Raw genomic sequence first — 115,343 nt, 5'->3', positions numbered from 1 at the left:
GACCTTGATGATGTCCGCGCCGGCCTCGACGAGGTCGCGCACACCCTCGGCGGCGACGATGTTGCCCGCGACGATCGGCACCTTCGGGTCGAGCGCCCGGACGGCCCTGACCGCGCTGATCATGGATTCCTGGTGACCGTGCGCGGTGTCCACGACGAGTGTGTCCACGCCCGCGTCCAGGAGCTGCTTGGCCTTCCCCGCGACGTCGCCGTTGATGCCGACGGCCGCGGCGATGCGCAGCTTGCCCGCGGCGTCGGTGGCCGGGGTGTAGAGGGTGGCGCGCAGTGCGGCCTTACGGGTGAGGATGCCGACGAGCCTGCCGTCCGCGTCGACCGCGGGGGCGAGCTTGCGGTTGGCTCCGTCGAGCTTGTTGAACGCCTCGCGCGGGTCGATGTCCGCGTCGAGCAGCACCAGGTCCTTGGTCATGACCTCGGACAGCTGGGTGAAACGGTCGACACCGGTCAGGTCGTGTTCGGTGACGACACCGACTGGCCGCTGCTCCGCGTCGACGACGACACCGGCGCCGTGGGCGCGCTTGGGCAGCAACGACAGGGCGTCGGCGACGGTCTGGCCGGGGGCCAGCACGATCGGCGTGTCGAGGACGAGGTGGCGCGTCTTGACCCAGGTGACGACGTCGGTGACGACCTCGATCGGGATGTCCTGGGGGATGACGACGAGACCGCCGCGACGGGCGACGGTCTCCGCCATCCGGCGGCCCGCGATCGCGGTCATGTTCGCGACGACGAGCGGGATGGTGGTGCCGGTGCCGTCGGGTGAGGCGAGGTCCACGGCCTGGCGGGATCCGACCGCCGAGCGGCCCGGGACCATGAAGACATCGTCGTACGTGAGGTCGTAAGGGACCGACGGGGACTCTGTGTAACGACCGGTGCCCGGCTCAAGAAAACGCATAACACTCATTTTTTCATACGAAACGGTGCAGGTCGTTTCCACGAAGACACAGCAAAAGACCCCCGCTTTCGTATGTTCCTCCAAAGAGGCGGTCGGGGGGGCCGGGCAAGTGGAACCTGCCTTACCCACAGACCCTACCCGAAGGGAAATCGAACCATTCGTGATCACCATCCCTGGACCCGTGACAAGGGGTCAGGTAGCTTCAAATCCGCAGGTCTCGGGTGTCACCGCAGCGTCGCGCAGGCGCTGTCGAACAACCCGACACGCCCGTTTGACCGGAGAGGATCCAGATCCGCCTGTGGACAGCGAACTGCCGGACATCTACTGCCCGTTCCCGCAGCGGACCAACCCGCATGTCGGTCACACCCGGGACCATATTGACGCCTGGACCCGCCGTACCGGACTGGTGCACCGCGAGTCGGCGAGAAACCGCTTCGAACAGGCCGATTTCGGCGCGTTCGTCGGCATGGTCTACCCGACGGCCGACAGTGAACACCTCGATCTGGTGGCCGACTGGTTCGTCTGGCTGTTTCTCGTCGACGACCAGCTCGACGACGGCCACCTCGGCCGCAGCCCCGAACGGGTGCGCGACGTGGTCGACCGGATGCGCGCCGTGGTGGACGGCTCCGCCCCCGCCGCGCTGCCCGGCGAGGAGGTCCCGGCGGCCGTGATCGCCCTGGCCGACCTCTGGGAACGTACGACTCCGAGTGCCGCTCCGCACTGGCGCACCCGCTTCGCCTGGCATCTGGTCATGTACCTCACGACGGCCACCACCTGGGAGGCCGGGAACCGGGCCGACGACGTGGTGCCGTCCGAGGAGACGTACATCGCCAACCGGCGGCACACCGGAGCCATCCAGGTCTGCATGGACCTGATAGAGATCGTGGCCGGAATCGAGGCACCGGAGTCGATCCACAACGATCCCCGGTTCATCACCGCCCTGGAAGCCTCGTGCAATGTCGTGTGCTGGGCCAATGACGTGTACTCCTTCGAGAAGGAGCAGGTCCTCGGCGAGATCCACAACCTCGTCCACCTGGTGCGCCACCACCGGGGCCTGGGGGAACAGCAGGCTCTGGACCACGTCGCGGCACGGATAGCGACGGAGACCGAGCGGTTCCTGACCGCGGAGGACGAGCTGCTGGAGCTCTATCCGGAGCTCTCCGGGATGCTCGTGCCCTACCTCGACGGCATGCGGAGCTGGATGCGCGGCAACCTGGACTGGTCCCGGCAGACCCCGCGCTACAACCCGGCCGACGTCAGCCAGTACGAGAGGCCCGAGCAGTATCTGGAGGAGACGGTGCTGGGCATCGCCGCGGAGCACGCGGCCCGGTGCGCGGCGGACGGGAACCGCACCGTCTGAGACCGGCACGACGGAGGCCGGGCGCTCGCACAGCGCCCGGCCTCCGTCATGTCCGTCCGTCGCCGAGTGACCGGGTCACTCACCGTCCGGGTCGGCCCGCTCCAGCGCCGGGCGCGATCCGGCCGCCGACTCGGTGAGCAGGTAGTCGGCCGCCGCCGTGTCCGTCACCAGGCTGGTGACCAGCCCTGAGCGCAGTACGGCACCGATCGCCGCCGCCTTGCGCTGGCCGCCCGCGATGGCCACCACCTCGGGGATCCGGCGCAGCCGGTCCGCCTCCACGGTGATGCAGCGCTCGCCCAGGTCACGGCCGACCCGGCGGCCCTCGGAGTCGAAGAGGTGCGCGGACATCTCCGCGGCGACCCCGAGCGAGGCGTAGTGGGACCGCTCCTCGTCCGAGAGCATGTCGTGGACCGTGGAGATGCCCGGCTCCCAGGAGCCGATCGAGACCGCGGCGACCGTCACCTTGTCGAAGTACTCGAAGGCGCGGGCGATACCCGTCTGATGGCGCAGCGCGGCCGCCGTCGCCGGGTCCGGCAGCAGCATCGGCGCGTAGATCGGGTGCGCCTCACCACCGGACACCTGGGCGGCCCGGCGGACCGCCTCGACAGAACCGCGTTCGGCCGTCCCCGCGTCGTAGACCCCGGTGAGCTGCACGACCGTGCACGGCGGGAGCTGGTCGAGCGCCGCCGCCATATGGATGGTGGACCGGCCCCAGGCCAGGCCCAGCACATCGCCCTCGTTCACCAGTTCACCCAGGAGATCGGCGGCGACCTCGCCCAGGTTCTCCGGGTCGGCCGCGTCCTCCTTCTCCTCCGCCGGGGACTCGACGACCACCGCGTGCCGCAGTCCGTAGCGCGCACGGAGCGCGTCCGAGCGCTCGGCGTCCAGCTCGGCCGGTACCCGGATCTCGATCCGTACGAGATCACGCTCAAGGGCCGTCTCCAGGACCCGGGCCACCTTGAAGCGGCTGACGCCGAACTCCTCGGCGATCTGGATCTTCGACTTTCCCTCAAGGTAGAACCGGCGGGCCATGGCCGCCGCCTGCACCAGCTCCGCGGGTCCCATCCGCATGGCTGACCGACCCGCCGAGATGCCAGACACCGCGATCTCCTCACTGCTGTTCACACGCCCGATACGCCGCTCATCCTGTCAGATCCGGCGATCCTTGATCGGCCCCGTCGGGCCGCGTTCATCTGCGCTTGGTTCAGTGGCCGCACGCCCAGGGCGCCGCGGCCGTGGCCGCGTCCGCCTGCGCGCGCAGCGCCGTCACCGCGGCGGCCGGGTCGGCCGCCCCGTACACCGCCGAGCCGGCGACGAAGACATCCGCACCGGCCTCGGCGCACCGCTCGATGGTGGCCGCCGACACTCCGCCGTCCACCTGGAGCCACAGTTCGAGGCCGTGCTTGGAGATCAGCTCACGGGTGCGGCGGATCTTCGGCAGCATGATGTCCAGGAACGCCTGGCCGCCGAAGCCCGGCTCGACCGTCATGATCAGCAGCATGTCGAGCTCGGGGAGCAGATCCTCGTACGGCTCGATGGGCGTCGCAGGCTTGAGCGCCATCGAGGCGCGCGCCCCCTTCGCCCGGATCTCCCGGGCCAGCCGCACCGGCGCCGCCGCCGCCTCCGCGTGGAAGGTGACGGAACCGGCGCCCGCCTCGACGTACTGCGGAGCCCAGCGATCCGCGTCCTCGATCATGAGATGGCAGTCCAGCGGCGTACCCGTGGCCTTGCTCAGCGCCTCGACGATCGGCACACCGAGCGTCAGATTGGGCACGAAGTGGTTGTCCATCACGTCGACATGGAGCCAGTCGGCGCCTTCGACGGCCTTCGCCTCCTCGGCGAGACGCGCGAAATCGGCGGACAGGATGCTGGGGTTGATCTGGGCCATGCACCCAAGCCTGCCACGTTCCCGGCCGGTTCCCCGCCTCGATGCGCCCCAAAGCCTCACGCGATCATCACAGTCCACGCAATCCAGGCATTTTGCTTGTGCTTTACGGTTCTTTTACCGCTCCGTAGCGTAGGCGCCCGTTCGGTTCAGCCCGCTCCCAGCACGTGGCCCGAGAACTTGCCGACCGTCTCATTCATGGGCCGCGTGATCCCGTCCCACCGTCCTGTCCCACCTTCGCGACCATGCGTCTGCACGATCCGGCGGGCGTCAGGCGTTCGCGGTGATCACGAACGGCGCCTCCGGGTACACCGAGAGCGCGAATGGAGAATCGCCCTCCCGCCTGCCGTCGGCCCCCACGCCGCGGACGCATCACCACCGTCAGGAACAAGACCCGTGGAGACAGCGACTCCCCAGTTCGTCATGGCGTTGCCCCTCTCCCGAAGCGCGGGCACCGTTGGCCAGCCGGCTACCGGCGGCCGGGCGCCAGGGAGTGCCGGACCGGCGATGTCATGGCGGTGCGTCCTGTGCGTGCGGTGCGCGTCTCCCCTGCCACCCGCCCGGCGGGCGCGTGCGGGGCGCGATGCCATGCACGCGCCCTAGCGGGCCAATGCCTTCGGCTACTCGATGTGCTCGATCGCGCGGAGATTCTGGAGGGTTTCCGAGCAGGTGATTTTCGAGGAGCCAAAGTACAGCAGCTGAAGAGTCACGGGAAGTGGCGTACCCGGATCAATGGTGTGACCCGATTTCGATCGGACGATGACTTCGCCGTCGCTGCCGTCCTTCACGACGATCAGCCACTCCGGGCGGTTTTCGGGATTGAGCGTGCATTGCTTGGGCAGGCCGTCGAACGACAGCTCCCACAGCGTGACCCTTTCTTTGTTCGCGCCCAGTTCGAATGAGTAGGAGCACACCCACCCCGTGTGTTCCGGCGGATAGGACTGCGGGAATCCATTCACCTTCTTGATGGTCACGAGCACCTTCGGCTCGACGACTTTGGTCGTGACCGATCCCGAGGTCTGTGTCGCGGTGTTGGTGCGGCCCGGCGTTTTGATCTCAGTGGTACACGTGATGCTGCCGGTGTAATTTTTCTTGATCGTCCCGGTGAGAAGGATGACAGCCCTGCCGCCCATCGGAAGGTTCAGCGGCTGCTTGAGGATCCCGCCGGCGGTGGAACCTGCTCCTGCCGTGGCGTGGCCGGACAACTCACCGATGGCCAGGCTCAGCTCCGACAGTTCGGCGGGAATCACACCCGCCACCTCGGCGTCGGGCGCTGGGCCCGGTCCTGAGTTCTCGACAGTGACCGTGTACGTGATCTGTGTTCCGGAGTCGGCCGACTTGGGCCCGGCCATGGTGAGCGGAATGTTGACCGGGGACTTGTGCACCGTGAAGTGGACCGTCGCGGGAGAGGACTCCTGCTTGCCTTTGCAGGCCACCGCGAGGATGGTGTGATTGCCGTCGGACCAGTTCGCTGCCGGGGTGTAGGTCCAGTCGGTGCCGGACAACCGCGCCGCGCCCAGAGGCTTCTGGGAGCCGCCGACGTCCTCAAGGAGCCGGACCGCGTCCACCCCTTCGGCCACCGTGCCCCGCACCACCTGATCGGGCAGGACCGATGCCTGGTCCTTCGGCTCCGTGATCACCGGAATGGAGACCGGGGCCTCGTGCACCGTGAAGTGGACCGTCGCGGGAAGAGAGTCCTGCTTGCCCTTGCAGGCCACCGCGAGGATGGTGTGATTGCCGTCGGACCAGTTCGCTGCCGGGGTGTAGGTCCAGTCGGTGCCGGACAACTGCGCCGCGCCCAGAGGCTTCTGGGAGCCGCCGACGTCCTCAAGGAGCCGGACCGCGTCCACCCCTTCGGCCACCGTGCCCCGCACCACCTGATCGGGCAAGACCGATGCCTGGTCCTTCGGCTCCGTGATCACCGGAGGCGGGATGACAGGGATCTTTTTGATGAGACCCGCCGCATTCAATACTTCCAGGTCACCCACCGGCAGCGGCGTATTGCCAATCCTGCGCGACAAGCCGACGGATTCTTCGGTGACCGGGTCGCTCTTGGTCGATGCCGTGAGGTCCAGAACGTTCACGTTCCCCTTGGAGTCGATGGCATAAAAATTGCCATCCTCGTCGAAGAAAACAGCGGAATACGCCTTACGGCCGCCGCTGGAGCTTTTCTCGGCAAGCGGGAACGTAGCTTTCTTCAGTGTGACTTCAGCCGGATTGCGGGAGAAATCCATGTAGAGCAAGTTGCCGTTGTCACCCTCCACGGCGTAGAGCCGGCCGTCGTTGGGGTGGTACGACCAGTCGTCCCACCGCCCCGGGCCGGCCGGGTTGAGAGCGGTCGCCACTCTGGTGGCCAGGTTGATCTCGTACGTGTGGTCCGTCGGACCGGCGCAGGCGATCAGCGTTGTTCCACCGGGCATCATGTCTCCGCAGAACCACCGCCCCGAGAGACTTAAACCCTCCACGGGCTGCGGGACGGGCGAGCCACCCTCCGGGTTGATCGTCACCAGATTGTGGTCGCTCAGCGCGTACAACATGCCGTCCTGCTCGGCCATCGCCGCGTAATACCCCTGGTACGCGGGGACCTTGTCGACCAGGGCGATGTCCCAGTCGGTCGGATCGAAACGATAGAGCCGTGTCTTGTCCATGCCCACGGCGAGATAGACGTACTTGTCAGCCATGCAGGTCCTCCTTTTTGCGAGATGACGCCCGGTACGCTGCCGAAAATTCCGCGCACCATGCACGCGGCGCCAATGGATTCATCTGATGCGAGAGCGGTGTGTGACTGTCAGGGCCCGATATGGGCATTGGATGTGGCGGTCTTCTCATCTCCTCAGTTCTGCGGGGCGTCGCAGGCGCCGCCGTTCCGACGCCTGTCGCCACGCCCTGCTCCAACGACATGCGGTAGCCAGGGACACGAGAGGCCTCGGGCGGGTTGACGGCTTCTGGCCCAGGACCACTGCTGAAGCCGGGCTCACCTTGTCGAGGTCTTGTGGTGCGGCCGGAGCCCCCTCCCGTGGATCGCGTCCGGCATGCCCGGGGCCCCGGTGGTACTGGTCCGTGACCGCGCGGCCGGGAACGGCCCCGGATCCGTGGATTTCCCGAGGCGGGCGAGCGCGGCGGGCTGTCGGCCCGACATGCGTGCGTGTACGGGGCGTGCGACTGTCCGGTACCGGATGCGCCGCAGACGTGTCCGGTGGTCGTGCGCAGTCGTTGGCGAAATCGGAACGGTTCATGCGGTGTTTCCCGTGTTCCGCGCTGCCCGACGGGGGTGTGCCCGGGCAGCAGGGCGCGTACCCGGGGCTTGTCGCGCAGCAGCCGGACAGCCTCCGGGTCGGGGCCCGGCAGTCCGAAGTCTGCGGCAAGTTCGGCGGCGGGCACGCCCCAGGCGTCGGTGGTGTTGATCAGCCCCGCCGGAGTGGGTACGGCGACGGGTCGCGTCCGGGTCGCCGGTGTCGACGTCGACGACGGTCAGCGCGTCCGGCGGCAGCGTGGCGAGTTCGTGCCGGTACACCGACCGGTCACCGGTGAGCAGGCACAGCCGGTGCCACCACCTGATACCGGCTCTTGCTACCTGTCCCCTTCTGCGACGCAGCGTCCTGACTGGCGGTAGGGCCCCCTCAGGCCCTTCCGGACCGCCTCACGCATGCTTCCGGCTACCACGCCCACACATCCCGTCCAGGGAAGCAGACGACAGCAACCCGGGCGGTAGGAGCAGGATCGTGCAAACCGCGAGCCGAGCCGCATCCCACCGGGCGGCACCGGCCGGGCTGTCTGTCGCCCCTCGGCTGCCGACCGCCACAGGCCAGAAGCCGTCTCCATCCCCGCCCGGGAACCGGCACCCCATTCCACATCACAGTTGTCGGCGCCTCCTGGGAAGCGGGAGCGAGCGGGCTTCGTCCGGTCCTCCCAAGAGCCTTGCGGGAACTCCCGGAGGCGACCTCGGACCGTACGCCGGTACCGATCAGCACGATGAAACCGCTACCCAGGCACAGGTGGCACGGATGGCGTGTCGGCTCTCTCCGCGCACTCGGACAGACACCGTGCCGGGGCAGGCAGCGCGCGTTTTCGGTGAAGTCCTGCCCGGAGCGGAGACTGACGCCGCACCGCGCACCGCCCAGGGCCGCGTGGCAGGTTTCCCCGGGACGGCCGCCGGGGGCCTCATCCGCCGGCCGAGTCCTGCCTCTGGTCCCAGATCCAGTAATTGTCGTAGTCACCTCCCTTGCATTCGAGCTTTTTGGGGGCGTCCGCGTTTTCCTTAACTTTCCCCATGCATTCTTTGCATTTTTCGCTCGTGGTGTAGAGGCGGCGGTCCGCAGCGTCCGGCACGTTTTCCGTACCAGGGATTTTCACCAGGCAGATGGTGATGGCTTCAGTACTGAACGTGTGCTGCATTTCGCGATGATCTCCCCTCGACCAGCTGTGTCTTCCGTGAAAGTCTTTCCTGGTCGGCGGGTCTTCTTCCTGGACGCTGGGCTTCCCCGGGGCGGCGGTGTAGATGTCGTATACGCCTTCCTCTCCCATCCCGGCCACGGCGTCTTCGGTGCTGGCAATGCCCTCGAGGGTGATCCGGTCTTTTCCGTCGATCGCGACAACCGCGGCAGCGTGGTAGGGAAAGCCGCTGTCGTTGTCCGGCACCTCCTCGCCTCCCTCTTTCTTGTACCGTGTCTCCACGATGCAGAAGGCTTCGCGCAAGTCCGGACAAGCCCCGCTGCCGCGATCCGCGGCGCCGTATTCTTTGGCTTTCTTGACATTGTCCTTGTCACTTACTCCAAAGAGGGCAGGTTTCGCATTTTTCGCCGTGCCCTTGACGCAGGAGTAATCCTTGCCCTGCTGGAGGGTTTTTCCGCGCGTGACTTCTTCGGCCGAGTGAAGGCAGTCCGCCAGGAAGAGCGGCTCGCCGACGTACGCCTTGTAATTCTTCCCGTTGTATTTCAGCACCGTGACCTTCCTGTCGCACTTCGAGTGCACCGGCGGCCGGGCGCCGGTTCTGCACCAGATTCTGGTGTGGTCGAGGTTGTCATCGTTCGGGTAGTCGAACTTCCCTTCCAGGATGTAATTTCCGTTCTCGGAGATCCGGACCGGGATCGTCTCTTTACCGAGTTGTACGGAGCCCTCGGTGTACCGCTGCACGATGAGAGGACCGGGCGGTGTCGGGGGTGTGGGTGCGGTGGTGTGCGGCGGTTGAGGCAGCGGGCCGCGAAGGCTGCGCCGGGCGATCGCTTCGGCTTCGTGTTCGAGGCCGTCGTGGGGGCTGCCGACAGCCAGTGTGTGATGGCGGGTCATTTGGCGGGGGGTTTTGCCGACGCGTTGCTGGATGACGTGGACGAGTTCGTGGGCCAGGAGGAGGCGGCCTGCGGGCGTGTCGGGGCGGTAGTGGCCGTGCCGGAAGACGATGTGGCTGCCGGCGGTGTAGGCGCGGGCTCCGAGCGCGGCCGCCGACAGGCTGGCGTCGGGGCCGGTGTGGATACGGACGTCGGCGAAGGGCGCCTGCAGTCGCGCTTCCATTTCTGTCCGGATGCTGTCGGGCAGAAGCTGCCCGGGGTGGGACAGGGCCTGCCGGACCAAGTGCGCCACCGTGTCGGGGTGGGGCGGATTTCCGGGTGCGGGTCGGATTCCTGCCGGGCGGTGCGGCGTCGCCCGGGGCGGACGGAGGGCGGGCGGTGTCCCCTGGCGGTTCCGTGCCCGGAGGGCGGCGGGGGATGGCGGGCATGGTTCGTGCCTGTTCATGGCCGTTCTTCCGGTGAGGGGACGGGGGCCGGTTCGCATGCGGGCGCGGGGGCGCCCCCGGCTTGCAGGGGGCGGGAGGTGCCGGCGAGTTGGACTGCGGAGATGGTGAGACTGCCGACTTCGCCGGATACGGCCATGCCGGAGCCGCCCTGGGTGGTGTAGGTGGCGTCGAGGCGGGTCAGTTGGCCGTCGGCCAGCCACGGGGGCGGGGAGTCCCACCACAGGCCGACCAGTTTCTTCACGGGGATGCCGGGGGTGCTGCTCCATTTGCCGGTCACGGTGACGTGGCCCCCGGCCTTTGTGACCTCGGTCTTGAACCGCAGGAAGTCGGCGTCGGTGCTGTGGGTGACGTCCTGGCTGAGGCAGAGGGTCAGTTCCGCGGTGAGGGACCAGTCGGCGCCGGGAGCGCTCGTCGTGCGGCTGGCCGTGACGCTGATGTCGACGGGGTGGTAGGAGCAGCCGCCGCTGAGGGCTGCCCGGGTGATCCGTGCGCCTTGTCCGGTGAGGTGGCCGGTGAGGGCGGTCAAGGAGAGGTCGCCCAGGGTCCAGGTGCCGCCGGCCACGGCGAAGTCCAGGCTCCAGGATTTGTCGGTGAGCGACCCGCTGACGGCGAGGTAGGTCGGGTCGGCGGGGACGTCGAGGCCGTCGAGGTGGTCTTTGATGTGCCGGCCGGCGGGGCTGTCGTCCGGGGGGAACAGGGCTGCGCTGAACTGGAGATCGGGAAGGGTGGCGCTGCACCTGACCGCGGTGTCCAGCAGTTGGCCCTCGGTTTCCAGGGTCAGGCTGGACTGGCCGTCCTCGTCGAGGGCCGCATCGACCTGAACGGCGAGGGAGGTGAGGGTGAGGACCTTGTCGATGACTGTCCAGGGTTCTTTCGGGGTGAGTTCGACACGGCCGCCCATGCGTGCGATCTTCGCCGTGGTCGCGTCGAAGATGCCCCAGGCCTCGGTGAGCTCCAGGCCCTTCAGTGTGGGCAGCTTGTCGGGCAGTGTCAGGCCGGCCTTGGCAACGCCGGAGAAAACCGGCACGTCGGCGAGGGCGGACAGGCCGGTAAGGGTGAGGCCCTGGAATTTCCCGAACACCTGGCGGCTGCTGACGCTCAGGGGCGCGACGTAGAGCTTGTGGCGGGTCGGGGCGGCGCTGTCGCCGGAGGTGAAGGTGACCGCTCCGTAGGTGCCGGCCGGGTTCGCGGCAGTGTCGGGCAGGGACATGACCGCCCGCGGAGTTTTGAATCCGAGGGTGTTGAACGCTGTCAGGGAGAAGGTCTTCCCGGATGTCAGGGGGACGTCCCAGGTGCCGCCGGGCAGGTCGGCTTCGGCCAGCAGTCCTGTCACGGTTGTGCCGTCGTGGGACAGGAAGGTGACCTGCCTGGTCTGTTTGTCCTTCACGCCACGCAGTACCAGCTGGTCGGCGTCGTAGGCCAGTGGTCCGCCGTCCGGGCCGTCCAGCTCGAACCCGTCGGCACCGACGACGGGTTTGACCTGGTCGGCGAAGAACGCGGTGTAGCGGGGGTCTTCGCCCAAGGTTGTGGCTGTGAGGGTGTAGGTGGTGCGGTTCTTGAACAGTTCGGGCAATTCGGCGACCCGCAGAGGCATGACCGTCTCCGTTGAGGGGTGATGGCGGCTGTGGTGGGGCGGCCGGGAAGGAACGGACCGTCCGGGCAGGTCCCGGGTGCCCGGCCGATGGGCTGGAGGGGGGGGCAGGGGCGGTGGTCCTCCCCATGCCGGCCCGTCCCGGTCCGGGGCTCGGTGGGAGTGGGCCTGGGTCCGGGTGCTGTGGTCGGTGCCGAGGACCTCATGGGGAATGTCTGGCTTCGGTCGGGAGGAGGTGTGCTGTCTGCCGCTCAGCTATGGGTCGGCTCCTGTGTGTTCGGCGCCTGGGTCAGGTATCCGCTGCGGGCGTGGGTGACGGGGGCGGGCGACTGGTCGGCGGGCCTGGGAGGCGCCGTGTCGGTGTGGGTCCACGTGGTCGCGGTGGCGTCGGTGAGTTCGGCCAAGGTCCACGCGGGGGTGTCCGTACCGAGGCTCGGAGTGGGTGTGCGCAGGACGCGGGCGTCGGGGCGTAGCGGCGGGGTGAGCAGCGGGCCGACGGGGATGACGGGCCGGATGTTGGCGAGGACGGCGTCGAGCGTGGCGGCGGAGAGGGTGAGTGCTGTGGTGGGCAGGATGTCGAGGGTGGCGTAGGTGCTGGCGTGGGGGCAGACGAGGAGCGTGATGTCGGTGCCGACTGGTTGTGTGCCGGGTTGTTGGGGGGTGACGGTGATGTCGGTGGGTTCGGCCTTCCTGGTGTAGCGGGGCTGCTCTTCCACTCCGGTGTCGGCCGGGTAGGGGGTGTGGAAGACGGAGAAGCCGGGGTCGGTGAAGTACCCGAGCAGCCCGTCGGTGTGGAGGTGGGCGCTGCCCAGGGCCACCGGCCAGGGCGGGGTGTCGTGCGGCTCGTACGAGGCGTGGCGGAGGGCCTCGATGGTGGGCGGTCGCAAGGGTGGGGCGTCGAGTTCGAGCCGTAGCCGGGCCCGGGCGAGGGCCACGGGCCTGCCGATCATCAGCGCGAGGCCGTGGCTGTCGGGTCCGGGCACGGAAGGCGGCGCGGTCTGGGCCAGGCCCTGGTCCAGGCTCGACAGGAGGGCGGCGAGGTGCCCCTGGGCGCCGCTGTGCTTCAGGAGCGGCTTGAGGAACGCGAAGAGGTCGGGGTGCTCCTGGGGAAATCGGACGTCGGTGAGCGGGTCCGCGGTGTAGGGACAGCCGGGTAGCGGACGGGCCGTGGCAGCCGTAGCGGCACCGAGACAGTGCAGGTCGTACAGGGGCGTGCCGTCGGGGGCGTGGCAGAGCAGTGAGTGGCGATTGCCGGCTTGGGTGGCCATCAGCCAGCCGAGTACGGGGTTGGCGGCGTCGGGGTCCGGCAGCGTGGACACGGGCTGCGGGTGTGGGCCGGTGGTGAGGTAGTCGAAGAGGAGCCGTGCCCCCTGGTGCAGTCGGGGGCGCAGATCGACGAGCCCGGTGCCACCGATCGGGTCGTCGTCGCCGCGGACGGTGTAGGTGCGGGTGTCGTTCTTGGCGTCGTCGCTGACGAAGAGGGGCTCGGCCACCTGGAGCTTGCACAGGTCGAGGTCGAGCAGGCGGCCGAACGCGTCGTGGACGACCAGCTTCTGCACGTGCAGCTGTCCCGAGCGGACCGGCGGGAAGTATTCGTCGCCGAGAGCCTTCTCGTCGGCTTTCCTGGTGGCGGTGTAGTACGTCTTGCTGAGCGGTAGATGAGGGGTGCGGGCGGTGACCACGGCCGGGTCCGGTGTGCTGAACCAGGTCTTCTCCGTCTGGGTCGGCGGCGGCGGCGCGTAGGTGAGGTCGTCGTGCGCCGTGCGGGGCAGAGCGGCGCTGCGTGTGGGCAGGGGACTGTCCGGTCTGCGGCCCGCGCACGCTTCGTTGACTCCGGTGAGGGTGGCCGAGATCAGGTTCCACGTGTGTTCGCTGATCTTCCTATCGAGCGCGACATAGGCATCTCGGGCGGCCTTCGTGGGCGCGAGGGAGGCGGCGTGGAGCAGCCGGTAGCGGGTGTGGTCCTCCAGGAGGGGGTGGGCGGTGGCGAAGTAGGAGAGGCAGCGCACGGCGGGTTCGGGAATCCTGCGCGGAGCGCCGCCTGCCGGGCTCGTGTCGTGGAAGTACTGGGGGATGGGAGTGGGTGGGGAGAAGGCGGTGGGCGTAGGGTTTTCGGTGCCCAGGGTGTAGGGGTGGGCTGCGGATTGCGTGCTCTTGCTGAGGTGGCTGGGGTAGAGGTCGGCGGCCCATTCGAGGAAGGCCGGCTTCCAGGGCTGGTTCCACCAGCGGGTGTACGGGTCGGTGGCGGGCGCGCCCGCGAGCAGGCCGGTGCCGGTACTGCCCCTGACGGACGCACAGTTGATATTGCGGTTTCCCACTCCCTGGATCACCTTGTCGACCAGTGCGTCGAACTCCTGGGCGAGGGGCGTCACACAAGCCAGCGCGGGCGGAGTGAGGAGCGGCTTCAACATGTCGTACACCGGCAGGGGCGGGCCGGTCGGGGCGGGCGGGCGGCGGACCGGCAGCGGGCCGCCGAGATAGCCGTCCGGGTCGGTGGTCCGTCGGCATGCTCGCAGGTTGCGCAGGACGACGGCCGGGTTGGCCGCCCGCAGGAACGGTGCCCCGGGGGTGGGCTGCAACTGGTGCGGGAGCTTGCCGGTGGCAAGGTCCTTCCGGATGCCGGCCGCGAGGGTGTTGAGCTTGGCCAGCAGGTTCTGGCGGCCTGTCACCCGCTGGGTGAGTTCCTTCTGCAGGGCCGTCACCGCTGCGGCGTCGGCTTCCTGCGGGCCGTCGTCGGTGTAGTACATCGAGATCCACCACAGGCCCTTGAGGGTGGTGAGCAGATCCCGGCACTGGCCGTCGGACACCTCGTACTGGGTCTGTGCCTCGTTGAGGGGGACCAGCTTCTGCCTGATCCGCGCCGCGGCCGTTTCCTGTTCCGTGGTCAGCGGTGTGGTGCTGGGATCGATGAGACGCCAGCGGTGGCCTCCTGCGGCAGCGACGAAGGCACAGGCGTGTTCCCCGTACTGCAAGGCGTGCTGGAAGACGTCCGCCTCGTCGGTGTGGTCGGGCAGTCCGGGGTTGGCTGGGGCGTCCAGCAGGTGGTGCTGGAAGGCGCTGAAGAGACGTGCCTCTTCGGGCGTCAGCAGGTTCGAGCGGGTCACGGCCGCCGCACACGCCTCCATGGACGACTGTCCGATGGTCATCCCCACCTGGGCCGGGTCCGGACGGGCGTCCAGGCTGAACGGGTCCGGGCCGGCGATGAGCGGCTGATACCTGCCCGGGTCGAGGTCCTCCTTCCACGGGACACCCAGCACCGTCCCGGCGTACACGGTTCCGGTGACGGTCGGATCCTCGGTGCCGGGCAGCTCCCAGCCGAACTCGGTCAGCGTGTCGCGGAGTTTCGCGGTACCGGGGTTCAGGGCGTCGGAGGTCTGGTGGGAGTACCAGCCCACCACCAGATAGCTGACGGTGAGTTCCCGCTTACCCGCACCGAGGGCCTGCTGCGTAGCGGTCAGGTCGGTGAACTGGTCGTGGAAGGACAGGATGTTCTGGTGGTACGGCTGGTATGAGCTGAACTCGGGCAGCCCCGTGCTGTTGGCAGTCAGGAAGAGCGGATCCCCGGTGCCCTGCCACGGGTGCGGCTCCGCCGGAATCGTGGAGCCGACGGTGATCGGGTAGGCGACGCCGTACTCGGCCTGGGTGGGGTACGTTCCGGTGTCTTCGCCGGGGGGCCCGGGCAGTACGGCCGCGGGGGTCGTCTCGCTGCGCCCGCCGCCGGGTCCGCCGTTGTCGTCGGGTACCGGGGTGTCGGCGCGGATCAGCCAGTGGAGCGTCTGCTGTTTCACGGTCTCGGTGGTGGCGAAGGCGCGGCGGATGACGAGCCACCGGTTGGGGATCAGGGGGAACTCCCCTGTCTGTACGGGTGCGAGGCCGCCGGTCACCGGCAGAGGGACTCCTAGGCCGGTGCGGAGTGCGGTCGGCAGTTCCCACTGGAGGTAGATCCCCATGTTGTCGTCGTCGGCCTCGGGTTCCTCGGGGTCGAGGGCGAGTCCCATGGGGGCGTGGTCGATGAGCCGGTCGAGACTGGTCGCCCGCCGGTCCATGCCCGGGGTCTCGTTGCCGCCTCCTGTGAAGAGGAAAGCGTCTACGGCCATGGGCACGATCAGCGGCGTGTCCTGCGTGCGGGGCATCTTCTGGGCCTTCAGGGGAGGGGCGGCGGGGTGATGGTCAAGGTGGCGGGGAGGTTGAGCATCTGGAAGGCGAACTCGGCCGGTTTGTCCGCGCACCCGAACCGCCGGGCCAGTGCCTGGACGTCCAGGGATTCCGGAAGATGCCCGGGCCAAGGGCTGACGGCCTTGCCGGGCGCGTCCCTGAGGAACTTCCCGTACACGTCCACCTGCTCTTTGGAGGCCGAACCGTCCAGGTTCCGAACGGACTTCGTCCCGTGTGCGCTGTCCAGTCCGAACTCCATGACGTGCCCGGGTTCGCGCAGGACGATCGCCTGGGGGCGCCGGTCGAACAGGAGCAGGGCCGTGTCATGGCCGATCAGGGTCCGGGCGATCAGCCGGGCGCCGTTGATGCGGAAGAACCCCGGGTCGGTCGTCGTGGCGGGCATCGCGCCGGCGTCCGGTCCCCCCGGCTCGTGCAGGGCGGGCCAGGAACGGATGATCTCGGAGCGGATCACCAGGCCGCATTCGGGCGCCCGGTCGGGATCGCGGGGCTTGAAGACGACATCGGCCAGCAGGGGTTCGAGCAGCCGGTCCACGGCGGTGTGCGAGCCCACGGCCAGCATTCCGTCGCCGAAGGCGCTGAGCCATCGCTCGTCGACCGAGAAGAACCGGGCACTGTCCGTGGGCAGGACCGCGTCCGAGAACGGCATCAGATACCAGGTGGGCAGCACCATGAGCAGGTCCACTGCGTCCCACAGCCATGTCTCCTGTGCACCCTCGGCATCCCCGGCGCCGCCCGGGTCGGCGGAGGCGGTCGCCCGGGGCCGGGGGAGGTGCCGTCGGCGCAGGGCGTCCTTGAGCCGACGCGCGACACCGGGGTGCGAGACGAGCGCGGCGGCGTGCTCGGCCGGCGGGCGGTCGTCGCGGCTGAAGGGGACGTACGCTCCCGGCGCCGCCCCGCCCGACTCCGCCTCGGCCTGTGGTACCTGAAGGGCCATGGGGGCCTCGGACGCGTGGCCGAGGGCGGCGGTGATGTCGGTCCCCAGCGGTGTCGTCGACTTGTCCCGGTGGCCGGTCATCATGTCCTCGAACCGGCGGCGGAGCGGACGGGGGTCCAGAGCCGCCGCCACCACCGTCTCCGCAATGCCGGGGGATCCGGCGGCGGACGGCCCCGCGGCGCCGGCCCGTACCAGGGACATCATCCGTTTCTGCGCGTCGTGCTTGAGGGTGAGGAGCCTGCCGAACAGATCGCGGCGGGCCAGGATCAGCTGGTAGCCGATGTTCCAGGCAGCCGCCAGGCTGATGTCGAAGGCACACTCGGCAGTGCTGTAGATCAGCGCCTCGTCCGCGCAGCTGAAGGGCTGATGTGCGGGCACGGACGCGATCTGCGGTGGTGGCCAGGGACCGAAGGGCCCCCGGTACCACGACGCCGTCTGCTCACCCGTCACCAGGCCGTGGTTCATGGGGACGTAGCCGGCTCCCAGCCGTTCGCGCACTGCGGCCGGCGCGGACGGAGTCGGGGTGTACCGCAGCCGGTCGCCCTGCCGGGCGTCCTTGTGGTTCTCCAGCATCCGGCGGAAGGCGTCGGCGTAGGTCTCCGGATCAACGGCGGGAGTGAGGAAGGACCAGGACCACAGGGACACCAGCCGCAGCTTCTTCTGCGGATCGAGGCCCTGGTCCGTGAGGTGCTCCTCGTGCCCGGTCAGGCAGACGAGGTGAGCCGTGTAGGGGCAGGGGGTGTCCTTGCTCCGGGTGTCCGGCGTCGTGGGGTCGGGCATCGCCCGCGGGAAGCGGGAGGCGATGACCGTGCCGTGGGCCGACAGCGGGGTGCCGGTGGCTCCCGAGGTTCCCGCAGCCGCCTGGTCCTGCCGGATCTCGCGGCGTACGTGCGTCAGCAGGGGCAGGGTCTTGACCGGGTCGGGCAGCAGCCGGCCCCGCAGGTCCGCCACGAGGACATCGATGACCGTGCACGGGGTGTCCGGCGGGGGAACGGAGATGGCGGGCAGGAGGGCGCCGCCCGGGTCCTTGGTCAGCAGGTCGGCGGCCTGACCGGTGGCGGTGGTCAGGTGGGCCGCCTCGTCACCGGACAGCACCAGCACGGCCATGGTGGGTGCTTCGCCCCAGACGGCCGGGGCCGGTTCGGCGCGTTCCCAGGGGAGATAGGGGTCGCGCAGCGAGACGTAGGGCAGGAGATGGCCGGCGGGCGCGGCCGACCCGGGGGCCGGGAAGGTCGCCAGTACGTCGGCGGGCGTCAGGCTGAACCGCCGTGCTCCGACGGTGAATTCCTGGGCACCGGGCGCGAACGTCCAATCGAATGGATTCTTCCCCGTCCCCTGCACCGTCTGCTTGACGTCGAGCGTGTACGTGCCCAGGGGGATGCCGGGGATCCATGCCCCGTGGAGTTCGAGTCCGGCTTCGGACGCCGGGTTCGGCATGGGGGGTCACCCTTCCAGGATCTGCGGTAGGGCGTCCAGGTAACCGGCGGCCCCGTTGCGGAAGATGTTCTCGTCAAGTCCCGCGGTCGCGCTGTCCGTGGCGAATCCCGGGATGTCCAGCGCTTTGAGTGAGTCCAGGAACGTGCGGCGGGTCTGCTTCGCGGTGGCGGCCGGCACCTCGGCCAGTTGCTTTTCCGTCATCGCCGGCAGCCGCTCGCCGTGCCGGCTGGTGTAGTCCCGTGCCGCTTGCCCGGGTGTCATCTCGATCGGGGTCTGCTCGCGCAGGGCCGCGGCCGGGATCAGCGCCTGCTTGATGTGCTGGGCCGGTGGCGGTGTCAGGGTGACGGCAGTGGCATAGCCGTCGACCAGGCCGCTTCCGTCGGAGGGCTGGGGCGCGGTGTCCCACAGGGCGGACGGCACGCCCTTGAGGTCCAGCGCCGCTCCCCAGGTGTCCGTGTCGTCCGCTGCCGGGCCCACCGGGACGGCGGCACCGGTCTTCTGGTGCCGCACCGTGATCTCCAGGGTGGAGGAGATATCCGTGGCCCCCATCGGGCGGATCTCCAGTTTCTGGCGACGGATGCCCTGGCCGACGTCGGTTCCGTTGGCCTTGACGGAGGTGACCGGGACTGCGGTGGTGATCCGGCATGCGAAGTCCTGCACGCCGAATGCCCATGGGCCGGGGGCTGCGGGGTCGGAGCCCGGATCGGCGGAGCCGGCGGGCGGCCGTGCGGGGAGCAGCCCCTGGGCGGCGGTGACCGCCACCACCTTCGCGTCGTCCGTCCCGCCGGTTGCGGGATTGGCCGAGGCACTCTGCGGCCGGGTCCCGCCGGGCAGCATCCGCTCGCGGAAGTCCGCCGCGCTCAGGGTCGCCGACCCTTTGGGGTCGTCCGCGCCGAAGTCCACTTTGACGCGGAGAGGACCGATCTTGAGGCTGGCGTGACCGCCGACGGGTGGGCCCCATACGGTGCCGTCCGCGCCGATCTCCACCGTGATACCGAAGGCAGTGCCACTGATCCGGCCGCCCCAGTCGACATTGAAGTAGAGAGGGTCCCATTCGATCAGCGCGTCGGCGTACACGCCGGCGTCGATACTGGCCGGTCCCCACTCCCCGCGCAGACCCGCGTTGATCCCCGCCATGAACGCGTGGGGTGTCAGTGCCGCATAGCACGTGCCCCACGCGTGAACGGAGGAGGAGAGATGCCAGTCGAATCCGAGGCGTGCCGGTCGCGGATAGTGTCCGGGCACGGCGAACTTGGGGTGGTAGCCGCCCACCGTCACCACGAACTCCCCCGGGTGAGGGCTGCGGCCGAACCACAGCCTCACGGCAGCCCCGCCGGTGAGCTTGCAGTCGCGGTCCAGCACGAACGACTCGTCGGTGACGACCGCGTCGATCTCCAGGGTGTCGGTGCCGCTGCGGTATTCCGCCCGTACGTCGATCGCCAGCTCGGCCCAGGGCGTCGCGGGCTTCTTCGGGAACTGGGCCACCGCGTGTCCGTACAGACCGGCCACCAGCTCGTTGCCGAACTGGACGACGGCCACGGCGCTGACGTCCACCAGCTCGTAGACGAGGGCCTCCAGCCCGGCCGCCAGCCACGTCTCCCCCGGCGCGGGTGTCACCCAGCCGCCGTCCAGCAGGACGTCGAGCTGCTTGAGAGGGTCGTCCTCCGGCTCCTGGGCGGTGAGCAGCTTGACGAAGGGGAAGTCCCTCACCTCGGCGATCCGCGGAGTACGGACCTGGTTGTGATACCCGAAGCCGGCGGCGAGTTTCTCCAGCCGGAACACGGGCGAACCCACTGACTTCTTCGACAGGTCGAGCACGCCGAAACAGAAGAGCGACGGGTCGCCGCTCTTCTTCTGCGCATAGAAGCCCAGAGCGGTCACACCGACGGCGGGCGTCTGGACGACGGCCACCCCGCCCACGGCCAGGGAATAGTCCTTGAGGTCGCGGCGCACCAGCTCCCCCGCGATCGTCAGCGGCGGACGGCTGTAGCCCAGGCTCAGACCGTCCAGGTGGAACACCGGGCGGGCCGGGTCCTTCAGCGGAATCTCCACGCCGAGCCCCTTGGTCCCGAAACGCAGTCCACCGCCGCCCGCGTCGGCGTCCGCCAGCAGCAGCAGTCTGCCGTCCCGGTAGCCCGCACCCATCCGTCCCACGTGAACCGGTCCCACCGTGGCGTCCAAGTCCAGCCACATGGTGCCGTCGTCACTTCCGAAGCCGGACCACACCGGGGGCGGATCGGTCGACGCCCCGGTGCCGGACTGAAGATACGGCTTCGGCGCGGACGTGAGCGTCAGCGGGTGAACCTTGTCCCCGACCCGGACGGCGACGACCAGTTGTGTGCCCTTCCGCGTGCCGTATCCGGCCGGAAGGGGATGCCCGATCAATTTCGTCACTTCGTCAAGGGCGGCCTGACTGAGGTCGGCCGAATTGAAGCCGACTGTCAGTCCGTCCACGCCCAGTCCAGCGCCCACGGGAATGATCGCGTCGATGAGGGGAATTCGTAGCACCCCACCGAGTTTCAGTTCTCCGAGCAGCACCCGGGTTCGCGCGGGCCCCGTACTTCCGTCGGCACCGATATCCGACATGGTCATCACGCACTCCCGGGTGCAGAGGGTCCTCGATCGGCACGGAACTAGTAGGCGTCCGGCGGGGTACGCAATGTGTCGCCCTCCCAGAGGCCCTTGGCGGTGACCGCCCAGTTGCCGACCAGGGGGATGGGGCGGGTGTATTCGGCGTCCTTTGCGATATGGACGTCCGTCCCGGGAATCGTGAAACCGTCGGCGGTGTCCAGCAGGTTGATCGAAGGGTCCGGTCCGCCGGACTTGTCGGAGGATTGGAGATCGGTCAGCTTGAGATCACGTGTGCCGGACGATTTGGTGAACGCCACGCACAGCGTGGGGTCGTCCCACTTGTGGCTCCCGGCCGCAGGGCCGGGATGACTGGCCGGCATCTCGTCCGGGGTGAAGGTGTTGACCTTTTCCTGAGTCTTTCCGTTGACGTGGAACACGGTGCTCGCACTGGCGGTCGAAACGTGCACGCTGTGAAATTCCTGCGACTTAATACCGGAATCAGCCGGGTACTGTGACGGATTCCATGTGATTCCGTAGTAAAAGCGGTCTCCTGGATGCGTATTGTCACTGTGGACATGGAACGGGCCTTTCTTCGTAAAGTCGTGCAGGAGTGGGTCATCGACTTTCTCGTGCGTGATGGTCTCCAGCTTCATAGACATACCAGTGATTTCGTCGGTCATGGGGAAGTCGAACTCCCGCCTCTTGTCGCCGGAGACCGTCGTGACCGTCTTGGCCGTCTTGGGGCCGGTCCGCCAGACGACGCCGGTCTGCGAGACCTTCTCGCGTGTCTTCATCGTGCGCCAGATCTGTACGTATCCGCCGTAATCGATCGAATCCCTAGGTGTCTCGAGCAGCATTTCCGGGTTCTCCGAGTCGGTGCCCGATGCGTTCTGCGCGGCGCAGAGGGGAACCTTGCCCTTCGCCGGGAACACCTCGTAGATCTTCTGGACCGGCTCCGCGGGCAGCGAATCCTCCGCACTGTGCCCCACCCATGTCACGGTCACCGCCGGGAAATACGAGAAGAAGAACGAGGACGGATCCATCTCGGGCTTCTTCACCGTCAGGACCGTTCCCGCCGGGGCGAAGACCGTGAGCGGATCGCTGGTCAGATTGCCGCACAGGAATGAGGCGCCCCCCACTTCCACCCGTGTCGGGATGCGGCGGGCCATGTCCTTGGCCGGGGGGAAGCAGCCGTAGAACCTGCTGTACAGGAACAGTCCGACCCGGTAGTAGCCATCGGTCCTGGCCTCGAACTTCAGGTCGGCCGTCAGCCAGTACCTGCGGGTGGTCGGTGCCGGCACGGGCGGGAGGGTGAGCGTCCCGGTGACGGCGAGGTCGTTGTACTGGCCGTCCGGCTGGTAGACGGAGAGGTAGATGTCCTTGGTGGCAGAGGTGTCGCCGTCGCCGGTGGCGGCGAGGGTGAACTTCGTGTCGTCGGTGAGAGTGAGGGGCTCGGCCTCCGGATCGACGGGGTCGGGATAGGCGCGCTGGTCGGCCCGCAGGGAGATCGGCTGCCCATTTCCTCGGGTGAGGGTGAGCGTCTTGGCGTCCTGGGCGGTCCAGGTGAGGAGGATGGGTGTGTCGTGCCGGACTTTGGTGACCGGGCTGTCCTTGCCGTCGACGTTCCGGGTTTCGTGGGTGGCCTTTCCGGTGGCCTGGAGGTTGTCGAGCTTGAGGCCCGGCGTGAGTTTGGTGAGCGTGGTCATGGTCGGCGTCGGTGTGCCGCCGGTGTAGGTGGTCAGGGTGAGGGCCACGGAACCCGGAACCGTGTTCAGATGCACGTCGACGAGATCGAGGTGCAGGTGGTCGGTCGTGTGCTGCTCGGTGTGATGGGGGGTGAGCGTGAACACCACTCTGCCCGTGGTCTTTTCCGGCGTCCCCACGGTCCAGTAGGGCTCGTTGCTGGAGGGCGAGAACGGGTTGTAGGCGGCCGCGGTGAAGTGGTAGTCGGTGCCCAGCACAGGTTCGATCAGATCCGCGTTCTCGACCGTGACCAGGTGCTGCTTCTCGGAGCCGACGGGCAGCGTGAGGGTGATCTTGGAAACGGGCCGGTGGTGAAGGCGGATATCGACGTGCACGGTGGCCGGCCGGCCCGCGCAGGGTTCGGGAGGAGACGTGGTGACGACGAATCCGGTGTCCGGTGACGAGACGGCGTTCATAGGGGGGTCTCCACTGGTGTCGGGCGGCTGTCCGTGGCATCGCCTGCGTCAGCCGGTGAGGCCGGGCTTCTCCAGGGTCAGGGTCGACAGAATGGCCAGGTTGCGGAAGGTCTTGTCGGAGCCGGGCACGAAGAGGGTGAGGTACTGGCTCGTCGTCTGTTCCTCGGAGCCGGTCGCGCTCAGCAGGAAGGTCGCCGCATCGGTGATGCCCTGCAGGAACTGCCAGCTCCGCTGCTTGCCGATGAAGTCCGTGTCCCGCTGGTCGAAGACGACGCCGCCGGGCCCGATCATCCGGAGCCGGACGGTGTTCGCGCACGCCCAGGAGAGGGCGAACGGCTGCGCGCCGAGAACGTGGGTCAGATGGGTCTCGGCGGACAGCGTGTGGGCGTAGAAACTGCTGATGGCAGGGTCTGGCACAGTGGGGCTCCTCGGGGCTGGACGCCGCGGCCCGGTCCGGACGCGGACGGGAAACATCCGTGCACACGCAAGGCCGCACGGATCACTTCTTCGGCGGAGGCAGAATCCTCGGGGTGGTCACCGCGGCGACGATCTCGACTTCGAGCGTGGATTTCTGGCCTACGTCTTTGTTGGGCCGGGCGACCAGGGTGGTCGTGGCCGGGACCCGCAGTCCCACCGCGCGCTGCGCCCGGGGGTCGGCGTAGAGGGTGCCGACCGAGGTGGTTCCGCCGGGCAGGAGGAACAGGTCAAGCCCGGGGTTCCTGCCAGTTTCGGGCGTGTACAGCTTCACGTTCCCGATGCCGACGACAACGAACCGGTCACCCTCGTGACCGTCCACCGGGGCAGGCTTGAGGACCGTCGCATCCCCTTTGTCGTTGCTCGTGTAGACGATGGTGACAGGCTTGGTGTAGGCCGTTTGGTGGAGGCCGAGATCCTGCTTGACCGTGACATTGTGGAAGGTGGAGGAAGGATCGTGGACCGCCGCCACGGTCTGCCGGGTGAAGGACAGATCCTCCTGGGAGAACGCCTCCAGGAGATAGGCGGTCGCCTCGGAAAGTTCCTTGGTGTCCTTGGCGTGCTCGCCCGGCTCGATGGTGAGGGTTTCCTCAGCGTGGACGACGTACTTCTTCACGTTCTCCGCCGACCAGATGAGACGGCCCCTGTGCCCCTTCTCGATCTCCGGCTGGTCCGTGCTCAGGTAGTCGAAGAAGAACCCGGCGCCCAGCTTGGTGAACCGGCCCGCCTCGTTCCGGCTCGGGGAGCCCTTGTAGTTCACCTTCGTCCTGCCGTCGCGCAGCGCGTACTCGAAGACCAGCAGCGGTGCCTCACCGGATGTGGGGCTCACCATGACGTCCTTGAGCTTGAATGAAAGGCTTTCCCCCGGTTTCAGTTCGGCATAGGGGTACACCCTGCTCCTGATGTACGACTCGAACTGTGCGACGAGCCGCCATCCCTTCTCCCGCTCGCTCTTCGCGGCCCGTTCGACCTCCGCCTTGGTGTTCGTGCGGAAGCCTTTGGCGGGAACCGGCTTGATGGCATTCAGGTCCTTCTCCCGGCAGATCGACTCCTGCCCGTCTCCTGCCTTCGCCAGCACTGCCAGATAGGCGACCCAGGCGCTCTTCCCGCCCGGGGGTTCGGGGTTGGTGGCCACGAACTCCAGGTTGTTCTTCACGCCGGCGGTGATGGGCTTACCGCCCTCTCCCTTGAGGGAGTACGTCAGCAGTGAGGTCTGTGGCAGCGGCTTCAGCATGTCGGCCCCGGAATTGACCGGATACTCGACGCGGGTCTTCTCCGGGTCGGCCGAGAGCGGAAGGGCGACGCGTCCTTGTGCCGCGGTCTGGGGCCAGTCCTGGTCGTTCGCGTCGTGCTGCACCAGGAGTCGGCCTGTGCGTTCCTCCCTCTTCTTTCCGTGCACATGGAGCCCACTGATCGTGAGCGACAGGACCTCACCGGGTTCGAGTTCGGTGTCCGACTGAAGATGGACATAAACGGCGGGCTGGTTACGGTCGCCGATCTTGTTGTCGTTGCACAGCGCGCTCTTGCTGAACGTGGTGTCGTGTCCGACACCGGCCTCGACCGACCATTTCAGCGGCGGGATGGTCCTGTCCTCCGCCTCGGTCTTCTTCGGCGTATCGCCATCGGGATTGACGAGGATCGGGGACAACTCGTTGGGGCGGTAGTAATTGACGTCGTTGTGGTCGATGTTCATCGTCGACTCCCAGAAGTCAGGGCCCGGGCGACCCGGACCGGACCATCGTCAGGACAGAGAAGAAGCAGGGGGCCGACGAGAAGAGGCCGGTGCCCATGGACCCCGCCCCGGGTCATGCCACAGTGAACGCCTTCGAGTCCTCGCCCAGCAGAACCCCGGCCTTGTTCCAGCACTGAAGCGTGTACGTCCCCGTCTTCCAGTAACCCGGCGGCGGGCTGTACACAGAAAAAGGCCAGTTGGGGTACTGGGACGGCTTCTCACCCTTGAGTTCCTCGCTGGTCGCGGTAACAACCGGAACCGGCTCGGTATGCGTGCCGTCGGACCAGCTGATGGCGAGCTTGTTCCAGGCGTCCGGAATCTCGAAGGTGATCGTGCCCGCCTTCAGCAGGGTCTTGCTGGTGATGAAGACGACCTTCTTACCGGCGACCGTGAAGTGCCGCGGATCGGAGGTGTATTTACCGGCCTTGACGACCACGCTGTGCGCGCCCGTCCGCCATCCGTCCCCGGTCGGCGGCGGGGCGTAGTGGAACGTACGGTCCTGGGGGTTCTCCGCGGTGAAGGGCAGCGTCGTTCCGCCGCAGGTGTCCTCGATCGTGACCGTTTCGGTGACCGCGTCCTTCGGAAGCCTCCCGTCGATCGAGTCATGGGAGTAGATCGTCTTGCCCTCCGCGGGCTGGGACACGGTGATGGTGGGGGGTCCCGGGACGGTGAAGGAAATCTCGTTCATCTGGTTCGGCCGGCTCGCTGTGACGACCACCGTGTGCAGGGTTTTCGTCCACTCGGCGCTGGGCTTCCACGACCAGTGCGTGCCGTGCTCGTCCGTGGTGGTCGGCACGACCACCGGCAGTTCGTCCGTGGTCTTCGTCCCCCTCTCACTGATCGTGACCTGAGGGGTGTCCCTGAGCGCAGAGCCGGCGATCTCGCTCTTCGGATCGGCCTCGGGATCATCGCGCTTCGGGCTGGTGAACTGGATGGGGTTTTCCTCGGGAGCCGGTGTCTTCATCAGAAAGCCGACGGTCGACTTCTCGTCCGGCTCGCTGTGCTCGTCGCCCAGCCACGCGGTCACCTGGATGTCGTGCCGGACCCCGGCGTCGCTGGAGGCCCAGTCCGTCTCCAGACTCCACGTGTAGGTGTCGAGCTTCTGGTCGTAGGCGAGCTGCGCGGTCATGGTCTGTTCGGGCTGCGCGGGATCGCTGACCGTGACCCTGTCGCACGGCCCCTGTACGGAGCCCAGCTGCATCCAGGGTTCGACGACGCCTGCGAGATGCGGCGGCTTGAACATCGAGTAGTACTTGGCGACCGGCTTCGGCGGAGTGGTGATCCGGGGCTTGCCCGGCTTCAGCTGACACACCGTGAAGCTCCGCTTCAGCTCCTCCGATTTCTCCGATTCGTTCTGGGCCTGGGCCACGATGTGGTGATCGTCCCCGATCTCCCAGCCACCCGACGGCGGATCGGCGCTCCAGGTGCCCTTCACCGGGTCGTCCTGGCGGACGACAAGGGACGTCCCGTTGTGCGTGAGGGTAATGCCGTCAGCCTTCTTGACGATGCCGCCGTAGCTGCCGGTGAGCCTGGTGCGCGGGCTGAGGGCGACCCCGTCCTTGGCCGGGGTCAGGATGTTCACGGAGGGCTTCGGCGCGACCGCCTTGAACTTCCTTGAGGTGGGGGCGGAGAGGCGCCCCTCCAACTCGGACCAGGCGGTCACGGTGTACTCGGTTCCGTCCTTCCAGCCGTCCTTCGGCAGGAAGGACCACACCCTCCGGTCCTGCTCGATCGAGCTGATCTGCGCCTCGACCTTGGAGCCCCCGGTGACGGGGGGAGTGATCGTCAGGAACACCTTGTCTCCGGGGAGCCCGTCCGGCGCGAACGTCCCGCCGACCGCGGTGTCCATGTTCAGCTCGTCGGCCTTCTCCCACGGCGTGGTGAAGACGATCTGTCCCGGTGTGTTCGACACACGGTAGGTGAGCCCGATGTACGAGTTGAGCTTCCTGGCCGTACCGCCGATGTTCTGGATCAGGATCACCAGGCCCCCGTCCTCCGTACCCGGCTCCAGAGGGTGATCGGGATCCGCCTGGACGAGCATGGCCCAGTTCTTGTTCTCGTAGGGGTACAGCCTGTCACCGGTATTGCTGGACGCCATCAAACGTTCCCTTGTCGTACGGGGCGGACAGGATGCGACGTCCCCGCGTGAACCGGTACGGGGCATGAGGGTGAGCGCCGTCGTCCCGGTCGAGAAGCGTCGGTGGCGCCCTTCCTTCCCCGCGGCAGCGGCCCGGTCCGCTACCCACTCATCCGGCACGGTCCACGGCCAGGCACCCACGCCCCGCCCAACGACCAACTCACCCACCCGACACGGTCACCAGCATCGATCCACCTCGTCGTGTCAGCCGTTGTTGGCCTCGGGCATTCGCGTGGCCGGGTGTCCGATGCATGATCGGACACGCGGAGAGCGCGAGAAACAGTCGATCACCGTCGCGAGATACATGAACTCGCCGTCGCCCACCGGCAGGTAGGTGATGTCCCCGACGTATCCGGTGTTCTCGCGCTTGCGGTGAAATCGCGCCGGAACAGGTCCGGTACCGGTGTGGCGGACGGCTCGGGCGCCGTAGTGACCTGGCGCTTGCGCAGCCGCGGCCCGGTGATGCCGTACTTCCGCATCACCCGTCAGACACGCTTGTGGTTCACGCACTCACCCCCCGTCGCGCAGCTCGGCGGTGAGCTGGGGGGCGACCGTAGACCCGGCGGGCCGGACGCGGGTGGTGCCCCGCCCCGCGGCGGGCATCTCGTCCGCGCCCCCGCCACCCCCGCTCCCGCCGCCCCTACTCCCGTCGCCGACAGCCGTGCCCGCCGCGTCGGCGGGGCGATCGCGGTGTACGACCACCGCCTCTACGGGGGCTACGGCACCCGCCCGGTTCGTCGACCTGACACGGCAGTTGACCGCCTCCGGTGTGGTGCGGGTGACGGACCTGTTCGGGACCCGGGGCCCGCGCGCACGGGTCTGGACGACAGCCCCGGGCGGATGCCCGACCAGCTCGCCGCACTGCCGCACGTCCGGGTGGCCTCCGACCGGGGAGACCGGGCGCGCTACCGCAGCCTGCCGGCCGGTGCCCGCTTCGGCATCGCCCCGTTCCGGCCGGGCTGCCCGCGGTCGATGCCGGTGGCGGACTGCCCGGGGATGGGTCTGCCGGTGCTCGCGCCGCGCATGGGCCGGTTCGCCGAACACGGCGATCCGGCCCTGCACTTCACCACCACCGCCGACGCCTCCACCCCCTGTGCGCCCAGCGCGCCCACGCCTCGCACCGCCCGCACTCGGCCGCCGTCGCGGCCCGCTACCTGAAGGCGATCGCGTGAACGGCTTCGACGCCCTGTTCCTCTCCCACCTACACGGAATTCAGCCGGTCCGGCGCAGCAGGGCGAGGTACATCGCGTCCGTGCCGTGCAGGTGCGGCCAGAGCTGGACGTCGGGTCCGTCGCCCAGTGCGGGCACTCCCGGCATCAGCGGACGGGCGTCGACCCACTCCGCCCGCACCGGTTCTCCGCCACGGCCCTTGAGCACGTCCTCCACGACGACCCGGGTCTCCGCGAGGTGCGGCGAGCAGGTCGCGTACCCCACGACCCCGCCGATCCGGACCGCCTTCAAGGCCTCGCGCAGCAGCCCGCGTTGCAGCGGGGCGAAGCTCTCCAGGTCCGCCGCCCGGCGCCGCCAGCGAGCCTCCGGACGACGGCGCAGCGCACCGAGGCCCGAGCAGGGGACGTCCATCAGGATCCGGTCGAAGGTGCCGGGCCGCCACGGCGGGCGGGTGCCGTCCGCCGTGATCACCTGGTACGGGCCGGGGTTGCCGGCCAGCGCCCGCTCGACCAGCCGGGCGCGGTGCGGCTGCTTCTCGGCCGCGAGGAGGGCGGCGCCGCGGCCGGCCGCGAGCGCGGCCAGCAGGGCGGCCTTGCCCCCGGGGCCCGCGCAGCCGTCCAGCCAGCGGGTGTCGTTGCCTTCCACGGGGGCGTTGGCGAGGGCGGCGGCGACGAGCTGGCTGCCCTCGTCCTGAACGCCCGCGCTGCCGTCCTGGACGGCGGTCAGGGCTCCCGGCTCGCCGCCCTCGGCCATCCGTACCGCGTACGGCGACCAGCGGCCGGGCAGGCCGTTCTCCTCGCCGAGGGCCTCCAGCAGCTCATCGGTGGTGGAGCGGCCGGGGCGGGCGACGAGCGTCACCTCGGGCCGTTCGTTGTCGGCTTCGAGCAGGTCCTCGATCCCGGCCCGGCCGCCGCCCAGGGCGTCCCAGAGCGCGGAGACGACCCACCGCGGGTGCGAGTGGACGATGGAGAGGTGGTCCTCGGCGTCCTTTTCGTAGGACGGGGCGACGAGCTCCACCCAGCCGTCGAGGTCGTGCGCGGTGACCTTGCGCAGCACCGCGTTGACGAATTTGGCGCGCCCCTCGCCCAGCACCACCCGGGCCAGCTCCACACTGGCGGAGACGGCGGCGTGGGTCGGGATGCGGGTGCCGAGCAGCTGGTGGACGCCCATGTTGAGCACATCGAGGACCGGCGGGTCGACCTCGCGCAGCGGCCGGTCGATGCAGGCGGCGACGATCGCGTCGTACGTCCCCTGCCGGCGCAGCGTCCCGTAGACCAGCTCGGTCGCCAGGGCCGCGTCCCGCGCGTCGAAGTCGCCCTTGGCACGGGCCTTCTTCAGCAGCGGGGGCAGGACGAGGTTGGCGTACGCGTCACGTTCGTCTACGGCCCTGAGCGCCTCGAAGGCGAGGAACCGGACGGGGTCCTTCTGGGGACGGCGGTGAGGCTTGGCAGGACGGCGACGTGGCTGGTCGTTCACGTGAAAGGTGCTCCGCTGATGGTGAGGGGGCGAACCTCCCCAGCGTACGTCGCCGTCCCGGGCCCCGGTACCTACAGCCCGAGCAGCTCCCCCGGAGCGATCCGTACCCCGCGTGCCCAGTCGGCGGCCTTCATCGGCTTCTTGCCCTGCGGCTGGACCCAGAGCAGCTCGACCGCGTGCGAACCGGTGCCGACGTACACGTTGTTCTTGGCGGCGGAGAGCTCGCCGGGGGCCAGATCCGCACGGTCCAGGACCGGCGTGGCCTGGATCAGCTTGAGCCGTTCCCCCCGGAAGAGCGTCCATGCCCCGGGCGCCGGGGTGCACCCGCGCACCACCCGGTCCACCCGCAGGGCCGGGTCGGACCACTGCACCTGGGCGTCCTCGACGGTGATCTTCGGGGCGAGGGTGATGCCCTCGGCCGGCTGCGGGACGGCGTGCAGCGTGCCGTCCTCGATGCCGTCCATCGTCGCCGCGAGCAGGCCGGAACCGGCGAAGGCGAGCCGGGTGAGCAGGTCGCCGCTGGTGTCGGTGGGACGGATCTCCTCGGTGAGGACGCCGTACACCGGACCGGAGTCGAGTCCCTCCTCGATCAGGAAGGTCGACGCTCCGGTCACCTCGTCCCCGGCCATCACGGAGTGCTGGACCGGCGCGGCGCCGCGCCAGGCGGGCAGCAGCGAGAAGTGCAGGTTGACCCAGCCGCGGGCGGGCACGTCGAGCGCGACCTTGGGGAGCAGCGCACCGTAGGCGACGACGGGGCAGCAGTCCGGGGCGATCTCCCGCAGCCGGGCCAGGAATTCCTCGTCCCGCGGCCTGGCCGGCTTGAGGACCTCGATCCCGGCCTCCGCCGCCCGCTCGGCGACGGGGCTGGCGACCAGCCGGCGGCCGCGCCCCGAGGGCGCGTCGGGACGGGTCACCACGGCGGCCACCTCGTGCCGGTCGGAGGCGATCAGGGCGTCCAGGGCGGGGACGGCGACCTCGGGGGTGCCGGCGAAGACGAGCTTCATGGGTGGCTGACTGCCTCTCGGGCCAAGACGTACGGTGACGAGCAACGCACCAGTCTAAGACCGACCGGCACATGGAGGGTGGCGGCGGGAGCGGGACCGGGTGCGTGCGGCCGCACGACGGAGGATCGAGACATGGCAGCGCCATGCTGAGTGACGGCAACGCCGCAGATGTGCGGGCCCGGCCCAGCGACGCCGCCCCCCGTGTGCCGGTCGGTCCGAGGGCTCCCCCGGCATCCCCGGCGGGTGCACGACGGCAGCCCTCGGGGGGGCTCACGTTCTGATTCCGGCCGGGGGCGTACGCGCGCCTGTGCGCCCCGCGCATATGCACATACGCCCCGATAGCGTGACCACATACCCGGCTGACGCGTTGGTCAAAGGAGATTGACCGAAGCGGGCCGCCACGGTGCGGCCCGATCCCTTTCAACGCCGGTTCGAGAGGCTTCTTCATGGCCGACCACGCAACCCACGACGCCCAAGCGCGGGCCAGCCTGCATCTTCTGGTGCGGGACATCGAGCGGGTCCGGCGGCAGGTGGACGCGCTGCGCACCCTCACCGCACAGCTGGGCAATGTCTACCGTCCGCGCCGCTCCGGCCCCTCAGCGGGCTTCGTCGTCTATGGCAGGGCCCCGGCCCCCACCGTCCGCCTCGCCCAGGAACTGCGGGACAGCGTCGAGACCCTGGTCACCGCGGCGGTGGACTTCGACCGTTCCCTCGGATTCTCCTGGGACGCGGTGGGCTCTGCGCTGGGGGTCACCAAGCAGGCGGTGCACCGCCGTTACGGATCCCGTCGCGCCGCCCCGCAGCCCGGCGCCGCCGATTCCACCGCTGTCGCTGCCGATGCCGCGGCGCCCCGCCCCTTGTCCCCCGGTCTGCCCGGTGCCCCCGTCATCCCGTCCGGGCCCGCCCTGCCCGCGGTGCCCGCGGCACGCGCGATGCCTCCGCAGCCCTCGGTCGGCACCCCTTCGGCACGGGAGGAGCTGCGCCCCGGCGCCTTCCCCGGCCCGCGCAACGGCTGACCCCACACCGCCCCCTCTGCCCCACCGTGCCGGTCGCACGGCGGGGCAGTCCCGTCTCGGCGCTCCTCCAGCCGCGTCCGCACCGATGTCCACCGGGCGTGCAGGACCTCCACACCGCCATCCACCGGGGCTGTACGGGCCCCGGCACCGCAATCCACCGGGCGCGCAGGGCCCCGGCGCCGGTGCCCGGCGCGGCGGCACGGGGCGCCTCAGCCGATGTCCGGCGGGTCGATCCTGATCCGTACCGGGTCTCCGCCGCCCCTGGCCATCCGCGCCGCCTGCGCCCCCTTCAGCGCGGCGGCCAGCGCCGCACCGCGTCCCGGCACCACACGGATCAGCGCCCGCTCCCAGGTCTCGCCGGGCGGGGCGTCCCACGGCCTGCGCGGCCTGCCCGGCTCGGCGGACGGCACCGGCACGGGTCCCAGGACCTCGGCCTCCGGCGGCAGCCCGGCCGTTGCGAGGAAACCGGCCAGGGCTTCCACGGGCCCGGTCACCGAGGCCATCCGGGACACCGGCGGAAAGCCCAGCTCGGCCCGCTCCGCCAGCTCGCGCCGGGCGTACCCCGCCGGATCCCAGCGCACCAGCGCCTGCACCGGCCGCAGCGTCGGCTCGGCCACGATCACCACCGTGCCGCCCTCGTCCTGCCCCCGGACCAGCGACGCGGCCGCGGTCCAGCGGCGCAGGGCGTCCTCCCCCGCCCGCAGATCGGGCCTGCCGAGCATCGCCCAGCCGTCGAGCAGCAGCGCGGCGGCATACCCGCCCTCGGCGATGGGCTCGGCCCCCGGCGTACTGATGACGAGCGCGGGTTCGCCCGGTACGGCGTCCAGGATGTGGTCGCGCCCCGATGTCCGTACCGGCACGGCGGGAAAGGCGCGGCCCAGCTCCTCGGCGGTCCGGCGGGCCCCGACGATCTGGGCGCGCAGCCGGGTGGACCCGCAGGCGGTGCAGTGCCAGGCGCGCTCGGCACGTCCGCACCAGGAGCAGTCGAGGTCCTGCTGGTCGGGTGCCTCCAGCGGCCCGGCGCAGTGCCGGCACCGGGCGGGCGTGCGGCAGCGTTCGCAGGCGAGCCGGGGTGCGTAACCCCGGCGCGGCACCTGGACCAGCACCGGGCCGCCGCGCAGCCCGTCCCGTACGGTCTGCCAGGCCAGGCTGGGCAGCCGCGCCGCCTTCGCCGCGCCGTCCCGGGCCAGCTCGCCGTCCCCGACCGTACGGATCAGGGGCGCCGCGCTCCTCAGCCTCTCCCGGTCCGCGCTCAGCGGCAGCGCCCAGCCGCTCTCCACGAGCTGGGCGGCCTCCACGGTGCAGCTCGTCCCGCCGAGCAGGAAGCCGCACCTGCCGTGCGCGGCCCGCAGCTCCAGGACCTCGCGGACATGGGGGAAGGGGGCGTTGTCGTCGCTGTGGCTGGAGTCCCCGTCGTCCCAGATGGCGACCAGGCCGAGATCCGCGACGGGGGCGAACATCGCTGCCCGTGTCCCGATGACCGCCCGTACCGAACCCCGACGCACGGCGAGCCACTGGCGGTAGCGCTTCTCGGGCCCGGAGTCGGCGGTGAGCAGGGCGTGCCGCCCGGCCCCGAGCACCTGTGTCAGCGCGGCGTCCACCCGGCCCGCGACCCGCCCGTCCGGTACGACGACCAGCGCGCCGCGTCCCGAGGAGAGCGTCGCCGCCACCGCCAGCGCGATCTCCTGCGGCCAGTGCGGGCCCGGCAGCGCCGTCCACACGGCCCGCGGCGCACCGCCCTCGGCCAGCGCCCGCAGGAACGCGGTCCCCTGCCCGTACCGCTCCCAGCTGCCCGGCAGGGGCGCGAGCGGCGGCGGCAGGGGCTCCGGCGAGGGTTTGGACTCGGCCCGCCCGTTGCGCGGCGGCACGGCGAGTTGGAGCACATCGGCGAGGCTGCCCGCATAACGGTCGGCGACCGCCCGCGACAGGGCGAGCAGCTCCGGTCCGAGCACGGGTTCCGGCGACACGACGGAGGCGAGCGCGGCGAGCGCCCCCTGATAGTCCGACTCGGCCACGCGCTCTACGAGGAACCCGTCGATCAGGCCGCCGCCCTCACGCCGCCCGTCCCGCACATTGCGCCCCCCGGCCCCGAACCGCACGCGCACCCGCACGCCCGGCTGCGCGTCGGCGTCGAGCTCCTCCGGGACCGCGTAGTCGAAGTACTGGTCGAGATGGAGCACGCCCTTGTTCACCAGGACACGGGCGACCGGCAGCTCCTTGGCCAGCGCGGCGCCGCGCCAGGTCCGTGGCTTGGCCCGCGGCACCTTCGCCCTGCGGACCGTCTCCCGGATCAGCGCAAGCTGCTCCGGGACCCCGGCCTCGGGCCCGGCGGACTGCTCGTCGTCGCTGCTCACAGCCAAATTCCTACCAGACGGCACTGACAGCGGCGCCGGGCGTCACGACACCGGGGCCCGGACACCACGAGCGGTGTCCGGGCCCCGGCAAGCCGTGACTGCGCGACGGTCCTACAGGCCCGCGGCGCGGCGCAGGGCGTCCACGCGGTCGGTGCGCTCCCAGGTGAAGTCGGGGAGTTCGCGGCCGAAGTGGCCGTACGCGGCGGTCTGGGCGTAGATCGGCCGCAGCAGGTCGAGGTCGCGGATGATCGCGGCCGGACGGAGGTCGAAGACCTCGCCGATGGCGTGCTCGATCTTCTCGCTCTCGATGGCTGCCGTGCCGAAGGTCTCGACGAAAAGCCCGACCGGTTCGGCCTTGCCGATCGCGTACGCGACCTGGACCTCGCAGCGGGCGGCGAGGCCCGCGGCGACGACGTTCTTCGCGACCCAGCGCATCGCGTACGCCGCCGAACGGTCCACCTTGGAGGGGTCCTTGCCCGAGAAGGCCCCGCCACCGTGGCGGGCCATACCGCCATAGGTGTCGATGATGATCTTGCGGCCGGTCAGCCCGGCGTCACCCATCGGGCCGCCGATCTCGAAACGGCCGGTCGGGTTCACCAGCAGGCGGTAGCCCTCGGTGTCCAGCTTGATGCCGTCCTCGATGAGCTGCGCCAGGACGTGCTCGACGACGAACTCACGGATGTCGGGCGCGAGCAGCGAGTCCAGGTCGATGTCGCTCGCGTGCTGCGAGGAGACGACGACCGTGTCGAGCCGGACGGCCTTGTCACCGTCGTACTCGATGGTGACCTGGGTCTTGCCGTCGGGGCGCAGGTACGGGATGGTCCCGTTCTTGCGGACCTCGGACAGCCGGCGCGAGAGCCGGTGCGCCACATGGATCGGGAGCGGCATCAGCTCGGGCGTCTCGTCGCAGGCGTAACCGAACATCAGGCCCTGGTCGCCCGCGCCCTGCTTGTCGAGTTCGTCCTCGTCGCCCTCGACGCGCTGCTCGTACGCGGTGTCGACGCCCTGGGCGATGTCCGGGGACTGTGCACCGATGGACACCGAGACGCCACAGGAGGCGCCGTCGAAGCCCTTCTTCGAGGAGTCGTAGCCGATCTCCAGGACCTTGTTGCGCACGAGGTTGGGAATGTCGGCGTAGGCCTTGGTCGTGACCTCACCCGCGACATGCACCAGACCGGTGGTGATCAAGGTCTCGACGGCGACGCGCGAGGCGGGGTCCTCGCGCAGGAGCGCGTCGAGAATCGTGTCGCTGATCTGGTCAGCGATCTTGTCGGGGTGACCCTCGGTGACAGATTCCGAGGTGAAGAGACGGCGGGACACATCGCTCCCTGGGGTTGCAGCGGCTGCTGGCTGATCATTGGTGGTACGCCCGGGAGCTGCGCCCGGCTACGTACCGTCGTCCAGTTTATCGGTCGCACCCGTCGCTTGGGCCACGCGTCTCGCACTTTGGCACGTCTGTGACGTGCGGCACTGCCCTCACCGGTACGAAGATTCGCCCGTCAGGGCAGCGAATGGGCCCGATTTCACTGGCTTTCGAACCCTTGAAGCTACGAATGTGAAATCTGGCGGAACCTTGTCACCACGAGGTCCCAGACCGTGTCGGCAAGCGCTTCCTTGGGTCCGCGGGGCACCGGGGTCTCGCCGCCGTCGGCCGCGAGCACCACGGCCTCGTTCTCCTCCGAGCCGAAGGTCTTGCGCTCCCCCACCTCGTTGACGACGAGCAGATCGCAGCCCTTGCGGCGGAGCTTGCGCCGCCCGTTGGCGAGGACGTCGTCGGTCTCGGCGGCGAAACCCACGACGATCTGCTCCGGCCGGGCCCGCTCGGCGGCGACCTCGGCGAGGATGTCGGGGTTGCGGACGAGCGCGACGGCGGCGGGCTCCTGGCCGTCCTTCTTCTTGATCTTGCCCTGGGCGTACTCGGCGGGCCGGAAATCGGCGACCGCCGCCGCCATCACCACGACGTCCGCGTCCGCCGCGGCCTTCAGCACGGCCTCGCGCAGCTGCACGGCCGTTCCGACCCGCAGTACATCGGCGCCCGCCGGGTCGGGCAGTCCGGTGTTGGCCTCGATCAGTGTGACCCTGGCCCCGCGGGCGACCGCGGTGCGCGCCAGGGCGTACCCCTGCTTGCCGGAGGAGCGGTTGCCGAGGTAGCGGACGGGATCGAGGGGTTCGCGCGTGCCGCCCGCGCTGATCACCACATGGCGGCCCGCGAGGTCGGGCTCGGCGGGGCCGCGGGTCAGGACCCGCCGGCAGACCTCGAAGATCTCGCCGGGGTCGGGCAGCCTGCCCTTGCCGGTGTCGACGCCGGTGAGCCGGCCGACCGCGGGCTCGATGACGACCGCACCGCGGCGGCGCAGCGTGGCGACGTTCTCCCGGGTGGCGGGGTGCTCCCACATCTCGGTGTGCATGGCGGGCGCGAAGACCACCGGACAGCGGGCGGTGAGCAGCGTGTTGGTGAGGAGGTCGTCGGCGAGGCCGTGGGCTGCCTTGGCGAGCATGTCCGCGGTGGCCGGGGCGACCACGACGAGGTCGGCGCCCTGTCCGATGCGTACGTGCGGCACCTCGTGGACGTCGTCCCAGACCTCGGCCGAGACGGGGTGGCCGGAGAGCGCGGACCAGGTGGCGGCCCCCACGAAGTGCAGCGAGGACTCGGTCGGCACGACCCGTACGTCATGTCCGGACTCGGTCAGCCGGCGCAGCAGCTCGCACGCCTTGTAGGCGGCGATGCCTCCGCTGACCCCCAGGACGACCTTCGGCTTCTGCACTGCGTCTCCCCGCACTCGGCTACGTGTCACCCCATGCTGCCTCAACGCGCGGGGACGGCCCGCACGGACCCCGGGACACACCTCAGGCCCGGCGGGATGCCCGCCGGGCCTGAGGTGAAGGTGCTTTTCTGCTTACTGCGCGGGGCCCTCGATGGCCTCGGAGGTCAGCAGACCCGCGTTGATCTCGCGGAGCGCGATCGAGAGCGGCTTCTCGTGTACGTGGGTGTCGACGAGCGGACCGACGTACTCAAGGAGACCTTCACCGAGCTGCGAGTAGTACGCGTTGATCTGGCGCGCGCGCTTGGCGGCGTAGATCACAAGGCTGTACTTCGAGTCGGTGGCCTCAAGGAGCTCATCAATCGGCGGGTTGATGATGCCCTCGGGCGTGGTGATGGAAGAGGACACTCTCTGCCTTCCGAAGGGGGTAAAGATCAAAGAAATCTTTGATAGTGCGGCATCCGCCGGATGGTGCTCCGTGTGATTCAGTCGCTGCTGTCACGGTGGGCGGAAGCCTGCAACATCAAGGCTAGCAGCTCACGGGCCACATCCTCGACGGAGGTGTTGACGAGCGTCGTATCGAACTCGGCCTCGGCGGCCAGTTCGATCTTGGCGGCGGCGAGCCTGCGCTCGATGACCTCGGGCGGTTCGGTGCCGCGGCCGGTGAGCCGACGCACCAGTTCGTCCCAGCTCGGCGGAGCCAGGAAGACCAGGCGCGCGTCGGCCATCGACTGGCGGACCAGCCGGGCCCCCTGGAGATCGATCTCCAGCAGGACCGGCTCACCTGCCTCCAGGCGGTCGAGGACGGCCCGGCGCGGCGTGCCGTACCGGTTGCCCGCGAACTCGGCCCACTCCAGCAGTTCACCGTTGGCGACGAGCTTGTCGAATTCCTCGTCGTCCACGAAGAAGTAGTGGACGCCGTTGCTCTCCCCGGGGCGTGGCCTGCGTGTCGTCGCCGACACGGAGAGCCAGACCTCGGGGTGAACCTTGCGCATATGAGCGACGACCGTGCTCTTGCCGACACCCGAAGGGCCGGAGAGCACGGTCAGCCGCGGACGTACGTCCGGGGGTACGGGGGACGTCCCCCGGGATGTTGCAGCCATGGAGCGATTATCCAGGTTCTCAGGAGTGCCTGAGAACGTCAGGCGGCGGTGCCGCCGAACTCACGCTCCAGAGATGCGATCTGGTTGGAGCCGAGACCCCGGACCCGGCGGCTCTCGGAGATCCCGAGACGCTCCATGATCTGCTTGGCGCGGACCTTGCCCACGCCCGGCAGGGACTCAAGGAGTGCGGAGACCTTCATCTTGCCGATGACGTCGTTCTCCCGGCCCTGCTTGATGACTTCTTGGAGCGAGGCACCGGAGTGCTTGAGTCGATTCTTGACCTCGGCCCGCTCCCGGCGAGCCGCGGCGGCCTTTTCGAGCGCGGCTGCGCGCTGTTCAGGGGTAAGGGGCGGAAGAGCCACGCCTACGTCACCTCGGATGTCGATCTGTCGGATACGGACCGGTGAGGAACCTAGTCGCCCCACACCTGGTGAGCAACGGAACAACCTGTGCCCGTTGGCTCTCGACGGAGACTAGCGGCCAAGGCCGTCTGAGTCAGCGAGAACGGACGAAAAGTCCTGGTCAGCCTCAGCCGACCAGGACATTTCCGGCGAAATGGCAGGGATTTTGGGTCAGGAATTCGTCAACACGCTGCAAACGTGTCAGGGTCAGCTCCCGGCCACGGCCTCACGGACCTCGTCCGCGAACCGTTCGGCCGCTTCGCGCAGCCCTGACGCGTCCGGACCGTGGCGCAGCACGCCCCGGCTCACGCTGGGCACCACATTGCCCACCGCGTCGCCGAACACTCCCGGCAGATCTGCGGGGGTCGCGCCCTGGGCGCCGATGCCGGGGGCGAGCAGCGGGCCGTTGATGGCCAGATTCACCCCCACGTCGCCGAGCGTGGCACCGACCACCGCGCCCACGGAGCCGAGCGGCGTGGCGCCCTCGTTCTCCGCGGCCATGTGGTCGAGCATCAGCTGGGCGAGCGAGCGGCCGTCGGCCGCAGTGGCCCGCTGCACCTCCGCGCCCTCCGGGTTGGAGGTGAGGGCGAGCACGAAGACCCCGGCGCCGGAGACCGCCGCCGCGTCGAGCGCCGGACGCAGCGAACCGAAGCCGAGATAGGGCGAGACGGTGACCGCGTCCGAGAACAGCGGCGAGTCCTGGTCCAGGTAGGTCGCCGCGTAGGCGCCCATGGTGGAGCCGATGTCGCCGCGCTTGGCGTCCATCAGGACCAGCGCGCCGGCCGCCCTCGCCTCGGCGACGGCCTTCTCCAGCACGGCGATCCCGCGCGAGCCGAACCGCTCGAAGAACGCGGACTGCGGCTTGAGCACGGCGACCCGGTCGGCCAGGGCCTCCACGACCGTACGGGTGAAGCGCTCCAGACCCGCGATGTCGTCGCTCAGGCCCCAGGAGGTGAGCAGCGAGGCGTGCGGGTCGATGCCGACGCAGAGCGGCCCGCGGGTGTCCATGGCGTGGCGCAGGCGTGCGCCGAAGGGTTCGGGGGTCACTGCGACACCTTCCGGGTCTCGGCGCCGACGGCATCGGCGAGCGTGGCGTACGGGGAGGCGGCCAGGCGTGCGGCCAGCCCCTTGTGGATGGCGCGGGCGTAGAACGGGCCCTCGTAGATGAAGGCGCTGTAGCCCTGCACGAGCGTGGCGCCGGCCAGGATGCGCCGCCAGGCGTCCTCGGCGTTCTCGATGCCCCCGACGCCCACGAGGGTGATCTCGTCGCCCACGCGGGCGTACAGGCGGCTCAGGACCTCCAGGGAGCGCTCCTTGAGGGGTGCCCCGGAGAGCCCGCCCGCCTCCTTGACCAGGGACGGCGAGGACTTCAGGCCGAGGCCGTCTCGGGCGATCGTGGTGTTGGTGGCGATGATGCCGTCCAGGCCGAGCTCGACCGCGAGGTCGGCGACCGCGTCGACGTCCTCGTCCGCGAGGTCCGGGGCGATCTTGACGAGCAGCGGGACCCGGCGGTCGGTGACCGTGCGGTCGGCGGCCTCGCGCACCGCGGAGAGCAGCGGGCGCAGCGCCTCGGTGGCCTGGAGGTTGCGCAGGCCGGGCGTGTTGGGCGAGGAGACGTTCACCACGAGGTAGTCGGCGTGCGAGGCGAGGCGCTCGGTGGACTTCACGTAGTCGGCGACCGCTTCGGCCTCGGGGACCGTCTTGGTCTTGCCGATGTTGACGCCGACCGTGGTCCGGAAGACCGCGTTGCGGGCGGCGAGGCGCTCGGCCACGGCGGCGGAGCCCTCGTTGTTGAAGCCCATGCGGTTGATCAGCGCGCGGTCCGCGACGAGGCGGAAGAGACGCTTCTTGGGGTTGCCGGGCTGCGGTTCGCCGGTGACCGTGCCGATCTCGATGTGGTCGAAGCCGAGCATCGACATGCCGTCGATCGCGACGGCGTTCTTGTCGAAGCCCGCGGCGAGCCCGAAGGGGCCGTGCATCCGCAGTCCGAGGGCCTCGGTGCGCAGCTCCTCGTGGCGCGGGGCGAGCGCGGCGGCGACGAAGGTGCGCAGTACGGGGATGCGGGCGGCGAGGCGGATCCAGCGGAAGGCGAGGTGGTGCGCCTGCTCCGGGTCCATCCGCTTGAAGACCAGCTGGAAGAAGAACTTGTACATCTGGGTGTCCTCGATGTGCTCAGGTGCTCGGCGGGGGCTGACGGAGAGCGGGGGCTCACGGAGAGCGGGACTCACAGAGAGGGGGACACCGTTTCCGGTGTCCCCCTGCTGGCTGCTAGTCGCGGGCCGCGATCAGATGTTCCGCGTGTTCCTGGAGGGAACGTACGCCCACGTCACCGTGGTTGAGCGCGTCGATGCCCTGGACCGCGGCGGCGAGCGCCTGGACCGTGGTCAGGCAGGGCACGGACCGGGCGACGGCCGCGGTGCGGATCTCGTAGCCGTCGAGTCGGCCGCCCGTGCCGTACGGCGTGTTGACGATGAGGTCGACCTGGCCGTCGTGGATGAGCTGGACGATGGTCTTCTCGCCGTTGGGGCCCTCGCCCTCGGACTGCTTGCGCACGACCGTGGCGTGGATGCCGTTGCGCTTGAGGACCTCTGCGGTGCCGGAGGTGGCGAGCAGCTCGAAGCCGTGCGCGACCAGCTCGCGGGCCGGGAAGATCATCGAGCGCTTGTCGCGGTTGGCGACGGAGATGAACGCGCGGCCCTCGGTGGGCAGCGGGCCGTACGCGCCGGCCTGCGACTTGGCGTACGCCGTGCCGAAGGCCGAGTCGATGCCCATGACCTCGCCGGTGGAGCGCATCTCCGGGCCGAGGACCGTGTCGACGCCGCGGCCGTGGATGTCGCGGAAGCGCGACCACGGCATGACGGCCTCCTTGACGGAGATCGGCGCGTCGAGCGGCAGGGTGCCGCCGTCGCCGGTCTTCGGGAGCAGCCCCTCCTCGCGCAGCTCGGCGACGGTCGCGCCCAGCGAGATGCGGGCGGCGGCCTTCGCGAGCGGTACCGCGGTCGCCTTCGAGGTGAAGGGGACGGTGCGGGAGGCGCGCGGGTTGGCTTCCAGGACGTACAGGATGTCGCCGGAGAGCGCGAACTGGATGTTGATCAGTCCGCGTACGCCGACGCCCTTGGCGATGCCTTCGGTGGAGGCGCGCAGCCGCTTGATGTCGTACCCGCCGAGCGTGATCGGGGGCAGCGCGCAGGCCGAGTCGCCGGAGTGGATGCCGGCCTCCTCGATGTGCTCCATGACGCCGCCGAGGTACAGCTCGGTGCCGTCGTAGAGCGCGTCGACGTCGATCTCGATCGCGTCGTCGAGGAAGCGGTCGACCAGGACCGGCCGGGTGGGGCTGATCTCGGTGGACTCGGCGATGTACGAGGAGAGGCGGATCTCGTCGTACACGATCTCCATGCCGCGTCCGCCGAGCACATAGCTGGGGCGTACGAGGACGGGGTAGCCGATCTCGTCGGCGATGGCCTTGGCCTCGGCGAACGTGGTGGCGGTGCCGTGCTTGGGCGCGGGCAGTCCGGCCTCGGCGAGGACCCGGCCGAAGGCGCCGCGGTCCTCGGCGGCGTGGATCGCCTCCGGGGACGTACCGACGATGGGCACGCCGTTGTCCTTGAGCGCCTGCGAAAGGCCCAGCGGGGTCTGGCCGCCGAGCTGGACGATGACACCGGCGATCGGGCCCGCCAGCGACTCGGCGTGCACGATCTCCAGCACGTCCTCCAGCGTGAGCGGCTCGAAGTACAGCCGGTCGGAGGTGTCGTAGTCGGTGGAGACGGTCTCCGGGTTGCAGTTGACCATCACGGTCTCGTAGCCCGCGTCGCTCAGCGCGAAGGAGGCGTGGACGCACGAGTAGTCGAACTCGATGCCCTGGCCGATCCTGTTGGGGCCCGAGCCGAGGATGATCACGGCGGGCTTGGTGCGGCTCGCCACCTCGCTCTCCTCGTCGTAGGAGGAGTAGAAGTACGGCGTGTTCGCGGCGAACTCGGCGGCGCACGTGTCAACGGTCTTGTAGACGGGGCGGATGCCGAGGGCGTGCCGGACCTCGCGTACGACGTCCTCGCGCAGTCCGCGGATCTCGCCGATCTGGGCGTCGGAGAAGCCGTGCCGCTTGGCCTCGGCGATCAGCTCGGCGTCCAGGCGCTCGGCGGTGGCCAGCTCGTCGGCGATCTCCTTGATCAGGAAGAGCTGGTCGACGAACCAGGGGTCGATCCTCGTGGCGTCGAAGACCTCTTCCTGGGTGGCGCCGGCCCGGATCGCCTGCATGACGGTATTGATCCGGCCGTCGGTCGGGCGGACGGCCTCGGCCAGCAGCTCGGCCTTGTCACCGGGCTCACCGGTGAAGGCGAACTGCGAGCCCTTCTTCTCCAGGGAGCGCAGGGCCTTCTGCAGCGCCTCGGTGAAGTTCCGTCCGATCGCCATGGCCTCGCCCACCGACTTCATGGTGGTGGTGAGGGTGGAGTCGGCGGAGGGGAACTTCTCGAAGGCGAAGCGCGGGGCCTTGACCACGACGTAGTCGAGGGTCGGCTCGAAGGAGGCCGGGGTCTTCTCCGTGATGTCGTTCGGGATCTCGTCGAGCGTGTAGCCGACGGCCAGCTTGGCGGCGATCTTGGCGATCGGGAAGCCGGTGGCCTTGGAGGCGAGCGCCGAGGAGCGGGAGACGCGCGGGTTCATCTCGATCACGATGACCCGGCCGTCGGTCGGGTCGATGGCGAACTGGATGTTGCAGCCGCCGGTGTCGACGCCGACCTCGCGGATGATCGCGATGCCGATGTCGCGCAGCCGCTGGTACTCGCGGTCGGTGAGCGTCATCGCCGGGGCGACGGTGATCGAGTCACCCGTGTGGACGCCCATCGGGTCGAAGTTCTCGATGGAGCAGACGACCACGACGTTGTCGTTCTTGTCGCGCATCAGCTCCAGCTCGTACTCCTTCCATCCGAGGATGGACTCCTCCAGGAGCACCTCGGTGGTCGGGGAGAGCGTGAGGCCCTGTCCGGCGATGCGGCGCAGCTCCTCCTCGTCGTGGGCGAAGCCGGAGCCGGCGCCGCCCATGGTGAAGGAGGGGCGGACGACGACGGGGTAGCCGCCGAGCGTGTCGACACCCTTGATGATGTCGTCCATGGTGTGGCAGATGACGGAGCGGGCGGACTCGCCGTACCCGGTCTTCGCCTTGACTGCCTCCACGACGCCCTTGAAGAGCTCGCGGTCCTCGCCCTTGTTGATGGCCTCGACGTTGGCGCCGATGAGCTCGACGCCGTACTTCTCCAGGACACCGTTCTCGTGCATGGAGATCGCGGTGTTGAGCGCGGTCTGGCCGCCCAGCGTGGGGAGCAGCGCGTCGGGGCGCTCCTTGGCGATGATCTTCTCGACGAACTCGGGGGTGATCGGCTCGACGTACGTGGCGTCGGCGATCTCCGGGTCGGTCATGATCGTCGCCGGGTTGGAGTTCACCAGGATGACGCGCAGGCCCTCGGCCTTGAGGACGCGGCACGCCTGGGTGCCGGAGTAGTCGAACTCGGCGGCCTGGCCGATGACGATCGGGCCGGAGCCGATGACCAGGACGGACTGGATATCGGAGCGCTTAGGCACGCTGGCCCTCCATCAGGGAAACGAAACGGTCGAAGAGGTACGCGGCGTCGTGCGGGCCCGCGGCGGCTTCGGGGTGGTACTGGACGCTGAAGGCCGGCCGGTCCAGGAGCTGGAGCCCCTCGACGACCTGGTCGTTCAGGCAGACGTGGGAGACCTCGGCGCGGCCGAACTCGGTGTCGGACACCTTGTCGAGCGGGGCGTCGACGGCGAAGCCGTGGTTGTGCGCGGTGACCTCGACCTTGCCGGTCGTGCGGTCCTGCACGGGCTGGTTGATGCCGCGGTGGCCGTACTTCAGCTTGTAGGTGCCGAAGCCGAGGGCGCGGCCGAGGATCTGGTTGCCGAAGCAGATACCGAAGAGCGGGGTCCGCCGCTCCAGGACGCCCCGCATGACGGCGACGGGGTGCTCGGCGGTGGACGGGTCGCCGGGGCCGTTGGAGAAGAAGACTCCGTCGGGCCGGACCGCGTACACCTCCTCCAGGGTGGCGGTGGCGGGCAGGACGTGCACCTCGATGCCGCGCTCGGCCATGCGGTGCGGGGTCATGCCCTTGATGCCGAGGTCGATCGCGGCGACGGTGAACTTCTTGGTGCCGATCGCGGGGACGACGTACGCCTCCTTGGTCGCGACCTCGGCGGAGAGGTCGGCGCCGCTCATCTCGGGGGCCTGGCGCACCTTGGCGAGGAGCATGCCCTCGTCGGCGATGGCGTTCCCGGAGAAGATGCCGACGCGCATGGCGCCGCGCTCACGCAGGTGGCGGGTGAGCGCGCGGGTGTCGATACCGCTGATGCCGACGACGCCCTGGCGCTCCAGCTCCTCGTCGAGCGAGCGCCGCGAGCGCCAGTTGGAGGGCACCCGGGCGGGGTCGCGTACGACGTATCCGGAGACCCAGATCCGCTGCGACTCGGGGTCCTCGTCGTTCACACCGGTGTTGCCGACGTGCGGGGCGGTCATCACGACGACCTGGCGGTGGTACGAGGGGTCGGTCAGCGTCTCCTGGTACCCGGTCATGCCGGTGGAGAACACCGCCTCGCCGAAGGTCTCCCCGACGGCCCCGTAGGCGCGGCCGCGGAAGGAGCGGCCGTCCTCCAGGACGAGTACGGCGGGAGACGCCGCTGCCCTCTTCGAGGCGTTCCCCGGGTTGGAGATCGTCATCGTGCGGTGCCTTCCGTAGTGCTGGTGAGGTGGTTGACGGCGTCCGCCCAGGCCTGGTGTTCGGCCGCGTGGTCGGAGCGGAATCCCGAGTCGATCAGCTGGTCGCCGTGCGCCCAGGTGATGATCAGCAGGCCGCCCTCGGGGAGGACCTTGCCCGCGAGCGCCTTGTCGAGGCGGGCCTCGCGCAGGGCGGCGGCCGGGACGAAGAATCCGGCCGCGCCGGGGCGTACGACGTCCAGGCCCCGCGCGGTGAGCGTGAGCTCAACCTTGCTGCGGGTGCCCAGGCCGTGCGCGACGATCCGGTCGAGCCACTGCCCGGCGGTCGTCGAGGCGTGGTAGCGGCCGGTAAGCGTCAGCAGCGGCTCGTCGTCCGCGAACCCGTCCGGGGTGGTCGCGAGTTCCGGCAGGCCGGACTGGAGGCTGGCGCGCCACTTCCAGCCCTGGCGCATCAGCCAGTAGACGAAGGCGATGAGGACGAGCAGTCCGACGACCCAGCTGATGCGGGCGGACCAGTCGGTCACTTCGGCCGACTTCTGTTCGGCGGCCAGCTGGTACAGGGGGGTGAGTGTTGTCACGCGAGCTTCCCGTCGACGACCGTGGCACGGCCCCGCAGGAAGGTGTGGGTGACGCGGCCCGGCAGCTCGCGACCCTCGTACGGAGTGTTGCGGCTGCGGGACGCGAAGCCTGCGGGGTCCACGACCCCACGGTATGCCGGATCGACCAGGGTGAGGTTGGCGGGCTCACCCGCCGAGACGGGACGGCCGTGTCCTTCGAGGCGGCCGATGGCCGCGGGGCGCGTCGACATCCGGTCGGCGACGCCCGCCCAGTCGATGAGGCCGGTGTCCACCATGGTCTGCTGGACGACGGAGAGCGCGGTCTCCAGGCCCACCATGCCCATGGCGGCCGCGGCCCACTCGCAGTCCTTGTCCTCGTGCGGGTGCGGGGCGTGGTCGGTGGCGACGCAGTCGATGGTGCCGTCGGCGAGCGCCTCGCGCAGGGCCATGACATCGGCCTCGGTGCGCAGCGGCGGGTTCACCTTGTAGACCGGGTTGTAGGAACGGACCAGTTCGTCGGTGAGGAGCAGGTGGTGCGGGGTGACCTCGGCGGTGACGTTCCAGCCCTTGGACTTGGCCCAGCGCACGATCTCCACGGAGCCGGCGGTCGAGAGGTGGCAGATGTGCACCCGGGAGCCGACGTGGGCGGCGAGGAGGACGTCGCGGGCGATGATCGACTCCTCGGCGACTGCGGGCCAGCCGCCGAGACCCAGCTCGGCGGAGACGATGCCCTCGTTCATCTGGGCGCCCTCGGTGAGGCGGGGCTCCTGGGCGTGCTGGGCGACGACTCCGTCGAACGCCTTCACGTACTCCAGGGCGCGGCGCATGATCACGGCGTCGTCGACGCACTTGCCGTCGTCGGAGAAGACCTTCACTCCGGCGGCCGAGTCGTGCATCGCGCCGAGCTCGGCGAGCTGCTTGCCCTCCAGGCCGACGGTGACGGCCCCGATGGGCTGTACGTCGCAGTAGCCGGACTCCTTGCCGAGCCGCCAGACCTGCTCGACGACGCCCGCGGTGTCGGCGACCGGGAAGGTGTTGGCCATGGCGTGCACGGCGGTGAAGCCGCCGACGGCGGCGGCCTTGGTGCCGGTCAGGACGGTCTCGGAGTCCTCGCGGCCGGGCTCGCGCAGATGGGTGTGCAGGTCGACCAGGCCGGGCAGCAGGATCCGTCCCGCCGCCTCGACGACCGTGGCGTCCCCGGCCTCGATGCCGGTGCCGACGCGTTCGATGGTCTCGCCGTCGATCAGGACGTCCTGCGGCTCGCCGCCGAGGATCTTCGCGCCGCGGATAAGGATCTTGCTCATGGTTTCGTGTTCTCCTCGGTACGGGCGGAACTGGCGGCGGGGGCGGCGGACGGCGTTGCCGTCCCGGAACCGCCGAGCAGCAGGTACAGGACGGCCATGCGGATGGAGACCCCGTTGGCGACCTGCTCGACGACCGTGCAGCGGTCGGAGTCGGCGACCTCGGCGGTGATCTCCATGCCGCGGACCATGGGGCCGGGGTGCATGACGATGGCGTGGCCGGGCATCTTCGCCATGCGCTCGCCGTCCAGGCCGTAGCGGCGGGAGTACTCGCGCTCGGTCGGGAAGTACGCGGCGTTCATCCGCTCACGCTGCACACGCAGCATCATCACCGCGTCGGAGTCCGGCAGCACCTCGTCCAGGCTGTAGCTGATGTCGCAGGGCCACGCCTCCACGCCGACCGGCACCAGGGTCGGCGGGGCCACCAGAGTGACGTGTGCGCCGAGCGTGGTCAGCAGGTGGACGTTGGAGCGGGCGACCCGGCTGTGCAGGATGTCGCCGACGATGGTGATCCGGCGGCCTTCGAGGTCCCCGCCCAGGCCGCTGTCGGCGCCGACCAGCCGGCGGCGCATGGTGAAGGCGTCCAGGAGCGCCTGGGTGGGGTGCTCGTGGGTGCCGTCACCGGCGTTGACGACGGCGCCGTCGATCCAGCCGGAGGTGGCGAGCCGGTACGGGGCGCCGGAAGCGCCGTGCCGGATGACGACGGCGTCCGCGCCCATCGCCTCCAGGGTCAGGGCGGTGTCCTTGAGCGACTCGCCCTTGGAGACGGACGAGCCCTTCGCGGAGAAGTTGATGACGTCGGCGGAGAGGCGCTTGGCGGCGGCCTCGAAGGAGATGCGGGTACGCGTCGAGTCCTCGAAGAAGAGATTGACGACGGTACGGCCGCGCAGGGTCGGGAGCTTCTTGATCGGCCGGTCCGCGACCCGGGCCATCTCCTCGGCGGTGTCGAGGATCAGGACGGCGTCGTCGCGGGTGAGATCGGCGGCCGAGATGAGGTGGCGCATCATCTGGGGGTTCTCCGGTTGCTGGAGGTGTTTCAGGCATGCGGGCGTGCGGAAGCGGCCGTACGGCCCGACGGGGGTCGTACGGGAGGGTGGCTACTGCCCGTCCGCAGGGGCGGTCTGCTGGACGCCGAGCAGCACGGCGTCGCGGCCGTCCTCCTCGGCGAGCTGGACCTTGACCGTCTCCCGCAGCGACGTCGGGAGGTTCTTGCCGACATAGTCGGCACGGATGGGGAGTTCGCGGTGACCGCGGTCGACGAGGACCGCGAGCTGCACGGCGCGGGGGCGGCCGATGTCGCCGAGCGCGTCGAGTGCGGCGCGGATCGTGCGGCCGGAGAAGAGCACGTCGTCGACCAGGACGACCAGGCTGCCCTCGATGCCCTCACCGGGGATCTCGGTACGCGCCAGGGCGCGCGCCGGGCGCATCCTCAGGTCGTCGCGGTACATCGTGATGTCGAGCGATCCCACCGGCATCTTCCGGCCGGTGATCTCTTCGAGTTTGTCGGCGAGCCGACGGGCGAGGAACACGCCTCGCGTCGGGATGCCGAGCAGCACCACGTCGTCGGCGCCCTTGGCGCGTTCGACGATCTCGTGGGCGATTCGGGTCAGCACACGGGCGATGTCGGGCGCCTCAAGAACGGGGCGTGCCGCGTTGCCGGTGTGGTCATGCTGTGCGTCCATAAGAAACGGACCTCCTTCTCCGCCTCACTGGACGGATCTTAAAGGACGTCGAAATTGCGTCATCCACGTTACCAGGGCTTGCACAGGGCTCCGGCAGCACCCCCGGGAGGTACCGGTCCGAACCATTCGGCTTGACGCATCCAAGTAACGCTGCGTAACCTCACAGTGAGTTACCAGCCACGCGGCGGAGCCGCAGAATGTTCCAGCGTCCGGGGAGCCTTATGTCCAGCGAATACGCAAAACAGCTCGGGGCCAAGCTCCGCGCCATCCGCACCCAGCAGGGCCTCTCCCTCCACGGCGTGGAGGAGAAGTCGCAGGGCCGGTGGAAGGCCGTCGTGGTCGGTTCGTACGAGCGCGGCGACCGTGCCGTCACCGTGCAGCGCCTCGCCGAGCTGGCGGATTTCTACGGGGTCCCGGTGCAGGAGCTGCTGCCGGGTACGACTCCGGGCGGGGCCGCCGAGCCGCCGCCGAAGCTCGTCCTGGACCTGGAGCGCCTCGCCCACGTCCCGCCGGAGAAGGCCGGACCGCTGCAGCGCTACGCCGCGACGATCCAGAGCCAGCGCGGTGACTACAACGGCAAGGTGCTCTCGATCCGCCAGGACGACCTGCGCACGCTGGCCGTGATCTACGACCAGTCGCCGTCCGTGCTCACGGAGCAGCTGATCAGCTGGGGTGTGCTGGACGCCGACGCGCGTCGCGCGGTCGCCCACGAAGAGGGCTGAGCCCCTCGGCCCAGCGGGCCTCCCAGGAGAGCCCTACAGCAGAAACGTACCGCCGGGCGGGCGGGGCACCACTGGGTGCCCCGCCCGCCCGGCGTTCTCGTTGCCCGGCCCCCGACGGAGGAAGAGCCGTCCGCGCGGGACATGACGAAGGGCCCACGGTCGCACGACCGTGGGCCCTTCGTCGGCAGAACGCCGCCGGAGACTACTGTTCCCGGCGGAGATTCGGCTTGAGGTCCTTGAAACGGGCCAGCAGGCCGTTCACGAAGGACGGTGAGTCATCGGTGGAGAACTCCTTGGCGAGCTGGACCGCCTCGTCGATCACCACGGCGTCCGGGGTCTCGTCCATCCAGATCAGCTCATACGCACCGAGCCGCAGGATGCTCCGGTCGACGACCGGCATACGGTCGATCTCCCAGTCCACGGCGTAGGTGACGATGAGGTCGTCGATCCGGTCCGCGTACTGCGCGTACCCCTCGACGAGCTCCATCGTGAATTCGCCGACCGGCGGCTGACGGTCGTCGGTCCGCGAGTGCCGAACCCAGTCCGCGAGGACCGTCTGCACGGACTCACCGCGCTGGTCGGCCTCGAAGAGGATCTGGAAGGCGCGCTTGCGGGCCTTGTTCCGAGCAGCCACGGTTAGCTGTTCACCCGGCCGAGGTAGTCGCCCGTGCGGGTGTCGACCTTGATCTTCTCGCCGGTGCTGATGAAGAGCGGCACGCCGATCTCGTAACCGGTCTCCAGGGTGGCGGGCTTGCTGCCACCGGTGGAGCGGTCGCCCTGGACGCCCGGGTCGGTGTGCTGGATGGTCAGCTCGACCGCGGCGGGCAGCTCAACGTAGAGCACCTCGCCCTCGTGCTGGGCGACGGAGGCGGTGAAGCCCTCGATCAGGAAGTTGGCGGCATCGCCGACAGCCTTGCGGTCGACCATCAGCTGGTCGTACGTGTTCATGTCCATGAAGACGAAGTACTCGCCGTCCATGTACGAGAACTGCATGTCGCGGCGGTCAATGGTGGCCGTTTCGACCTTCACACCGGCGTTGAACGTCTTGTCGACGACCTTGCCGGAGAGCACGTTCTTGAGCTTGGTGCGCACGAAGGCGGGGCCCTTGCCGGGCTTGACGTGCTGGAACTCGACGACGGACCAGAGCTGGCCTCCGTCGAGCTTGAGCACCAGGCCGTTCTTGAGGTCGTTCGTGGAAGCCACGGTTGCGGAATCTCCTGGACTGAAGCTGGTGGAACGGCCAAGGATGCGCGCTAGAGCGCGAGCAGCTCCTTGGTCGTCATGGTGAGTAGCTCGGGTCCGCCGTCCGCCTCGGGGCGCACGACGAGCGTGTCATCGATCCGGACACCGCCCCGGCCCGGGAGGTGAACCCCCGGTTCGACGGTGACCGGCACACAAGCGTCCAGTTTACCCATGGCCGTCGGTGCCAATTGCGGGTCCTCGTCGATTTCGAGGCCCACCCCGTGACCGGTCCATGGTACAAGACCCTCTCCGTGGCCCGCTCGGTCCAGTACCTGACGGGCCGCGCGGTCGACGTCGCGATAGGCGGCGCCGGGGGTCAGGGCTTCACGTCCGGCCCGCTGAGCGGCGAAAACGAGGTCGTACAGCTCGATCTGCCAGTCCGCCGGCGCGGTGCCGATGACGAACGTGCGGCCGATCTCGCACCGGTAGCCGCGATAGTTCGCCCCCAGGCAGACGGAGAGGAAATCGCCTTCCTCGACCCGGCGGTCCGAGGGCCGGTGCCGCCCCTGGCCCGAATTCGGACCGGTGGCGACGGATGTCTCGAAAGCCGGACCGTCCGCGCCGTGGTCGACCAGACGGCGCTCCAGCTCCAGGGCGAGGTGACGTTCGGTACGGCCCACGAGGATCGATTCGAGGAGTTCACCGAGGGCCTGATCGGTGATCTCGGCGGCGATCCGCAGACAGGCGATCTCCTCCTCGTCCTTGACGATCCGCAACTGCTCCACGGTGCAGCCCAGATCGCCGAGGCGGAGCCGGGGGGCGACCGAGCCGATGGCCCGGTGGCGGGCGACCGTCAGATCGTGCTCCTCGACGGCGAGGGAATCCGCGCCCGAGGACGTCGCCAGATCGGCGGCGGCGACGACCGGGTCGCCGTCCGAAGCGGGCAGCACGGACAACCGCAGCGCTTCGTCGGGCCGCCCGTGGGTGGGATCGCCCGTCGGGGCCCGGGGGCAGAGCAGCACGTCCTCGGCGGCGCCGAGCAGCAGCACGGCGCCGGGAGGCGCTCCGCCCGCGAGATAGCGGACATTGGCGGGGCGGGAGACCAGGGCGGCCGCGGACCCGACGGCGGCGCACCGGTCGCGGAGCAGCCCGCGTCGGACGGCGTACACCTCTGACATGCTCCGAGCGTACGAGCGGGGGCGGAGCTTCGCCCGGTCAGCGCATCCGACCGGGGGGCGCGTCACCGGTGCCCTACCATGCGGGCGGGCTGGCTATCGACCGGGCGAGCACGTCGTCCAGGACCCGGGCGGTGGTCTCGACGTCGTACGTGGAGTTGTCGATGATCGGCAGGCCGGAGCCGTACCAGCCGGCCATCCGGCCGTGGATCCGGGCGACTTCCTCGTCGGAGAGGCGACGGTTGCCGCTGCGGGCCGCGTTGCGCTCCAGGACGATCTCCAGGCCGGGCAGCAGGACGACGGGCAGCAGTCCGGGGCCGACATGGCGCTTCCAGCCGCCGAGACCGACGACGGGCCGGTCCGGGAAGACGGCGTCGTCGAGGATGCAGGAGATGCCGTTGGCCAGGAAGTTACGGGCGGCGAAGCCGCAGGTGCGGCGTGCGAGGCGGTACTGCGCCTCGGAGTGGTCGTTCCACCCGGCCTGCGGGTCGGCGAAGCCGGAGCGGACCCATTCGCGTACGTCGTCGAGGGAGACATGCGCGGTGGGGACTCTGCGGCGGGCCGCCCAGAGCTTGGCGACCGTGGTCTTTCCGGCGCCCGCCGGACCGATCAGCAGGACGGCCAGGGTCGCCGCGCCGGTGCCGGCCTCGGCGGGGTACGCGGGCAGCGGTACGGGACCGCCCGGGGGCAGCTGCACATGTCCGGATGTCTCCCGCGAGCCGGGCGCGGGGGCGTGCCGCGGGGCAGGTGCCTGCTGGGGCGCGGGGGCGTGCTGAGGCGCGGGAGCGTGCTGGGGCGCGGGGCCCGGTCCATGGCCCAGGGGCGGGGGTATCGGTGGCCGCCCCGGAGGTCCGGGGTGGCCGGGGTGCTGAGCCTGGTGCGTCCAGCCGGCAGGTCCGTTTCCGGGTCCTTGGGGCGGCGGCAGCGGGGCTCCCACTGCGTGCTGCATCCGGTGCCACTCCGTCTCGTACAGGCAACTGGCGCTGATCGGACGGCCACCGTACCTTCCCGGGCCGTCACAGGGTGAACGGCCCGGGAACGCCCGAAGTGCCCGTCGGACACGCCCGGATGCGGCGGGTGTCAGTCCGTCAGTTCGTCGGCCAGGGCCCGCAGGGCGAGCCGGTAGGAGCCGATGCCGAACCCTGCCACGGTCCCGGTGGCCACGGGTGCGACCACAGAGGTGTGGCGGAATTCCTCCCGGGCGTACGGATTCGAGATGTGCACCTCGATCAGCGGGGCGGTGCGCTGGGCTGCCGCGTCCCGCATGCCGTACGAGTAGTGCGTGAAGGCGCCCGGGTTGAGAACGACCGGAATCGAACCGTCCGCGGCCTCGTGAAGCCAGCGGATCAGCTCGCCCTCGTCGTTGGTCTCCCGTACGTCGACGTCGAAGCCGAGTTCCTTGCCCAACGCCCGGCAGGTGTCCACGAGTCCGGCGTAGGACGTGGCACCGTACACGTCCGGTTCGCGGGAGCCGAGCCGGCCGAGGTTCGGGCCGTTGAGCACGAAGACCCTGCGGGTCACGCGGAGACCTCCCCGTAGGCGGCGAGCAGGACGGCCGGGTCCGGGCCCTCCATGACGGTGGGCTTGCCGAGGCCGTCCAGGACGATGAAGCGCAGCAGATCGCCCCGCGACTTCTTGTCGACCTTCATGTTCTCCAGGAGCTTGGGCCACTGGTCGCCGCGGTAGGTGAGCGGCAGTCCGACGGACTCCAGGACGGCCCGGTGGCGGTCCGCCGTGGCGTCGTCGAGGCGGCCTGCGAGGCGGCCCAGTTCGGCGGCGAAGACCAGACCGACCGAGACGGCCGCGCCGTGGCGCCACTTGTAGCGCTCGTTCTTCTCGATCGCGTGGGCCAGGGTGTGGCCGTAGTTGAGGATCTCCCGGAGTCCGGACTCCTTGAGGTCGCTGGAGACGACCTCGGCCTTGACCCGGATGGACCGCTCGATCAGTTCGGCGGTGTGCGGTCCCGACGGCGTACGGGCGCCCTCGGGGTCGGCCTCCACGAGGTCGAGGATGGCCGGGTCGGCGATGAACCCGGCCTTGATGATCTCGGCCATGCCGGAGACGTAGTCGTTGACCGGCAGCGAGTCGAGCGCGGCGAGGTCGCACAGGACCCCGGCCGGCGGGTGGAACGCGCCGACGAGGTTCTTGCCCTCGGCGGTGTTGATGCCGGTCTTGCCGCCGACGGCCGCGTCCACCATGCCGAGAACGGTGGTGGGCACAGCGATCCAGCGCACCCCGCGCAGCCAGGTGGCGGCGACGAACCCGGCCACATCGGTGGTGGCGCCGCCGCCGACGCCGACGATGACGTCGGTGCGGGTGAAGCCGGTCTGGCCGAGCGCCTTCCAGCAGTAGGCGGCGACCTCGACGGTCTTGGCCTCCTCGGCGTTCGGCAGCTGGATCGCGATGGCCTCGTAGCCCTGGCCCGCGAGATCCTGGCGGACCGCCTCACCCGTCTCGGCGAGCGCCTCCGGGTGCAGGACGGCGACGCGCTTGGCGCGGTCGCCGATGAGGTGGGGCAGCTCGCCGAGGAGCTGACGGCCGACCAGTACCTCGTACGGGTCGGAGCCCGCCGTTCCGGCGACCTGGATGCGGGTGGGGCCCTGCTGCGTCATGCCTGTCTTCTCCCCGCCGGACGGTGCGGGGTTCCCGCCCGCGCCCTCCGGCAGTTCCAGTACGTCGATGATCGCCTGGGCGACCTCTTCGGGGGTGCGTTCGTCGGTGGCGACGACAGTGCGGGCGACCTCTTCGTAGAGAGGACGGCGGGCGTCCATCAGCTCGCGCCACTGACGGCGCGGGTTGACCGCCAGCAGCGGACGCGCGGTGTTCAGCCCGACCCGTCTGACCGCCTCGTCCACGTCCATCGAGAGATAGACGACGGCGTGGTCCGCGAGCAGTTCGCGGGTCGTCGCGTCGAGGACGGCGCCGCCGCCGAGGGCGAGGACACCGGCGTGCCCGGCGAGCGCCGTGTGCACGGCCTGCCGCTCCAGCGCGCGGAAGTGCTCCTCACCCTCGTCGTAGAAGATCTCCGGGATCGGCTTGCCCGCGGTCGCCACGATGTCCGCGTCGGTGTCCCGGTAGGCGGTGCCCAGCCGTGCGGCGAGCAGTTCACCGACCGTGGACTTGCCGACGCCCATCGGGCCGACGAGGACGACCAGTGGGCCGCTCATCGGATCTGCAGGTGGTCGAGGTACGACTGCACATTGCGGTGGGTCTCGGGGACGCTGTCGCCGCCGAACTTCTCCGCGACCGCGTCGGCCAGAACCAGGGCGACCATCGCCTCGGCGACGATCCCGGCGGCCGGAACGGCACAGACATCGGAGCGCTGGTGGTGGGCCTTGGCCGCCTCGCCGGTGACCACGTCGATCGTGGCGAGCGCGCGGGGCACGGTCGCGATCGGCTTCATCGCGGCGCGGACCCGCAGCAGCTCACCGGTGGTCAGACCGCCCTCGGTGCCGCCGGAGCGGCCGGAGGCGCGCTTGATGCCGTCGGCGGTGGCCAGGATCTCGTCGTGCGCCTTCGAGCCCGGCACCCTCGCCAGGTCGAAGCCGTCGCCGACCTCGACGCCCTTGATGGCCTGGATGCCCATCAGGGCGGCGGCGAGCCGGGCGTCGAGCCGGCGGTCCCAGTGGACGTGCGAGCCGAGGCCGACCGGGACTCCGTACGCCAGCACCTCGACGACGCCGCCCAGGGTGTCGCCGTCCTTGTGGGCCTGGTCGATCTCGGCGACCATCGCCTTGGACGCGTCCGCGTCCAGGCAGCGCACCGGGTCGGCGTCCAGCTTCTCGACGTCGGAGGGCTCGGGGTAGAGGCCGTAGGGCGCCTTGGCCGCGGCCAGCTCGACGACATGGCTGACGATCTCGATGCCCGCGGTCTCCTTGAGGTACGAGCGCGCGACCGCGCCGAGCGCGACCCGGGCCGCGGTCTCCCGGGCGCTGGCGCGCTCCAGGATCGGCCGGGCCTCGTCGAAGCCGTACTTCTGCATCCCCGCGAGGTCGGCGTGGCCGGGGCGGGGGCGGGTCAGCGGGGCGTTACGGGCCAGCGCGGCCAGCTCGTCGGGGTCGACCGGGTCGGCCGACATGACCTGCTCCCACTTCGGCCACTCGGTGTTGCCGACCATCACGGCGACCGGGGAACCCATGGTGAGTCCGTGCCGGACCCCGCCGAGGAAGGTGACCTCGTCCTTCTCGAACTTCATCCGCGCGCCGCGGCCGTAGCCCAGCCGCCGGCGGGCGAGCGCGTCCGCCACCATCTCCGTGGTGATCGGGACACCGGCGGGAAGACCCTCCAGCGTCGCCACCAGTGCGGGGCCGTGCGACTCCCCTGCGGTCAGCCAGCGCAACCTGCTCAACGGTGCTCCTCATGCTCGCGCCCTGAAACTGCGGTGGCGCGGCCGGGTGCGCGGCCCTGGCCCGCCGCCCCCGATCCTCCCACGACCGGGGGCGCGAACCGGCAGCCGGTCCAGCAGACGGACGTTCCGGCCGCCCGAAGGGGGACGGTCCGGAGCCCGCCGCGCGGGAGTCAGCGGGCCGCGAGCGCCGCTTCCCCCGCGTGCCGCATGGCGGCGAGCGGGGCCGGAACGCACCCCGTCATCTGTTCGACCTGAAGCACCGCCTGGTGCACCAGAAGATCCAGACCTCCGATGACTGCGCCCTCGCGTATGGACCACGCGGAGGCGAGAGCGGTCGGCCAGGGCTCGTACAGCACGTCGAACAGCGTGCCGGGGGTCTCCGGTACGGCGGTGGCGAGGCCGTCCGTGGTCCCCGCCGGAGTGGTGGCGATGACGAGGGGCGCGCACAGCGCCCGCTCGCCCTCGGCCCAGTCGGCGATCCTGACATCGACGCCGAGCCGCTCGCCCCAGGCCCGCATCTCGGCTCCGCGCTCACGGCTGCGCACATAGGCGGTGACCGGCCCGGTGCAGATCTCGGCGAGTGCCGCGAGGGCCGAGGAGGCGGTGGCTCCGGCGCCGAGGACGGCGGCGGATTCGACCTTCTCGACCCCGCGCTCACGCAGCGCGGCGATCATGCCCGGGATATCGGTGTTGTCGCCGACGCGGCGGCCGTCCTCGGTGCACACGACCGTGTTGACGGCCTCGACAGAGGAGGCCGTGTCACTGACCGCGTCCAGCAGGGGAATGATCGCCCGCTTGAGCGGCATGGTGAGCGAGAGCCCGGCCCAGGAGGGGTCCAGCCCTTCGACGAACCCGGGCAGCGCCGCCTCGTCGACCTCGAAGCGGTCGTAGGACCAGTGGTCGAGGCCGAGTTCCGCGTACGCGGCCCGGTGCAGGGCCGGGGAGAGCGAGTGGGCGATCGGCGAGCCGAGCACGGCGGCCCGGCGCGGCTCAGTCGAGCGCATCGAACTTGGCCTTGAGCTCCAGGAATGTGTCGTAGTCCTTGGCGAACTCGGTCTTGTGCTGACCGTCGGTCGCCACGAAGTACAGCCAGCCGTCCGTCGTCGGATTCAGAGCCGCCGCAAGGGCCTCGACACCGGGGTTGCTGATGGGGCCGGGGGGCAGCCCCTTCCGCGTATAGGTGTTGTACGGGTCCATGTTCTTGTTGATCTCGGTCGCACTGATGTTGATCTTGCTCTGCTTCCGCAGGTAATTGAAGCTGGAGTCGAACTGGAGCTTCTGCTGCGTCTCGACAGTGCTGGGCTTGAGACGGTTGTAGACGACCTCGGTCATCTTCCGGAAGTCCTCGTGCGTCTTGCCCTCCACCTGGACCAGGCTGGCGGCAGTGAGCACGGCCCAGGGGCCGGCGAGGTTGTACGTCTTGGCGGCACCCTTGAGGTCGAGCTTGTCGTACTCCTCGTTGGCCCGCTGGACCATCCGCTTCAGGGCGTCCTCGGGCTTCGAGCCCTTGGCGACCGGATAGGCGGCCGGGAAGAGGAAGCCTTCCAGCGGATCCTTGATGTCCGGATCGTCGTCGGCCCAGTCCGGCAGCCCGAGACTCTCCGCCTTCGTCTTGGCGACTTCGGCGGTCGAGCCGTCCTTCAGGCCGAGCCGCTTGTCGATCTTCGCGTAGACCGTCACATTGCGGGTGCCCTCAGGAATGACCAGCGCGTTCTGGCTCTTCGGATCCAGCATCAGCCTCACGGCGCTGTCCGCGGACATCTCCTTCTTCAGGAGATAGACACCCGCCTGAAGGGACTTCCCCTTGGGGTTGCTGTTCTGGGCCGAAACGAAAGCGTCGACCGACTTGACGACACCCCGCTTCTTCAGGATGTTCGCGATGTCGGAGCCGAGAGAACCCTTCGGGATCTCCACCTCGACCGAGTCGGACCCGCCGCCCGCGTAGTCGGGCGCCGCGCCGAACTGGTTCTGCCAGAACGAGTAGCCGATGTAGCCCACTCCGCCGAGGCCGCCGACGAGGACGACCGAGACGACCAGGCAGGCGCAGCCGCTGCGGTTCTTCTTCTTGCCCTTGCCCCGGCGCTCGTTCCCGCCGCGGCCGCCCCGTCCTCCCCCACGCCGTGACTCGCGCGGGTCGTCGTCGTACTCGTCATCGTCGTCGCGGGAGCCCCGGTCCTCGCCGCCGTCCCGTCCGGCCGGCTCGTCCGCGCCGGTGAAGAACGGGTGTGTCTCCTCCTGCGGCGCGTCCGGGTCCCAGTCGGGCGACTGCTGCTCGGGCACGGCCTCGCGCCGGCCCGGAGGCTGCGGCGGCGGGTACGCCTCGGGGGTGCCGTAGTAGTCGTGCGATTCGCCGTAGCCGCCGGGCTGCTGCGCGTACGGGTCCTGGGGCTGGGCCCCGTACGGCATCGCGGCCTGCTGGCCGGTGTCCCAGCCGCCGTTGTACTGCGGCTGCTGCGGGTGCTGGGGCTGCTGTTGTTGCTGCTGCGCATACGGATCCTGCTGAGCGCCGTACTGCTGTTGCTGGTGCTGCTCCGGATGCTGCTGGTACGGCTGTTGCTGTTGTTGCGGCTGCTGCTGCTGCGGGTACGACGGCTGCTGTTGCTGCTGGGCGTACGGGTCCTGCTGATAGGGCTGCTGGCCGCCGTACTGGCTCTGGCCGTGGGCAGCCTCCTGGCCTCCCCATCCCTGGTCCCCGTACAACGGGTCCTCGGGATGCCACGGTTCGGAGCCAGGGCCCCGGCCATACTCAGTCATCGATCCCCTAGAGCCGCGAGACGATGTTCCGCCTCTTCGCTTCGCTGTGCGGTTTGTTCGAACACCGCCGCATCGCGCGGAACGTTACCGTATCGCGATCAGACAACCACTTCGACGCCCTCACCCGGGGGATTACCTGACGCCCGTTCGGACTCCAGAGCGTTCTGAAGGATCACCACAGCGGCAGCCTGGTCGATGACAGAACGCCCCTTCTTGGACTTCACGCCCGAGGCGCGCAGCCCCTGAGTCGCCGTCACTGTGGTCATCCTCTCGTCCACCAGGCGCACCGGAATGGGTACGACCGAGCGAGCGAACACCTGCGCGAAGGCGCGGACCTTGGCGGCCGCGGGGCCCTCGCCACCGCCGAGGGAGCGCGGCAGGCCGATGATGATCTCGATCGGCTCGTACTCCTCGACGATCTGCCCGAGCCGCCGGTGGGCGGCCGGGACGTCACGTCCCGGCACGGTCTCCACCGGCGTGGCGAGAATCCCGTCGGGGTCGCACGAGGCGACCCCGATCCGGGCGTCCCCGACGTCGACGGCGAGTCGGCGTCCACGGCGCATCCGCGTCATTTCCGGCGTCATGCCGTCTCGGTGACGAGGCGTTCGACAGCGGCCACGGCGTCGCCGATGGCGCCCGGGTTCGTACCGCCGCCCTGGGCGACGTCCGGCTTGCCGCCGCCACCGCCACCGAGGGTCTTGGCGGCCGTACGGACCAGGTCGCCCGCCTTGAGGCCGCGCTCGCGGGCGGCCTCGTTGGTGGCGATGACCGTCAGCGGCCGGCCGTTGGCGGTGGTGAACAGGGCCACGACCGCCGGGCGGCCGCCCTGGATGCGTCCGCGGACGTCCAGGACGAGCTTGCGCAGATCGTCGGCCGAGGTGCCGTCCGGCACCTGGCCGGTGACCAGGGCGACGCCCCGTACGTCCTTGGCGGACTCGACGAGTCCGGCGGCGGCCTGGAGGACCTTCTCCGCGCGGAACTTCTCGATCTCCTTCTCAGCGTCCTTCAGCTTGCCGAGCATCGAGGAGATCTTCTCGGGCAGCTCCTCGGCGCGGCCCTTGACCAGCTCCTGGAGCTGGGCGACGACCGTGTGCTCCTTGGCCAGGAAGTTGTACGCGTCGACGCCGACGAGGGCCTCGATGCGGCGCACCCCGGAACCGATGGACGATTCGCCGAGCAGCTTCACCAGGCCCAGCTGGGCGGTGTTGTGGACGTGCGTACCGCCGCACAGCTCCTTGGAGAAGTCGCCGATCGTGACGACCCGGACCCGCTCGCCGTACTTCTCGCCGAACTCGGCGATGGCGCCCTGCTTCTTGGCCTCGTCGATGGACATGACCTCGGCCTGGACATCGAGTTCGCGGGAGAGAACCTCGTTGATCCGCTGCTCGACGTCGGTCAGCACCGTGCCGGGTACGGCGGCGGGCGAGCCGAAGTCGAAGCGGAAGCGGCCCGGCGAGTTCTCCGAACCGGCCTGGGCGGCCGTCGGGCCCAGCGCGTCGCGCAGGGCCTGGTGCGTGAGGTGGGTCGCGCTGTGGGCGCGGGCGATGGCGCGGCGGCGGCTGTTGTCGATGGCGGCGTGGACGGAGGCTCCGACCGTCACCTCGCCGACCTGGACGACACCCTTGTGCACATGGACGCCGGGGACCGGCTTCTGGACGTCGCGGATCTCGATGACGGCGCCCGTGTCCAGCCTGATCCGGCCCTGGTCGGCGAGCTGGCCGCCGCCCTCGGCGTAGAACGGGGTGCGGTCGAGGACGACCTCGACCTCGTCGCCCTCGGTGGCGGCGGGCGAGGGCACACCGTCGACGAGGAGGCCGACGATGGTGGACTCCCCCGCGGTGCTGGTGTAGCCGGTGAACTCGGTGGCGCCGGAGTTGTCGGCCACCTCGCGGTAGGCGGACAGGTCGGCGTGACCGGTCTTCTTGGCGCGGGCGTCGGCCTTGGCCTTGTCCCGCTGGTCCTGCATGAGGCGGCGGAATCCGTCCTCGTCCACGGACAGGCCCTGCTCGGCGGCCATCTCCAGGGTGAGGTCGATCGGGAAGCCCCAGGTGTCGTGGAGCAGGAACGCCTTGTCCCCGGCGAGGACCTGGCCACCGGCGGCCTTGGTCTCGGTGACGGCGGTCTCAAGGATGTTGGTGCCGCCCTTGAGGGCCTTGAGGAAGGCGGCTTCCTCGGCGAGGGCGACGGTCTCGATGCGCTTGCGGTCGGTGATCAGCTCCGGGTACTGCAGCCCCATCGTGTTGATCACGACGTCGACCAGATCATTGACGACCGAGCCGGTGGCACCCATCAGCCGCATGTTGCGGATGGCGCGGCGCATGATGCGGCGCAGTACGTAGCCGCGGCCCTCGTTGCCGGGGGTGACGCCGTCGCCGATGAGCATCACGGACGTACGGATGTGGTCGGCGACCACACGCAGCGAGACGTCCGTGCCCTGCTCGGCGCCGTAGCGCACGCCGGTCAGCTCGGTGGCCTTGTCCATGACGACGCGCAGGGTGTCGGTCTCGTACATGTTCTGTACGTCCTGCAGGATCATGGCGAGGCGTTCGAGACCGAGGCCCGTGTCGATGTTCTTCGACGGCAGGTCACCGAGGATCGGGAAGTCCTCCTTGCCGTCACCGGCGCCCCGCTCGTACTGCATGAAGACCAGGTTCCAGATCTCCACGTACCGCTCGTCGTTGACCGCCGGGCCGCCCTCGACACCGAACTCAGGGCCGCGGTCGTAGTTGATCTCGGAGCAGGGGCCGCAGGGACCCGGGACGCCCATGGACCAGAAGTTGTCCTTCTTGCCCAGGCGCTGGATGCGCTCGGCCGGCACGCCGATCTTGTCGCGCCAGATCTGCTCGGCCTCGTCGTCGTCCAGGTAGACCGTGATCCACAGACGCTCGGGGTCCAGACCGAAGCCACCCTCCGCCACGGGGCTCGTCAGAGCCTCCCAGGCGTAGCCGATGGCGCCTTCCTTGAAGTAGTCCCCGAAGGAGAAGTTGCCGCACATCTGGAAGAACGTGCCGTGCCGGGTGGTCTTGCCGACCTCTTCGATGTCCGGCGTACGGACACACTTCTGCACGCTGGTGACGCGCGGGGCGGGCGGCTTGACCTCGCCAAGGAAGTACGGCTTGAACGGGACCATGCCCGCGGGGACGAGCAGCAGAGTCGGGTCGTCCGCGATGAGCGACGCCGAAGGGACGACGGCATGACCGCGCTCCTCGAAGAAGCTCAGCCAGCGGCGGCGAATTTCAGCCGACTCCATTAGTGGTCCTCATTCCGGTTGTACGAGTTGTAGGGGAGCTTGCGGTGGTGGGAGCCGTCGCCCGCCCGTTCGGCGGGGTCGGCCGCCTCGACGGCGAAGTGGCGCTGCACGGGGAGGTCGGGGTCGACCGGTGCGTCCAGGCCCAGGGCGCCGCCCAGTTCGGCTTCGCGCCGGACCATGCCGTCGCGCACGTCGAGGGCGAAGTCCTTGAGCTTGTGGCCGGTCTCGATCGCCTTGTCGGCGGCCTGTGCCGCGAGGCTCTCGGGCGTCAGCTGCTTGAGCTTGCGGTTGACTTTGGTGGTGGCCCAGACGCCGGCGGCGGCGCCGGCCGTGAACCAGAACGTACGGCGGAACATCGCAGCGTCAGTCCTTCTGTCCGCGGGAGCTTCGGCCGTTGCGCTTCCTGCCTCGCGCGGACGGCACGGTACGGCCGACGATCACGGTGCGACGGGAGGAGCCGCGGCCCCTGCGCTCCCGCTCCGGTTCGGGCTCGGGAGCGGTCCTGCGACCGATCGCCTGCCGTACGCCGTAGCCGAACGCGGCCACCTTGACCAGTGGCCCGCCGAACGTCGACGCGACGGTGGTGGAGAGCGCGGAGGCGTTGGAGGTGACCTCCTGGACATCCGTCGCGATGGCGTCGACCTTGTCGAGCTGGGTCTGCGCGGAGCGCACGGTCGCGGAGGCGTCGGCGAGCAGCGGGACGGCCTGTTCGGTCACGTCCGCCACGAGTTTCGTGGTCGCCCTGAGCGTCTGGGCCAGCCTCGCCAGCACCACGGCGAGGAACGAAACCAGGATCGCCCAGAAGACGGCCACCAGGATCCCGGCCACCTCTCCACCGGACACAGTGCACCGCTCTCTGCTTGTCGCTCGCCCCTGTCGGGACTTGTCTCCGCATCACACGTCCGACCGCTGTCAGCGCAGCCAATCGTCGTCCCACGACCCTATCGCGCCGCGCATCTCCAGCCGTACCGCATAACAGTGCGGGGCGGGAGTTGGCATAACGAGATTGTACGGAGAGCTTTCAAGCCAGTACTCTGCGTGTTTTATGCGACGCCTCCAGCGCCCCTTTCCCAGCTCCGGCGAACCGGGACCCCGCCCCGCCGCGGGCGGCAACCTCCCGGCGGAACTGAACAGATTCGTGGGCCGCGACGCCGAGCTGGCCGAGCTGGGGCGGCTCCTGGAGGAATCCAGACTTGTCACGATCGCCGGAGTGGCGGGCGCCGGGAAGACCCGGTGTGCCACGCGGGTCGGCGCACTGTTGGAGAAACGGTACTTCGACGGGGTCTGGATCGCCGAGCTGTCCGCCATCCACGACCCCGAACTGCTGGAACACGCACTGGTCGAGGCACTGGGCCTCACCGATCACACCAGCAGACCGCCCCGGGTCACCCTCGTCGAGCACCTGGCCGAGCGCCAACTGCTGCTGGTGATCGACGGCTTCGAGCACCTGATCGACGCCTGCGCCGCACTCGTACGGGAACTGCTGCGCCGGGCCCCCCGGCTCCAGGTGCTCGCCGCCGGGCGCCGCCCGCTCCAGGTGGACGGTGAACTGACGTTCCCGCTCGCGCCGATGACCGACGAGGACGCCGTGGAGCTGTTCACGGAACGGGCCCGCGCCGTACAGCCCGGATTCCGGCCGACGGACGGGAACAGGGAGGCGACGCTGGAGCTCTGCCGCCGCCTCGACGGGATTCCGCTCGCCCTGGAACTGGCCGCCGGGCGGCTGCGGGCGCTCTCCGTCGATCAGGTACTGGTGCGCCTGGACGACCGGTTCCGGCTGCTGACCGGGGGCAGCCGCAGTGCGCTGGCCCGCCACCAGACCCTCCGTACGGCCATCGGCTGGAGCCATGAGCTGTGCGCACCCGAGCAGCGGCTGCTGTGGGCGCGGCTCTCGGTCTTCGCCGGGCAGTTCGACCTGGAGGCCGCCGAGTACATCTGCGGTAGCGCCGACCTGCCGACCGAGTCGGTGCTCGATGTGCTGGACGAACTGCTCGCCCAGTCGGTGGTGCTGCGGGAGGACTCCCCGGCGGGCACCCGGTACCGGCTGCTGGACACGGTGCGCGAGTACGGCGCCGAGTGGCTGACGGCCACCGGGGACACCCAGCGGCTGCGGCGCAGGCACCGGGACTGGTTCCTGGGGCTGGCGACCTGGTGCGAGCTGGACTGGTTCAGCCCGCGGCAGGTCGAGGTGGCGGCCCGCATCGACTGCGAACTGCCCAACCTCCGACGGGCGATGGAGTGCTCGATGGAGAGCCCCGAAGAGGTTCATCTGGCCCAGTACCTGGCGGGCACGCTCTGGTTCTACTGGGTGGGCTGCGGCCGGCTCTCGGAGGGCCGGCACTGGCTGGATCACGTACTGGAGGAAGGGACACCGCACGATCCGTCGCGGCTCAAGGCGCTGTGGGTCCTCGGCTACGTGGCGGTTCTGCAGGGGGACGCCGTCGGCGCGATCTCGGCGCTGCACGAGTGCCGGGAGGAGGCGGAGCGGTCCGGCGATGCCACGGCGACGGCCTACGCGGTGCACCGGACGGGGTGCCTGGCGATCGTCACGGACGACATGCCGCGCGCCGAGGAACTGCTGCGCGACGCGCTCGGCCGCTACCGCGAGCTGGGTGAGCTGAACAGCAATGTGCTGATGGCCCAGATCGAGCTGGCGATGGCGGTGGCCTTTCTCGGCGATCTGGAGGGCGCCGCCGTGATCTGCGACGAGGTCAGGGAGATCTGCGAGGACCACGGGGAGCGGTGGGCGCTGGCCTACGCGCTGTACGTCCTGGCCTACGCGGCGCTGCGGCGGGGCGAGACGGGCCGGGCCCGGCGGATGCTCGGGGAGTGTCTGTCCATCGGCCGCGCCTTCAACGACCTGCTGGGCACCGCCCTCTCGCTGGAGCTGATGGCCCTGGTCACGGTGGTGGAGGGCGACCCCGCGGAAGCGGCGGTGCTGCAAGGGGCAACGGAGCGGATCTGGCCGTCGGTGGGGCTGCCGTTGTTCGGGTCGGCGTACTACGGCAGGCCGAAGGCGGAGTGCGAGGAGCGCGCGCGCCGTGAACTGGGCGACGCGGCGTACACCTCGGGGCTGCGCGCCGGGGGCCGGCTGGATCTGGACGCGGCGGTGTCCCGGGCGCTGACCGGCGGGTCCCGGGAGCACGCGGGCACGCAGGGGCTGGGCAGCGTACCGGCGCCCGGGGAAACGCGAAGGCCCGCCACCTCCCGTACAACAGGGAGGGGCGGGCCGGAGCGCTGGTGAGAGCGGCTACGCCTGGATCAGCGGGCGTAGTACTCGACGACGAGCTGCTCGTCGCAGATCACCGGGATCTCCTTGCGGTTCGGGTCCCGGTCCAGGCGGAAGGCCAGGGCCTTCAGGTTCACCTGGAGGTAGCGCGGGGTCTCACCGTCGGTGTCGTAACCACCCTCGCGGGCCACCTGGAAGGGGACCTTGGTGCGGCTGCGCTCGCGGACCTGGACGACGTCGTCGGGACGGACGCGGAACGACGGCTTGTCGACCTTGCCACCGTTGACCTCGATGTGACCGTGGACGACCATCTGACGGGCCTGGTAGATGGTGCGGGCGATGCCCGAACGCAGGACCAGGGCGTCGAGGCGGCGCTCGAGCTCGACGACCAGCGCCTCGCCCGTCTTGCCTTCGGCCTTCTTGGCGCGGTCATAGGCGCGCGCCATCTGGCGCTCGCTGATGTCGTACTGCGCACGCAGGCGCTGCTTCTCCAGCAGACGGACCTTGTAGTCCGAGTTCTGCTTGCGGCCACGGCCGTGCTCGCCCGGCGGGTACGGACGCGCTTCGAAGTACTTGACAGCCTTGGGCGTCAGAGCGATGCCGAGGGCACGCGACTTCTTGACCTTGGGACGCGACTGGTTAGGCACGTTCTCCAGACCTCCGTTGTAGGTTAGGTTAGGCTTACCTTACTCAAGGAGATCGCATGTCTCGCCCTGGGAACACCACTCACGTCACGGACAGCACAGACAGCGGCAGCGCACATGAAGGCGCTGCTACGACGGAAGGCCGATCTGATCGTGGTCAGCCGCGTCCCAGCGGGCTTGAAAACACTCGGATGCCGTCAGCAGCCGAGCGCACACGAACTCTCGTACAGAGTACCCGCTCCGCCGTGCTGGTCGTACCGGGGCTCGATGTGGCCCGTACCGAGCAGCTGATCCCCGACACCCGCGGCGTGGGACCCGAGGGCGATCTGTTCCTCGCGTTCCCCGCGGATTCCCCCGTCGTACGGGCCGCGACCCATGCCCAGGGCGACGAGCTGACCGCCGTGCTGGAGATCACGGATGTCGCTCCGGTCTCCGTCCCGCACCGCGTCCGCGGCCGCGCCTGGGTCTCCGGCTGGCTCACCTCCGTACCCGGCCTCGCCGAACCCGGCCGGATGATGCTGCGGCTGGAGTTCGCGGAGGCGTACGTCGACGACCTCTGGGGCGCCGAGAACATCGAGCCGGAGGACTTCCGGGACGCGGCGCCCGACCCGCTCGTCGTCCACGAGGCCGAACTGCTCCAGCATCTGCACGCGGCGCACGGCGAACAGCTGCGGACACTGTGCGGGCTGCTCGGCGAGCGCACCGCCGACACCTGCTCCGCCCATCAGCCCGCCGCCGTCCCGGTCGCCCTCGACCGCTTCGGACTGCGGGTCCGTTTCGTCGAGGACCGGGGGGCCTGCTTCGACGCCCGGTTCGAGTTCCCCGAGCCCGTGCGGGATGTCGGCGAACTGCGCCGCGCCATGCACACGCTCTTCGAAGCGGCGTCCCACTGAGACCGCCCGCCCGGCACGATCCGCGTGACCGGGGTGATCGGGGTGATCCGTCATCAGGACGGTCCGCGTGATCGGGGTGATCCGTCATCAGGACCGTCCGCGTGATCGGGGTGACCCGCTTCGGGCGCGGGCCGGTCAGGCGGATCCCGCGCCGTCCGTCCCGCCGTCGGCGCCGGCCCGCCCGAGCCGCTCGCGGACCCGGTCCGCCACGTCGGCGTACCGCGCCTCGGCGCCGTACCGCGTGGGGGTGTAGTACCGCTTGTCGCGGACGGCGTCCGGGGCGTACTGCTGGGCGGCGATGCCACCGGGCACATCGTGCGGATAGACATAGCCCTGGGCGTGCCCCAGCTTGGCCGCGCCCTGGTAGTGGCCGTCGCGCAGATGGGCCGGGACGGGGCCGGCCAGGCCCTTCCGTACGTCCTCCTGGGCGGCGAAGATCGCCAGGGTCGCCGCGTTGGACTTGGGTGCCAGGGCCAGCGCGATCGTGGCGTGGCTGAGGGTCAGCGCCGCCTCCGGGAAGCCGATCATCGCGACGGCCTGTGCCGCGGCCACCGCCGTCGGCAGCGCGGTCGGATCGGCGAGCCCGATGTCCTCGCTCGCGGAGATCATCAGCCGCCGGGCGATGAACCGGGGGTCCTCCCCCGCCTCGATCATCCGGGCCAGATAGTGCAGCGCGGCGTCGACGTCGGACCCGCGGATGGACTTGATGAGGGCGCTGGCCACGTCGTAGTGCTGGTCGCCGTCCCGGTCGTACTTCACCGCGGCGCGGTCGACGGTCTCCTCGACCGTCCGCAGGCTGATCTCCGGCTCGTGCGTGGCCAGCGCGGCCCCCGCCGCCGCCTCCAGCGCGGTCAGCGCCCGCCGGGCGTCGCCACCGGCGATGCGCAGCAGATGCGCCTCGGCGTCCTCCGACAGGGTCACCGCGCCGCCCAGCCCGCGTTCGTCGGTCAGGGCCCGGCGCAGCAGGGCACGCAGATCCTCGTCGGTCAGCGGCTCCAGGGTGAGCAGCAGCGAGCGCGACAGCAGCGGGGAGATGATCGAGAAGTACGGATTCTCGGTCGTGGCGGCGATCAGGGTCACCCAGCGGTTCTCCACGGCGGGGAGCAGTGAGTCCTGCTGGGCCTTGGAGAAGCGGTGGATCTCGTCGAGGAAGAGAACGGTCTCCTTGCCGAAGCCACCGGTGGCCCGGCGCGCCCCCTCGATGACGGCCCGGACCTCCTTGACGCCCGCGGTGATCGCGGAGAGCTCGACGAAGCGCTTGTTGGTGGCCTTGCTGACCACGTACGCCAAGGTCGTCTTGCCGGTGCCGGGCGGGCCCCAGAGGATCACCGACGACGGGCCGGCGGGTCCGCCGCTCCCCTCACCGACGAGGCGGCGCAGGGGCGAGCCCGGCTTGAGCAGATGCTGCTGGCCGACGACCTCGTCGAGGACACGGGGACGCATCCGGACAGCGAGGGGGCTGCTGGACGGGTCCTTCTCCTGGCGGTCTTCGGCGGCTGCGGTAAAGAGGTCGGGCTCCACGATGTGAAGCCTATGGCACCGCACTGACAACGCCGCCGGGCCGGGTCGTCCCCCGCCCGGCCGGGGGCGGCGCCGGTCAGCTGGTCCAGAAGTCCCACCAGCGGGTCAGGATCAGCATGCCGATGATGCCGATCCAGAGCACCGGCGGAACCCAGTGGAACTCCGTGAGGCCGTTGCGCAGCCAGTTGGGCGCGGGGAGGATTCGGTGCTTGATGTTGTGCGTGGTCATGTAGCAGAACATGAAGATCGTGGCGACCCAGGCGAGGCAGCACCACAGGCAGAGCGAGTTGATGTTGTACAGCGACTGGTACTGGAGCCACGTGCAGAAGCCGACGCCGAACAGCGTGCCCGCGTTGAGGCCGAGCCAGAACCAGCCGCGGAAGCGTGCTCCGGCGAGCAGTCCCACGCCGATGCAGATCACCATCGCGTAGGTGACGAGCCCGAGCATCGGGTTGGGGAAGCCGAAGGCGGCCGCCTGCTCGCTCTTCATGATGTTGCCGCACGCGACGACCGGGTTGAGGCTGCAGCCGGGGGTGAAGCTCGGGTCTTCCAGCAGCTTGAACTTGTCGATCGTGATGACCCAGGCGGCGAGCAGTCCGGCCGCACCGGTGATCACCAGCAGCAGTGCGAACGCGCGACTGCCGCCGATGGTCCTCTTCCCGCCGTCCTCTTCCTGGTGCGAGGAGGGATGATCTACCGCTGCAGTCGTCATATCGCCGTTCCATCAATGAGTAACCAGCCGGGCACGGTCATTGTGCCGCACCGCTGTACTGGGCATCCGTTCGATGGACATAAAGGTGTACGCGCACGGGCCACGCGGCACCGCTGCCCGCGAGATGCCCGACGGTCGGGGCGGACTCGCGGTGGCTGTAATTCCGCGACGGCGTCGCGGTATCGGTGGCGCCCGGCAGTGTGACTTCGCGCCCGCCGGGTTGACGGTACGCGGGACGGTGACGCACTTCGCGACCGGCGCGGGCCGCCCGGCCCCCGGCACGGACGCCGTGGGCCCCGGGGCGGACAAGCCCCGGGGCCCACGGCGTTCAACTGTCACACGGCGTTCAGCCGTCACACGAGGCGGGCGCGGACCGTCCCGGCGACCTCGGCCAGCGGTACGGACGTCTGCTCCCCGGACTCCATGTCCTTGAGCTGCACCACGCCCTCGGCCAGGTCACGTTCGCCCGCGACAATCGTGAAGCGCGCACCCGACCGGTTCGCGCTCTTCATGGCGCCCTTCAGGCCCCGGCCGCCGAACGCGAAGTCGGCCGCGACGCCGCTCCTGCGCAGCTCGGTGACGATGCCGAACAGGGTCCTGCGGGCCTCGTCGCCTAGCGGGACGGCGTACACGCTGGTGGTGGCGGGGATGTCCAGCTCGATGCCCTCCGCCTCCAGCGCCAGCACCGTACGGTCCACGCCGAGCGCCCAGCCGACGGACGGGAGCGCGGGGCCGCCGATCATCTCGGACAGACCGTCGTAACGGCCGCCGCCACCGACCGCGGACTGCGAGCCCAGACCGTCGTGGACGAACTCGAAGGTCGTGCGGGTGTAGTAGTCGAGGCCGCGGACGAGCTTCTCGTCGTCCTCGTACACGACCGAGGCGGCCGTCAGCAGCTCACGGACCTCCTCGTGGTACGCCTTGCAGGCGTCGCACAGGTAGTCGCGGAGCTTCGGGGCGCCGACGAGCTGCTTCTGCACCTCGGCCCGCTTGTCGTCCAGGACGCGCAGCGGGTTGATCTCGATGCGGCGGCGGGTCTCCTCGTCGAGGTCGAGGTCGCGCAGGAAGCCCTGCAGCGCCTCGCGGTAGACGGGGCGGCACTCCTTGTCGCCGAGCGAGTTCAGCAGGATGCGGAACTGGCGCAGGCCCAGCGAGCGGTACGCCTGGTCGGCGAGAATGATCAGCTCGGCGTCGAGAACCGGGTCCTCGGCACCGATGGCCTCGGCACCCACCTGCGAGAAGTGGCGGTAGCGGCCCTTCTGCGGGCGCTCGTAGCGGTAGTACGAGCCCGAGTACCAGAGCTTGACCGGGAGGTTGCCCGCCTTGTGGAGGTTGGCCTCCAGGGCGGCGCGGAGCACCGAGGCGGTGCCCTCCGGGCGGAGCGCCAGTTCGGAGCCGCCCTTGGTGGTGAGGGTGTACATCTCCTTGGTGACGATGTCGGTGGACTCACCGACACCGCGGGCGAAGAGGTTCACATCCTCGAAACCGGGCGTCTCGATGTAGCCGTAGCCGGAGTTGCGCAGGGGCGCGGAGATGGCCTCGCGCACCGCGAGGTACTTCGCGGAGTCCGGCGGGGTCAGGTCGTACGTGCCCTTGGGGGCCTGAAAGGTGCTCACAGAAACGTCTCTCGTCACATTCCTCGTCGCGGCGCGTCCATACCGTGCAGGTACGGATTGGAGTCGCGCTCGCGGCCGATGGTCGTCTGGGGGCCGTGGCCGGACAGCACCACGGTCGAGTCGTCGAGCGGCAGGCACACGCGGGCCAGCGAATCGAGCAGCTCGGCGTGGTCGCCACCGGGCAGGTCGGTGCGTCCGACGGAGCCGGCGAAGAGCAGGTCGCCCGAGAAGAGGACCGGCGGTACGTCCGCGGCCTCGGGCATCCTGAACGTCACCGACCCCTTCGTATGGCCGGGCGCGTGCGAGACGCCGAGCTCCAGACCGGCCAGCCTCAGCAGCGCGCCGTCGGTCAGCTCCTTGACGTCGTCCGGCTCCCCCACGGTCAGCTCGCCCATGAGAGGCATCCCGATGGAGCGGCCGAGGGCCTTCTCCGGGTCGCTCATCATGTACCGGTCCTCCGGGTGGATCCAGGCGGGAACGTCATGGGCGCCGCACACGGGGACGACCGAGGCGACATGATCGATGTGGCCATGGGTGAGCACGACGGCGACGGGCTTGAGCCGATGCTTCTTCAGCGCTTCCTCGACGCCCTGGGCGGCCTGATGGCCCGGGTCGATGATCACGCACTCCTCGCCTGCGGCGGGGGCGACCAGGTAGCAATTGGTCCCCCAGGCCCCGGCGGGGAACCCGGCAATGAGCACGATCGTCCTTAATGTTCGTCCGGCGGAAGAGGCCGCGGCAAAGGGTGCGGCGGATCAGAGCCTACCGGCGCTCCTCATTCCACAGCTAACCCATATACGGTACGGGGCAACCCACGCCCGATGACACGACGTACAAGGAGATCAACCGGTGGTCAGCAGCGATCAGCGGCGGCGGCAGCTCGCCCGGGAGAAGTTCGAGCGGCAGCAGCAGCGCCGGGAGGAAGCCCGCAGCAGGACCAGGCGTCTCACCGTGATCATCGCGTCCGCGGTGGCCGTGGCCGCGGTGGTGGGTGTGGGGGCGTTCGTCGCGGCGGACAAGAGCGACGACAAGGACAAGAAGAGCGACGCGGCCGCGAGCCAGAGCCCGTCCGCCTCGCCTTCCGCGAGCGAGAGCGAAGCTCCCGAGCCCGCGATGAAGATCGACAAAAAGGCGAAGTACACGATGTCGCTCAAGACGAGCCAGGGCGACATAGCGTTCACCATGGACGCGGCGAAGACCCCGCACACCACGAACTCGTTCAAGTCGCTCGCGGACAAGGGCTACTTCGACGGTACGAAGTGTCACCGGCTGACCACACAGGGCATTTTCGTCCTGCAGTGCGGCGACCCCAAGGGCGACGGCACCGGCGGTCCCGGCTACACGATCGCGGACGAGAACCTGACCGCGCTCGGCAAGGCGGGCGCCGACGGCACGGTGACGTTCCCCGCGGGCACGGTGGCGATGGCCAACACCGGCAAGCCGCACAGCGGTGGCAGCCAGTTCTTCCTGGTGTACAAGGAGACCAAACTCCCGCCCACCTACACCCCGTTCGGCACCATCGACGAGGCCGGGCTGAAGGCCGTCCAGAAGGTCGGCGAGGCCGGTGTCGAGGGTGGCGCCGGTGACGGTGCGCCGAAGAAGGCCGTGAGCGTCGAGAAGGCGACCGTCAAGAAGGACTGACCGGGCCGGTGCGGCCGGGTGCTCCCGGCCGCCGCCGTGGCCGCCCGGCAGCACCGGAGAATTTCGGCCGCGCTGAGTGCGGACAGCCGGGCGGCCGGTCGCCTAGATTGGCGTTGTGCAGGGCGGGCGATGCCCGCCCCAGGAAACTGTGGACGATGCCCGGGGGGCGAACCCCCTCGCAGGCATCAGGTGGAGGAGGCGCTGTGAGCAGCGACCCGTGGGGCCGTGTCGATGAGACAGGCACCGTGTACGTGCGTACAGCCGATGGCGAGCAGGTCGTCGGATCGTGGCAGGCCGGTTCCCCCGAGGAGGCTCTGGCCTACTTCGAGCGCAAGTACGACGGCATTGTGGTCGAGATCGGCCTCCTCGAACGGCGGGTGAAGACCACCGACCTTTCGGCCAAGGACGCGACGACCGCGATCGGCCATCTGCGGCAGCAGGTCGACGAGCATCACGCCGTCGGCGACCTCGACGCGCTGCGCGAGCGGCTGGACGCGCTCGTCGCGACGGTCGACTCGCGGCGCGAGGAGCGCAAGGTCCAGAAGGCGAAGCAGACCGACGAGGCCAAGCACGCCAAGGAGGCGCTCGTCACCGAGGCCGAGGAGCTGGCGCAGAGCGAGCAGTGGCGGTCCGCCGGCGAGCGGCTGCGGGCGCTCGTGGACACCTGGAAGGGCCTGCCGCGGCTGGACCGCAAGTCGGACGACGAGCTGTGGCACCGCTTCTCGCATGCCCGTTCGGCGTTCTCCAAGCGCCGCAAGGCCCACTTCGCCTCGCTGGACGCCCAGCGCGAGGAGGCCCGTAAGGCCAAGGAGAAGCTGGTCACGGAGGCCGAGTCGCTCTCCGGTTCCACGGACTGGGTCACGACGGCCGCCCGCTATCGCGATCTGATGACCGAGTGGAAGGCCGCGGGCCGCGCGCAGCGCGAGTCCGAGGACGAGCTGTGGAACCGCTTCCGCGGGGCCCAGGACGTCTTCTTCGCGGCCCGCAGCGAGGTGTTCGCCGAGCGGGACGCGGAGCAGGGCGAGAACCTCAAGCTGAAGGAGGAGCTCGCGGTCGAGGCCGAGAAGCTGGTGCCGGTGAAGGACCTGAAGGCGGCCAGGGCCGCTTTCCGGGCCATCAACGAGCGCTGGGAGGCCATCGGCCACGTACCGCGTGACGCCCGTCCGAAGGTCGAGGGCCGGATGCACACGGTGGAGCGGGCGCTCCAGGAGTCCGAGGAGTCCGAGTGGCGCCGGACGAACCCGGAGGCGCGGGCCCGCGCCGCGGGTCTCACCGGTCAGCTCCAGGGCGCCGTGGACAAGCTGCGTTCGCAGATCGACGCGGCGCGTGCCTCGGGCAACAACGCGCGGGCCGACAAGCTGGCCAAGGAGCTGGAAGGCCGCCAGGCGCTGCTGGACCAGGCGCTCAAGGGCCTGGAGGAGTTCGGCGGCTAGGGCCTGTCGGCAGGCCGGACATACGAGAGGTGCTCCTGTACGTGACACGTACAGGAGCACCTCTCGTATGTCGTGCCTACGGCCTGCGGGCCGAGGTGACCCGGTAGACGTCGTAGACGCCCTCCACGCCGCGTACCGCCTTCAGGACGTGTCCCAGGTGCTTGGGGTCGCCCATCTCGAAGGTGAAGCGGGAGGTGGCCACCCGGTCACGGGAGGTCTGGACGGCCGCGGACAGGATGTTGACGTGCTGGTCGGACAGGACCCGGGTGACGTCGGAGAGCAGCCGGGAGCGGTCCAGCGCCTCGACCTGGATGGCGACCAGGAAGACCGAGGACTGGGTGGGCGCCCACTCGACTTCGAGGATGCGCTCAGGCTGCTGGGAGAGCGAGTCGACGTTGACGCAGTCGGCCCGGTGCACGGAGACGCCGCTGCCGCGGGTGACGAAGCCGATGATCGGGTCGCCGGGGACGGGCGTGCAGCAGCGGGCCAGCTTGACCCAGACGTCCTCGACGCCCTTGACCACGACGCCCGGGTCGGCGTTGGCGCGGCGCTTGTTGCGGCCTCGGGAGGGCGGTGCGCTCTCGACGAGGTCCTCGTTGGCGGCGTCCTCGCCGCCCAGTGCCTGGACGAGCTTCTGCACGACGCCCGCGGCGGCGACATGGCCTTCGCCGATCGCCGCGTACAGGGACGAGATGTCCGGGTAGCGCATCTCGTGGGCGAGGGTGACCAGGGAGTCGCCGGTGAGGATGCGCTGGATCGGCAGGTTCTGCTTGCGCATCGCGCGCGCGATGGAGTCCTTGCCCTGCTCGATCGCCTCGTCGCGGCGCTCCTTGGAGAACCAGGCGCGGATCTTGTTGCGGGCACGCGGCGACTTGACGAAGCCCAGCCAGTCCCGCGACGGCCCGGCGCCGGCCGCCTTGGAGGTGAAGACCTCGACCAGATCACCGTTGTCCAGGGTCGATTCGAGCGGTACGAGCCGCCCGTTGACCCGTGCTCCTATGGTCCGGTGGCCGACCTCCGTATGGACGGCGTACGCGAAGTCGACCGGTGTCGCACCCGCGGGGAGCGCTATGACGTCGCCCTTGGGCGTGAAGACGAAGACCTCGTTGCGGGAGAGGTCGAAGCGCAGGGACTCCAGGAACTCGCTGGGGTCCTCGGTCTCCTTCTGCCAGTCCAGGAGCTGGCGCAGCCATGCCATGTCGTTGACGGTGTCCTGGCCGCGTCCGGTGTTCTTGGGGACGTCGGTACGCACCTTGGAGGCACCGGCGACGGCCTCCTGCTTGTACTTCCAGTGGGCGGCGATGCCGTACTCGGCGCGGCGGTGCATGTCGAACGTACGGATCTGTAGCTCGACGGGCTTGCCGCTGGGGCCGATCACCGTGGTGTGCAGCGACTGGTACATGTTGAACTTGGGCATCGCGATGTAGTCCTTGAACCGCCCCGGTACCGGATTCCACCGGGCGTGGACGGTGCCGAGCGCCGCGTAGCAGTCGCGGACGGTGTCGACGAGGACGCGGATGCCCACCAGGTCGTAGATCTCGGCGAAGTCCCGGCCTCGCACGATCATCTTCTGGTAGACGCTGTAGTAGTGCTTCGGCCGGCCGGTGACGGTGGCCTTGATGCGGGCGGCGCGGAGGTCGGACTGGACCTCGTCGGTCACTATGGCCAGGTATTCGTCGCGCTTGGGGGCCCGCTCGGCGACGAGGCGGACGATCTCGTCGTACATCTTGGGGTAGAGGATCGCGAAGGCGAGGTCCTCCAGCTCCCACTTGATGGTGTTCATGCCCAGGCGGTGGGCCAGGGGTGCGTAGATCTCCAGCGTCTCGCGGGCCTTCTTCTCCTGCTTCTCCCGCTTGAGGTAGCGCATGGTGCGCATGTTGTGCAGCCGGTCGGCGAGCTTGATGACGAGGACCCGGGGGTCCTTGGCCATGGCGACGACCATCTTGCGTACGGTCTCGGCCTGCGCGGCCTCGCCGAACTTGACCTTGTCCAGCTTGGTGACGCCGTCGACGAGCAGGGCGACCTGGTCGCCGAAGTCTCGGCGCAGGGTGTCCAGGCCGTATTCGGTGTCCTCGACGGTGTCGTGCAGCAGACCCGCCATCAGAGTGGCCGGATCCATGCCCAGCTCGGCCAGGATCGTCGTCACGGCCAGCGGGTGGGTGATGTACGGGTCGCCGCTCTTGCGCTTCTGGCCGCGGTGCCAGCGCTCGGCGACCTGGTAGGCCTGCTCGATCTGGCGCAGCGTGGCGGTCTCGATCTTGGGATCGTTGCCGCGGACGGTACGCAGCAGTGGTTCGAGCACCGGGTTGTACGGACTGGAGCGCTGCACACCCAGTCGGGCGAGCCGGGCCCGGACGCGGTTGGAGGAGCCGCCGGAGCGGGCCACCGAACCGGTCGGGGCCGGTGACTTCGCGGCGGGCCTGGCCGGGGCCTTGGGAGCGGGCTCGGCGGGGGCCGCCGCGGCGGGCTTCACGGGGGCCGCGGGGGCCGGGCGCTCGGGGGCGGGCTTCGACGGAGCGGTCGGCTTCGCGGGCTCGCCGGGCTTCGCTGAGGCGGCAGCCGGGGCCTGCGCAGACCCGCCCGCGCCCTCGCGCGGCGCGGGCTCCGGCGCTCCCGAGGGCTGGGCCTTCTCGGGCGTGGCGGGTTCCGTCCCGGGCTTGTCGGGCTGCGGGGCGGCGACTGGCTGGGCCTCGTCTGGCAAGAGCGCTCCTCGTGCGGATCCGGGCTACCCGGAAAGCCCATGGTATCGATCCCCCGGCCGGACCTCGCCCGGGGACGCCGGGAGCCCTGACAACGCGGGACGGGCACCCGGTGTTCCCGGGTGCCCGTCCTGTGTGCGTGTCCTGCGCGCGTCCGCTGTGCGCGGTCCGCCGCGCGATCGCCGGTGTGCGGCGCTCAGACGGTGATCAGTGCCTCCAGCGGCGCGCCCCGCAGCGCGGGCTCCAGCCGGGCCCGGCCCGGGAGGAAACCGAGCTCCATCAGGACCGAGACGCCCACGACCTGCGCACCGGCCCGCCGGATCAGCTCCAGCGAGGCCTCGGCGGTGCCGCCGGTGGCGAGGACGTCGTCGATGACCATGACGCGGTCGTCGGCGGTGAGGTCCTCCGCGTGGATCTCGATCTCCGCGCTGCCGTACTCCAGCTCGTAGGACTGCCGGAGCGTGGCTCCGGGCAGCTTCCCGGCCTTGCGGACGGGTACGAAGCCGAGCCCGGCCCGGACCGCGACCGGCGCGGCCAGGATGAAGCCGCGTGCCTCCAGGCCGACGATCTTCGTGGCGCCGTGCCGGACGCACAGCTCCGCGAGGGCGTCGGTGAGTGCCGTGAAGGCCACCGGGTCCGCGAGCAGCGGAGTGATGTCCTTGAACATCACCCCCGGCTTCGGGTAGTCCGCCACATCGCGGATCCGGCTGAGCAGCAGCTCACGGGTCGATTCGGCGGTGCTGGTCATCAGCGCTTCCCGGGAGTCCGGCCGTGGCCCCTGGGCTGCCTGCGCTGGCCCACGACGGCGCCCGCGGTCTCGGCGTCCTCGGGGAAGGCGTCCTGCGGCTGGTCGTCGCGCTCGTCGTCGGGGGACTCGCCCCTGGCGGCGGCCGCCGCACGCTTGGCGAGGATCCGCTTCTTCAGCGCCTTCATCTGCGGCTCGCGTTCCTTGAGGTCGGCGACGAGCGGAGTGGCGATGAAGATCGAGGAGTACGCACCGGCGGCGAGACCGACGAACAGCGACAGCGAGATGTCGTTCAGCATGCCGGCGCCGAGGACACCGCCACCGATGAACAGCAGACCCGCGACCGGCAGCAGCGCCACGACCGTGGTGTTGATGGAACGGACCAGCGTGCTGTTGATCGACCGGTTGGCGATCTCGCTGTAGGTGAAGCGGGTCTGCTTGGTGATCCCCTTCTGGCCCTCCTTGAGGCTGTCGAAGACGACGACCGTGTCGTAGAGGGAGTAACCGAGGATGGTCAGCAGACCGATCACGGTGCCGGGGGTGACCTCGAAGCCGACCAGCGCGTAGACACCGACCGTGATGGTGATGTCGTGGATCAGGGCGACGAGGGCCGCGATGGCCATCCGCCACTCGAAGGCGATGGCCAGGTAGACCACCACGAGGACCATGAAGATCCCGAGTCCGGTCCATGCCTTGTTGGCGATCTGCTCACCCCAGCTGGGGCCGACCAGGTCCGCGTTGATCTTCGCCGCCGGGACCCCGAGGTCCTTGGAGAGCTGCGTCTTGATCGCGTCGGCCTTGGCCGTGTCGACCTCGGTGATCTGGATGCGCAGACCGCCGTTGCCGAGCTCCTGCACGATCGCCTCGTGGCCGGACGCCGCCACTGCGGCCTCGTGGGCCTGGGAGGTCGAGATCTTGGCCTTGACGTCGGTAGTGAAGACCGCGCCGCCCTTGAACTCGATGCCCATGTTGAGGCCACCGACCGCCAGGCCGATGATGGCCGTGATGGTGATCAGTATCGAGACGCCGTACCAGATCTTGCGCTTGCCGATGAAGTCGTAACCGACCTCGCCTCGGTAGAGCCGGGCGCCGAGATTGCCGAGTCGCGACATCTCACGCCTCCTTCGGGTCGGTGGAACCGTTGGCACGGCGCGAGCGGCGGAGCGGCGGCTTGGCGCCGAGCCGCTTCGGGTCCAGCCCGGACCAGGAATTGCCGCTGGAGAAGAACTTCGTCCGGCCCATCAGTGTCATGACGGGCTTGGTGAAGAGGAACACCACGACGACGTCGAGCAGCGTGGTCAGGCCGAGCGTGAACGCGAAGCCCTGGACCTTGCCGACGGTGACCACGAAGAGCACCGCGGCGGCGAGGAACGACACGAAGTCGGAGACCAGAATGGTGCGCCGGGCGCGCGGCCAGGCACGTTCGATCGCCGGGCGGAGCGTGCGGCCCTCGCGGATCTCGTCACGGACACGTTCGAAGTACACGATGAACGAGTCCGCTGTGATACCGATCGCCACGATGGCTCCACAGACCGCGGGCAGGTTCAGCGCGAAGCCGATGGCCGGGCCGAGCAGAGCCATGATCGTGTACGTCAGGATGCCGGAGACCAGGAGGCTGAGGAGCGCGATGAACGCGAGCCCCCGGTAGTAGGCCACCAGGTAGATGACGACGAGCGCCAGACCGATGGCACCGGCGATCAGACCCGCCTTGAGCTGCTCGCCACCGAGGGCGGCGGTCACCGTGGTGACGCTCGCCTCTTCGAAGGTGAGCGGGAGCGCGCCGTACGACAGGATGTTGCCGAGGTCCTCGGCGGACTGCTGGTCGAAGCTGCCGGAGATCTGGGCGTTCGCGCTGAGCGCCGTCCGCACGGAGGGCGCGGAGACGACCTCGCCGTCGAGGACGATCGCGAACTGGTTCATCGGCGGCTGCTGCTGCGAGAGCCGCGAGGTGATCGTCTTGAACTTCTTGGCGCCGCCGGAGGTGAACTCCATCGACACGATCCACTCGCCGGTGGTCTGGTCGATCGCACCCTGGGCGTCGCTGACGTCACTGCCGGAGACCTCGGCCGGGCCGAGCACGTACTTCTCGTACTGACCGGGCGTGTTCGAGCCACAGGCGACGATGGAGTCGGTGGGCTTCGCGTCCTTGCCGGCGGCCGCGCGCTGCTTCGGGTCGGTGCAGTCGAGCTTGGCGAACTCTGCCTGGAGCTTGGCCGTCGCGGGGTCGACCGGCGGCGTCGCGGACGACTTCGGCTTCGAGGTGTCCGAAGCGCCCGGTGTGGGGTCCTTCTTCAGGGCGCCGGTGACCGCGCGCCCCTGGGTGGTGGCGCTCGCCGTCGGGGAGCCGGGCGAGGTGGCCTTGTCACCGGTGGCCTTGTCGCCCGTGTCCTTGTCCCCGGCCTTGGCGGACTCCTCGGCGCTCGGCGTGGTGCCGTCCGAGGGCTTCTCGCTGCCCGAAGGCGTCGGCTCCCCGGGGCCACTGGCCGCGACGGTCAGAACGGGCCGGAAGTAGAGCTGGGCGGTGGTACCGACCTGCTCCCGGGCCTGCTCGGAGTTCGTCCCCTTGGGGATGTTGACGATGATGTTCTTTTCGCCCTGGGTCTGGACCTCGGCCTCGGAGACACCCAGACCGTTGACCCGCCGCTCGATGATGCCGACCGCGGTGTTCATATTGGTCGGATTGATCGCGTTCGGCTTGCCGGGCTGCGTCTTCGCCTCAAGCGTGATCGACGTCCCGCCCGCCAGGTCGATACCCAGCCGGGGCGTGGTGTGACCGGACAGGAACATCCCGCCGGTGAGCGCGACCATGGCGATCAGGATCAGAACCAGGGCACGCCCCGGCCTGCTCTGACCACCGGCCGGCCCGCGGCCCTTCTTCGGTGCTGCCACCTTCTCGTTTCTCCCTGTCCAACCGCCCCGCGCCGGGTACGCGCCCGAGCGGCCACGAAGTGTTGTGGGGACCTGCCCCCGCAGAAAACCGCACGGTCCGGGGGACGCCGCACGCCGGTGGGCACGCGGCGTCCCCGAATCGCGAACTACTTCGCGTCGGTCTCGCCGTCGGCCTTGCCGTCGTCCTTGGCGTCCTTGGCCGCCACATCCTTGGCCGCGACGTCCTTGGCGGCCGTGTCCGTCGTCTCGGCGTCCTCGTCCTCGGCCTTCTTGCCCAGGTCGATCTTCGCGTCGTCCGAGCGGTCCGCGGCGTCGTCGCCCTCGCCGGTGAGCGAGGAGGCGTCGTCCGGCACGACCGCGCCGTCGACGTTCAGGTCGTCGTCGCCGTGGACGATGCGGTTGTACTCCTCGTCGTCGAGGACGGCACCGATCGAGTTCTTGGCGTAGATGGCGTGGACGCCGGGCGCGACCTCAAGGAGAACCGTGTCGTCGTGAAGCTCCTTGACGGTGGCGTACATGCCCCCGATCGTCCGGACGCCGGTGCCGGGCTGCATGTCGTTACGCATCTGCGCAGCCGCCGCCTGCTTCTTCTTGGCGGACCGGGTCATCAGGAACATGGCCCCGATGAGCACGATGAAGGGGAGGAGAGTCACGATATTCACGGGACGGAAATTCCTTCGCACGACCGCGCTGGAATGCGGCCTGTATATACGGGGGTGGGTACACCGACCTGTAAGGGCGGCATCGGCGGAGTCTAAGCGAGTCCGCATCGATGGAACAACGCCCAGCATGGCACCGTGGTTCCGGTAAGGGTCAACCTGTGACGCATCACGCCCCGAAGAGACCCTGTTGTCCCTTTCCGTCGTGCTGCGGAGGCACGAGGCCGAGGTGGGCCCAGGCCGCAGGAGTGGCGACCCGGCCGCGCGGGGTTCTGGCCAGCAGTCCTTCCCGTACGAGGAAGGGCTCGGCGACCTCCTCGACCGTCTCGCGCTCCTCCCCCACGGCGACCGCGAGGGTGGACAGGCCGACCGGGCCGCCGCCGAAAAGTTTCAGCAGGGCGCCGAGGACCGCACGGTCCAGCCGGTCGAGGCCGCGGGCGTCAACCTCGTACACCTTGAGCGCCGCGGCGGCGATGTCCCGGTCGACCGTGCCGTCGGCCTTCACCTGGGCGTAGTCCCGGACCCGGCGCAGCAGCCGGTTGGCGATACGGGGGGTGCCCCGGGAGCGTCCGGCGATCTCGGCGGCGCCGTCCACGTCGATGCCGACGTCCAGCAGCCGGGCGGAACGGTGGATGACGCGCTCCAGCTCGGCGGGGGCGTAGAACTCCATGTGCCCGGTGAAGCCGAACCGGTCGCGCAGCGGGGGTGGCAGCAGCCCTGCCCGGGTGGTGGCGCCGACCAGGGTGAACGGTGGAAGTTCGAGCGGGATCGCGGTGGCGCCGGGGCCCTTGCCGACGATGACGTCGACCCGGAAGTCCTCCATCGCCATGTAGAGCATCTCCTCGGCGGGCCGCGACATCCGGTGGATCTCGTCGAGGAAGAGCACCTCGCCCTCCTGGAGGGAGGAGAGGATCGCGGCGAGGTCGCCCGCGTGCTGGATGGCGGGCCCCGAGGTGATCCTGATCGGGGCGTTCATCTCCGCTGCGATGATCATGGACAGGGTGGTCTTGCCGAGGCCGGGGGCGCCGGAGAGCAGCACATGGTCGGCGGTGGCGCCGCGGGCGCGGGCCGCCTTGAGGACCAGATCGAGCTGTTCGCGCACCCTTTCCTGGCCGACGAACTCGTCCAGGTCCTTCGGGCGCAGGGCCGCTTCGACCGCGGTGTCCTCACCGTCCGCGCCGGCATCGACCAGCCGGTCGTCGAACTCCCCCACCGGCCGTTCGTCGGTGTCGGGTCCGGTCTCGTCCCAGTTCATTCGGTCAGTCCCGCCTCGGGTGTTTCGGTGCCGGTCAGCGTGCGCGGTTCAGGGTCTGCAGAGCGGCGCGCAGCAGCTGCGGCACGGGGGGCTGAGCGCCCTCGGCGAGGGCGGCTTCGGCCTGCGGGGCGACGGCGGATACCGCCTCGTCGGCCTCCCGGGTCGCGTATCCGAGTCCGATCAGCGCGGCCTGGAGCTGGTCGCGCCAGCCGGAGGTGACGGCGGTGCCGATGCCCTGCTGGCCGATGTGGGCGCCCATGGGTTCACCGAGCCGGTCCTTGAGCTCCAGCAGGAGCTTCTGTGCGCCCTTCTTCCCGATGCCGGAGACAGCCGTGAGCGCCTTCTCGTCGCCGGTGGAGACGGCCAGGCGCAGCGCGTCCGGGCTGTGGGTGGCGAGCATGGCCTGGGCCAGGCGGGGGCCGACGCCGCTGGCGCTCTGGAGCAGCTCGAAGACCCGGCGCTCGTCGTCGTCGGCGAAGCCGTAGAGCGTGAGCGAGTCCTCCCGTACGACGAGGGAGGTGGCGAGCCTGGCCTCTTTGCCGACGCGGAGAGGGGCCAGGGTGTTCGGGGTGCACTGGACTGCCATGCCGATACCGCCGACCTCGATCACGGCCGTGGTCAGGGCGAGGGCGGCCACCGGGCCGGAGACGAAGGCGATCATGCGGTACGGCCTTTCAGCGTGCGATGGGCGGCGACGGCCTGCTGGAGCCGGTTCTGCGCGGGCGCGCGCCAGATGTGGCAGATGGCGAGCGCGAGGGCGTCCGCGGCGTCCGCGGGCTTGGGCGGCGCGTCCAGCCGGAGCAGCCGGGTCACCATGGCGCCGACCTGGGCCTTGTCCGCGCGCCCCGAGCCGGTGACGGCGGCCTTGACCTCGCTGGGGGTGTGCAGGGCGACCGGGATGCCGCGCCGGGAGGCGCAGAGCATGGCGACCGCGCTGGCCTGGGCGGTGCCCATCACCGTACGGACGTTGTGCTGGGCGAAGACCCGTTCCACGGCGACGAACTGGGGGCGGTGCTCGTCGAGCCACTGCTCGATGCCCCGCTCGATGGCTACCAGGCGCTGCCCCAGCTCGGCGTCGGAGGGGGTGCGTACGACACCGACGCCGATCATCGTCAGGGGGCGGCCCGCGACCCCTTCGACGACGCCGACACCGCACCGGGTCAGCCCCGGGTCCACGCCGAGTACCCGCATGGAGCCCCCCCTGTCCTCACCGCTCGGTCAACTGTTCTGGCAGGCTATCGGCTCGCACTGACAATGCGACGGGCCGACGGGGTGTGTCCCCGTCGGCCCGTCCGCCGAAGCTGCGCCGGTCGCGCCTCAGGCGTCGACCTTCTCCATGACCTCGTCGGACACGTCGAAGTTGGCGAAGACGTTCTGCACGTCGTCGCTGTCCTCCAGCGCGTCGATGAGCCTGAAGATCTTGCGCGCGCCCTCTTCGTCGAGGTCGACCTGCATGGTGGGCAGGAAGTTGGCCTCGGCCGAGTCGTAGTCGATGCCGGCCTCCTGGAGCGCGGTACGGACCGCGACCATGTCGGTGGCCTCGCTGACGACCTCGAACGTCTCACCGAGGTCGTTGACCTCCTCGGCCCCCGCGTCGAGCACCGCACCGAGGACGTCGTCCTCGGCCAGCTCGCCCTTGGGGACGATGACGACGCCCTTGCGGTTGAAGAGGTACGAGACGGAACCCGGGTCGGCCATCGAGCCGCCGTTGCGGGTCATCGCGACACGTACGTCGGACGCGGCACGGTTGCGGTTGTCGGTGAGGCACTCGATGAGCACCGCGACGCCGTTGGGACCGTAGCCCTCGTACATGATCGTCTCGTAGTCGGCGCCGCCCGCTTCGAGACCGCCGCCGCGCTTGACCGCGGAGTCGATGTTCTTGTTGGGGACGGAGCTCTTCTTCGCCTTCTGGATGGCGTCGACGAGCGTCGGGTTGCCTTCGGGGTCCACGCCGCCGGAACGCGCCGCGACCTCGATGTTCTTGATCAGCTTCGCGAAGAGCTTGCCGCGCTTGGCGTCAATCACGGCCTTCTTGTGCTTCGTCGTAGCCCATTTAGAGTGGCCGGACATCTGCCTTCTCCTTCGCGTCACCAAAATCGATCCGAACCCGAGAGATCCTACCGGGATCCGGTCAGCCGACTGCGCGCACCATGTCGACGAACAGGGCGTGAACCCGGTGGTCCCCGGTCAGTTCGGGGTGGAACGACGTGGCCAGGGCGTTTCCCTGCCGTACGGCGACAATGTGGCCACCGTGCTCGGCGATGACGTCGGCCGCGGCCCCCACGGATTCGACCCAGGGTGCCCGGATGAAGACGCCCTCGACCGGGCCGCCCGCGATGCCGTCGACCTCGACCGCGGCCTCGAAGGACTCGTTCTGCCGTCCGAAGGCGTTGCGGCGCACGATCATGTCGATGCCGCCGACCGTCTCCTGGCCCGAGCGCGGGTCGAGGATCTTGTCGGCGAGCAGGATCATTCCGGCGCAGGTCCCGTAGACCGGCATCCCGGCCCGTACCCGCTCGCGCAGCGGTTCCAGCATGCCGAACAGGACGGCGAGCTTGGACATGGTGGTGGATTCGCCGCCGGGTATGACGAGGCCGTCGACCTCGGCGAGCTCTTCGGGGCGCCGGACCGGCCTGGCCAGGGCATCGGCCGAGGCCAGGGCGATCAGGTGCTCCCGTACGTCGCCCTGGAGAGCCAGGACTCCGATCACAGGGGTGTCGCTCATCTGTGGTTACCAGCCACGGTTCGCGTAGCGCTCGGCCTCGGGCAGCGTGTCGCAGTTGATGCCGACCATGGCCTCGCCCAGGTTGCGGGAGGCGTCCGCGATGACCTTCGGGTCGTCGTAGAAGGTGGTGGCCTTCACGATCGCGGCGGCGCGCTTGGCGGGGTCGCCGGACTTGAAGATGCCGGAGCCGACGAAGACGCCCTCGGCACCGAGCTGGCGCATCAGCGCGGCGTCGGCGGGGGTGGCCACGCCACCGGCGGAGAACAGGACGACGGGCAGCTTGCCGAGCTCGGCGACCTCCCTGACCAGCTCGTACGGGGCGCGGAGCTCCTTGGCGGCGGCGTACAGCTCGTTGTTGTCGTAACCGCGCAGCCGGGCGATCTCGTTCTTGATCTGACGCAGGTGGCGGACGGCCTCGACGACGTTGCCGGTGCCGGCCTCGCCCTTCGAGCGGATCATGGCCGCGCCCTCGGCGATGCGGCGCAGGGCCTCGCCCAGGTTGGTGGCCCCGCAGACGAAGGGGGTGGTGAAGGCGAACTTGTCGCTGTGGTTGACCTCGTCGGCCGGGGTGAGGACCTCGGACTCGTCGATGTAGTCGACGCCGAGGGACTGGAGGACCTGCGCCTCGACGAAGTGGCCGATGCGGGACTTGGCCATGACGGGGATGGAGACGGCCGCGATGATCTCTTCGATCATGTTCGGGTCGGACATCCGGGCCACGCCACCGTCCTTGCGGATGTCGGCGGGCACCCGCTCCAGGGCCATGACGGCCACGGCGCCCGCGTCCTCGGCGATCTTCGCCTGCTCGGCGTCGACGACGTCCATGATCACGCCGCCCTTGAGCTGCTCGGCCATGCCGCGCTTGACGCGGGCGGTGCCGGTGGCCGGGGACTCGGTGGACTGCGGGGTGCTGGGAAGCGTGGACACGGGACCTCACTCGGTGGAAAGACGCTCTGGATGCTGCACGACCGAGCAAACGCTCCGGGACCAGTCCACAGCAAGGGCCAATGGACAGGCCGTGGATCGTTTTCCACAGGACAGCCCTGCGGTGTACGGCGTCGTCGGCGCTCCGGGCGTCAGGTTCCGGGGCGGTCCGCGAGGGCCACCGGCGGCGCGTCGTCCATCTCGAAGGCGAGCGGGAACGGCGCGTGCCCGGCCAGCCGGAACAGCCGCACCGTGCGGTGCCTGCGCAGGGCGCGGGCCGCCCGCACGGCGTCGTTGTGGAAGCGCCGGGCCATCGGTACCCGGCGCACGGCCGCGGCGAGTTCGGTGGCCGCCTCCTCACCGCCGGGGATCTCCTTCACGGCTTCGACCTGGGCGGGCTCGCCGAAGACGGCCCGCAGCGCCGTGCTCAGTTCGCTCTCGGCGACCTCGCGGTGGTCCTCCTCGGCCTGGCGGGCGGCGTGCGCGGCCTCGTACAGGACGATCGACGCGGCGGGGTCGAGGACGCCCGAGGTGGCCAGTTCCTGGGTGACCGAGGCGCGGCGCAGCAGTTGGGCGTCGAGCGCGGCGCGGGCCGCGTCGATCCGCGCGTGCAGCCGGTCGAGCCGTCCGGCGGTCCAGCTGAGGTACAGGCCGATCGCGAAGAGCGCGACGGCGATCCAGATGAGGGTTTCGGTCACGGGCGCAAAGGCTACCGTCGGGCGGGCCGCTCCCCGCGCTCCGGGCGCTCTCCGGCGGGCGGACCGCCGTGCGCGAGCCCCGCCCCGCCGTACGGAACTCCCGTGTCAGTCCCAGCGGTCCTGGTTGAGGAAGCGGGCCACGCCGCGCCAGGAGTCGGGGCCCATCGCGCCGTCGACCGGCCCGGTGCAGCCGGACTCGGTGGAGAGCCACCGCCGGGCCCGCTGCCAGAAGATGGTGCCGGGCTCGCCGTCCTGTTCGGTGCTGGTCCTGGGCAGCCCGCCGCCGGAGCCGCTGCCGGGATGAACCAGCGGGTTGATCCGGACGCCGTTCGGATCGATCATGTGCCAGTGCGGGTGGGGGCCGCTGGACGAGCCCGAGCCTGGGGCGCCGGGCCGGCCGCCGGAGAGTCCGACGACGCCGCCGGAACCGCTCAGTCCCGGGCCAGCCCGAGTCGCGCCCGCAGCCCCGTCCGTTCGTCCGCCGCCACCGACGCCGCCCCGTCCGTCACCGTCTCGTACACCGCGAGGATGTCCGCCCCCACCGTCGACCAGTCGAAGCGCCGCACATGGTCGCTGCCCCGCCGGCGCAGCTCCGCACGCCGCTCCGGGTCGCCCAGCAGCCGGATCGCCGCCCCGGCCAGCGCGTCGGCGTCCTCGTTGGTGAACAGCTCCCCCGCCGCCCCCTGGTCCAGCACCTGGGCGAAGGCGTCCAGATCGCTCGCCAGCACCGGCGCGCCCGCCGACAGCGCCTCGACCAGGATGATGCCGAAGCTCTCGCCGCCCGTGTTCGGCGCGACGTACAGGTCGACACTGCGCAGCAGCCGCGCCTTGTCCTCGTCGCTCACCATGCCGAGGAACTCGACCCGCTCGCGCATCGTCGCGGGCAGCGAGGCCACCGCATCCTCCTCGTCACCGCGCCCCGCGACCAGCAGTCTGGTCTCCGGGCGGGCGGCGAGGATCGCGGGCAGCGCCCTCATCAGGACCGGCAGGCCCTTGCGGGGCTCGTCGATCCGGCCGATGAAGCCGATCGTGCCGCCCTGCCACTCGGCCCTGGGCTCGGCCTTCGCGAAGAACCCGACGTCGACCCCGTTGGGAATCACCACGGCGTCGCCCCCGAGATGCTCCACCAGGGTCCGCCGCGCGTACTCGCTCACCGCGATCCGCGCACTGATCTTCTCCAGCGCGGGCTGGAGGATCGGATAGGCGGCGATCATCGCCCGGGACCGCGGATTGGACGTGTGGAACGTGGCGACGATCGGCCCCTGCGCCGCCCAGCAGGCCAGCAGGCCCAGCGAGGGCGAGGTCGGCTCATGGATGTGGATCACGTCGAACGTGCCGTCGTGCAGCCAGCGGCGCACCCGCGCGGCCGACAGGAAGCCGAAGTTCAGCCGGGCGACCGAGCCGTTGTACGGCACCGGAACGGCACGCCCCGCCGACACCACGTACGGCGGCAGCGGGGTCTCGTCGTCGGCGGGCGCCAGGACGGAGACCTCGTGGCCGAGGCGGATCAGATGCTCGGCCAGGTCCCGGATGTGGAACTGCACGCCACCGGGTACGTCCCAGGAGTACGGGCAGACGATGCCGATCTTCACGGCTGTTCCCCCCGGGGGTCCAGGTCGTCGAGCCAGAGCCGCTGCAGCATGTGCCAGTCCTGCGGGTGTTCGGCGATACCGATGGCGAAGGCGTCGGCCAGCGCCTGGGTCATCACGGACGTCATCTCGGTACGGCTGCCGCTCGTCGGCACCTCGACCGGTGGGTGTATCCGCGCCTTCATCACCGGCGTCCCGTCGTACGCGAGGGTGACCGGCAGCAGCAGCGCGCCGGTCTGCTGGGCCAGCAGCGCAGGACCCGCGGGCATCCGCGCGGCGGCGCCGAAGAACGTCACCTCGACCCCCGAGGCCGACAGATCGCGGTCGGCGACCAGACAGACCAGACCGCCCGCACGCAGCCGCCGGGCCAGCGTGCCGAAGGCCGCCCCGCCGTTGTGCGGCAGGACCTCCATGCCGAGGCCCTGGCGGTAGGCCACGAACCGGTCGTACAGCGTCTCGGGCTTGAGCCGCTCGGCGACCGTCGTGAACGGCACCTTCAGGTCGGTGGTGACCCAGGCGCCCGCGAGGTCCCAGTTGCCCAGGTGCGGCAGCGCCAGAATCACCCCGCGCCCGGCGTCCATGCCCTCGGTCAGCCGGTGGGCGTCCGTGACGTCGATGCTGTCCTTGATCCGCTGCGGACTCCAGGTCGGCAGCCGGAACGACTCCATCCAGTAGCGCATGTACGAGCGCATACCGGCCTTGGACAGCACGGCGAGGCGGGCCGGGCTCGCGTCCGGCACCACGCGTGCCAGGTTCGACTCCAGCCGCAGGACGCTCTTGCCGCGCCGCTTCCACACCTGGTCGGCGATGGTGCGGAACAGCGCCTCGGCGGCGGGCTCGGGCAGCTTCTTGACCGCGCCCCAGCCGAGCCCGTACAGCCCGTCGGTCAGCCGTCCCCGCAGATCGGACACGGTGCCGCTCACTGCGCGGCCTCGCTCCCCCGCGCCGCCGGTCCGGCGGCGGCCGCGGCGTCCGCCTCGGCGGATTCACGGCGTACGGTCACCACGCGCTGGATCAGCGTCACGAGGCTGCCCGCGGCGACGATCCACAGCGCGATCGGCAGCAGGATCTCGATCCCGGGCACCCCGAACGTGTGCAGACCGGCCAGACCGGCCGCGACCAGCGAGATCACCAGCCGCTCGGCGCGCTCCACCAGACCGTTCACCGCGACCGGCAGCCCGATCGATTCACCACGCGCCTTCGTGTACGAGACCACCTGGCCGCTGGCCAGGCAGAAGATCGCGACGGCGCAGAGCACGTTGTCGTCACCGCTGCCCGCGTACCAGAGGGCGAACCCGGCGAAGATCGCCCCGTCGGCGACCCGGTCGAGCGTCGAGTCGAGGAACGCGCCCCACCGGCTGGAGATCCCGGCCTGCCGCGCCATGTTGCCGTCGACGAGGTCGGAGAACACGAAGATCGTGATGACGATCGTGCCCCAGAAGAACTCTCCCATCGGGAAGAAGACCAGCGCACCTGCCATCACTCCGGCCGTGCCGATGAGAGTGACCGCGTCGGGGCTGACCCCCAGACGGAGCAGCAGAGCGGCGAACGGCGTGAGGACACGCGTAAAAAATGCACGCGCGTACTTGTTCAGCATGGCCTTCCCGAGGGTTCGGTTGGCCGAGCGGCCCCTTCGGCCACCGGCTGGCCCATCGTAGTCACGACGCGCGCGGTCCACCGGACGGGCACCCGTCCCCGGGGGTGTCTTCGTCACGCCCCGTCGCCCGGCGCGCCACGGATGCACGACAGATACACGACGGATGCCGACGGACGCACGACGGATGGACGCGACCGGGCCGGAGTGGAAAGCTCGGATTACGGACCGCCCCGCGGCAGGGAGCGCACTCACCGTCGCGGAGCGGGCCACCGACACCGCGGGCGTCGCCGGAGCCGCCGCGGCGGCTCCCCCGTGCCCGTGACCCCTCTCCCCACCGCGCAGGTGATCTCTTCGCACCGCGCACTCGACCGGGAGGCACACATCATGGGCGCCACGTCACACGCACACCCCGGAGCCGCCGGCAGGGCACCGACGGCCGACCATCCCTCTTCCCTTCGGAATGTGGTGCTGGTCGGCCCCAGCGGATCGGGCAAGACCACCCTGGTGGAGGCCCTGGCCCTGACCGCGGGCGCGGTCAACCGGGCCGGCCGGGTCGAGGACGGTGCGACGGTCTCCGACCACGACGAGACGGAACACCGCCGCCACCGGTCCGTACAGCTCTCCCTGGTCCCCGTCGAATGGGGCGGCTGCAAGATCAATCTGCTGGACACCCCCGGCTACGCGGACTTCGTCGGGGAACTCAGGGCCGGTCTGCGGGCGGCGGACGCGGCCCTCTTCGTGGTCTCGGCCGCACAGGAGGCGGACGCCGTCGCCGCGACCACCCGCGCCGTGTGGGAGGAATGCGCCCTGGTCGGCATGGGGCGGGCCATCGTCGTCACCCACCTCGACACCGCCCGCACCTCCTTCGACGAGATGACCCGGGTCTGCGCGGAGATCTTCGGCGGCGACGAACCCGACGCCGTACTCCCGCTGTATCTGCCCGTCCAGGGACCCGAGGGCCCGGACGGGCATGCCCCGCTCACCGGTCTCACCGGACTGCTCACCCAGCGGGTCTTCGACTACTCCTCCGGCGAGCGGAAGGAGACCCCGCCCCCGGACGACCGGCGCGAGGAGCTCGCGGCGGCCCGCGACCGGCTGATCGAGGGGATCATCGCCGAGAGCGAGGACGAGACCCTGATGGACCGCTATCTCGACGGCGGCGACATCAGCAGCCGGACCCTCGTCGACGACCTCGAACGCGCCGTCGCGCGCGGCACCTTCCACCCCGTGCTCACCGCCGCCCCCGCGGCCGAGGGCGCCCGCCAGGGCATCGGCACCGTCGAACTCCTGGAACTGATCACCGGCGGCTTCCCCACCCCACTGGAACGCGCCCTCCCCACCGTCACCACCCCCGGGGGCGACCCCCGACCCGCCCCCGACCGCGACCCTCAAGGACCGCTGGTCGCCGAGGTCGTCAAGACATCCTCCGACCCGTACGTGGGCCGGGTCTCCCTCGTCCGTGTCTTCTCAGGCACCCTGCGCGCCGACGACACCGTGCACCTGTGTGGTCACGGCCTCACCGACCCCGCCCACGAGCCCCGCCCCTGCCACGACGCGGAGGTCCGTGTCGGCGCGCTCTCCTCCCCGTTCGGCAAACAGCAGCGCGCCCTGGACCAGTGCGTCGCGGGCGACCTCGCCTGTGTCGCCAGGCTCGGCCGCGCCGAGACCGGTGACACCCTCTCCGCCACGGACGATCCGGTCCTGATGGAACCCTGGTCGATGCCCGATCCGCTGCTCCCGCTCGCCGTCCGGGCCCATGGCAAGGCCGACGAGGACAAACTGTCCCAGAGCCTGGCCCGGCTGGTCGCCGAGGACCCCACCATGCGCCTCGAACAGAACCCGGACACCCATCAGGTCGTCCTGTGGTGCCTGGGCGAGGCCCACCAGGACGTCGCCCTGGAACGCCTGCGCGGCCGGTTCGGCGTCCAGGTCGACGCCGTACCGCACCTGGTCCCGCTGCGTGAGACGTTCGCGGGCCCCGCGTCGGGGCTCGGCCGGCACGTCAAACAGTCCGGCGGTCACGGCCAGTACGCCGTCTGCGAGATCGAGGTCGAGCCGCTGCCCCCCGGCACCGGCATCGAGTTCGTCGACAAGGTGGTCGGCGGCGCGGTGCCCCGCCAGTTCATCCCGTCCGTCGAGAAGGGCGTCCGCGCGCAGGCCGCTCGCGGGATCGTCGCCGGGCATCCGCTCGTCGACCTGCGCGTCACCCTGCGCGACGGCAAGGCGCACTCGGTGGACTCCTCCGACGCCGCCTTCCAGACCGCGGGCGCGCAGGCCCTGCGCGAGGCCGCCGCGGACACCCGCGTCCAGATCCTGGAACCCGTCGCCGAGGTCCGGGTGCTGATCCCCGACGACTACGTGGGACCCGTGATGAGCGACCTGTCGGGACGGCGCGGCCGTGTCGTCGGCACCGAGCAGAACCCCGGCGGACGCACCCTCGTGCGGGCCGAGGTGCCGGAGATCGAGATCGGCAGGTACGCCGTCGACCTGCGGTCCCTGTCGCACGGCACCGGCCGCTTCGACCGCTCGTACGCCCGGCACGAGGCGATGCCGCACCAGCTCGCCGCACGCATCCGCGACGAGCGGAAGAACGGCGCGGCGACGGGTGACTGACGGGGTGTCGCAATCACCGCCCGCCCGGACAACGGGACCGGGCGGTGTCGCGATCCGGACGATACTCTGTGGTCGCAGCTCAGAAGGTATGCCGCGTACGGTAGTTGGGCACACCCGCAGGAGCAGACCGTGCGGCGAGTGGGGGCGACAGTGGCCAACGACGGATTCGACTTTTCACCCGGAGCGCAGATTCCGCTGCAGGGAACCGGCGGTCAGGCCGTGGCGACCAACGCCCTGGCCTCCGCGGCGTACCGCGACAGCCCGGTGGAGAAGATCCTCGAAGCCAACAGCGAGTGGCACAAGTCGGAAGTGAAGCCGGGCTCCTCCAAGCTCTTCAAGTCCGACTATTTCAAGCCGAATCTTGGCGAGGCATTCGCCCGTGCCGTCCAGGAACGGACGCTCGGCGGCGCCCGCGGCGCACTCATCCAGTCGTTCGGGACCGACCCCCAGACGGTGGTCGAGCACTGCCTCTCCGCGAGCGGGCTGCGCAAGGCCCGGGACACCCGGCTGACCCTGGTAACCGCGGTGTTCGGCATCCTCTTCCTGCCCGGAATGCTGCTGTGGGTCCTGGTCTTCCGGGGGCGCGACGCCCTCAACAAGTCCAAGGACAAGGTCTTCCGGTCCGTGGGCACCGCCCTGCTGTTCGTCTTCGGCATCGGCGCCCTGATCCTGCTGATCAAGCTCCCGCTGAACGGGTTCCTGGCGCTCTACCTGCGCGGGACGATCATCGCGCCGGTCGTCGGATGGCTCGTCGCGAAGCGGATCGCGGAGGCATCCGCCAAGGACCTGCGGGCCCGCTGGGACGGCCTGCTCTCCGGCGCCGGTGTCGTCGCCAAGATCCCCGAGGCCGCACCGAAGAACCCGAACGAGACCGCCCGTGAGGCCCTGCGCCAGGGCCTGGAGAAGCTGTCCGCCGAACAGCAGTCCAACTCGGTCTTCTACGCCGGTCCCAAGGGCGTCCTCGGGATGGGCACCCGCTGGGGCAGCTGGCAGCTCGCGGAGGAACTGGTCTCCAAGGACCCCACCAAGGAGATCCACCAGTTCCGCAGCTGGGACCTGATCCGGATCATCCACGACCAGCTGAAGATGCTGGAGCGCGGCCCGCTGAACACCGGCGGCTTCCCCACCCCGTCCGTCAAGCACTGGATCGTGTCGCCCGTCGGCGAGAACGCCGGATCGGTCTCCCGCCCCGACGGCGAGGACGTCGCCACCTTCCAGATCAAACCGCACGAGATACAGCGGATCTGCAACCACCAGCAGTTCGGCAGCGGTGACCGGCACTACCTCGGCGTCCAGTTCACCCTCTGGGACGGCCAGCTCGTGATCACGATGATGGTCACTGTCACCGTGCTCCACGAGACCCTGCGCATCGAGGTGACCGGGCACGCGCTCGGCCCGGTCCACGGGCTCTTCCTCTCCAAGCCGGAGGAGAAGTCCAGGACGGTCAACAAGACCGTCAGGTTCTGGGAGACCCGCAAGATCCAGCTGCCGCTCGTCGACGCGCACGAGGTGGTCCGGCTCGCGCTGCGCGCCCCCCTCACCTGGTACCCGCCGCTCCTGGACTACCTCGGCGGCAAGCTGGTCCTCCCGGAGCCCTTCGGACTGCGCCACGCCTGGGCGGCCAAGCCGTGGAACCACCGCTTCATGGCGGACGACGCGATGCGCGCCGCCACCCCCGTCCTGCGCGCCGTGCACTCGGCGGCGATGCGGGTCCTCACGGAGAACGGCGTCGACACCGAGCGCTTCGACAACCGCTCGATGATGCTCAGCGGCCTCGTGCAGGACCCGGCGCCGAGGAAGGCCGACGTGTACGACGCGTAGGGCCCGCGCACACGGATGCGGTGCGCCCCGGCGATGCGGCCGGGGCGCCCCACATCCGTACGACGTGCGGTAGTACGAGGGCGCGGATCAGCCGGCCGGCAGCTCTCCGGCGGGCCAGGCGGCGGCCAGCATCGTCCGGGTGTCGCCCAGCAGCTGCGGCAGCACCTTGGTGTGCCCGACCACCGGCATGAAGTTGGTGTCCCCACCCCAGCGCGGCACCAGATGCTGATGCAGATGTGCGGCGATGCCCGCCCCCGCCACGGACCCCTGGTTCATCCCGATGTTGAACCCGTGCGCCCCGGACGCCGCGCGCAGCGCGATCATCGCCCGCTTGGTGAAGTCGGCCAGCTCCGCGGTCTCCGCACCGTCCAGCTCCGTGTAGTCGGCCACGTGCCGGTACGGCACGACCATCAGATGGCCGCCGTTGTACGGGTAGAGGTTCAGCACGGCGTAGACGCGCTCACCGCGTGCGACGATGAGCCCGTCCTCGTCCGATTTGGGCGGGATCACACAGAACGGACAGCCGTCCTCGGCCCCCGGACCGCTCGGCTTGTTCTCACCCTGGATGTACGCCATCCGATGGGGCGTCCACAGGCGCTGGAACGCGTCGGGCGTTCCCACTCCGATCTGCTGCTCCGGCTCACTCGTCATGCCGATCAGCATATTGCTTCACCCCCGCCGTGCGTGTCGCCGGGGCCACCCCGGCCGGTGCCCCGCGAGGCTGAGGTCATGAGCAACCGATCCGTGCCGGTGGCCCCGCCCCGGCTGACCCGCTGGGAGCAGCGCACGGAAGTGCCGCTGTTCGCCGCCTCGGTGGTCTTCCTGCTCGGTTACGCGGTCCGCGTCCTCGCGCCCCACGACGCCGGGCCCTGGCGGGACGTCGCCCTGGCCCTGGTCTGCTCGACCTGGCTGCTGTTCGCCGCGGACTACGTCGTACGGCTCCGGCAGAGCGGCCTCGGCGCGCGCTTCGTCCGCGTCCACTGGCTCGACACCGTGGTGCTGGTGCTGCCCCTGCTGCGCCCGCTGCGGGTGATCCGGGTCTACACGGCGGTGCAGAACCGCCGGGACCGGCCGCGGCTGAGCCTGTACGCCCGGGTGATGGCCTACGCCGGCCTGAGCGCCCTGCTCCTCGGCTTCAGCGCCGCCCTGGCCGTGTACCACCAGGAGCACGCCGCCGCCGGTGCCACGATCCGTACCTTCGGGGACGCCACGTGGTGGGCGTGCGCGACGCTGACCACGGTCGGGTACGGGGATGCCGTGCCGGTCACCCCGGGCGGGCGGGCCGTCGCCGCCCTGCTGATGGTCTGCGGCCTGGGGCTGCTGGGGGCGGTGACGGGTTCGTTCTCGTCGTGGCTGCTGCAGGTGTTCACCCGCGAGGACGAGAAAGGGCCCCCGGGGAGTGGATGACTCCCCAGGGGCCCTCGTACGCGCTCGTACTCCTGCGGCTGCGGCGGGTATCAGACCTGGACGCGGTCCTCGACGGCCTTCGCGATCTTCGCCAGGGCCTCGTCGAGCGGGATGCCGTTCTCCTGCGAACCGTCGCGGTAGCGGAAGGAGACGGCGCCGTTGGCCATGTCCTCGTCACCGGCGATGAGCATGAACGGAACCTTGGCCTTCTGCTGGTTCCTGATCTTCTTCTGCATCCGGTCGGACGAGGCGTCCACCTCGACCCGCAGCCCCTGCTTCCGCGCCTTGGCCGCGAACTCCTGGAGGTAGGGGATGTGGGCGTCACCGATCGGGATGCCGACCGCCTGGACCGGGGCCAGCCAGACCGGGAACGCGCCCGCGTAGTGCTCCAGGAGCACCGCGAAGAAGCGCTCGATGGAACCGAACAGGGCACGGTGGATCATGACCGGGCGCTGCTTGGTGCCGTCGGGGCCGGTGTACTCCAGGTCGAAGCGCTCCGGGAGGTTGAAGTCGAGCTGCACGGTCGACATCTGCCAGGTGCGGCCGATGGCGTCCTTGCACTGCACCGAGATCTTCGGGCCGTAGAACGCGGCGCCGCCCGGGTCCGGGACCAGCGGGAGGCCCTGCTTCTCGGCGACCTGGCGCAGCGTCTCGGTGGCCTCGTCCCAGGCCTCGTCCGAGCCGACGAACTTCTCCGGGTCCTTGGTGGAGAGCTCCAGGTAGAAGTCGGTGAGCCCGTAGTCGCGGAGCAGGTTCAGGACGAAGGTGAGCGTCCGGTCCAGCTCCTCGGCCATCTGCTCCTTGGTGCAGTAGATGTGCGCGTCGTCCTGGGTGAAGCCGCGCGAGCGGGTCAGGCCGTGTACGACGCCCGACTTCTCGTACCGGTACACCGTGCCGAACTCGAAGAGGCGCAGGGGCAGTTCGCGGTAGGAACGGCCGCGCGCGTCGAAGATCAGGTTGTGCATCGGGCAGTTCATCGGCTTGAGGTAGTAGTCCACCCCGTCGTCGAGCTGCATGGGCGGGTACATGCCATCGGCGTACCAGTCCAGGTGGCCGGACTTCTCGAAGAGCTTGCCCTTGGTGGCGTGGGGGCTGTAGACGAACTCGTAGCCCTCCTCCTCGTGGCGGCGCCGCGAGTAGTCCTCCATGGCCCGGCGGATGACGCCGCCCTTGGGGTGGAAGACCGCGAGACCGGGGCCGATCTCGTCGGGGAAGGAGAAGAGGTCCAGCTCGTTGCCGAGCTTGCGGTGGTCGCGCTTGGCGGCCTCCTCCAGGAACTCCAGGTGCGCCTTCAGCTCGTCCTTGGTGGGCCAGGCGGTGCCGTAGATGCGCTGGAGCATCGGGTTCTTCTCGCTGCCCCGCCAGTACGCGGCGGCGTTCCGCATCAGCTTGAACGCGGGGATGAACCGGGTGGTGGGCAGGTGCGGGCCCCGGCAGAGGTCCTTCCAGCACAGGTCACCGGACTTGGGGTCCAGGTTGTCGTAGATGGTCAGCTCGCTGCCGCCCACCTCGACGTCCGCGCCGTCGTCCGAGGACGCGGAGCCCTTGATGCCGATGAGTTCCAGCTTGTACGGCTCGTCGGCCAGCTCCTCGCGGGCGGCCTCGTCGCTGACGACCCGGCGGGAGAACCTCTGCCCCCGCTTCTGGATCTCCTGCATCTTCTTCTCGATGGCCTTGAGGTCCTCGGGGGTGAACGGCTTCTCGACGTCGAAGTCGTAGTAGAAGCCGTCCTTGACCGGCGGGCCGATGCCCAGCTTGGCGTCCGGGAAGAGTTCCTGCACGGCCTGCGCCATCACATGCGCGGTGGAGTGCCGCAGGATGTCGAGGCCGTCCTCGGAGGAGATCTCGACGGGCTCGACGGTCTCGCCGTCCTTGAGCTCGTACGCGAGGTCCTTCAGCTCCCCCTCGACGCGGGCGGCCACGACGGTGCGCTGACCGGGGAAGAGCTCGGCGGCCGTCGTGCCCGTCGTCACCACATGCTCTTCCCGCTCGGAATCGCGTTGGATGATCACACGGACGTCTGACACCGGTCTCTCCTGACTCAAGGGGTGCGGCGCATTCCGTCGCGCTCGCAGGAGAATCGTACCGAGCCGGGGGCCCCTGACGCGAAAGGGTTGCGCCGGGGGCCCGCCCCCGGCCGGGACGAACGGCCCCCCGGCTACTCCTCCTCGCCCGTGCACGCCTCCTCGAAGAAGTCCACGTTCTCCTGGAGCGACTTCATCAGCCGGTCCCGTTCGGCCTCGTCGACCTGGACGGGTGACACCTGTGAGGCCCCGGTGAGCCGCCGGAATCCGCCCCGGTTCTCCAATTGCCCCTCCACCCGGAGAGGCAGCCCGACCAGGTGCGCGTGGCCCGCGATCCGGTACGCCTCCTCGTCCAGCTCCATGCGGACATGGGCGACCTCGGCGCCCGCGAGCACCCGCAGCCGTACGATCCCGGCGCCGCGCGGACCCGAGCGGCGCATGCGGACGACGGCGCCGGTGATCCGTACGGGCGCGGCGGGCTCGTCCCGCAGGTAGCGGGCACCCGCCAGGCGCAGGGCCGGCAGGTCGCCCGGGGAGAACTCGACGGGTTCCGGGCGGGCGGGGCAGCCGTCCGGGGTACCGGCGGCCGGTGCCCAGTCCACGGCGATCCCGATCCCTTCCGAGCCGCGCACCAGGGCGATCAGGGCCTCGGTCAGCTCGCGGCTGACGCCTGCCCCGACCGCGGCGTCGAAGGCTTCCGCGCCTCCGGTCGCCCGCTGGTAGTCGACGGCCTCCCGGGTGGCGTGCAGCGCCTGGTAGAGCTGGACGGCGAGGGCCCGTCCGGAGGCGACGGGCACATACGCGGTGAGCCTGCGGCCGCCGGGCGCGGGCCCGATGAGCGTTCCCTCCAGCGCCGCCCGGGCCTTGGTGCGACGGCGTGCCCCGTGGTAGCCCGCCCGGCCGCGTACGGCGAGGGCTCCGGCGAGGAGGATCCGGCGGGCCGCCGAGCGCAGCGTCTCCGCCTCCGCCCAGCCCGCGGCTCCGGCCGCGCCGGCGGCGGACTCGGGCACATCGCGCCACCAGCGGATCTCGTCGCTGGGCACGGCGAGGGAGACGAGGATCTCGCCGGCGGACGGGGCCGCGCTGCGGGCGAGCGCGGTCAGCGCCTCGGCGAGCAGGTCCTCGCTGTCACGGAACGCGGCGGTGTCCGGCACGAGCAGGCTCGTCGCCCCCGCGGCCGGTCCCGGCGGGGTCCAGCGGCCGTAGCGTCCGGCCGCTCCGCCGCGCCGCTGCCAGCCGTGCCGCCGCAGGAGCGCGCCGAGGACCGCGGGATCCACGCCCGCCGGGTCGGGCAGGTCTCCGGTGGGCGTACGGGGGGCCGCCCGGCGCCCCGGGTCGTCAACGGGGTGCGCTCGGGGGCCCGGTGGCGCCGTTCCGCGCCGGGGCTCGTCCATCGACCGGTGCATCAGGGTCTCCCTCCCGCCCCGACCCGGGCCATGATCTCGCAGAGTGCGCGGTCGTCGAAGATCCGCGAGGTCGGGATCCGCACGGTGGTCCTGTGCCGGCCCGTCACCGCGTGGCCGGCCAGGTTGGTCCAGTAGCAGCAGTGCCGCAGGCCGAGCCGCTCGGGCCCGGCGCTCAGCCAGTCGTCCTGGCTGCGGGGCACGATCATCACGACCAGGATCTTGTGCACCGACACGGGTGTCCGGGCGAGCTTCACGAGGTGCGCGTTGTCGAGCGTGAAGGAGAACGACCGGCCCGGCGGGTGCGGGGGGATCTGGTAGGTGCACTTGAGCTGCACCTTGATGGTCACTTCGTCGTCGACGGTGTGGGCGGGGGCGGCGTGGCTGACGTGCCAGTCGATGCCGTTGTCGGGAAAGGGCTGCGAGAGGGAACACCCCGCCGCTGCCGCCACCGCGTGCAGGTAACCCACCTGGAGGGTCTCCATGCAGGCGGTCGTGGCGAGCGTGCCCCGCAGCGGTGCGGTCCGCTGGGACAGCAGCCCTCCCCCGTAGCCTTCGGCGCGGGTGGGGCCTGGGTCGGGCTGCGAGAGCGCCATGGCTCCATGTGCCTTCCGGGCGTGCCGATCGGTCGCCCGGTCCTCGTCCACCGAGGAGGACCGGCGTCTGCCGAGAGGGGTCGGCGGGCGGTTCAACTTCCTTGCCCGTCAACTGTGTTGTCACCGCAGGAGACCGGCCGCAAACGGCGTATCAGGCAAACAGCCCGGGTATCACCGATATCGGGCAGGGGAATAACTCCATCTGCCGGGCAGGTGCGAGGAGTTCGGGGATGATGCACTGGTTCGAGGGGCCACTGGCCGCTTTCGACACGGAGACGACAGGCGTGGACGTCGAGGAGGACCGGATCGTTTCGGCCGCTCTCGTCGTCCAGGACACCGCGGGAGGGCGCTCCCGCGTCACCCGCTGGCTGGTCAACCCGGGGGTGCCGGTGCCCGCGGGGGCGACCGGGATACACGGGCTGACCGATGACCATCTGCAGCGCAACGGCCGGTGGCCGGCGCCCGTGGTGGAGGAGATAGCGCGGGCGGTGGCCGAGCAGTGCGCGACGGGCCGTCCGCTCGTCGTGATGAACGCACCTTTCGATCTGACGCTGCTGGACCGGGAGCTGCGGCGGCACCGGGCGTCGTCGCTGGCCCGCTACCTGGAGAACGCACCGCTGTGCGTGGTGGATCCGCGGGTGCTGGACAAGCATCTGGACCGCTACCGCAAGGGCCGCCGCACGCTGGGCGATCTCTGCGAGGTGTACGGGGTGGTGCTGGACGGGGCGCACGACGCGGCGGCCGATGCCACGGCGTCGCTGGAGCTGGTTCGCGCGGTGGGCAGGCGGTTCTCGGCCCGCCTGGAGCGGCTGACCCCGGCCGAGCTGCACACCCTGCAGGCGGTGTGGCACGCGGCGCAGGCGCGGGGGTTGCAGGCGTGGTTCGCCAAGAGCGGTACGCCGGAAGCGGTGGATCCCGCGTGGCCGCTGCGCCCGGAGCTGCCCGCGGCGGCCTGAGGCCGGGACCCGGCGCATGAGAAAGCCGGTCCGTCGTTGACGCTGACGGACCGGCTCTTCCCGGTGGGCGATACTGGGTTCGAACCAGTGACCTCTTCGGTGTGAACGAAGCGCTCTCCCACTGAGCTAATCGCCCGGGAACGGGTTGAACCATACAGGGCTCGGCGGGCTTCGTTCAAACTCCTTCCAGCCGGGCCGCGAGGCCCCGGCGTCCGGCCCGCATCATCAGGGTGTGGTTGGCCCGGAACAGCGGGCGACCGGGCACGGCGAGCCGCCGCAGCAACGGCTTGCGCACGTCGACCTCCTGCTCGTACCGCGCCCGGCTGCCGTCGCCGTACTCCTCGACGGTCCAGCGGGCCCACCCCTCCAGATCCCCGGTCATGGCCGCTTCGACGATCCGCGCGACGGGGTCGTCGCGGCGTCGGCGGGCGGTGACGACGAGTTCGTAAGGGAGGAACGAACGGACGCGCGCGGTGCCGGTGTTGTCGTCCACGGTGGTGACCTCGCGGACCTGCGGCCACCACCGCGCGTACTCCTCGGGGCGCGCCAGCACGGCGTACACGGTGTCGGGCGGCGCGGATATGTCCCAGACAGCGGTGAAGCGGTAGTGGCACCAGTCCATGACTCCAGTCTGCTCGCTCCGGTCCTACTCAGGCCCGGAACTGAGTATCCGAGCGCATGTACGAACGTGTGGGCGGGACCACACTGCGTCCATGGAACATGTGCCGCCACCCGCCGAGGAATTGGCGCTCCTCGACCGAGAACTGGCGCGGCTGGACACCCGCAGGGGCCAGCTGCTCCACCGGCGCGCCTGGCTGCTGAGTGCTCTCCAGCAGCCGCTGCCCGCGCCGACCGCCCGGCAGTCGGCGTCCGGGATCCGCCCCTGGGGTCCGCCGCCCGCGTCCGGGGCCGGGGCATGGGGCCCGCCTGCGGGCTCGGGGGCCCGCCCCTGGGCCGCACCGCCGGTCGCCGCGCCGCGCAGTGCGCAGAATGCGCTGCTCACCCTCGGCGGGCTGCTGCTGGCGATCGCCGCTGTCGCGTTCACCCTGGTCAGCTGGGGCACGATGGGCATCGGCGGGCGCTGTGCGGTGCTGAGCACGGTGACCCTCCTGGCGCTCGGCACGCCCGCGATTCTGCTGAACCGCAAGCTGTCCGCCACCGCCGAGGCGCTGGGCGCGCTCGCGCTGGTGCTGACGGTGCTCGACGCGTACGCGGTGCACGCGGTGGCGGCGCCGGACACGGACGGGCTCGGTTTCACCGCGGCCGCCTCGGCGGTGCTCGCGCTGGTCTGGGCGGCCTACGGTCTGGCGCTGGGCGCGCTGCGGCTGCCGTTGCCCGCGGCCGTGGTGATGGCCCAGTGGCCGCTGTTCCTGTGGGCGTGGGCGGCCGGTGCGCCGTCCCTCGTGTTCGGGTGGGCGCTGCTGGTGACGGCAGTGCTGGACGGGGTGATCGCGCTGTGGGGCAAGGGCCCGGCGGTGCGGGTCACGGCGTGCGCGGGTGCGGCCGTGACGGGGCTGGGCGCGCTGCTGGTGGCTCTGGCGGAGTCGTTGTCGGCCGACGGCCCGCTCGGCGCGGTGGCGCCGGGGGCGCTGTTGCTCGCCGGTGCCGCCGTGGCGCTGGCCGGGACGTGGCGGGCGCCGGCCGGGTTCGCGACGGCCGCCGGTGCGGCGGCGGGGCTGGCGGCGGTGGCCGCGGTGGGCGGTGTGCTGCGGGCGACGGTGCCGCCCCAGTGGCCGGTGGTGGGGTATCTGCTGTGCGGTGCGGCGCTGTTGGCGGTGGTACGGATCCGGCTGCCGCGGGCTGCCGGGCGGGGCGTGCTGGTGGCTTCGGTCGCGGTGGTGGGCGGTTCGCTGGTGTGGGCGATGCCTCCGGTCGCGGCGGTGCTGATGGGGCCGTTGTCGCTGGTGTCCGATGTGTGGCAGGGGGCGCCGGACGGTGTCCGGGGGGCGTTGGGGGCGTCGGTGCCGTGGTCGCGGATGTCCGCGGCGCCGGTGGTCCTCGCGCTGGTGGCCGCTCTGCTGGGGGCCGCCCACCGGTGGTGGGCCGTCGTGGTGCGGGTCGCCGGGCCGCTGCTGTCGCCGGGTGAGCCGGTGCGGGGTGCGGCGGGCGCGGGTGGGCTCGTTCTCGGCTGGGGTGCGCTGCTGGTGGCGGCGGCCGCGCTGGATGTGCCGTACCCGGTGGCACTCGCCCTGGAATCGGTACTGGTCGCGCCGGCACTGCTGGTGGCGGTACGAGGTCCGGCGGGGCCCGGCGGTGCCCCCTCGGGTGTGGCGGTGACCGCGCTGGTCGCTTCGCTCGCGGGGGCGGTGAGCGCGGGGCTGCTGTCGTTGGCCTCCGAGGTCGCCACCTACGCGGTGTTCGGGCTGCTGCTGGCGCTGTTCGCCGGGGCGGCGGTACGGGCTCGGGCGGTGGCGGTGCGGGCGTTGTTCGCGTGTGCCGCTGTGGTGTGGGGGATGGCTCTCGCCGGGTGTGCCGGGCCTTCCCTGGAGCTGGCCGGGTACCGGGCCGCGCCGCTGATGCTGGTGGTGCCCGCGGTGACGGTGCTGCTGGGGACGCGGCTGCGGCGGCATCCGGTGGCGTTGCCGGTGGAGCTCACCGGGGTGGCGGGGGCGGTGGTCGCGGTGGGGCTCGCGGTGCCGGACGCGCGGTTCCTGGCGCTGGTGCTGGCCCTGTGCGCGGTGCTGGCCGCGGGCACGGCGGTGCGGCCGGAGCGGCGGCCGGTGGCCGGATATGCGGCGGTGGCGCTGTTCCTCGCCGCGACCTGGGTGCGGCTGGCGGCCTGGGAGGTGACCGACCCGGAGGCGTACACGCTGCCGGTGACGGTGGCCGCGCTGGTCGTGGGGGTGCTGAGGCAGCGGCGCGATGCGGCGTCGTCGTCGTGGACGGCGTACGGGGCGGGGCTGGCCGCGACGCTGGTGCCGAGTCTCTGCGCGGCGTGGGTCGACACGGGCTGGGTGCGGCCGTTGCTCCTGGGGGTGGCGGCGCTGGTGATCACGTTGCTGGGGGCCCGGTTCCGGCTCCAGGCGGTGCTGCTGCTCGGTGGCGCGGTGCTGGCGCTGGTCGCCCTGCACGAACTGGCGCCGTATGTGGTGCAGGTCGTGGGTGCGCTGCCGCGCTGGCTGCCACCGGCGCTGGCCGGGGCACTGCTCCTGGTGGTCGGTGCGACGTACGAGCAGCGCAAGCGCGACGCGCGTCGGCTGAAGGACGCCCTGGGCCGGATGCGCTGAGGCGGGGCCGATGTCGGAGAAGACGCGAAACGCAGAGGGTCCGTGAGACTTCGCAGTCTCACGGACCCTCTGTCCGGGTGGGCGATACTGGTTTCGAACCAGTGACCTCTTCGGTGTGAACGAAGCGCTCTCCCACTGAGCTAATCGCCCGGGCGCACCGCAAACATTACCCCATGTCAGCGGCGCTCCAGGACCAGCCCGAGCTCACTCGCTGATCTTCCACGGCATCGTGATTCCGAACTTCCAGACGTAGATCCCGACCAGCACCGCGATGATCACCAGCCCCACCGAGGTGAGGATGATGTTGCGCCGCCGGACCTTGGGATCGAGCGCCCGCTGGGCGGCCTCCGTGACCTTTCGCCTGGTCCAGCGCAGCACCAGCTGGGCCCAGACGAACTCGGTCGCCCAGATCGCCATGCCTCCGAAGATCACCAGCCACCCGGGGCCGGGCAGCGGAAGCATGATGATGCCCGCCACCACGACGGCGAGGCCGACTATGAAGACGCCGACCTGCCAGCTCAGGTGCAGCGTCCTGGACGACTTGATGAACCCCGGCGCACGCGAGCCCAGCTCACGCTCCACCTTCGCCGTGCCCCCCGCAGCGGACTCCGGGGCCGCCTTCTCGGCAGCCTCGCTCCGCTCGTCACTCTCCGCATTCATGAATCCCAACCTACCCGAACGCCCCTCGTCACCGGAATGGCCGCATAACTCAAAGTTACACACCGCTGTACGAGCTACCTGAAGGATCACAAAAGGGTCAGAGGGGTTTACAACGCCACCGTAGGTGGCATGTCGATTTCGCCGACGTGCGAATCCCCGAGCGCACACTGAGCGAAAGGCCCTGGCGCTTATGAACACCACGGTCAGCTGCGAGCTGCACCTGCGCCTCGTTGTGTCGAGCGAGTCCTCACTGCCTGTACCCGCGGGCCTGCGGTATGACACGGCCGATCCCTATGCCGTGCACGCCACCTTCCACACCGGAGCGGAGGAGACGGTCGAATGGGTATTCGCCCGCGACCTCCTTGCCGAGGGGCTGCATCGGCCCACCGGCACCGGAGACGTCCGCGTCTGGCCATCACGTAGTCACGGCCAGGGCGTCGTCTGCATCGCACTGAGCTCCCCAGAGGGCGAAGCCCTGCTCGAAGCTCCGGCGCGAGCCCTGGAGTCGTTCCTGAAGAGGACCGACGCCGCGGTTCCGCCCGGCACCGAGCATCGTCACTTCGATCTCGATACGGAGCTCTCACACATCCTGGCCGAGAGCTGAGCCAGGCCGAGAGCTGCGGGACGCCGTCCGACTCGGGGAGACGGCGTCGCGCGGACAACCTCATACGGCAGACACCGGCGCCGTCATCGCGGAAACCACCGCGGCGACGGCGCCGGCGCGTGCACGGGGTACCGGCCGGGCGCCCGGCGCGGTCCGGCCGACAGTGACCGAAACCGGCTGAGAACGGCCGAGGTCGACTCAGACCGACCGGGAACGACCGAGGACGGCCGGCTCCCGCCCGGCCGAGCCACTCGGGCGGCAGGAGCCCCACGCCCCCCTCCCACCCCGCCGTACGGGCACCGCGGGCCCCGACGGCCCCCGTGGCCGATAAAGGGCTCTCCCGGCCCCCGGTGCGCCCGCACCGGGCCTGGAGCCGGTCCGCCGAGCCAGTAGAGTCAGCCGCCATCGGCGGGCGCCCGCCCGCCGGAGGCCAGGGAGCGAAATCGTGCTGATCCCACACGACACCCGGATCGCCCTCGACACGGTGGTCGATCTGGTGAACACCGCACCGGAGAACGGGCTGCCGGACAGCGGGCCCGCGGACATAGCCGCGCAGAGACCCACCGGCGGCCCCCCGGACGCGTCGACGGACGCACTCGCCGACCAGCTCGCCGACCTCGGGTCGCTGTACGCCTTCGCGGAGCGCCATCTCATCAGCGGTGTCGGCACGCTCGGCGAGAAGGACCTGCGGGCGGTACAGGACGTACGGAGCAGGTTCGCCGAGATCTTCGCGGCGCCGGACGCCCGGACCGCGGCCGACCTCATCAACCGGCTGGTGGCCGCGGCGGGCACCACGCCGCAGCTCACCGATCACGACGGCTACGACTGGCATGTGCACTACTTCGCGCCGGACGCTTCGGTCTCCGACCATCTCGCGGCCGACTGCGGCATGGCGCTGGCCTTCTTCGTCGTCGCGGGCGAGCAGGAGCGGCTGCGGCGCTGCGAGGCGCCGGACTGCCGGCGCGCGTTCGTCGATCTGTCACGCAACCGCTCCCGCCGCTACTGCTCCAGCCGCACCTGCGGCAACCGGCTCCATGTCGCCGCGTACCGGGCCCGGCGCCGGGAAGCCGCGGGCTGACCGGTCCTGCGGGGTCGCGACCACCGTCCGCCCGGCAACGCCTCCGGGGCATCACCGCGGGCTCACAGCATGAAGAGATCATGCAGCGCGGCCATCAGCAGCAGGACGCCGATCACCGTGAGGAAGATCATCAGGGGTGGCTGGGAAAGCGCGAAGAGACAGCCACGGGGCTCTTCGACCGGGGGTGCGGGGGCCTCGCCCCGGGATGTGTCCACCATCTCGAAGTGATCATGACTCACCCCGACCCCTCTTGGCGATCAACACGCGTCTTCACCGCGGGAGTTCACCGCTCCGTGGCCGTGCGGATTCGCTCCGGCGTCCGAGCCGCCGTCACACTTTCGGAACTCCGTTCCCGGTCAGCGCGGCGACGCGCTGGAGGCGCGCACGACGAGTTCCGGCTGGAGCACCACGCTGCGGTGACGGTGCCCGCCGTCCGCGTCGTCCGCCTCCTCCAGCAGCAGTTCCGCGGCCATCCGTCCCATCACGACGGCGGGCTGGCGTACGGAGGTGAGCGGTACGGCGGCGGCCGCGGCGAACTCGATGTCGTCGTAGCCGACGATGGCGACGTCGTGCGGAACCCGCACACCCGCCGCGTACAGCGCCTGCAGGACACCCAGCGCGAGCAGGTCGTTTGCGCAGAAGACGGCGGTGGGGCGCGGTACGAGTCCCAGCAGCCGGGCGCCGGCATCGCGGCCGGCCGCGACGTCCAGGCGGTCGGACGGGATCTCGACGAGCGCCTCGGGGGGCAGGCCCGCCTCGGCGAGAGCGGCGAGGGCCCCCTCGCGGCGGTCCCGGATCTGATGCAGGTCACCGGGGCCGCTGACATAGGCGACGGAGCGGTGCCCCGCCGAGACGAGGTGCCCGACGGCCAGGGCGCCGCCGCGCACGTCGTCGACGGAGACCGCGCAGCACTCGGCTCCGGGCGCCACCCGGTCGACCAGCACGAACGGGATCCGGTGACGGCTGAACGCCTCCAGATTGCGGCCGGTGGCGTCCGCAGGTGTGACGAGCACGCCGCACACCCGTTGCTCGGCGAAGAGTCCGAGGTACTCGGCCTCCTCCGCCGGGCTCTGGTCGCTGTTGCAGACCATGACGCCGAGGCCGGCCTGCCGTGCGGCGCGCTCGGCCCCGCGGGCCACATCGACGAAGAACGGGTTGCCCATGTCCAGGACGAGCAGGGCCATGATGCGGCTGCGGCCCGCCCTGAGCTGGCGGGCGGACTCGCTGCGCACGTACCCGAGCTCGTCGATGGCGGCCAGGACGCGGGCACGCGTCTCCGGCAGCACCGCCTCGGGCCGGTTGATCACATTGGAGACCGTGCCCACCGAGACTCCGGCCCGCCGGGCCACATCCTTGATCCCTGCCACACGCCCCACTCGCCCTGCCCCACTGATGCGTTCGGCCGCCGCACTCGCGGGCGGCGCCTCCCATCGTACGGACGCCGGCATGCCGCTCCGGGCCGCCCCGGCCGCCGTGATCCGTACCGCTGCGAGCCCGGCGCCGACGCGCGTCGGTGCGAGGCCGCACACCGCCTCGCACCGTGCGGAATGAATTGTTTCATTCCGTGGCGAACGGTAACCCCATCCTCGTACGGGTTCAAGGCGCAGGTCACGCGAGTGTGGGGGCACGCCGACGTCGCGTGAGGGTGAATCGATTCATATCCTCGGGATGTGCCCGACCGGACGAATTCAGATGCCGTGCTTCTTCAGGATCGCCTCGATGTCGCTGAAGTCCTCACCGGGCGCGGCGGACGACTGCTGCCGCTTCTTCGGCTGGGCCTGGGGGCGCGCCGACGCCGCCGGGGCGCCGGATCCGAGGGAAGGCGCGGAGGCGGCGGGGGCGACCGCCTCGTTCTGCGCGGCGGCCCGTGCCGCCCTGCGCTCCTTGCGGGTGGTGCCGCTGCGGCGCTCGATCGCGCGAGTGGTCATGAAGAGCAGCCAGGCCACCCCGAGCACGCCGAAACCGAGCCAGACGCTCGGCTTGAACGCGATCCCGGAGACCCACTCGACGATTCCGGTCATGACCAGCCCGACCGGCACGAGGGAGTAGGCGGCGATCCTGGCCGCCGTGAGGAACCGCTTGCGGTACGCGGTGACCGCGGCGATGCCGAGACCGGCCGCCGACGCCGCGGAACAAATGGTCTCGGCAAGCATCGGGGCCTCCAGGAGCGTGGGGAAACGTCCCTTCCATCCTGCACCGATCACCGGCGTCGGGGCCACGTTCCCCGGCCACATCGGGGACATTTCAGGGCCGCACTCCTCCCCAGGTCCCGATTGGGAGCTGTCCACCCGGCCTGAAAGACTGATCCCATGAGCGATTCCACCCCCGCAGCCCCGGTCGTCCTCGACATCTGGTGCGATCTCGAATGTCCCGACTGCCACCTGGCCCTCAGCGATGTGCACGCCCTGCGCGCCCGGTACGGCGACCGCGTCGAGGTACGGCTGCGGCACTTCCCGCTGGAGAAGCACAAGCACGCGTACGCCGCGGCGCAGGCCGCCGAGGAGGCCGCCGCGCAGGGCAAGGACTGGCCGTACATCGAAGCGGTGCTGGCCAGGACCGCCGAGCTCGCCCGCACCGGCGAACCGCTGCTTCTCGACGTGGCACGTGAACTGGGCCTGGACGCCGAGGAGTTCGACACCGCGCTCATCGACGGCCGGCATCTGCTGATCGTCGACGCCGACCAGGCGGAGGGCAAGGCGATCGGCGTCACCGGCACCCCGACGTATGTGATCGGCGACGAACGGCTGGACGGCGGCAAGAGTCAGGACGGGCTCCGCGAGCGGATCGAGGAGATCATCGACCGACTGCTCGCCGAGCGGGGCTGACCCGAGGGCGCCGCAACCCCCGGGCCGCCCGCCGGGGCCGCTACAGCGCCTTGGCCAGGTTGTACTGGGTCGTCGTGTAGCCCAGCGACTCGTACAGCCGCAGCGCCGGGGTGTTGGCGGCGAAGACGTGCAGGCCGAGCCTGTCGAACCCGGCCCCGCGGGTGATGTTCTCGGCGAGACGCATCAGGGCGCGGCCGTAGCCCTTGCCCCGGTGCTCGGTGCGCACCTCGACGTCGTACACGTACCCGACCGTCTCCCCCGGCTGCGTCTCCCGCCGCGCCACCCACACATGGCCGACGACCTCGTCCTCGTGGACCAGCACATGGAAGTGCATGCCGTCGGTGGCTCGACCGTCCGGGAGGTTGCGGGCCTGGTCGGTCTCGGCCTTGTGCCGGGCCTGCTCCTCCGGCACGCCCCGGTCGATCCAGTCCTGTGCGTACGCCTTCACGCTGGAGACGTCCCAGCGGGCGTACTCCTCGGCACTCATGGGGCGGCCCGTGAGCCCGGCGGGCAGCTCGGCGGGGTCCTGCCCGAGCTCCTTGATCATGTTCCGGCTCCGCTCCACGTAGCCGAGCGCGGCGGCCAGCCGCTGGGAGCCGTCGTTGCCCTCCGGGGCCTCCACGCGCACCTGGGTGCAGCCCCACCCCCTGAGCACCTCCTCGGCGGCGAGCGCGGCGATGGTGCCGCGACCGCGCCTGCGCTGCGCCTCGTCGATCCGCAGCGAGTGCAGAACCCCCGCCGTCGCGCCGAACGAATCGTCGGTACTGATCGCTACAGCGCCGACGGCCCGTCCGTTGTCGCACACGTCGTACGTGCGCGCTCGTGCGCCGTCGGCGCCTTGCTGAATCGGCCCGGTCGGCCGGAGTGTCGTGGTCATCACAGGCTTTCTATCCGCTGAGCGGCCATCCGTCACCCGCTTTTACGGACGGCGCCATATGTCTACGGACGGCACCGCGCGTCCACGGACGGCGCCGCATGTCACGGACGGCGTCACGTGTCACGGGTCGAGGTCGCTGCCCGCTCGTTCGTCGAAGACGCGCATGGCCTTCGCTGTCACCGGCCCGGGACTCCCGGCCCGCTCCCGTGCGTCGACCCGGTGGACGGCCTGGATGTCCCGGAGCGTGGAGGTCAGGAAGATCTCCTCGGCGCGCTCCAGGACGTCCATCGGAAGGTCCGTCTCCCGGGCCCCCGTCCACTCCACGGCCAGCGCGCGGGTGATCCCGGCGAGGCAGCCGGAGGCGACGGGCGGGGTGTGGATCTGCCCGTCGAGGACGACGAAGACATTGGAACCGGTGCCCTCGCAGAGCTGCCCGGCCGTGTTGGCGAACAACGCCTCCGACGCACCGTGCTCACGGGCCCGGGCGAGGGCGACGACGTTCTCGGCGTACGAGGTGGTCTTCAGCCCGGCGACCGCACTGCGTTCGTTGCGCGTCCACGGGACGGTGATCACGGCCGTGGTGTCCGGACGGCGTCCCGCGCCGCCCAGCGCGACGACCAGGCTGGGCCCGGCGTCACCGCGGTCGGAGCCGAGCGGGGACAGCCCGCCGGTGTAGGTGATCCGCAGCCGGCCGAGCGCCATGGGGTTGGCGTCGAGGACGGCCGTGACGGCGCGGCGGACCTCGTCGGGGTCGGGGTCGGGCAGGCCGAGGCCGCGGGCCGAGCGGGTCAGCCGGTCCAGATGCCGGGTCAGCGCGAACGGGCGGCCGTGCATGGTCCTGACCGTCTCGAAGACACCGTCGCCCACGGTGAGCCCGTGGTCGAGCACGGACAGCCTGGCATCGTCGGCGGCCCTCAGTTCGCCGTTGACCCAAATCCTCATGACGTGGTCCCTCCTGTCTCCTCGAAGGCGCCCGACGCCACGGCGAGCAGTCTCGACGCCTTCAGTTCGGTCTCGTCCCACTCGCGCTCCGGGTCGGAGCCCCAGGTGATGCCCGCCCCGGTGCCGAAGCGGAGGACCGGCACGGGAGGGTCCCGGTCGATCCAGAACGTCCGTATGCCGACGGCCAGCCCGGCAGTGGCCCGGTCCGCGTCGACCCAGCCGATCCCGCCGCAGTACGGCCCGCGCGGCGCGGTCTCCAGCGCCTCGATGATCCGCAGCGCGCTGGATTTGGGCGCCCCGGTGACGGAACCGGGCGGGAACGCCGCGGTCAGCAGCTCCGGCCAGCCCACGCCGTCGGCGAGCCGCCCGTGGACGGTGGAGACGAGGTGGACGAGTCCGGGATGCTTCTCCACCGCGCAGAGGTCGGGCACGCTCACGCTGCCGGTCGCGCAGACGCGGCCCAGGTCGTTGCGGACCAGGTCGACGATCATCACGTTCTCGGCGTGATCCTTGTCCAGCAGATCGTCCTCGGTGCGCCCGGTTCCCTTGATCGGCCCGGACTCGACGGTCCGCCCGTCCCGGGCGAGGAACAGTTCGGGCGACGCGGTGGCGATCTCCACGCCGTGCGCGGGCAGCCGAATCGTTCCTGCGTACGGGGCCGGGTTGCCGCGTGCCAGCAGCGCGGTGAGGGCGTCCACGTCGGCGGTGCCGGGACCGGGGAGCGGCGCGGACATCACCCGGCAGAGATTGGCCTGATAGACCTCACCCGCCGCTATGTGTTCACGGATCCGCCGTACGCCCGCCTTGTAGGCGTCCCGGTCCAGTGATGAGGTCCAGTCCCCGGCGGCGGGACCGCGCCAGGCACCGGGCACGGGAGCGGGCACCGGCTCCGTCCGTACGGTGGAGAAGCGGGCGCAGACGAGGCGGCCTTCGAAATCGGCGCATACGGCCCAGAAACCGGATGAGTCGAGGGCCGCCGGATCACTGGTGACATCCTGCAGACCGGAGGCGACGAGGCCGCCGAAGCGGGCCATTGGAGCAAGGTCGAACACTCTGGTGAGTCTAGGACGGTGCGCGATGACCTGCGCCGGGGCGGGGGCACCGCAGCACGCTGCGCAAACGCGTTTTTGTACTGGCCCAGGAATCCGCTAGAGTTCAACACGTCGCCGGGACGCGCAAGCGCACCGGAAAGACACGCGGACGTAGCTCAGTTGGTAGAGCGCAACCTTGCCAAGGTTGAGGTCGCCAGTTCGAACCTGGTCGTCCGCTCGCAGAAGGTGGGGGATCTTCCCGAACCCCCATCCCTGGTGGAGTGGCCGAGAGGCGAGGCAACGGCCTGCAAAGCCGTCTACACGGGTTCAAATCCCGTCTCCACCTCCAAGGACGATTAGCTCAGCGGGAGAGCGCTTCCCTGACACGGAAGAGGTCACTGGTTCAATCCCAGTATCGTCCACCGGTCCGCAAGGATCCCCGCGCGATTAGCTCAGCGGGAGAGCGCTTCCCTGACACGGAAGAGGTCACTGGTTCAATCCCAGTATCGCGCACGCAGTACACGCAGGATCACCCCGCGCGATTAGCTCAGCGGGAGAGCGCTTCCCTGACACGGAAGAGGTCACTGGTTCAATCCCAGTATCGCGCACCAGCCAGAACCCCCGGTCGTCTCGACGACCGGGGGTTCTGTCGTTCGTCGACGCCTCGTGCGCGGTCCCGCGGGCCCGGACAGGAAGCGTCCGGAGCCCGCAGGAAGGCAAGGGGTTTCGGCAGGGGTTTCAGGAGGAGAAGAGCATCCGGCCGAAGCCCTTCTGGCGGTGGTGGCCGTGGTGACCGCCGTGGTGCTGCGGGGCGCCCCACGCGGGAGCGGGCGCCGCGGCCGCCGGGTAGGCCTGCGGGGCGGGGGGCGCGGGCGGGGCCTGCTGCGTCCACTGCGACTCCAGACGGGTCAGGGACTCCAGCTCGCCGTAGTCGAGGAATATCCCGCGACAGCCGCTGCACTGCTCGATCTGGACGCCATTGCGGTTGTACGTGTGCATCTGCGCGTGACACTTGGGGCACTGCATCATCGGCTCGGCTCCTCGCCTTCGGTGTGCCGTCGCCGGAATGCCTGCCCGACGGCGGTCGGTTCACCCTACGACGAGCCCTCGGCCGCCAACTCGGGTGGGAGGGACGCAATTCGGGCACATGCGTCGATCATCATCTGCTCCACCTCATCCGGAGTTCGGTCCTCCGCGGCGGACTTGGCGAAGGCGAGCGCCGCGGTCTGCACCGTGAGCGCGCGTGCCGGGACGTCCAGTTCGGGCCAGGGGTCCCCGTCGGCAGGCACGGCCGGACCGCCCGCGGCCCGGTAGGCAGCCAGGAAGCGCAGCCAGACTTCGGGGGGCAACAGCCCGGCGGCGTACCAGGCGGCGGGCCGGGCGAGGTCCCAGGACGGGTCGCCCAGACCCGCGTCGTCCACGTCGATGAGCAGCCAGGGGCCGTGCGGAGCCGGGTGCCGGACGAGTTGGCCCAGGTGCAGATCCCCGTGACAGAGGAAGCCGGCGCGGTGCGCGGGGACCGGTTCCTCGCCACGTGCCCAGGCGGGCAGGCCGCGCCAGGCGGCGAGGACGACGGACGTGCCCGGCTCACCGGGACGGGCCGCCCGCATCCGGGCGACGGCGAGGGCGGCCTTGGCAGGGCCACGCATCGGCGGGAGCGGCAGCGGAGGTCCGGTGCGGTGGAGGCGGGCGAGCAGCGTGGCGGCTTCTTCCCAGGGCGCGGCGTCGGGGTCCGCCGGGTCGACGGGTTCACCGTGCGGCCAGAGGGTGACGGGGCGGCCGGGACGGTGCCGGGACGGCGCGGGCAGTGGAGGAAGCAGGATGCCGGTCAGCCCGGGGTCGGCCGCCAGGGCGACGCGGGCGGCGAGCGCCTCGCGGTCCGTGTCCGCGGCGTGCGCCTTGGCCACGATCCGGCCGCTGCGGACCACGGTGCCGTCCGGGCGGTCCGCCAGCACCTGGGGCGGTCCGCAGACGCACCGTACGGCGGGTGGATGGGAGCTGCCGTGCGCGAGTGCGCCCAGCTCCCGTACGACTGCGGTGGTACTCAACGGCTCCCCCGGCGGTGATCGCTCCGGCCCTGCCGCCGGTCCCGCGACGAGCGTACGCGGCGGTGCGGGGCGGTGGCTGCGGGGCGGAGGGCCGCGGGACTGGGGCCGCGGGGCGGAGGCTGAGGGGCGTTCGCGTACGCCCGCTGAGCGCGCGACGGGCCGGACGGCACCGGTCGCATGCGCGCGCCGTCCCCGTCGGTGACCGGGCAGGTCCGTCCCCATGGGCTGCCGTGGTCCGGACAGCGCGATGTCCGGTCAGCTCCCCAGCTGACCGGACAAACGCTGCCGTCCGCCGCACCCCCGTCCCCACGGGGTTGTTGGCCGGATGTCCCGGTCCGGACCGCTCTTCCGGACCCGGGGCGCCGCTCAGCGCCCCAGCATCACGCCCACGGACGACGCCTGTGTGACCACCGCTTCCCAGCCGCCGAAGACGACTACGAGCAGGGCCGCCAGAGGAAGAACCATGGCCGTCGCCACCAAGGGGTGACGCGTACCGGACGGGCGGGCGCCGAACGAGGCGTATGCCTTGCGTCCCTGCGTGCGGATCATGGTCCGCGTTGCCGTGTCCGACATGGTTCCTCTCCTGACCTGATGGGGGCGGCGGGCGTTGACCTCGGGGGACGAGTGCTTCGCCCGCCGCTTGACCTCAACATTAGGGAAGCCTCGGGCAGGGGTCGTCATGCCCGCGTACCGAATGCCGGGCCTCCCGGAGGATGAGCTGTCGGTAGTCGACGTACTCCCCTGGGTGGAGATCCGGCGTCAGGGCTTGGGGTCATCCCGGAGGGGGCGTTCGGAGGCGCCCTCCCTGGGAACCGGCTGTTCGACCAGGGCCGGGCCGTGGCCGGCACCCTGGCCGCCATGAAGCGTGCGGTACGGACCACGGAGCCGCCGCGGGTGACTTCACTCACTTCCACCACCCCCCGACGGACGGCTGTCTCCACCCTGCGGCCCGCTCCGGAGGCCACCACCGCGTAGGTCCCGGTCGGGTCTCCCGCGTCCACGGCCATCTCCACGCGATCGCCCCTCATTGATCCAATCCCCCTTCTGCGACCGACCTTTGAGATCTCGCACGGGGCGGGGAGCCCGGATCCACGGCCCCCTGACCACTCTTCACGTTTCCCGCCGGGCACTGACAATCGAATCTCCGGCGAGGGCGCGGCCTCTGAGCGCGCCGGGCGCCGGGTACGTAAGCTGTGCCTCGTCAGGCGGACCAGGCAGCGGGGATGGGCAGACGATGGCGATGATGCGGCTCCGGCGCGAGGACCCGCGTCTCGTCGGCTCGTTCAGGCTGCACCGGCGACTCGGGGCGGGCGGCATGGGCGTCGTCTATCTGGGTTCCGACCGGCGCGGTCAGCGGGTGGCCCTCAAGGTGATCCGGCCCGACCTGGCGGAGGATCAGGAATTCCGTTCGCGTTTCGCGCGCGAGGTGTCGGCGGCCCGGCGGATCCGCGGGGGCTGCACGGCGCGTCTGGTCGCCGCCGATCTGGAGGCGGACCGCCCCTGGTTCGCGACGCAGTACGTCCCCGGCCCCTCCCTGCACGACAAGGTCGCCGAAGAGGGCCCGTTGGCCGCCGCCGAGGTGGCCTCGATCGGGGCGGCGCTCTCCGAGGGACTGGTGGCGGTGCACGAGGCGGGTGTCGTCCACCGTGACCTGAAGCCGTCGAACATCCTCCTCTCCCCCAAGG

General features: G+C 70.4%; 95 protein-coding genes, 7 tRNA genes and 3 pseudogenes (2 of these 105 cut by a window edge). 22 read left to right on the top strand and 83 right to left on the bottom strand.

The features are described from left to right. A protein-coding gene (locus OG413_RS25275) for a GuaB1 family IMP dehydrogenase-related protein (protein ID WP_266808988.1) crosses the window boundary here: on the bottom strand, positions 1-909 show its 5' portion. 558 nt of this gene lie to the left of the window's left edge; only the first 909 of its 1,467 coding nucleotides appear in the window; the start codon lies at positions 907-909; the stop codon falls past the left edge of the window. A gap of 298 nt (positions 910-1,207) precedes the next feature. Here OG413_RS25275 and OG413_RS25270 point away from each other — a divergent pair, with 298 nt between their 5' ends. Continuing rightward, a complete protein-coding gene (locus tag OG413_RS25270; protein ID WP_266808986.1) occupies positions 1,208-2,269 on the top strand; it encodes a terpene cyclase in 1,062 nt (353 codons plus the stop codon). A 75-nt stretch (positions 2,270-2,344) separates the two neighbouring features. Here the strand turns inward: OG413_RS25270 and OG413_RS25265 are convergent, their stop codons facing one another. The 14 genes and pseudogenes from OG413_RS25265 to OG413_RS25200 all read right to left on the bottom strand — a co-directional run. Beyond that, the gene (locus OG413_RS25265) at positions 2,345-3,334 is read right to left on the bottom strand and encodes a sugar-binding transcriptional regulator (RefSeq protein ID WP_266810354.1); all 990 of its coding nucleotides are present in this window, start codon (positions 3,332-3,334) and stop codon (positions 2,345-2,347) included. Between the two features lie 139 nt (positions 3,335-3,473). Next, a complete protein-coding gene (gene rpe / locus OG413_RS25260) occupies positions 3,474-4,157 on the bottom strand; it encodes a ribulose-phosphate 3-epimerase (RefSeq protein ID WP_266808984.1) in 684 nt (227 codons plus the stop codon). 617 nt (positions 4,158-4,774) lie between these two features. Then, positions 4,775-6,835: a hypothetical protein gene (locus OG413_RS25255; protein WP_266808982.1), complete on the bottom strand. Its 2,061-nt coding sequence runs from the start codon at positions 6,833-6,835 to the stop codon at positions 4,775-4,777. 610 nt (positions 6,836-7,445) lie between these two features. Beyond that, positions 7,446-7,701 (bottom strand): annotated as a pseudogene (locus OG413_RS25250) (argininosuccinate lyase); the annotation flags it as partial. A gap of 614 nt (positions 7,702-8,315) precedes the next feature. Continuing rightward, positions 8,316-9,722, bottom strand: a complete 1,407-nt coding sequence (locus OG413_RS25245) for a DUF4157 domain-containing protein (protein WP_266808980.1) — start codon at positions 9,720-9,722, stop codon at positions 8,316-8,318. A 158-nt stretch (positions 9,723-9,880) separates the two neighbouring features. Next, positions 9,881-11,479: a hypothetical protein gene (locus OG413_RS25240; protein WP_266808979.1), complete on the bottom strand. Its 1,599-nt coding sequence runs from the start codon at positions 11,477-11,479 to the stop codon at positions 9,881-9,883. Between the two features lie 248 nt (positions 11,480-11,727). After that, positions 11,728-15,609 carry a hypothetical protein gene (locus OG413_RS25235; RefSeq protein WP_266808977.1) on the bottom strand — a complete coding sequence of 1,294 codons (3,882 nt, stop codon included), beginning with the start codon at positions 15,607-15,609 and terminating at the stop codon, positions 11,728-11,730. 11 nt (positions 15,610-15,620) lie between these two features. Further along, entirely contained in the window at positions 15,621-18,023 is a 2,403-nt protein-coding gene (locus tag OG413_RS25230) for a hypothetical protein (RefSeq protein WP_266808976.1), read from the bottom strand. A gap of 6 nt (positions 18,024-18,029) precedes the next feature. Next, the gene (locus OG413_RS25225) at positions 18,030-20,615 is read right to left on the bottom strand and encodes a DUF6603 domain-containing protein (protein ID WP_266808975.1); all 2,586 of its coding nucleotides are present in this window, start codon (positions 20,613-20,615) and stop codon (positions 18,030-18,032) included. A gap of 41 nt (positions 20,616-20,656) precedes the next feature. Beyond that, complete coding sequence (locus OG413_RS25220) at positions 20,657-22,753, bottom strand: hypothetical protein (RefSeq protein WP_266808974.1); 2,097 nt, start codon at positions 22,751-22,753, stop codon at positions 20,657-20,659. Between the two features lie 48 nt (positions 22,754-22,801). After that, the gene (locus OG413_RS25215) at positions 22,802-23,170 is read right to left on the bottom strand and encodes a hypothetical protein (protein WP_266808973.1); all 369 of its coding nucleotides are present in this window, start codon (positions 23,168-23,170) and stop codon (positions 22,802-22,804) included. Between the two features lie 82 nt (positions 23,171-23,252). Continuing rightward, complete coding sequence (locus OG413_RS25210) at positions 23,253-24,920, bottom strand: hypothetical protein (RefSeq protein ID WP_266808972.1); 1,668 nt, start codon at positions 24,918-24,920, stop codon at positions 23,253-23,255. Positions 24,921-25,032: 112 nt separating this feature from the next. Continuing rightward, positions 25,033-27,057, bottom strand: coding sequence for a hypothetical protein (locus OG413_RS25205; RefSeq protein WP_266808971.1), 2,025 nt, complete (start codon positions 27,055-27,057; stop codon positions 25,033-25,035). A gap of 309 nt (positions 27,058-27,366) precedes the next feature. Next, a pseudogene (locus OG413_RS25200) lies at positions 27,367-27,657 on the bottom strand (IS3 family transposase); the annotation flags it as partial. A 279-nt stretch (positions 27,658-27,936) separates the two neighbouring features. Here OG413_RS25200 and OG413_RS25195 point away from each other — a divergent pair. Continuing rightward, a complete protein-coding gene (locus OG413_RS25195; protein WP_266808970.1) occupies positions 27,937-28,254 on the top strand; it encodes a hypothetical protein in 318 nt (105 codons plus the stop codon). Positions 28,255-28,308: 54 nt separating this feature from the next. On the opposite strand, the gene OG413_RS25190 is transcribed toward OG413_RS25195, so the two are convergent. Next, the gene (locus tag OG413_RS25190; protein WP_266808969.1) at positions 28,309-29,742 is read right to left on the bottom strand and encodes an RsmB/NOP family class I SAM-dependent RNA methyltransferase; all 1,434 of its coding nucleotides are present in this window, start codon (positions 29,740-29,742) and stop codon (positions 28,309-28,311) included. A gap of 71 nt (positions 29,743-29,813) precedes the next feature. Then, the gene (gene fmt, locus OG413_RS25185; protein ID WP_266808968.1) at positions 29,814-30,746 is read right to left on the bottom strand and encodes a methionyl-tRNA formyltransferase; all 933 of its coding nucleotides are present in this window, start codon (positions 30,744-30,746) and stop codon (positions 29,814-29,816) included. A gap of 446 nt (positions 30,747-31,192) precedes the next feature. Here fmt and OG413_RS25180 point away from each other — a divergent pair, with 446 nt between their 5' ends. After that, positions 31,193-31,762 carry a hypothetical protein gene (locus tag OG413_RS25180; RefSeq protein ID WP_266808967.1) on the top strand — a complete coding sequence of 190 codons (570 nt, stop codon included), beginning with the start codon at positions 31,193-31,195 and terminating at the stop codon, positions 31,760-31,762. A gap of 209 nt (positions 31,763-31,971) precedes the next feature. Here the strand turns inward: OG413_RS25180 and OG413_RS25175 are convergent, their stop codons facing one another. From OG413_RS25175 to pyrR, 14 genes are all read right to left on the bottom strand, one after another. Next, positions 31,972-34,116, bottom strand: a complete 2,145-nt coding sequence (locus tag OG413_RS25175; protein ID WP_266808966.1) for a primosomal protein N' — start codon at positions 34,114-34,116, stop codon at positions 31,972-31,974. A 111-nt stretch (positions 34,117-34,227) separates the two neighbouring features. Beyond that, positions 34,228-35,436, bottom strand: coding sequence for a methionine adenosyltransferase (gene metK / locus OG413_RS25170; protein ID WP_266808965.1), 1,209 nt, complete (start codon positions 35,434-35,436; stop codon positions 34,228-34,230). A 227-nt stretch (positions 35,437-35,663) separates the two neighbouring features. Further along, a complete protein-coding gene (coaBC, locus tag OG413_RS25165; protein WP_266808964.1) occupies positions 35,664-36,881 on the bottom strand; it encodes a bifunctional phosphopantothenoylcysteine decarboxylase/phosphopantothenate--cysteine ligase CoaBC in 1,218 nt (405 codons plus the stop codon). A 132-nt stretch (positions 36,882-37,013) separates the two neighbouring features. Beyond that, a complete protein-coding gene (gene rpoZ / locus OG413_RS25160) occupies positions 37,014-37,286 on the bottom strand; it encodes a DNA-directed RNA polymerase subunit omega (protein ID WP_003970369.1) in 273 nt (90 codons plus the stop codon). A 77-nt stretch (positions 37,287-37,363) separates the two neighbouring features. Next, positions 37,364-37,981 (bottom strand): guanylate kinase, encoded by a 618-nt coding sequence (gene gmk, locus OG413_RS25155; RefSeq protein ID WP_266808963.1) that lies wholly within the window; start codon positions 37,979-37,981, stop codon positions 37,364-37,366. A 38-nt stretch (positions 37,982-38,019) separates the two neighbouring features. Continuing rightward, positions 38,020-38,343 carry an integration host factor gene (locus OG413_RS25150; RefSeq protein WP_266808962.1) on the bottom strand — a complete coding sequence of 108 codons (324 nt, stop codon included), beginning with the start codon at positions 38,341-38,343 and terminating at the stop codon, positions 38,020-38,022. A gap of 246 nt (positions 38,344-38,589) precedes the next feature. Continuing rightward, a complete protein-coding gene (gene pyrF / locus OG413_RS25145; protein ID WP_266808961.1) occupies positions 38,590-39,429 on the bottom strand; it encodes an orotidine-5'-phosphate decarboxylase in 840 nt (279 codons plus the stop codon). After that, positions 39,426-40,535, bottom strand: a complete 1,110-nt coding sequence (locus OG413_RS25140) for a quinone-dependent dihydroorotate dehydrogenase (RefSeq protein ID WP_266810353.1) — start codon at positions 40,533-40,535, stop codon at positions 39,426-39,428. Before OG413_RS25140 ends, pyrF begins: the two co-directional genes overlap by 4 nt. 115 nt (positions 40,536-40,650) lie before the next feature. Next, entirely contained in the window at positions 40,651-43,959 is a 3,309-nt protein-coding gene (gene carB / locus OG413_RS25135; protein WP_266808960.1) for a carbamoyl-phosphate synthase large subunit, read from the bottom strand. Next, the gene (gene carA / locus OG413_RS25130; protein ID WP_266808959.1) at positions 43,952-45,109 is read right to left on the bottom strand and encodes a glutamine-hydrolyzing carbamoyl-phosphate synthase small subunit; all 1,158 of its coding nucleotides are present in this window, start codon (positions 45,107-45,109) and stop codon (positions 43,952-43,954) included. The genes carB and carA overlap by 8 nt, the downstream gene beginning before the upstream one ends. Beyond that, complete coding sequence (locus OG413_RS25125; RefSeq protein ID WP_266808958.1) at positions 45,106-45,684, bottom strand: hypothetical protein; 579 nt, start codon at positions 45,682-45,684, stop codon at positions 45,106-45,108. Before OG413_RS25125 ends, carA begins: the two co-directional genes overlap by 4 nt. Further along, entirely contained in the window at positions 45,681-46,967 is a 1,287-nt protein-coding gene (locus OG413_RS25120; RefSeq protein WP_073729492.1) for a dihydroorotase, read from the bottom strand. Before OG413_RS25120 ends, OG413_RS25125 begins: the two co-directional genes overlap by 4 nt. Further along, the gene (locus OG413_RS25115; protein WP_266808957.1) at positions 46,964-47,971 is read right to left on the bottom strand and encodes an aspartate carbamoyltransferase catalytic subunit; all 1,008 of its coding nucleotides are present in this window, start codon (positions 47,969-47,971) and stop codon (positions 46,964-46,966) included. Before OG413_RS25115 ends, OG413_RS25120 begins: the two co-directional genes overlap by 4 nt. 90 nt (positions 47,972-48,061) lie before the next feature. Next, entirely contained in the window at positions 48,062-48,646 is a 585-nt protein-coding gene (gene pyrR / locus OG413_RS25110) for a bifunctional pyr operon transcriptional regulator/uracil phosphoribosyltransferase PyrR (RefSeq protein WP_266808956.1), read from the bottom strand. Between the two features lie 221 nt (positions 48,647-48,867). Between pyrR and bldD the strand changes: the two genes are divergently transcribed. After that, positions 48,868-49,368: a transcriptional regulator BldD gene (gene bldD / locus OG413_RS25105; RefSeq protein ID WP_014044812.1), complete on the top strand. Its 501-nt coding sequence runs from the start codon at positions 48,868-48,870 to the stop codon at positions 49,366-49,368. A gap of 202 nt (positions 49,369-49,570) precedes the next feature. Here the strand turns inward: bldD and nusB are convergent, their stop codons facing one another. The 13 genes from nusB to OG413_RS25040 form a co-directional block, all read right to left on the bottom strand. Next, on the bottom strand, positions 49,571-50,002 hold the full coding sequence (gene nusB / locus OG413_RS25100; RefSeq protein WP_073729486.1) for a transcription antitermination factor NusB: 432 nt from the start codon (positions 50,000-50,002) through the stop codon (positions 49,571-49,573). A gap of 2 nt (positions 50,003-50,004) precedes the next feature. Next, complete coding sequence (gene efp / locus OG413_RS25095) at positions 50,005-50,571, bottom strand: elongation factor P (RefSeq protein ID WP_266808955.1); 567 nt, start codon at positions 50,569-50,571, stop codon at positions 50,005-50,007. A gap of 50 nt (positions 50,572-50,621) precedes the next feature. Next, complete coding sequence (locus OG413_RS25090) at positions 50,622-51,728, bottom strand: aminopeptidase P family protein (protein WP_266808954.1); 1,107 nt, start codon at positions 51,726-51,728, stop codon at positions 50,622-50,624. Positions 51,729-51,801: 73 nt separating this feature from the next. Then, entirely contained in the window at positions 51,802-52,674 is an 873-nt protein-coding gene (locus tag OG413_RS25085; RefSeq protein ID WP_266808953.1) for a Pro-rich N-terminal domain-containing protein, read from the bottom strand. 131 nt (positions 52,675-52,805) lie between these two features. Then, positions 52,806-53,246, bottom strand: a complete 441-nt coding sequence (gene aroQ / locus OG413_RS25080) for a type II 3-dehydroquinate dehydratase (RefSeq protein WP_266808952.1) — start codon at positions 53,244-53,246, stop codon at positions 52,806-52,808. Next, positions 53,243-54,892: a 3-dehydroquinate synthase gene (aroB, locus tag OG413_RS25075; RefSeq protein ID WP_266808951.1), complete on the bottom strand. Its 1,650-nt coding sequence runs from the start codon at positions 54,890-54,892 to the stop codon at positions 53,243-53,245. Before aroB ends, aroQ begins: the two co-directional genes overlap by 4 nt. Then, positions 54,889-56,073, bottom strand: a complete 1,185-nt coding sequence (aroC, locus tag OG413_RS25070) for a chorismate synthase (protein ID WP_266808950.1) — start codon at positions 56,071-56,073, stop codon at positions 54,889-54,891. The genes aroB and aroC overlap by 4 nt, the downstream gene beginning before the upstream one ends. Before the next feature lie 170 nt (positions 56,074-56,243). Then, positions 56,244-57,077, bottom strand: a complete 834-nt coding sequence (locus OG413_RS25065) for a shikimate dehydrogenase (RefSeq protein ID WP_266808949.1) — start codon at positions 57,075-57,077, stop codon at positions 56,244-56,246. Then, positions 57,064-58,827 carry an endolytic transglycosylase MltG gene (gene mltG, locus OG413_RS25060; RefSeq protein ID WP_266808947.1) on the bottom strand — a complete coding sequence of 588 codons (1,764 nt, stop codon included), beginning with the start codon at positions 58,825-58,827 and terminating at the stop codon, positions 57,064-57,066. Before mltG ends, OG413_RS25065 begins: the two co-directional genes overlap by 14 nt. Before the next feature lie 98 nt (positions 58,828-58,925). Continuing rightward, on the bottom strand, positions 58,926-59,411 hold the full coding sequence (ruvX, locus tag OG413_RS25055; protein WP_266808945.1) for a Holliday junction resolvase RuvX: 486 nt from the start codon (positions 59,409-59,411) through the stop codon (positions 58,926-58,928). Continuing rightward, a complete protein-coding gene (gene alaS, locus OG413_RS25050) occupies positions 59,408-62,077 on the bottom strand; it encodes an alanine--tRNA ligase (RefSeq protein WP_266808943.1) in 2,670 nt (889 codons plus the stop codon). Before alaS ends, ruvX begins: the two co-directional genes overlap by 4 nt. Beyond that, positions 62,077-62,433 carry a DUF6167 family protein gene (locus OG413_RS25045; protein WP_266808941.1) on the bottom strand — a complete coding sequence of 119 codons (357 nt, stop codon included), beginning with the start codon at positions 62,431-62,433 and terminating at the stop codon, positions 62,077-62,079. Before OG413_RS25045 ends, alaS begins: the two co-directional genes overlap by 1 nt. Before the next feature lie 7 nt (positions 62,434-62,440). Continuing rightward, entirely contained in the window at positions 62,441-62,905 is a 465-nt protein-coding gene (locus OG413_RS25040; protein ID WP_266810352.1) for a DUF948 domain-containing protein, read from the bottom strand. Positions 62,906-63,122: 217 nt separating this feature from the next. On the opposite strand from OG413_RS25040, the gene OG413_RS25035 reads away from it, so the two are divergent. Then, positions 63,123-65,321 (top strand): AAA family ATPase, encoded by a 2,199-nt coding sequence (locus OG413_RS25035; RefSeq protein ID WP_266808939.1) that lies wholly within the window; start codon positions 63,123-63,125, stop codon positions 65,319-65,321. A 17-nt stretch (positions 65,322-65,338) separates the two neighbouring features. Here OG413_RS25035 and rpsD read toward each other — a convergent pair whose 3' ends face one another. Then, the gene (gene rpsD, locus OG413_RS25030; protein ID WP_015607373.1) at positions 65,339-65,953 is read right to left on the bottom strand and encodes a 30S ribosomal protein S4; all 615 of its coding nucleotides are present in this window, start codon (positions 65,951-65,953) and stop codon (positions 65,339-65,341) included. Between the two features lie 188 nt (positions 65,954-66,141). On the opposite strand from rpsD, the gene OG413_RS25025 reads away from it, so the two are divergent. After that, positions 66,142-66,843, top strand: coding sequence for a DUF2470 domain-containing protein (locus OG413_RS25025; protein WP_266808935.1), 702 nt, complete (start codon positions 66,142-66,144; stop codon positions 66,841-66,843). Positions 66,844-66,978: 135 nt separating this feature from the next. Here OG413_RS25025 and OG413_RS25020 read toward each other — a convergent pair whose 3' ends face one another. The 4 genes from OG413_RS25020 to OG413_RS25005 form a co-directional block, all read right to left on the bottom strand. Further along, entirely contained in the window at positions 66,979-68,364 is a 1,386-nt protein-coding gene (locus OG413_RS25020) for a replication-associated recombination protein A (protein ID WP_266808933.1), read from the bottom strand. A gap of 76 nt (positions 68,365-68,440) precedes the next feature. Next, entirely contained in the window at positions 68,441-69,076 is a 636-nt protein-coding gene (locus tag OG413_RS25015) for a vitamin K epoxide reductase family protein (protein ID WP_266808932.1), read from the bottom strand. Positions 69,077-69,429: 353 nt separating this feature from the next. Then, positions 69,430-70,692, bottom strand: coding sequence for a histidine--tRNA ligase (gene hisS, locus OG413_RS25010; protein WP_266808930.1), 1,263 nt, complete (start codon positions 70,690-70,692; stop codon positions 69,430-69,432). 14 nt (positions 70,693-70,706) lie between these two features. Further along, positions 70,707-71,393: an MBL fold metallo-hydrolase gene (locus OG413_RS25005; RefSeq protein WP_266808928.1), complete on the bottom strand. Its 687-nt coding sequence runs from the start codon at positions 71,391-71,393 to the stop codon at positions 70,707-70,709. 148 nt (positions 71,394-71,541) lie between these two features. Here OG413_RS25005 and OG413_RS25000 point away from each other — a divergent pair, with 148 nt between their 5' ends. Next, positions 71,542-72,333 carry a peptidylprolyl isomerase gene (locus OG413_RS25000; RefSeq protein WP_266808926.1) on the top strand — a complete coding sequence of 264 codons (792 nt, stop codon included), beginning with the start codon at positions 71,542-71,544 and terminating at the stop codon, positions 72,331-72,333. 203 nt (positions 72,334-72,536) lie between these two features. Next, positions 72,537-73,766 carry a DUF349 domain-containing protein gene (locus OG413_RS24995; RefSeq protein WP_266808924.1) on the top strand — a complete coding sequence of 410 codons (1,230 nt, stop codon included), beginning with the start codon at positions 72,537-72,539 and terminating at the stop codon, positions 73,764-73,766. A gap of 76 nt (positions 73,767-73,842) precedes the next feature. Here the strand turns inward: OG413_RS24995 and OG413_RS24990 are convergent, their stop codons facing one another. The 16 genes from OG413_RS24990 to pgsA form a co-directional block, all read right to left on the bottom strand. After that, the gene (locus tag OG413_RS24990; protein ID WP_266808922.1) at positions 73,843-76,467 is read right to left on the bottom strand and encodes a bifunctional (p)ppGpp synthetase/guanosine-3',5'-bis(diphosphate) 3'-pyrophosphohydrolase; all 2,625 of its coding nucleotides are present in this window, start codon (positions 76,465-76,467) and stop codon (positions 73,843-73,845) included. A 194-nt stretch (positions 76,468-76,661) separates the two neighbouring features. Further along, a complete protein-coding gene (locus tag OG413_RS24985; protein ID WP_266808920.1) occupies positions 76,662-77,213 on the bottom strand; it encodes an adenine phosphoribosyltransferase in 552 nt (183 codons plus the stop codon). Next, a complete protein-coding gene (secF, locus tag OG413_RS24980) occupies positions 77,213-78,322 on the bottom strand; it encodes a protein translocase subunit SecF (RefSeq protein ID WP_266808919.1) in 1,110 nt (369 codons plus the stop codon). Before secF ends, OG413_RS24985 begins: the two co-directional genes overlap by 1 nt. 1 nt (position 78,323) lies before the next feature. Beyond that, the gene (gene secD / locus OG413_RS24975) at positions 78,324-80,099 is read right to left on the bottom strand and encodes a protein translocase subunit SecD (RefSeq protein WP_266808918.1); all 1,776 of its coding nucleotides are present in this window, start codon (positions 80,097-80,099) and stop codon (positions 78,324-78,326) included. 146 nt (positions 80,100-80,245) lie between these two features. After that, positions 80,246-80,761: a preprotein translocase subunit YajC gene (yajC, locus tag OG413_RS24970; RefSeq protein ID WP_266808916.1), complete on the bottom strand. Its 516-nt coding sequence runs from the start codon at positions 80,759-80,761 to the stop codon at positions 80,246-80,248. Positions 80,762-80,927: 166 nt separating this feature from the next. Beyond that, positions 80,928-82,013, bottom strand: a complete 1,086-nt coding sequence (gene ruvB, locus OG413_RS24965) for a Holliday junction branch migration DNA helicase RuvB (protein ID WP_266808914.1) — start codon at positions 82,011-82,013, stop codon at positions 80,928-80,930. Between the two features lie 34 nt (positions 82,014-82,047). Next, the gene (gene ruvA / locus OG413_RS24960) at positions 82,048-82,674 is read right to left on the bottom strand and encodes a Holliday junction branch migration protein RuvA (protein WP_266808912.1); all 627 of its coding nucleotides are present in this window, start codon (positions 82,672-82,674) and stop codon (positions 82,048-82,050) included. Then, entirely contained in the window at positions 82,671-83,204 is a 534-nt protein-coding gene (gene ruvC / locus OG413_RS24955) for a crossover junction endodeoxyribonuclease RuvC (RefSeq protein ID WP_266808911.1), read from the bottom strand. Before ruvC ends, ruvA begins: the two co-directional genes overlap by 4 nt. A 126-nt stretch (positions 83,205-83,330) precedes the next feature. Next, complete coding sequence (locus OG413_RS24950; protein WP_266808909.1) at positions 83,331-84,083, bottom strand: YebC/PmpR family DNA-binding transcriptional regulator; 753 nt, start codon at positions 84,081-84,083, stop codon at positions 83,331-83,333. Positions 84,084-84,144: 61 nt separating this feature from the next. After that, a complete protein-coding gene (pdxT, locus tag OG413_RS24945; RefSeq protein WP_266808907.1) occupies positions 84,145-84,738 on the bottom strand; it encodes a pyridoxal 5'-phosphate synthase glutaminase subunit PdxT in 594 nt (197 codons plus the stop codon). A 6-nt stretch (positions 84,739-84,744) separates the two neighbouring features. Beyond that, complete coding sequence (gene pdxS, locus OG413_RS24940) at positions 84,745-85,665, bottom strand: pyridoxal 5'-phosphate synthase lyase subunit PdxS (protein WP_073729423.1); 921 nt, start codon at positions 85,663-85,665, stop codon at positions 84,745-84,747. A 149-nt stretch (positions 85,666-85,814) separates the two neighbouring features. Next, complete coding sequence (locus OG413_RS24935) at positions 85,815-86,360, bottom strand: hypothetical protein (RefSeq protein ID WP_266808905.1); 546 nt, start codon at positions 86,358-86,360, stop codon at positions 85,815-85,817. Between the two features lie 105 nt (positions 86,361-86,465). Beyond that, positions 86,466-86,702 (bottom strand): hypothetical protein, encoded by a 237-nt coding sequence (locus OG413_RS24930; protein WP_266808904.1) that lies wholly within the window; start codon positions 86,700-86,702, stop codon positions 86,466-86,468. An 89-nt stretch (positions 86,703-86,791) separates the two neighbouring features. Further along, the gene (locus OG413_RS24925) at positions 86,792-87,952 is read right to left on the bottom strand and encodes a glycosyltransferase family 4 protein (protein ID WP_266808902.1); all 1,161 of its coding nucleotides are present in this window, start codon (positions 87,950-87,952) and stop codon (positions 86,792-86,794) included. Beyond that, on the bottom strand, positions 87,949-88,872 hold the full coding sequence (locus tag OG413_RS24920; protein ID WP_266808901.1) for a phosphatidylinositol mannoside acyltransferase: 924 nt from the start codon (positions 88,870-88,872) through the stop codon (positions 87,949-87,951). Before OG413_RS24920 ends, OG413_RS24925 begins: the two co-directional genes overlap by 4 nt. Continuing rightward, positions 88,869-89,546 (bottom strand): phosphatidylinositol phosphate synthase, encoded by a 678-nt coding sequence (gene pgsA / locus OG413_RS24915; RefSeq protein ID WP_266808899.1) that lies wholly within the window; start codon positions 89,544-89,546, stop codon positions 88,869-88,871. The genes OG413_RS24920 and pgsA overlap by 4 nt, the downstream gene beginning before the upstream one ends. A 384-nt stretch (positions 89,547-89,930) precedes the next feature. On the opposite strand from pgsA, the gene OG413_RS24910 reads away from it, so the two are divergent. Together OG413_RS24910 and OG413_RS24905 are read left to right on the top strand one after the other, a co-directional pair. Then, a complete protein-coding gene (locus OG413_RS24910) occupies positions 89,931-92,159 on the top strand; it encodes an elongation factor G-like protein EF-G2 (protein WP_266810351.1) in 2,229 nt (742 codons plus the stop codon). Positions 92,160-92,309: 150 nt separating this feature from the next. Beyond that, positions 92,310-93,980 carry a hypothetical protein gene (locus tag OG413_RS24905; protein WP_266810349.1) on the top strand — a complete coding sequence of 557 codons (1,671 nt, stop codon included), beginning with the start codon at positions 92,310-92,312 and terminating at the stop codon, positions 93,978-93,980. An 87-nt stretch (positions 93,981-94,067) separates the two neighbouring features. Here the strand turns inward: OG413_RS24905 and OG413_RS24900 are convergent, their stop codons facing one another. Next, entirely contained in the window at positions 94,068-94,643 is a 576-nt protein-coding gene (locus tag OG413_RS24900) for an HIT domain-containing protein (protein WP_266808898.1), read from the bottom strand. Positions 94,644-94,709: 66 nt separating this feature from the next. On the opposite strand from OG413_RS24900, the gene OG413_RS24895 reads away from it, so the two are divergent. Continuing rightward, on the top strand, positions 94,710-95,387 hold the full coding sequence (locus OG413_RS24895) for a potassium channel family protein (protein ID WP_266808897.1): 678 nt from the start codon (positions 94,710-94,712) through the stop codon (positions 95,385-95,387). A 50-nt stretch (positions 95,388-95,437) separates the two neighbouring features. Here the strand turns inward: OG413_RS24895 and thrS are convergent, their stop codons facing one another. The 3 genes from thrS to OG413_RS24880 form a co-directional block, all read right to left on the bottom strand. Beyond that, positions 95,438-97,414 (bottom strand): threonine--tRNA ligase, encoded by a 1,977-nt coding sequence (thrS, locus tag OG413_RS24890; protein WP_266808895.1) that lies wholly within the window; start codon positions 97,412-97,414, stop codon positions 95,438-95,440. A gap of 131 nt (positions 97,415-97,545) precedes the next feature. After that, positions 97,546-98,817 carry a hypothetical protein gene (locus OG413_RS24885; protein ID WP_266808894.1) on the bottom strand — a complete coding sequence of 424 codons (1,272 nt, stop codon included), beginning with the start codon at positions 98,815-98,817 and terminating at the stop codon, positions 97,546-97,548. Further along, positions 98,817-99,410 carry a DUF4365 domain-containing protein gene (locus OG413_RS24880; RefSeq protein ID WP_266808892.1) on the bottom strand — a complete coding sequence of 198 codons (594 nt, stop codon included), beginning with the start codon at positions 99,408-99,410 and terminating at the stop codon, positions 98,817-98,819. Before OG413_RS24880 ends, OG413_RS24885 begins: the two co-directional genes overlap by 1 nt. 230 nt (positions 99,411-99,640) lie before the next feature. Between OG413_RS24880 and OG413_RS24875 the strand changes: the two genes are divergently transcribed. Then, a complete protein-coding gene (locus OG413_RS24875; protein ID WP_266808890.1) occupies positions 99,641-100,366 on the top strand; it encodes a 3'-5' exonuclease in 726 nt (241 codons plus the stop codon). Between the two features lie 64 nt (positions 100,367-100,430). On the opposite strand, the gene OG413_RS24870 is transcribed toward OG413_RS24875, so the two are convergent. Beyond that, positions 100,431-100,502 (bottom strand) — tRNA-Val (locus OG413_RS24870). Between the two features lie 39 nt (positions 100,503-100,541). Next, positions 100,542-100,988 carry an SRPBCC family protein gene (locus tag OG413_RS24865; RefSeq protein WP_266808888.1) on the bottom strand — a complete coding sequence of 149 codons (447 nt, stop codon included), beginning with the start codon at positions 100,986-100,988 and terminating at the stop codon, positions 100,542-100,544. 91 nt (positions 100,989-101,079) lie between these two features. Here OG413_RS24865 and OG413_RS24860 point away from each other — a divergent pair, with 91 nt between their 5' ends. Next, positions 101,080-103,593, top strand: coding sequence for an SCO7613 C-terminal domain-containing membrane protein (locus tag OG413_RS24860; protein WP_266808887.1), 2,514 nt, complete (start codon positions 101,080-101,082; stop codon positions 103,591-103,593). A gap of 78 nt (positions 103,594-103,671) precedes the next feature. Here the strand turns inward: OG413_RS24860 and OG413_RS24855 are convergent. Together OG413_RS24855 and OG413_RS24850 are read right to left on the bottom strand one after the other, a co-directional pair. Next, positions 103,672-103,743 (bottom strand) — tRNA-Val (locus OG413_RS24855). A 54-nt stretch (positions 103,744-103,797) separates the two neighbouring features. After that, complete coding sequence (locus OG413_RS24850; protein WP_266808886.1) at positions 103,798-104,253, bottom strand: TIGR02611 family protein; 456 nt, start codon at positions 104,251-104,253, stop codon at positions 103,798-103,800. 190 nt (positions 104,254-104,443) lie between these two features. On the opposite strand from OG413_RS24850, the gene OG413_RS24845 reads away from it, so the two are divergent. Continuing rightward, positions 104,444-104,857 carry an SsgA family sporulation/cell division regulator gene (locus OG413_RS24845; protein WP_003959770.1) on the top strand — a complete coding sequence of 138 codons (414 nt, stop codon included), beginning with the start codon at positions 104,444-104,446 and terminating at the stop codon, positions 104,855-104,857. A gap of 445 nt (positions 104,858-105,302) precedes the next feature. After that, positions 105,303-105,935 (top strand): CGNR zinc finger domain-containing protein, encoded by a 633-nt coding sequence (locus OG413_RS24840; RefSeq protein WP_266808885.1) that lies wholly within the window; start codon positions 105,303-105,305, stop codon positions 105,933-105,935. Positions 105,936-105,997: 62 nt separating this feature from the next. Here the strand turns inward: OG413_RS24840 and OG413_RS24835 are convergent, their stop codons facing one another. The 3 genes from OG413_RS24835 to OG413_RS24825 all read right to left on the bottom strand — a co-directional run bounded on the left by OG413_RS24835 (position 105,998) and on the right by OG413_RS24825 (position 108,088). Next, positions 105,998-106,174, bottom strand: a complete 177-nt coding sequence (locus OG413_RS24835; protein WP_158074513.1) for a hypothetical protein — start codon at positions 106,172-106,174, stop codon at positions 105,998-106,000. Between the two features lie 117 nt (positions 106,175-106,291). Further along, a complete protein-coding gene (locus OG413_RS24830; RefSeq protein ID WP_266808884.1) occupies positions 106,292-107,311 on the bottom strand; it encodes a LacI family DNA-binding transcriptional regulator in 1,020 nt (339 codons plus the stop codon). 312 nt (positions 107,312-107,623) lie between these two features. Continuing rightward, the gene (locus tag OG413_RS24825) at positions 107,624-108,088 is read right to left on the bottom strand and encodes a hypothetical protein (RefSeq protein ID WP_266808882.1); all 465 of its coding nucleotides are present in this window, start codon (positions 108,086-108,088) and stop codon (positions 107,624-107,626) included. A gap of 156 nt (positions 108,089-108,244) precedes the next feature. On the opposite strand from OG413_RS24825, the gene OG413_RS24820 reads away from it, so the two are divergent. Then, positions 108,245-108,760: a DsbA family protein gene (locus tag OG413_RS24820; protein ID WP_266808880.1), complete on the top strand. Its 516-nt coding sequence runs from the start codon at positions 108,245-108,247 to the stop codon at positions 108,758-108,760. 40 nt (positions 108,761-108,800) lie between these two features. On the opposite strand, the gene OG413_RS24815 is transcribed toward OG413_RS24820, so the two are convergent. The 3 genes from OG413_RS24815 to OG413_RS24805 form a co-directional block, all read right to left on the bottom strand. Further along, positions 108,801-109,637, bottom strand: coding sequence for a GNAT family N-acetyltransferase (locus tag OG413_RS24815; protein ID WP_266808878.1), 837 nt, complete (start codon positions 109,635-109,637; stop codon positions 108,801-108,803). A 120-nt stretch (positions 109,638-109,757) separates the two neighbouring features. Further along, complete coding sequence (locus OG413_RS24810) at positions 109,758-110,579, bottom strand: aminotransferase class IV (protein ID WP_266808876.1); 822 nt, start codon at positions 110,577-110,579, stop codon at positions 109,758-109,760. Beyond that, on the bottom strand, positions 110,576-111,613 hold the full coding sequence (locus tag OG413_RS24805; protein ID WP_266810347.1) for a chorismate-binding protein: 1,038 nt from the start codon (positions 111,611-111,613) through the stop codon (positions 110,576-110,578). Before OG413_RS24805 ends, OG413_RS24810 begins: the two co-directional genes overlap by 4 nt. Positions 111,614-111,775: 162 nt before the next feature. Between OG413_RS24805 and OG413_RS24800 the strand changes: the two genes are divergently transcribed. The 5 genes from OG413_RS24800 to OG413_RS24780 all read left to right on the top strand — a co-directional run bounded on the left by OG413_RS24800 (position 111,776) and on the right by OG413_RS24780 (position 112,221). After that, positions 111,776-111,848 (top strand) — tRNA-Gly (locus tag OG413_RS24800). Between the two features lie 37 nt (positions 111,849-111,885). Then, positions 111,886-111,959 (top strand) — tRNA-Cys (locus OG413_RS24795). 1 nt (position 111,960) lies between these two features. Further along, positions 111,961-112,032 (top strand) — tRNA-Val (locus OG413_RS24790). A gap of 19 nt (positions 112,033-112,051) precedes the next feature. Next, positions 112,052-112,123, top strand: a tRNA-Val gene (locus OG413_RS24785). A 23-nt stretch (positions 112,124-112,146) separates the two neighbouring features. Next, positions 112,147-112,221 (top strand) — tRNA-Val (locus OG413_RS24780). A 127-nt stretch (positions 112,222-112,348) separates the two neighbouring features. Here the strand turns inward: OG413_RS24780 and OG413_RS24775 are convergent. From OG413_RS24775 to OG413_RS24760, 4 genes and pseudogenes are all read right to left on the bottom strand, one after another. Next, positions 112,349-112,639 (bottom strand): zf-TFIIB domain-containing protein, encoded by a 291-nt coding sequence (locus tag OG413_RS24775; RefSeq protein ID WP_266808874.1) that lies wholly within the window; start codon positions 112,637-112,639, stop codon positions 112,349-112,351. Between the two features lie 65 nt (positions 112,640-112,704). After that, positions 112,705-113,658, bottom strand: a complete 954-nt coding sequence (locus OG413_RS24770; RefSeq protein ID WP_266808872.1) for a phosphotransferase family protein — start codon at positions 113,656-113,658, stop codon at positions 112,705-112,707. A gap of 366 nt (positions 113,659-114,024) precedes the next feature. Then, a complete protein-coding gene (locus OG413_RS24765; RefSeq protein WP_266808870.1) occupies positions 114,025-114,231 on the bottom strand; it encodes a hypothetical protein in 207 nt (68 codons plus the stop codon). A 186-nt stretch (positions 114,232-114,417) separates the two neighbouring features. Continuing rightward, positions 114,418-114,686 (bottom strand): annotated as a pseudogene (locus tag OG413_RS24760) (hypothetical protein). 206 nt (positions 114,687-114,892) lie between these two features. Between OG413_RS24760 and OG413_RS24755 the strand changes: the two are divergent. Next, on the top strand, positions 114,893-115,343 hold the beginning of the coding sequence (locus OG413_RS24755; RefSeq protein WP_266808868.1) for a serine/threonine-protein kinase. The gene runs 863 nt beyond the window's last position; only the first 451 of its 1,314 coding nucleotides appear in the window; its start codon is at positions 114,893-114,895; its stop codon lies beyond the right edge, outside the window.

Source organism: Streptomyces sp. NBC_01433 (assembly GCF_026340105.1).
Classification (GTDB): Bacteria; Actinomycetota; Actinomycetes; order Streptomycetales; family Streptomycetaceae; genus Streptomyces.
This window is presented reverse-complemented; position numbering and strand designations above follow the sequence as displayed.

Bases quoted from the DNA above. Each gene is read 5' to 3' on its own strand.
- OG413_RS25265 (WP_266810354.1), bottom strand. From the start codon at position 3,334: ATGGGACCCGCGGAGCTGGTGCAGGCGGCGGCCATGGCCCGCCGGTTC.
- rpe (WP_266808984.1), bottom strand. From the start codon at position 4,157: ATGGCCCAGATCAACCCCAGCATCCTGTCCGCCGATTTCGCGCGTCTC.
- OG413_RS25255 (WP_266808982.1), bottom strand. From the start codon at position 6,835: ATGGCTGACAAGTACGTCTATCTCGCCGTGGGCATGGACAAGACACGG.
- OG413_RS25240 (WP_266808979.1), bottom strand. From the start codon at position 11,479: ATGCCTCTGCGGGTCGCCGAATTGCCCGAACTGTTCAAGAACCGCACC.
- OG413_RS25235 (WP_266808977.1), bottom strand. From the start codon at position 15,609: ATGCCCCGCACGCAGGACACGCCGCTGATCGTGCCCATGGCCGTAGAC.
- OG413_RS25230 (WP_266808976.1), bottom strand. From the start codon at position 18,023: ATGCCGAACCCGGCGTCCGAAGCCGGACTCGAACTCCACGGGGCATGG.
- OG413_RS25225 (WP_266808975.1), bottom strand. From the start codon at position 20,615: ATGACCATGTCGGATATCGGTGCCGACGGAAGTACGGGGCCCGCGCGA.
- OG413_RS25220 (WP_266808974.1), bottom strand. From the start codon at position 22,753: ATGAACGCCGTCTCGTCACCGGACACCGGATTCGTCGTCACCACGTCT.
- OG413_RS25210 (WP_266808972.1), bottom strand. From the start codon at position 24,920: ATGAACATCGACCACAACGACGTCAATTACTACCGCCCCAACGAGTTG.
- OG413_RS25205 (WP_266808971.1), bottom strand. From the start codon at position 27,057: ATGGCGTCCAGCAATACCGGTGACAGGCTGTACCCCTACGAGAACAAG.
- OG413_RS25195 (WP_266808970.1), top strand. From the start codon at position 27,937: ATGCCCGACCAGCTCGCCGCACTGCCGCACGTCCGGGTGGCCTCCGAC.
- fmt (WP_266808968.1), bottom strand. From the start codon at position 30,746: ATGAAGCTCGTCTTCGCCGGCACCCCCGAGGTCGCCGTCCCCGCCCTG.
- OG413_RS25180 (WP_266808967.1), top strand. From the start codon at position 31,193: ATGGCCGACCACGCAACCCACGACGCCCAAGCGCGGGCCAGCCTGCAT.
- gmk (WP_266808963.1), bottom strand. From the start codon at position 37,981: ATGGCTGCAACATCCCGGGGGACGTCCCCCGTACCCCCGGACGTACGT.
- OG413_RS25140 (WP_266810353.1), bottom strand. From the start codon at position 40,535: ATGTACAAGTTCTTCTTCCAGCTGGTCTTCAAGCGGATGGACCCGGAG.
- carA (WP_266808959.1), bottom strand. From the start codon at position 45,109: ATGACGATCTCCAACCCGGGGAACGCCTCGAAGAGGGCAGCGGCGTCT.
- OG413_RS25120 (WP_073729492.1), bottom strand. From the start codon at position 46,967: ATGAGCAAGATCCTTATCCGCGGCGCGAAGATCCTCGGCGGCGAGCCG.
- OG413_RS25115 (WP_266808957.1), bottom strand. From the start codon at position 47,971: ATGATGCGCCACCTCATCTCGGCCGCCGATCTCACCCGCGACGACGCC.
- pyrR (WP_266808956.1), bottom strand. From the start codon at position 48,646: ATGGACGCACAGCATGACCACACCGGCAACGCGGCACGCCCCGTTCTT.
- bldD (WP_014044812.1), top strand. From the start codon at position 48,868: ATGTCCAGCGAATACGCAAAACAGCTCGGGGCCAAGCTCCGCGCCATC.
- OG413_RS25090 (WP_266808954.1), bottom strand. From the start codon at position 51,728: ATGTCAGAGGTGTACGCCGTCCGACGCGGGCTGCTCCGCGACCGGTGC.
- OG413_RS25085 (WP_266808953.1), bottom strand. From the start codon at position 52,674: ATGCAGCACGCAGTGGGAGCCCCGCTGCCGCCGCCCCAAGGACCCGGA.
- aroB (WP_266808951.1), bottom strand. From the start codon at position 54,892: ATGAGCGGCCCACTGGTCGTCCTCGTCGGCCCGATGGGCGTCGGCAAG.
- OG413_RS25065 (WP_266808949.1), bottom strand. From the start codon at position 57,077: ATGCGCTCGACTGAGCCGCGCCGGGCCGCCGTGCTCGGCTCGCCGATC.
- mltG (WP_266808947.1), bottom strand. From the start codon at position 58,827: ATGACTGAGTATGGCCGGGGCCCTGGCTCCGAACCGTGGCATCCCGAG.
- ruvX (WP_266808945.1), bottom strand. From the start codon at position 59,411: ATGACGCCGGAAATGACGCGGATGCGCCGTGGACGCCGACTCGCCGTC.
- alaS (WP_266808943.1), bottom strand. From the start codon at position 62,077: ATGGAGTCGGCTGAAATTCGCCGCCGCTGGCTGAGCTTCTTCGAGGAG.
- OG413_RS25045 (WP_266808941.1), bottom strand. From the start codon at position 62,433: ATGTTCCGCCGTACGTTCTGGTTCACGGCCGGCGCCGCCGCCGGCGTC.
- OG413_RS25035 (WP_266808939.1), top strand. From the start codon at position 63,123: ATGCGACGCCTCCAGCGCCCCTTTCCCAGCTCCGGCGAACCGGGACCC.
- OG413_RS25025 (WP_266808935.1), top strand. From the start codon at position 66,142: ATGCCGTCAGCAGCCGAGCGCACACGAACTCTCGTACAGAGTACCCGC.
- OG413_RS25015 (WP_266808932.1), bottom strand. From the start codon at position 69,076: ATGACGACTGCAGCGGTAGATCATCCCTCCTCGCACCAGGAAGAGGAC.
- OG413_RS24985 (WP_266808920.1), bottom strand. From the start codon at position 77,213: ATGACCAGCACCGCCGAATCGACCCGTGAGCTGCTGCTCAGCCGGATC.
- secF (WP_266808919.1), bottom strand. From the start codon at position 78,322: ATGTCGCGACTCGGCAATCTCGGCGCCCGGCTCTACCGAGGCGAGGTC.
- ruvB (WP_266808914.1), bottom strand. From the start codon at position 82,013: ATGAACTGGGACGAGACCGGACCCGACACCGACGAACGGCCGGTGGGG.
- ruvA (WP_266808912.1), bottom strand. From the start codon at position 82,674: ATGATCGCCTTCGTCTCCGGCCCGGTGGCCGCCCTCGCCCTGACCACG.
- ruvC (WP_266808911.1), bottom strand. From the start codon at position 83,204: ATGCGGGTACTCGGCGTGGACCCGGGGCTGACCCGGTGCGGTGTCGGC.
- OG413_RS24950 (WP_266808909.1), bottom strand. From the start codon at position 84,083: ATGTCCGGCCACTCTAAATGGGCTACGACGAAGCACAAGAAGGCCGTG.
- pdxT (WP_266808907.1), bottom strand. From the start codon at position 84,738: ATGAGCGACACCCCTGTGATCGGAGTCCTGGCTCTCCAGGGCGACGTA.
- OG413_RS24930 (WP_266808904.1), bottom strand. From the start codon at position 86,702: ATGATCGATCCGAACGGCGTCCGGATCAACCCGCTGGTTCATCCCGGC.
- pgsA (WP_266808899.1), bottom strand. From the start codon at position 89,546: ATGCTGAACAAGTACGCGCGTGCATTTTTTACGCGTGTCCTCACGCCG.
- OG413_RS24910 (WP_266810351.1), top strand. From the start codon at position 89,931: ATGGGCGCCACGTCACACGCACACCCCGGAGCCGCCGGCAGGGCACCG.
- OG413_RS24900 (WP_266808898.1), bottom strand. From the start codon at position 94,643: ATGCTGATCGGCATGACGAGTGAGCCGGAGCAGCAGATCGGAGTGGGA.
- OG413_RS24895 (WP_266808897.1), top strand. From the start codon at position 94,710: ATGAGCAACCGATCCGTGCCGGTGGCCCCGCCCCGGCTGACCCGCTGG.
- OG413_RS24885 (WP_266808894.1), bottom strand. From the start codon at position 98,817: ATGCACCGGTCGATGGACGAGCCCCGGCGCGGAACGGCGCCACCGGGC.
- OG413_RS24880 (WP_266808892.1), bottom strand. From the start codon at position 99,410: ATGGCGCTCTCGCAGCCCGACCCAGGCCCCACCCGCGCCGAAGGCTAC.
- OG413_RS24875 (WP_266808890.1), top strand. From the start codon at position 99,641: ATGATGCACTGGTTCGAGGGGCCACTGGCCGCTTTCGACACGGAGACG.
- OG413_RS24865 (WP_266808888.1), bottom strand. From the start codon at position 100,988: ATGGACTGGTGCCACTACCGCTTCACCGCTGTCTGGGACATATCCGCG.
- OG413_RS24860 (WP_266808887.1), top strand. From the start codon at position 101,080: ATGGAACATGTGCCGCCACCCGCCGAGGAATTGGCGCTCCTCGACCGA.
- OG413_RS24850 (WP_266808886.1), bottom strand. From the start codon at position 104,253: ATGAATGCGGAGAGTGACGAGCGGAGCGAGGCTGCCGAGAAGGCGGCC.
- OG413_RS24845 (WP_003959770.1), top strand. From the start codon at position 104,444: ATGAACACCACGGTCAGCTGCGAGCTGCACCTGCGCCTCGTTGTGTCG.
- OG413_RS24825 (WP_266808882.1), bottom strand. From the start codon at position 108,088: ATGCTTGCCGAGACCATTTGTTCCGCGGCGTCGGCGGCCGGTCTCGGC.
- OG413_RS24820 (WP_266808880.1), top strand. From the start codon at position 108,245: ATGAGCGATTCCACCCCCGCAGCCCCGGTCGTCCTCGACATCTGGTGC.
- OG413_RS24815 (WP_266808878.1), bottom strand. From the start codon at position 109,637: ATGACCACGACACTCCGGCCGACCGGGCCGATTCAGCAAGGCGCCGAC.
- OG413_RS24810 (WP_266808876.1), bottom strand. From the start codon at position 110,579: ATGAGGATTTGGGTCAACGGCGAACTGAGGGCCGCCGACGATGCCAGG.
- OG413_RS24805 (WP_266810347.1), bottom strand. From the start codon at position 111,613: ATGGCCCGCTTCGGCGGCCTCGTCGCCTCCGGTCTGCAGGATGTCACC.
- OG413_RS24775 (WP_266808874.1), bottom strand. From the start codon at position 112,639: ATGATGCAGTGCCCCAAGTGTCACGCGCAGATGCACACGTACAACCGC.
- OG413_RS24765 (WP_266808870.1), bottom strand. From the start codon at position 114,231: ATGTCGGACACGGCAACGCGGACCATGATCCGCACGCAGGGACGCAAG.